Here is a 102,175-nt window from a genome sequence, read left to right on the forward strand (position 1 = left end):
TTCCCTTTCCGGCGGTTCCGACTCTATCAGATCCTTTCGGGCCTGATTCCCAGTCAGCGGGAGGGTGTCTTCCCGGCTGTTGGGCCGTTCCGACGAGTGAGACTTTAGCGGAATCACCGGCCCCGACGCTAATCGGGGCTGCGTTCCTTCGAACGCGGATTCCTCATTTCGCAAAGGCACACGTAAAGCAACGCGACAAGCAGTCGCTTGCTGTAGTGGGTCGTGCGGAATGACTGTCCGGGGACCGACCGGGGCCGGTGCTCACGTCGGACAGCTCGGAGCACATTACGGATCTGTGTATGGCGTGTCAACTTGAGGCGCTGACGGCTACTCTGGCACCCATGACATCGCGTGTGTGCGTCCTTCAGTGGTGGCCCGCCTGACGGCGGCCGCCAGACACACGCGTACTCAACGGCCGCCGCTTCGGCGGCCGTTCTCGTTTTCTCCCTCGGGGAGGCCGGCCGGCAGAGGCGGCGGCTCCGATCAGGAGGGTGAGACGAGATGACGCGGATCTTCAGTGGGATCAAGCCGACCGGGCATCTGACGCTGGGCAATTACCTCGGGGCCGTACGGCGGTGGGTCGAGGTCGATCAGCACCGGGCCGACGCGCTGTTCAGCGTGGTGGATCTGCACGCGCTGACCGTCGAGCACGATCCGGCGCGGGTGCGCAGACTCAGTCGGCAGGCCGCCACGCTGATGCTGGCGGCCGGGCTCGACCCCGCGCTGTGCACCGTATTCGTTCAGAGCCATGTGGATGAGCACACGCGGCTCTCGTATCTGCTGGAGTGCACGGCCACGGACGGGGAGCTGCGGCGCATGATCCAGTACAAGGAGAAGAGCGCGCGGGCGCTGGCGTCCGGGGAGAGTGTGCGGTTCTCCTTGCTGTCGTATCCGGTGCTGATGGCCGCGGACATCCTGGCCTACGGCACCGACGAAGTGCCGGTCGGTGCGGATCAGACCCAGCATGTGGAGCTGACCAGGGATCTCGCGGTGCGGTTCAACCAGCGTTACGGGCACACCTTCGCCGTACCGAAGGCCACCCGGCCGCCGGTGGCCGCGCGGGTCATGGACCTTCAGGACCCGACGGCGAAGATGGGGAAGTCGCACGAGTCGGGCGCCGGGATCGTCTATCTGCTGGACGACGCCGCTGTGGTGCGCAAGAAGATCATGCGGGCCGTCACCGACAGCGGGCAGGACGTCGAGTTCGACCGGGAGACCAAGCCGGGAGTGGCCAACCTGCTGGAGATCCTCGCGGCCTGCGGCGGCGGGGACCCCGAGCAGTTGGCCGGTGGCTACGGGTCGTACGGCGCCTTGAAGAAGGACACCGCGGACGCCGTGGTCGAGCTGCTGCGTCCGCTGCGCGCGCGGCATGCGGAGCTGGCCGCCGATCCCGGGTATGTCGACGGGGTCCTGAGGGAGGGGGCCGCGCGGGCCAGGGGGATGGCGCGGCCCGTGGTCGACGCGGCCTACCGGGCCATCGGGCTGTTGCCGGCCGTCGACTGAGCGGTGATTACCGCCCATCCGGACGCGTCCGGATGGGCGGCGCTCGGGTCAGCCGTTGCCGGAGGCCAGCTCGCGGCTGCGGTCGCGGGCCGCTTCGAGGGCGGCGATGAGGGCCGCACGTACGCCGTGGTTCTCCAGCTCCCGGATGGCGCTGATGGTGGTGCCGGCCGGGGAGGTCACGGCCTCGCGGAGTTTCACCGGGTGCTCGCCGCTGTCTCGGAGCATGACCGCGGCGCCGATGGCGGCCTGGACGATCAGCTCGTGGGCCTCGGCGCGGGGCAGCCCGAGCAGGATGCCGGCGTCGGTCATCGCCTCGACCAGGAAGTAGAAGTACGCCGGGCCCGAGCCGGAGAGGGCGGTGGCCGCGTCCTGCTGGGACTCGGGGACGCGCACGGTCTTGCCGACGCCGCCGAAGATCTCGTCGGCGTGGTTGAGGTGCACGGCGAGGGCGTGGCTGCCGCCCGAGATGACGGACATGCCCTCGTCCACCAGTACGGGGGTGTTGGGCATGACGCGTACGACGGGGGTGCCCGCGGCCAGGCGGCCCTCGATGAAGGCGGTGGTGATACCGGCGGCGGCGCTGATGACCAGGCGGTCGGCGGTGACATGGGGGGTGAGCTCGTCGAGCAGCTTCCCCATGTCCTGGGGCTTCACGGCGAGGATGAGTATGTCGGCGCGCTTGGCGGCGTCGGCGTTGGTGACGGCCTCGACGCCGTAACGGTCGCGGAGCTCGTCCGCCCGTTCGTCGCGGCGGGTGGTGACCAGGAGGTCGGCGGCGCGCCAGCCGGCCCGGATCATGCCGCTGAGCAGAGCCTCGCCGATCTTGCCGGTGCCGAGGACTGCGACTGTCTGGGGCATTTCGGGGTCACCTCGCCGGTGGAAATGTGTGCGGCTGTCGTCCGTAACCCATCCTCGCACCGGGACCGGTCGGCGGGCGTGAGGTGTCCGATGGGCGGTACGGGGGCGCTCAGTAAGGACCCCTGTCTTCCGCGAGGACCCCTCAGGCCGTACGGCGGCGGAGGGTCGCCGCGCCCAGGGCGAGGACAAGTACGGCGCAGCCCGCGACGATCAGCGTGTCGCGTACGAAGTCGCCGGTGATGTCCGGGTGGCGCAGGACCTCGTTCATCGCGTCGACGGCGTACGACATGGGCAGGACGTCGGAGATCGCCTCCAGGGCGGGCTGCATGTTCGCGCGTGGGGTGAACAGTCCGCAGAGGAGGAGCTGGGGGAAGATCACCGCCGGCATGAACTGCACCGCCTGGAACTCGGACGAGGCGAAGGCCGAGACGAAGAGGCCGAGGGCCGTGCCGAGCAGGGCGTCGAGGACCGCGACGAGCAGGAGCAGCCAGGGGGAGCCGACGACGTCCAGGCCGAGGGCCCACACCGCGAGGCCGCTGGCGAGAGCGGACTGGACGAGGGCGATGAGGCCGAAGGCCAGGGCGTAGCCCACGATCAGATCGGCCTTGCCGAGCGGCATGGCGAGCAGGCGTTCCAGGGTGCCCGAGGTGCGTTCGCGCAGGGTGGCGATGGAGGTCACCAGGAACATCGTGATCAGCGGGAAGACGCCGAGCAGCGAGGCGCCGATGGCGTCGAAGGTGCGCGGGCTGCCGTCGAAGACGTACCGGAGCAGGAAGAGCATCACGCACGGGACGAGCAGCATCAGCGCGATGGAGCGCGGGTCGTGGCGCAGCTGGCGGAGCACGCGGGCGGTGGTGGCGAGGGTGCGGGCGGCGGAGAGCGGGGGCGCGGTGGCCTTCGGGGCGGTGGCCGACAGGGTGCTGGTCGTGGTCTCGGTGGTGGTCATCGGGCGCTCTCCTGGTGTGCGTTGGCCTCGTCGACCAGGTGGAGGAAGGCCGCTTCGACGGTCTCCGTGCGGGTACGGGCGCGGAGTGCGTCCGGAGTGTCGTCGGCGAGGATCTCGCCGTCGCGCATGAGGAGGAGCCGGTGGCAGCGTTCGGCTTCGTCCATGACGTGGGAGGAGACGAGGATCGTCGCGGCGCGCTCGGCGGCGATGCGGTGGAAGAGGGTCCACAGGTCGCGGCGGAGTACGGGGTCGAGACCGACGGTCGGCTCGTCGAGGACGAGCAGCTCGGGTGAGCCGAGGAGGGCGACGGCGAGGGAGACCCGGCTGCGCTGGCCGCCGGAGAGCCGGCCCGCCAGTGAGTCGGCGTGCGAGGTGAGGTCGACGTCGGCGATGGCCTGGCCGACGGTCTCCCGGCGGGCGGCGCGGCGGGCCCGTCCCGGGTCGAGCACGGCGGCGAAGTAGTCGAGGTTCTGCCGGACGGACAGGTCGTCGTAGATGGAGGGCGCCTGGGTGACATAGCCGATCCTGGCGCGCAGGGCGGTGTCGCCGGCGGGCCGGCCGAGGACGTCGAGCGTGCCGGTGGCCTTGGCCTGGGTGCCGACGACGGCGCGCATCAGGGTCGATTTCCCGCATCCGGAGGGGCCGAGGAGGCCGGTGATGCGGCCGGGCGGTACGGCGAAGTCGAGGCCTCGCAGGACGGTGCGGTCTCCTCGTCGGACGGTGAGACCTCGGGCGAGGACGGCGGCCCCGTCAGGAGAATTCATCATGTGATGAATAATGGGCGTGCGGGGACCGACTCGTCAAGACGCCGAGGGGTGTTGTTCGCGTGTTGGCGCTACGTGCCGGATTGGCCCTACGTACCGGATGGGCGCTATGTGGATTGGCGCTACGTGGATTGGCGCTACGCGCCGGAGGCGCTCGGCGCACGGAGGGTGACCGCCGGATCGACGGCGTACGCCCCTTCGATCGTTCCGTCGGGGAAGAGCCCGAGTGGTTCGGAGCGCTCGTCCGTGAGGAGCACGGCCGGGAGGCGGCTACTTCCGCTTGGGCTTCCTGCCCTTGTTCCCGCCGGTGCCGCGTGCGGACGGATTGCCCGTGCGGGCGGTGCGGCGGCGCTCGTACTCGCTCACGGACTTCTCGTACTCGCGGCGGCGCAGCCCCTCCCCCGGAGCCTCGGTCAGGGAGCGCAGGAAGTACGCGATCAGCGAGCCGATGAAGCCGATCATCCTGACGCTGCGCAGGGACTCCTCGCGGGCGGGATCGGCCGGGCGGCGGGTGAAGCCGTCCCAGGTCGCGCGGAAGGCGATGGCGCCGCACACCGCGAACACCACGACGACGAGCAGGTCCACGAAGGCGCCCACGTCGGCGATCTCCAGGCCCTGGTAGGCGAAGCGGAGCACGAAACAGCCGGCGACGGCGGCGGCGAGCGAGCCGACGGCGACCCCGACGCGCCGTGCCCCGTAGCCGCCGTCGTGGCCGACCCACGTCGTACCGAAGAAACGGATGCTCTCGGGCTCCGGGCCACCGCGCCCACGGCCGCCGGCCGCCGTGGTGGCGGAGGCGGTCGCGGACGTGGTGACGTCGCGGTGCTCGGCGGGGTCGCGGTGCTCGGGGTACTCGCTCACGGAGCGATTATCCCGCGTATCCCCCGCGCTCCGGTTCGGTCAGGAGCAGCGCACCGCGACATAGCCGCTGCTGCCCGTGTGTACGTACGCGTCCGAGACGTACTCCCCGTTGGCGATGTTGTCCCAGATGTTCGTCGTGCCGTACGGGCCCGAGACCCACTCGCCCGGCTTCTGGCAGTTGATCGGAACGCTCGCGTTGTACGAAAGCACCCTGACGAGCCGGTAGTTCGTGCCCGGACCACTGCGGACATTCAGCCGGTACCCGGGAGCGACCGGATAGCGCTTGGCCCTGGTCGCCTCCAGCGTGGCGGTCGCGGTCGCCTCCAGCGTGGCGGTCGCGGTCGCCTCCAGCGTGGCCGTTGCCGTCGACTCGGCGGGTGCCACCTCCCCGGCGTCCCCCACGACGCCCTCCCCCGTGACGCTTCCTCCCACGACGCTCTCAACCTCTTCGACTGCCATACGGTCCTCCCCCATTGAAGGTGCGCACGCCGTTGTTGAAGGTGCGCACTCGGCGCCGCGCAGGCTAGCAAGCTATGGCTTGATAGCACGCATCATCGACTAGGCTCCGTGCGTCGCGCTTGCGCACGAATACACGGGGGTGGGCCATGCCACCACTGCGCAACACCGGGTCGGCCCCGGAAGCGGAACGTCCGGATTACGCCGGTCGCTATCTGCTGGAATCAGCCCTGGGATCGGGCGGAATGGGTGTGGTCCATCTGGCCACGTCCGCTTCCGGGTTGCGTCTGGCCGTCAAGGTCATCCACACCAACCACGCCTCGGATCCCGAGTTCAGGGCCCGGTTCCGGCAGGAGGTCGCGGCAGCCCGCCAGGTGAGCGGGGCCTTCACCGCGCCCGTGGTCGATGCCGATCCGGAGGCGGAACGGCCCTGGATGGCCACCCTGTTCATCGACGGCCCCACCCTGTCCGAGCGGGTGAAGCGGAACGGTCCGCTGAGCACCGAGGAGCTGGTCAGGCTGGGTGCGGGGCTGGCCGAGGGGCTGCGGGACATCCACCGCGCCGGTGTGGTGCACCGGGATCTCAAGCCCAGCAACGTCCTGTTGGCGGCCGACGGACCCAAGGTCATCGACTTCGGTATCTCGCGCCCCAAGGACAGTGTTCTGCGTACGGAGACGGGCAAGCTGATCGGCACGCCGCCGTTCATGGCGCCCGAGCAGTTCCAGCGGCCGCGTGAAGTCGGCCCCGCCGCCGATGTGTTCGCCATGGGCGCGGTACTGGTCCACGCGGCGACCGGGCGCGGGCCCTTCGACTCCGACAGCCCGTACATCGTGGCGTACCAAGTCGTGCACAACGAGCCGGACTTGGCGGGAGTACCGGAGCAACTCCTTACCCTCATCACGCGTTGTCTGGCGAAGGAGCCGGACGACCGGCCGACGCCGGACGAACTGATGACGGCCCTGCGTACGCCGCACGTGCCGCGGGTTCCGCCGCAGGTTCCGCCGCAGCAAGGGGTGACGGCTCTCGTACCGGCGCAGCGCGGCGGGGGCCCTGGGGCCGTGGTCACGTCTCCCACCACCGCCACCCATCCCAAGTCGCCCCGGAATCACGGGGACCGGACCGGTGGCGACCAGACCGGTGGCGACCGGAATCGCGGTGGCCGGAATCGCGGTGGGGGGCTCGGGACCGTCCGTTCGGCGTCCGGTCCGCGCCGGTACGTCCGCCGGGTGGCCGTCGGCGGGGTGCTGCTGGCGGTGGCCACCGCCGGTTTCGTCGTCGTACGCGCTTCGGAGGACGGGGCCGGGGCCGCGCAGTCGCGCACGGAACGGGCGGCGCAGAAGTTCCGGCCCTGGGACGTCACGTTGAGCGGCGGCGAGGGCAAGAACCGTATGCCCGTCTGTTCCGCCGACGGCGCGAGCGTCTACTGCACGGCGCCGGGCGTCAAGGCGGCCCGGATCAACTCCGCCAATGGCCATGTCGACTGGTCCGTGAAGGACGAGCGCGCCACGGCGGACCCGGACCAGGACGCCGCGCCGTTCCTCTCGGGCGGGCTGCTGCACGTGGTCACACCCGGCGGCACCCACCTGGAAGCGCTCGACCCCGCCTCGGGCGCCAAGCGCTGGGACGTCGGCATATCGTCGTACGCCGCTGTCCGGCACGTCGGCGACACGGTGCTGCTCATGACGGACGACGGGCGGGTACGGTCCCTCGACGGCGCCACCGGGAACGAACGCTGGACCGAGCGGCGCGGCGGGGCGGGCGCTGTCTGGATGTCGGCCGACGGATCGGGCGGCACGAAAGACGCAAGTGGTGCGGACGGCGCGGGTGGCACGGACGGCGCGTCAGGCGCGGGTGGTGCGGGAGGCGCGCTCTTCGCCGCGACGCCGTCGCCCGACGGGGCGACCACCGAGGTCAGTTCGGTCGATCCGGCGAGTGGAGCCCTGCGGTGGCGGAAGCAGCTGAAGGGCACCCTGATCCCGGCGGGGGCCACGGCGAAGGGCAAGGGTACGGGCGACGCGCTGTTCCTGCTCGCCACCGACGCCGACGGTTATACGGACGCGGTGCTACGGGTCGACGAGGCCGGCCGTGTCGTACGGCGCGTCCAGCTGTCCGTGCCGGTCGACCAGGCCCAGGCCACCTTCGCCGGGAACACGGTCTATGTCGTCGGCTACGCGGGATCGCTGCTCGCCGTCGACATGAGCGCCGACGAGACGGGTGCCGACGACACGGGTGCCGCTGACACGAGCGGCGCCGACACGGACGCCGACGACACGAGCGGCGGCGGAACCGAGAAGGCCGGATCCTCTCGGGGCTGGCGGCTGGAGACATCGGTCACCCGGGCCTCGCGCCCGACCGTCGCGGGAAACCACGTCTACCTCAGCGCGGGCGACGGGCGGCTGCTCGCCGTGGACGCCGAGCGCGGGAGGCTGGTGGGACAGACGAAAACCCGGATGAACGACGGGCGTTACACGTTCTCCGGGACACTGCCCGCGCCCGTCACCGCGCCCGGCAAGGTCTTCGCCACCGCGCCCGACGGGTCCGTCTTCGCGGCCACCGCCCGGGACCCCGCGAGCTGGTGACACCGGACGGGACGATCCGGGACGATCCCGGGTGGGTCGCGGGACGATCTCACCGTACGACGGTGCGCCCCGGTTCCCTCGGCCGAAGAGTTCGGCGGAAGGGATCCGGGGCGCACCGTCGTAACAAAACGTACGCGGCCGTCAGCCCAGGCGTGAGACGTCCCGCACCGCGCCCTTGTCCGCGCTCGTCGCCATCGCCGCGTACGCGCGCAGGGCCACCGAGACCTTGCGGTCGCGGTCGGCCGGTGCGAACACACCGTTCAGCGACGCGCGGCGCGTGGCCAGCTCGTCGTCGCCGACGAGGAGCTCGATCGTACGGTTCGGGATGTCGATCCGGATCCGGTCACCGTCGTTGACCAGCGCGATCGTGCCGCCCGAGGCCGCCTCCGGGGAGGCGTGGCCGATCGAGAGGCCGGACGTGCCGCCGGAGAAACGGCCGTCGGTGATCAGCGCGCAGGCCTTGCCGAGGCCGCGGCCCTTCAAGTACGAGGTGGGGTAGAGCATCTCCTGCATACCGGGGCCGCCGCGCGGTCCCTCGTAGCGGATGACGATCACATCGCCCTCGGCGATCTCCTTGAGGAGGATCTTCTCCACGGCCTGTTCCTGCGACTCGCAGACGACGGCCGGGCCCTCGAACGTCCAGATCGATTCGTCGACTCCGGCCGTCTTCACCACGCAGCCGTCGACGGCGAGGTTGCCCTTGAGCACCGCCAGGCCGCCGTCCTTGGAGTAGGCGTGGGCGACATCGCGGATGCAGCCGCCCGCGGCGTCGGTGTCGAGCGTGGCCCAGCGCTCGGACTGGGAGAAGGCCTCGGCCGAGCGCTTGCAGCCGGGCGCCGCGTGCCACAGCTCGACGGCCTCGTCGGACGGCGAGCCGCCGCGCACGTCCCAGGTCTCCAGCCAGTCCTTGATGCTCGGCGAGTGGACGGTGTGCACGTCCTCGTTGAGCAGACCGCCGCGGTACAGCTCACCGAGGATGGCGGGGATGCCACCGGCCCGGTGAATGTCCTCCATGTAGTACGTGCCGCCGGGGGCCACGTTCGGCGCGACCTTGGACAGGCAGGGGACGCGGCGCGAGACGGCGTCGATGTCCGAGAGGTCGTAGCCCAGTTCGGCCTCCTGGGCGGCGGCGAGCAGGTGGAGGATCGTGTTGGTCGAGCCGCCCATGGCGATGTCGAGGGCCATGGCGTTGTCGAAGGCCGCGCGGGTGGCGATATTGCGCGGCAGGACCGACTCGTCGTCCTGCTCGTAGTGGCGCTTGGCGATCTCGACGACCGTCCGGCCGGCGTTCTCGTACAGCGCCTTGCGCGCCGTGTGCGTGGCGAGCACCGAGCCGTTGCCGGGCAGCGAGAGGCCCATGGCCTCGGTCAGGCAGTTCATCGAGTTGGCGGTGAACATGCCGGAACAGGAGCCGCAGGTCGGGCAGGCGTTCTCCTCGATACGGAGGAGGTCCGCGTCCGAGACACTCTCGTCGACCGCGTCCGAGATGGCGTTGATCAGGTCGAGCTTGCGGACCGTACCGTCCACGAGGGTCGCCTTGCCGGCCTCCATCGGGCCGCCGGAGACGAAGACCGTGGGGATGTTGAGGCGCATCGCGGCCATCAGCATGCCCGGGGTGATCTTGTCGCAGTTGGAGATGCAGATCAGCGCGTCCGCGCAGTGCGCCTCGACCATGTACTCGACGGAGTCGGCGATCAGATCGCGGGACGGCAGGGAGTACAGCATTCCGCCGTGGCCCATCGCGATGCCGTCATCGACCGCGATCGTGTTGAACTCGCGCGGCACGGCGCCCGCCGCCTTGATCGCCTCGGAGACGATCCGGCCGACCGGCGCGAGGTGGGTGTGGCCCGGCACGAACTCGGTGAAGGAGTTGGCCACCGCGACAATCGGCTTGCCGATGTCCTCGCTCGCTACGCCCGACGCCCGCATAAGGGCGCGCGCGCCCGCCATGTTGCGGCCGTGGGTGACAGTGCGGGACCTCAGCTCAGGCATCGTCTCTCGCTCCTTCAGCAGATATGACTTCTTCGAGCGTACGCCCCGGATCCAAGATCTGGACACTACGTCCGGGATACGGGACGACTGTTCAGCTTTCGGGCAGCTTCGGTCAGCAGGATCCGGGCGGTTGACGGGATCGCGGCCCGCTCAGGCCTCGGTCAGGTAGCGCTGAAGCGTGGGCGCCACCATCTCGATGATCTCCTCGGTGTCCGCCGACGCCAGCGGCTCCGCCCGGATCACATACCGGAGGAACGCGATCCCGAGCATGTGCGAGGCGGCCAGTTCGGCGCGGAACGTCGGATTCGGTACGTCGAGTTCCTCCGCGATCCGCCCCAGCAACCGGCGCAGTACGAACGTACGCAGTACGTTCGCCGCCGCGTCGTGCGTCAGCGCGGAGCGGATGACCGCGAGCAACGGGGCCCTGGTCACCGGGTTCTCCCAGACCGCGATGAAGTAGCGCGCGAGCCGCTCGCCGATGCTGTCCGGATCTCCGGACAGGACGGCCGGGACGTCCAGGGCCGGTTCGAAGGAGACCTCGATGGCCGCCGCGAAGACCTCGTCCTTCGTACCGAAGTAGTGGTGGACGAGCGCCGGGTCGACACCGGCGGACTTGGCGATGCCCCGGATGGATGTCTTGTCGTAACCGCGCTCGGCGAATTCGGCGCGGGCCGCGTCCAGGATCTTCTGCTGGGCGCTGGGGCCGGTGTCCGTGTCCTTGCGGGCGGGGCGGCCACGGCGGCGGGGGGCCGTGTCACCGGTCATACGGCTGTGCCGTTCATGACGGGCGCGCCCCCGAGGAGCCCGAGGGCCCGGACGAGGACCGGGAACCCGACGAGGACCGGGAACCCGATGGCGACCGGGAACCCGATGAGGAGCCGGACGCGGAAGCCGAGGAACTGGACGCGGAAGCCGTGGTGGCCTGCGGCGCGCCCGACACCGTACGAGAGGCGCGTGCCGCGGCGGACGACGACGCCAGGTGCTGCCTGGCGAAGGCCAGCGCCTCCGCCAGATCCGCCTCGCGCTCGGCGGCGGACATCGCGCGCCGGGTGTTGACCTCGATCACGACATGCCCGTCGAAGGCGCTGCCCGCCAGCCCCTCCAGCAGCTCGGCGCACGGCTGCGTGCCCCGGCCCGGCACCAGGTGCTCGTCCTTCCCGGACCCCCTGCCGTCCGCGAGGTGGACATGCCCCAGCCGGTCGCCCATCCGGTCGATCATGGCCATGGCGTCGGTGCGGGCGGTCGCGGTGTGCGAGAGGTCGACGGTGAAGTGCCGGTAGTCGTCCTTGGTGACGTCCCAGTCGGGTGCGTACGCGAGCATCTCGCGGTCGCGGTAGCGCCACGGATACATGTTCTCGACCGCGAATCGCACGTCGGTCTCCCCCGCCATCCGCCATATGCCGGTGACGAAGTCGCGCGCGTACTGCCGCTGCCAGCGGAAGGGCGGATGGACGACCACGGTCGAGGCGCCGAGCTTCTCGGCCGCCGCCCGCGCCCGCTGGAGCTTCACCCACGGATCCGTCGACCAGACGCGCTGGGTGATCAGCAGACACGGCGCGTGAACGGCGAGTATGGGGACCTGGTGATAGTCGGAGAGCCGGCGCAGCGCCTCGATGTCCTGGCTGACCGGATCGGTCCAGACCATGACCTCGACGCCGTCATAGCCCAGGCGCGCGGCAATCTCGAAGGCCGTCGCCGTCGACTCGGGATAGACCGAGGCCGTCGACAGGGCGACCTTCGCAGCCGGGACGCGCACCACTGGTTCTGCCACGGAGACAGCGTACGGGTCACGCCCAGGTGCTCGGGAGTTGACCGTCCGGGACGGGCCTCGGGCGCCTCGGGCGCCTCGGGTCCGGGACGGGCCTCGGGCGCCTCGGGGCGCCTCAGCCGGGCGGGAGCTGGTCGAGACGGCGGAGGATGACCCCCTCGCGCAGCGCCCAGGGACAGACCTCCAGTATCTCGACGCCGAACAGGTCCATCGCACCCTCCGCGACCAGCGCTCCCGCCAGCAGCTGGGAGGAGCGGCCATCGGACACGCCGGGGAGTTCCGCGCGCTGGAGAGAGGTCATCGCGGCGAGCTTGGGCACCCACTCCTCCAGTGACGTACGACTCAGTTCCCGCTGGACGTAGAGGCCGTCGGCGGAGCGGGCGGCCCCGGCGATCCGGGCCAGCTGCCGGAAGGTCTTGGACGTCGCGACCACATGGTCCGGGCTGCCGAACCGCGCGAACTCCCCGACCGTACGGGCGATTTGCGCGCGTACGTGACGGCGCAGCGCCTTCACATCGATCGGGTCGGGCGGGTCGCCGGGCAGCCAGGCGGCCGTGAGCCGGCCCGCGCCCAGGGGCAGCGAGACGGCGGCGTCCGGCTCCTCGTCGATTCCGTACGCGATCTCCAGCGAACCGCCGCCGATGTCCAGGACCAGCAGTTTCCCGGCGGACCAGCCGAACCAGCGGCGGGCGGCGAGGAAGGTGAGCCGGGCCTCCTGCTCGCCGCTGAGGACTTCAAGATCCACTCCGGTCTCGCTCTTGATCCGCCCGAGGACCTGGTCGGCGTTGCTCGCCTCTCGTACAGCGGAGGTCGCGAACGGCAGTACGGCCTCACAGCCCTTGTCCTCGGCCGCCTGGAGCGCGTCCGCGATGGTGGACACCAGCCGGTCGACGCCCTCTGGGCCGATCGCGCCGTGCTCGTCGAGGAGTTCGGCGAGTCTCAGCTCAGCCTTGTACGAATGCGCCGGCAGCGGACGGGCGCCGCGGTGGGCATCGACCGCGAGCAGATGAACCGTGTTCGAACCGACGTCGAGGACTCCGAGTCTCATGAACGGAACGCTACTGCGGTCGCGCGCATACGCTGGACCTGTGCCAAAGACGAAAAAGGCGAAGCCGGGCAAAGCCAAGGACCCGAAGAAGCAGGATCAGCGGCGGGAGGCGCAGAACGCGGTGCGGAGCAAGGCGTCGAAGATCCCTGACGAGAAGGGCCTGGACTTCGCCCGTGCCTGGGCCGAATTCCCGGACCCCGCCGACGACGAACAGCTCTTCCGCTGCGATCTGACCTGGCTCACCTCACGGTGGACCTGCATCTTCGGCAGCGGCTGCCAGGGCATCCAGGCCGGCCGGGCCGACGACGGCTGCTGCACGCTGGGCGCGCACTTCTCCGACGAGGACGACGAGAAGCGGGTCGCCGGGCATGTGGCGCGGCTCACTCCTGATCTGTGGCAGTTCCACGACGAGGGGAAGGCCACGGGCTGGACGCAGACCGACGACGACGGCGAGCGCCAGACGCGCCGCTGGGAGGGCTCGTGCATCTTCCAGAACCGTCCCGGTTTCGCGGGCGGCGCCGGCTGCTCGCTGCACATCCTGGCGCTGCGCGAGGGGCGCGAGCCGCTGGAGACGAAACCGGACGTCTGCTGGCAGCTGCCGGTACGGCGTACGTACGACTGGATCGAACGGCCCGACGACACGCGCGTACTTCAGGTGTCGATCGGTGAGTACGACCGGCGCGGCTGGGGGTCGGGCGGCCATGACCTGCACTGGTGGTGCACGTCGGCGACCTCGGCGCACGGGGCGGGCGACCCGGTGTACAAGACGTACCGGCCGGAGCTGACGGAGCTGATGGGCAAGGAGGCGTACGACGTGCTGGTCGAGCTGTGCGAGCAGCGCATGGCGAGCGAGCTTCCGCTGGTGGCACCGCACCCGGCGGATCCGGCGCGTAAGGCGGGTTCTGCGGATTCCGCAGGTCCGGGGGCTGATTCGAAGGCCTGATCCGGCGGCTGCTTCAAAGGCTTGAGCGGGCTCGATCGGGGGCGTGGCCCGGCTCGGCCGAAGGCCCGGGCCCGGGTCAGTTCGACGGGGACGGCGGGACCGAGGGACTCGCCGTCGCCGAGCCCGGGGCCGACGGGCCGGGGGCCGACTGCGACGGGGCGCCGGAGTCGGGACCGGGGCCGGGGGCCGAGGACCCGGGCCGGGCCGACTGCGACGGGGCGGAAGGACGCGCCGTACCGGAAGCGGAACCGGGGGCCGAGGGGCCCGGACGCGTCGGCCCGCCGGCCCCGGGGTGCTCGGATTGATGACCGGGATCGTCGGCGTGATGGCCTGGGTGGCCGGGGTGGCCGGGGTGATGACCTGAGTGGCCTGGGTGACCTGGGTGGTGGCCGGGTCGCCCCGGGCGGTCCGACGACGGCGGCCTGGATCCGTAACCGAGGATCTTCACCACCGAACCCGCCGGATACAGCGCGATCCGCGCGCTCCACGGCCCGGACGGCTCGCGCCGGTGGTCCACGACGGCGCGGATCGTGATCGATTCGCCGGGTGCGAGCGTGCCGTAGTGACGGCTCAGCTTGAGCCAGGGAGCCATGGTTCCCGCGGTCCAGGAGACCGGAGCGCCGCCGGACCCGCCGAGTGTGATCAACGTCGTGTCGCCGGCCGGCCGCGCCTCGACCGTGAGGTGGCCGGAGGCCTGCGGGCCGGCCAGTGGGACGGCGGTGCCGTCGCTGATGACCTCGACGGAGACGTCGGGCGCGCGACCGCCCTGGATGAAGCCGGAGCCGACGCTGTTCCGGGCGCTGCCGGCGTTCTCGTAGTACTCGTCGTACCCGTGGCGGTAGCGGTAGCGGTGGCGGTACTCGTCGTACTTGTCGCGCTCGTCCGCGCCGTACGGCTGTCCGTCCAGGCCGGGCGGTCCGTCGGTCTCTCCGGCGCTGACCGAGGAGCCTTCGTGGCCCTCCCCCGTCTGCGGCGCGCCGCGGTACGCCGTCCAGAGGGCGATGACGGGAGCGGCGACGACGGTCGCCACGACGGTGGTCGTCACGGCCCGCGCGCGCAGCCGGTCCCGGCGGGCCGCGCGGTCCTTGGGGTCCAGGGGGAAGCCGTTACGGCCGAAGCGCGGGGCTGTGGTGCGGGCCCGGGGGACCCGCGTCATGGCGGTGTACGCGGCGGTCCTCGGCGCCTCGACGAGCGGCAGGACGGCGACGGCGCCCGGCGCACCACCGGGAGCGGCGGGAGCGGCGGGAGCTCCGGGTGGTGCGCCGGGCGCGCGGGACTCGGCGTTCGAGGCGCCCGGCGTGCCGAGGATGCCCGAGGTCCCCGGGGCGCCCGAGGTCTGCGATGTGCCCGAGGCCTCCGGGGGACTCGAAGTGCTTGGCGCCTTCGGCGTGTGCGGCGCCTCCCGTGTTTCCCGCACCTCCCGTGCCTCCCGTGTTTCCCGCACCTCCCGCACCTCCCGCACCTTCCGGGCGTGCGGCGCGTCGGAGGCATTCGGCGCTCCGAAAGAGGAGGAGAAAGAGTCCGACGAAGCCGGTGACGTACGCGACCCCGGCCATGGCCCCGCCGCCTCGGCGCGCTCGGCGGCGCGGCGGCAGCGCGGGCAGTCGTCCACGTGCCGGACGAGTTCGCGCCGGAGCGCGGCGGAGAGCAGCACCTGACTGTCGCCGGTGAGCCGCGCGACGGAAGGGCAGTCGCCGGTGTCGACCACGGCGAGCGCCGCGCGGGTGCGTTCCACCTCGCAGGCGGCGGAGGCGAGCAGTTCACGGGCCGTCGCGGGTTCCATGGACAGCACGGCGGCGGCATCGCGCGGGCCGAGCTGGTGCCGTACGGCCAGTTCCAGGATCTCCCGCTGCTCGGGGGTCGTACCGGCGGCCTCGGGCCAGGCCAGCAGCGAGAGTTCACGCCGACGGCGCTCGGCGGTCTCGGGTGCGACGGCGGCCGCCGGTGCGGGCTCCGGCTCGCGATGGCCCGAATGCGCCCCCTGCCGATGACGGCGCTGTTCGGTGAGCCGACGCAGACATGCCCAGCGGGCGAGCGCGTACAGCCATGCCTTGCGCTCCCCCGCGCCCGACGGGCAACGGCCGTACTGGCGCTCCGAGATGGACAGCACCTCACCGAGCACCTCGGTGGCCGCGTCGTGATCACAGAGCACCGAGAGGCAGTAGGTGAACAGGCCGTCCAGATACGGCTCGTACCGCGCGGGAGGGCGCTGCGCCGCCGGCCGGGGCGCACGACGGAGTGCGCGGTGTGCGCCGGTGGTGCGGGGGAAGGTGTCGGGGCTGCGGCTCTTCACCCGGCGACGGTAGACAGGCCAACCCGCGCCCTTGCCGCCCCTTGAACACATTTAATCCTTACGGGTGAATGTATCCCTCAAAAGGGGACAGGAATGCGACATTCCGATGAGTTTCGGCACCGCCCGGGGTGATGCGAGGAGCGACGCGAGAAGCGGCAGCGCGGTGTACGGCCGCCGTACGCGCCGTCTCGCTGTCCCGGCTGTCGGTGGCCCCCTATACGGTGACGCCATGGCTGCCCGTACGAAATCCGCCAAGGACAGGCCGTCCTACCGCTGCACCGAGTGCGGCTGGACGACCGCCAAATGGCTCGGCCGATGCCCCGAATGCCAGGCGTGGGGGACGGTCGAGGAGTACGGCGCGCCCGCTGTGCGGACCACGTCGGCCGGCCGCGTCTCCACCGCCGCTCTCCCGATCGGCCAGGTCGACGTCCGTACGGCCACCGCACGCTCCACCGGTGTGGACGAGCTGGACCGGGTGCTCGGCGGCGGGCTCGTGCCCGGTGCCGTCGTGCTGCTCGCGGGCGAGCCGGGCGTCGGGAAGTCCACACTGCTGCTCGACGTCGCGGCGAAAGCGGCGAGCGACGAACACCGCACGCTCTATGTGACGGGCGAGGAGTCCGCCAGTCAGGTGCGGCTGCGCGCCGACCGGATCAAGGCCATCAACGACCATCTCTACCTCGCCGCCGAGACCGACCTGTCCGCGGTCCTCGGCCATCTCGACGCGGTCAAGCCGTCGCTGCTCATCCTGGACTCCGTACAGACCGTGGCCTCGCCCGAGATCGACGGGGCGCCGGGCGGTATGGCCCAGGTCCGGGAGGTCGCCGGCGCGCTCATCCGGGCCTCCAAGGAGCGCGGCATGTCCACCCTGCTGGTGGGACATGTCACCAAGGACGGCGCGATCGCGGGTCCCCGCCTGCTCGAACATCTCGTGGACGTCGTGCTGTCCTTCGAGGGCGACCGGCACGCCCGGCTGCGGCTCGTCCGCGGTATCAAGAACCGCTACGGAGCGACCGACGAGGTCGGCTGCTTCGAGCTGCACGACGAGGGGATCACCGGACTCACCGACCCGTCGGGGCTGTTCCTCACCCGGCGCGACGAGCCCGTCCCCGGCACCTGCCTCACCGTGACGCTCGAAGGCCGCCGCCCGCTCGTCGCCGAGGTGCAGGCGCTCACCGTCGACTCGCAGATCCCTTCACCCCGGCGCACCACCTCGGGGCTGGAGACCTCCCGGGTCTCGATGATGCTCGCCGTACTGGAGCAGCGCGGCCGGATCAGCGCGCTCGGAAAACGTGACATCTACAGCGCGACGGTGGGCGGTGTGAAGCTCTCCGAGCCCGCCGCGGATCTGGCGATCGCGCTCGCGCTGGCGTCCGCCGCCAGCGACACCCCGCTGCCGAAAAACCTGGTCGCGATCGGCGAGGTGGGCCTCGCGGGCGAGGTCAGAAGGGTGACGGGCGTCCAGCGCAGGCTCGCCGAAGCACACCGTCTCGGCTTCACCCAGGCCCTTGTCCCGACCGATCCGGGGAAGGTCCCGGCCGGTATGAAGGTCACGGAAGTCGCCGACATGGGGGACGCTCTGAGGGTGCTGCCGCGCCGGGGTCGCGCGGACGCCCCACGGGAGGACAACGTGCGCCGGTAGACTTTGCCCTGGTCTCGCCCATCCGTACGAGCCGGAGGAGTGCAGTGGCAGCCAACGACCGGGCATCAGCACCCGGAAAGTCCGGCGCGGGCTCCGGCAACGAAGCGTTGATCCGTGCCTCCCTGAGCGCTGTCGCGCCGGGGATGGCCCTGCGCGACGGGCTGGAGCGCATCCTGCGCGGTAATACCGGCGGTCTGATCGTCCTCGGCATGGACAAGACCGTCGAATCGATGTGCACCGGCGGTTTTGTGCTGGACGTGGAGTTCACCGCGACGCGGTTGCGCGAGCTGTGCAAGCTCGACGGCGCGCTGATTCTCGACAAGGACATCACCAAAATTCTGCGCGCCGGCGTGCAGCTGGTGCCGGAGTCCTCCATCCCCACGGAGGAGACCGGCACCCGCCACCGCACGGCGGACCGGGTGTCCAAGCAGTGCGGCTTCCCGGTGGTCTCCGTATCGCAGTCGATGCGGCTGATCGCGCTGTACGTGAACGGGGAGCGCCGGGTCCTGGAGGAGTCGGCGGCGATCCTGTCGCGGGCGAACCAGGCGCTGGCGACCCTGGAGCGCTACAAGCTCCGCCTGGACGAGGTCGCGGGCACGCTCTCCGCCCTGGAGATCGAGGACCTGGTGACGGTCCGGGACGTGACGGCGGTGGCGCAGCGTCTGGAGATGGTGCGCCGGATCGCCACGGAGATCGCCGAGTACGTGGTCGAGTTGGGCACCGACGGCCGGCTGCTCTCGCTCCAGCTGGACGAGCTGATCGCGGGCGTGGCGCCGGAGCGGGATCTGGTCGCGCGCGACTATGTCCCCGAGCCGACCGCGAAGCGGTCCCGTACGGTCGACGAGGCGTTGTCCGAGCTGGACTCGCTGAGCCACCCTGAGCTGCTGGAACTGCCCATCGTGGCGCGGGCGCTGGGATACAGCGGCTCGCCCGAGACGCTCGACTCGGCGGTCTCACCGCGTGGTTACCGGCTGCTGGCCAAGGTGCCGCGGCTGCCGGGCGCCATCATCGAGCGGCTGGTCGAGCACTTCGGCGGGCTCCAGAAGCTGTTGGCGGCGAGCGTCGACGATCTCCAGACGGTGGACGGCGTCGGCGAGGCGCGGGCGCGCAGTGTGCGCGAGGGCCTGTCGCGGCTGGCGGAGTCGTCGATCCTGGAGCGGTACGTGTAACGGGCGGTATGAGCGCAGGCATCGACAATGCCCCGGCCTCATGGGGCGAATCCCAGAGGCCGGGGCATTGTCGTTGCCGGTTGCGTCAGCTTGCTGCTTGCCGCTTCCTGCTTGCTGCTTCCTGCTGAGTTGCCCGGTGCTCAGTCCTTCTCCAGGCGGATCGACTGCTGTCCCTGCTTCACCGTCGCGCCCGATGTCTTGGCCTCGACCAGATACGTTCCGGGCCCGACCGCGCCCGGGGGCGGGGTGGCGCACTCCGGCACGCTCTTCCTGCGGTCCCAGTGGATGGTGCGCTTGATGGTGCCGCCCGCCGGGACCTGGAACACCTGCGGGCCGGCCTTCGGGCAGTCCTTGGAGGACCACACCTCGTCGTCATCGGAGTTGGTGATCGTCAGCACCACGGCCTTCGGCCCGAGGTCCGCCTTGCAGCTGGTGCCGGAGGTGTTCTCGGCGGTCAGCTCGAAGGTGGGCTTCGCACCCGGCCCGTACGCGACCTTGGTGGTGGTGAGACGCAAAGTGAGCGACTTCGGGGGGCAGTTGGGGAGGCTGGACCCGGCCGGTACCTGGTGGCCCGAGGTGGTGCTGCCGCCGGAACCGCCCGTACCTCCGCCGCCGGAACCGCCTCCGGCGCCCGAGCCGTCCGCCCCGCCGGAACCGGCCCCGCCCGCGCCGCCCGAGTCTCCGGTGCCGCCACTGCCGCCGTTCTTGCCGCCGTCGCCACCGGCGTCCGTACCGCCGTCGCCGTTCCCGGCGCCGCCGTTCTCACCGGATGCGCCCGAGTCGTCGCGACCGCCCGGCTGTTCACTGATGGCGGGCCCCGATCCGGAGGGCCCGGGGGTGATGGTCGTCGCGGGGTTCGCGCCGTCGGATGTGTCGCCGTCCTTCTTGTCGCCGCCTCCACCGGAGGTGACGGCCCATACGACCAGCACAGCGAGCAGCGCGATCAGCGTCGCCGCAACTGCCCTCCGTCGCCAGTAGATGGTGGAGGGTAGCGGCCCGACCGGATTGCGCAAAGATCCCACAGCGCAAACTGTACGAGAGATCGGGCCCAACTCCCGCCCCATATGCCGCTCATCTTGGCAAGTTTTACGGATCATCATCCCGGAGTGCGACGATCACCTCTCCCGCGTACGGACACGGCAGCCACGTCCGTACGGCGTCGGCACCCGTATCCGTACGACGGCGGCAGTCACATCGGCCGGAAATGCCCGCGAGGAAGGCCCCAACGGCCGTACACACCCGAGTGCGTGGTGGGAACTCCCGGCGAACTCTGTACGTTCTCCTCATGAACAGCAGCGCAACCAGCGATCTGTATCGCGACATCACCGATTTCGCCCATACCACCCCATCCTGGGTGCAGCACCTGGCCGAGCTCTGGACGGAGGCCGGACTGCTGTTGTTCGGTGTGCTCTTCATAGCTGTCTGGTGGTACGCCCGTGCCGCGTCCTCACGAGCCGTCGCCGTGGCGGTACTTGCCCCGCTCGCGACCGCTGTCGCCTATGTGTGCAGCGAGGCGTTCAAGTCGGTCGTGGACGAGGAGAGGCCGTGCCGGGCGGTGGCGGGAGCCGCGGCCTCGCTCGTACCCTGCCCGCCGGTCGGTGACTGGTCCTTCCCGAGCAACCACTCCACGATCGCCGGCGCCGCCGCGATCGCGCTCGCCCTGGCCCGTCCCCGACTCGCGTTCTTCACCGTCCCGATGGCGCTGCTGATGGCGTTCTCCCGGGTCTTCGTCGGAGTCCACTACCCGCACGACGTGGCGGTGGGGCTGGTGTTCGGCGCGGTGGTGGCCACACTCGTGGTCCTGGTGGCGACCCGGCCCGTGGGGGCACTCGCGGAGACGATGCGCACCAGCCGGTCGGGCCTGGCGCTCCTGCTGGCCGGACCGGGCGACGAGGGCAGCGAGGACCGGCCGCGCGGACGGCACGCGGACCCGGCGGGCGGAGTCGGCCGCCAGGACCGGGCGACACGGGCCGGCCGCCGGTAATCCGGACCGCCCGGGGACCGTCCACGTACCCCTCACGCGGCCGGGGCCGATCCCACTCGCCCGGCCGCCGAGGCGGACAGCAGGACCGGGACCGGAAACGGGAACGGGAACGGGAACGGGGCCTGGACCAGGAACGGGACCGGAAACGGGACCGGAAACGGGAACGACCGCGGAGGCGTACGAGCTCGTTCCCGGGCGCGGCGGGGGCTGGAGCCGGAGAGGCCAAGGCCCCGGGCCGGACCGGAGCCCGAGCCGGCCGGACATATCCCGCCACCTGACCGCTGATCGCATGCACCCCCGCGACAACCTCCGGCGTACGCCCGCCCGCTGCGCCGTCCGCGGCGCCGGACGTGCCAGGATCGGTGGTGCCATGACTGCTACCTCCGCGCATTCCGCGACTCCTCCGACCGCGGGCGATCCCTCCGCCCTCCACACCCCCGTCATCGCATGGTTCGAGACGAACGCGCGCGACCTGCCCTGGCGCCGCCCCGAAGCGGGTGCCTGGGGTGTGATGGTCAGCGAGTTCATGCTTCAGCAGACCCCGGTCAGCCGGGTCCTCCCGGTGTACGAGCAGTGGGTCGCCCGCTGGCCCCGCCCCGCCGATCTGGCCGCCGAGGCCCCCGGCGAAGCCGTCCGCGCCTGGGGCCGGCTCGGCTACCCGCGCCGTGCGCTGCGGTTGCACGGCGCCGCCCAGGCGATAACTGAGCGTTACAGCGGTGACGTCCCCCGCGAACACTCCCAGCTGCTCTCGCTGCCCGGGATCGGCGAGTACACGGCGGCCGCGGTGGCCTCGTTCGCGTACGGACAGCGCCATGCCGTGCTCGACACGAATGTGCGCCGTGTCTTCGCGCGGGCCGTGGCGGGCGTCCAGTACCCGCCGAACGCGACCACGGCCGCCGAGCGCAAGCTGGCGCGCGCCCTACTGCCGGAGGACGCGCCGACCGCGGCGCGCTGGGCCGCGTCCTCCATGGAGCTGGGCGCGCTGATCTGCACGGCGAAGAACGAGGGCTGCGTACGCTGCCCGATCGCCACGCAGTGCGCCTGGCGGCTGGCGGGCAAGCCGGCGCACGTGGGCCCGGCACGGCGCGGCCAGACGTACGCCGGCACGGACCGCCAGGTGCGCGGCAGGCTCCTCGCCGTACTGCGCGACGCGGTCGGCCCGGTCCCGCAGGCGACCCTGGACACGGTGTGGGACGAACCGGTGCAACGGGCCAGGGCGCTGGACGGCCTGGTCGCCGACGGACTGGTCGAGCCGATGGAGCACGGCGTCTACCGGCTGCCGCAAAGCTGAGACCTCCGGAAGCGAGCCGGCCGTGACCGAGCCCGCGGTCCGCAGGACCACGGTCCCCAGGACCACGGTCCGGCGGCGTCCGGCACCGGGAATCCGTCTTCCAACGGCCGTTACCCAGCGTCGTTACACAACCGATGGACAGCCGTGCGTCCCCCGACGGCTGTCCCCCACAGCCTCGTGACAACCACTCCGTAATTTCGGTGCCGTAAGCGAACGGCATGGTTGGTCACGGGGTCGGAGGCGGTTGGCATGGCGCACAGCGAGGTGCTCGGTTTCGAGGAGTACGTACGGACCAGGCAGGAGGCCCTGCTGCGGAGCGCACGACGGCTCGTACCCGACCCCGTCGATGCGCAGGACCTGCTCCAGACCGCCCTGGCGCGTACGTTCGGCCGCTGGGACGGCATCGCCGACAAGTCCCTCGCCGACGCCTATCTGCGACGCGTCATGATCAACACCCGTACGGAGTGGTGGCGTGCGCGCCGGCTCGAAGAGGTCCCCACCGAGCAGCTGCCCGACGCGAGCGTCGAGGACGGCACGGAACAGCGCGCGAACCGCGCCCTGCTGATGGACATCCTCGGAGTTCTGGCTCCGAAGCAACGCAGTGTCGTCGTGCTGCGACACTGGGAGCAGATGAGTACGGAAGAGACGGCCGCGGCCCTCGGTATGTCGGTGGGTACGGTCAAGAGCACACTGCACCGCGCGCTGGCCCGGCTCCGTCAGGAGCTGGAGAGCCGGGACCTCGACAGCCGAGCGCTGGAGAACCGGCAGCCGGGCGGCAACGCGCCGGAGCAGCCGAATCCGCGTCGTGCGGTGCGACGTGACAGGGGTGACGGTCGGGGCGGTCGCGACGTACGCGGCGGCCGCGAGCGTCACGAGGAAGTGGGGCGGGAAAGGTGCGCGGCCTGAGAGGTCCCGGCGGGTGGGGCCGAGGATCGTTCGCGGCGAAGGGTACGGCCATGGCCGGCCTCGCCGCGATATGCCTGCTCACGACCAGTTGTTCAACGGGAGGGACCGGGACCAGGGACGAGGGCGCGGCCGTGAACACACCGGCCGAGCGGAGCGGCCCCACTCCCAGGGTGACCGCGTCGTCGCCCGCCGCCACGACCGTCGAGCCGGTGTCGCTCCTCAGGGGCGACCCCAAGGTCAGCAAGCGGATCAAGGCGGATCTCAAGCCGTGTTCCGGAGACGCCTATCCGGTGGACACCTCGTACGGAGACCTCACCGGCGGCCCGGCGCCCGATGTCGTGATCAATGTGATGACGTGCGACGACTCGGTCGGCATCGCGACGTACGTCTATCGCGCGAAGAGCGACGCGAACAGCGACGCGAACGATTCGAATGACGGGCCCGGCGCGGCCGAGGCGAACAGCGCGGACGGCACGAACAGCCGGGACGACGCGGGCAGTTCGGACGGAGCGAACGACGCGAAGGGCTCGGACAGCGAGAGCCGCGCAGCCGGCGCAGGCAGCGCGAGCGGCAAGAGCCCCGCGCGGGTCGCGAGCGGCGCGGACGGCACGTACCAGAACATCTTCGCCACCGAGGAGCCCGCGGTCTACGCGACGATCGACCGGGGCGAACTGGTCGTCACCCAGCAGGTGTACGGGAAGCGCGACCCGGTCTCGTACCCTTCGGGGGAGGACGTGGTGACCTACAGCTGGGCCGATTCCAAGTTCACCGAGCGCTATCGCGTACACAACGACTACAGCAGAGCGGTGGGCAACGGGGACGTGCACGCCCCCGCCGAGACCGCGCCGAGCGAGAACTGAGAGCCGGGGGATGGCAGACACCCATGTCCTCTTCGTCGAGGACGACGACGTCATCCGGGAGGCCACGCAACTCGCGCTGGAACGCGTCGGCTTCACCGTCACCGCCATGCCGGACGGACTGTCCGGCCTGGAGGCCTTCCGCGCCGACCAGCCGGACATCGCGCTGCTCGATGTGATGGTGCCGGGCCTGGACGGGGTCAGCCTGTGCCGGCGTATCCGTGACGAGTCGACCGTGCCCGTGATCATGCTGTCGGCGCGCGCCGACTCGATCGATGTGGTGCTCGGCCTGGAGGCCGGCGCCGACGACTACGTGACCAAGCCCTTCGACGGGGCGGTGCTGGTCGCGCGCATCCGCGCCGTACTGCGCCGCTTCGGCCACGCGGGACGGTCGGCGGGTGAGCGGGACGGATCCGAGGAACCCGGCGAGCGCGGTGTGCTGACCTTCGGCGACGTGGAGATCGACACGGAGGGCATGGAGGTGCGCAGGAGCGGCGCCCCGGTGGCACTGACGCCGACGGAGATGCGGCTGCTGCTGGAGTTCTCGTCCGCGCCCGGGACCGTGCTCTCCCGCGACAAGCTGCTGGAACGGGTCTGGGACTACGGCTGGGGCGGCGACACCCGGGTGGTGGACGTCCATGTCCAGCGGCTGCGCACGAAGATCGGCCAGGACCGGATCGACACGGTCCGGGGCTTCGGCTACAAGCTCAAGGCATGAAGCGGCACAGCACAGGCATGAAACGGCTCGGCACAGGGATGAAACGGCTCACGGCATGAAGCGGCTCGCCCTGCGCACCGGCGTCAGGTGGAAGATCAGCATCGCCATCGCGGGCGTCAGCGCGCTGGTCGCGGTGGCGCTGAGTCTTGTGGTGCACAACTCGGCCCGGGTCTCGATGCTCGACAACGCCCGTGAGGTGCAGCTGGAGCGGCTGCTGTTCGCGCAGCGGATGTACGACTCCACCAGAGAGCCCAAGTTCGGCATGAAGGTCAACGACCCGACACTGCCGCACGAGTTGCGGGCCAAGACGAACGAGGGCCGGCGCGCGACCTATGTCCAGGAGAACGTGAGCGGGGTGCCCGACGTCTGGGCGGCCGTCCCGCTGGGCAACGGCACGGTGCTCTCGCTGCACAGCAAGTTCGCCGACCGCTCCACCACGATCATGAAGTATCTGGACCGGTCCCTGATCATCGGTTCGGTCTCGGTGGTCTTCGGCGGCTGCGCCCTGGGAGTACTGATCGGCGGCCAGCTCTCGCGCCGGCTGCGCAGGGCCGCCGCCGCGGCGAGCCGGGTCGCGCAGGGCAATACGGAGGAACGGGTCGGGGAGGCCGTCGGCGGAATCGTGCGCGACGAGACGGACGACCTCGCCCGTGCGGTGGACGCGCTGACCGACGCGCTGAACGAACGGATCGAGGCGGAACGCCGGGTCACCGCGGATATCGCGCACGAGCTGCGGACACCGGTGACGGGACTGCTCACGGCGGCCGAGCTGCTGCCGCCGGGACGCCCCACGGAGCTGGTACGGGACCGGGCCCAGGCCATGCGGACGCTGGTCGAGGACGTCCTGGAGGTGGCCAGGCTCGACAGCGCGTCCGAGCGCGCCGAACTCCAGGAGATCGCGCTCGGCGAGTTCGTCGAGCGGCGGCTGACCCTGCTGAACCCCGAGATCAAGGTCCAGGTGGTGCACGAGTCCTGGGTCAGCACCGATCCCCGGCGGCTGGAACGCATCCTGGGCAATCTCCTGGCCAACGCGGCCAAGCACGGCGGCACACCGGTCGAGGTGACGGTCGAGGGCCGGGTCGTACGCGTACGGGATCACGGCCCCGGCTTCCCCGAGGCACTGCTGCGCGAGGGCCCGAGCCGCTTCCGGACGGGCGCGAGCGACCGCGCGGGGCACGGCCACGGCCTGGGCCTGACGATCGCGGCGGGCCAGGCCCGGGTCCTGGGGGCGCGGCTGACCTTCCGCAACGTCGCACCGGCGGGCGAGACGGGCCGGGCGGGCGAGGGAGGCGCGATCGCGGTGCTCTGGCTCCCGGAACACGCCCCGACGGCGACAGGCAGCTTCCCGATGCTCTCGTTCCCGGACCTTCCGGACCTCTAAGACCGACCGGTCTAAAGCCTGTCGGAGACGTCGAGGCTGTCGGTCTGTCGGCCCAGGACGGCCGGAGGCGAACCGGTGGTGCGTCCCGTGTCAGCGGGCCCATTCCTTCTCCAGGTCCAGATCGCCCTCGCGTGGCTGCGTGAAGGAGAACCAGTTGCCCGAGTCGTCGCGCAGGATCGCCTCCGTGCCGTACGGACGCTCCTGCGGCGGCTGAAGGAACTCGACGCCGCGCGCCCTGAGCCGCTCGTAGTCCCCGTGGACGTCGTCCGTGGCCAGCACCCCCGCGCCGAGCACGCCCTTGGCCACGAGCTTCCTGACCGCCTCGGCGGACTCCTCGTCCATCCCGGGACCGCCGGGCACCATGAGGGTCAGCACCACGTCCGGCTGGTCCTTCGCCCCGACCGTCAGCCAGCGCATCCCGCCTTCACCCAGGGTCATGTCCGTACGCACCTCCAGGCCCAGCTTCTCGGTGTAGAACTCCTTCGCCCGGTCCTGGTCGAGGACCCAGACGGTGGAGATGACAAGCCCCTTGATCATGATGTGCTCCCTCAGCCGTGCCGTGCGCCGTATGTCCCACACCTACGATGCTGGCACGAGCCACTGACAACGGCCCCGGCGCTCCGCTCGTGCGCCGGGGCCGTTGTCAGTGGCTCCCGTGAGGATCAGTGGCTCTCGTGGGGGTCAGGTACCCCTCGCGGGGATCAGGCGGACTGCGGAACCTTGCCGTCGGCCTCCGGGGCCCCGTCACGTACCTCCGGCGCCTCCGGTCCGGCGCCCCGCAGCGGGACCTCCTTGACGAAGAAGGCCGCGACGAAGCCGATCACCGCGACCGCCGCCCCCAGCGTGAAGGCCGCGTGCGTACCGGACGACACCGCGTGCTGGTACACCTCCCGTACCGCGTCCGGCAGCTTCGCCAGGCTCGCGGCGTCGAGCTGCGCGGACTTCTCGGTCACTCCCGATCCGCCGGCGGACGCCATCTCGTCCTGCACCCGGCCGTTGAACAGGGCGCCCATGATCGCGACGCCGAAGGAGCTGCCGAGCGTACGGAACAGGGTGGTCGAGGAGGAGGCGACGCCCATGTCCTTCATCTCGACGCTGTTCTGCGCGACGAGCATGGTGATCTGCATCAGGAAGCCCATACCGGCGCCGAGAACGGCCATGTAAAGGCCCGAAGTCAGCCGGGAGGTCTCGGTGTCCATCTGCGCGAGCAGGAAGAGGCCGGTGACCATCAACGCGCCACCCATGATCGGGAAGATCTTGTACTTGCCGCTGCTGGTGGTGATCCGGCCCGCTATCAGCGACACGGCCATCATCGACAGGAGCATGGGCAGGAGCAGCAGACCGGAGTTGGTGGCCGAGGCGCCCTGTACGGACTGCTGGTACAGCGGCAGGAAGAGCACCGCTCCGAACATCACGAAGCCGGTCAGGAACCCGATCACCGACATCAGCGTGAAGTTGCGGTTGCGGAAGATGTGCAACGGCATGATCGGCTCGGGGGCCTTGGTCTGCACGATGACGAAGCCGACGAGGGCGGCGACACCGATCGCGATCAGCTCCATGATCATCGCGGAGCTCCAGGCGTACTCCGTACCGCCCCACGTGGTCACCAGCACGATCGCGGTGATGCCGACGGTCAGCAGCGCGGCACCGAGGTAGTCGACCTTGACGCCCGAGCGCTTCTTGGCGGGCAGGTGCAGGACGATCGTGATCATCGCGAGTGCCACCGCGCCCAGCGGCAGGTTGATGTAGAAGCTCCAGCGCCAGCCGAGATTGTCGGTGATGGTGCCGCCGACCAGCGGTCCGCCGATCATGGCGAGCGCCATGACACCGGCCATCATGCCCTGGTACTTGCCACGCTCCCGGGGCGGGATGAGGTCTCCGATGATCGCCATGACGCCGACCATCAGACCGCCCGCGCCAAGGCCCTGAACAGCGCGGAAGCCGATCAGCTGGCTCATGTCCTGAGCCATGCCGCTGAGCACCGAACCGATCAGGAAGATCACGATCGAGGTGAGGAAGACGCCCTTGCGCCCGTAGATGTCGCCGAGCTTGCCCCAGATCGGCGTCGAGGCGGCGGTCGCCAGGGTGTAGGCGGTGACCACCCAGGACAGATGTTCGAGACCGCCCAGCTCGCCGACGATGGTCGGCATAGCGGTACCGACGATCATGTTGTCCAGCATGGCCAGCAGCATCGAGATCATCAGCGCGAGCAGCACCACGCGCACGCTGCGCGGCTGCCGCCCATCCTCCGCGACCGCCTCGGGCTTCTCGGCCACCGCGGCTATTCGGGCCTTACCGGTCCCGTCGCCCCCGTCGGTCCTGCTGACCTCGCCGACCCCATCGGCCACTCCGGCCTTCCCCGCCCGTTGCTCAGTTGGACTCATCTTCCCCATCCCCTGCACTCCCTGCACCCCTGTGCACTTACTTGCCGCCCGGCAAGTTCACTACACTGGGGAAAGTAGACCCTTCACTTGCCGGTCGTCAAGTAAGTAACTTCTCGGGAGAGCACCCATGGGCAGCACGCAGCACGCGCGGCGGGGCAACACGCACCAGCGCATCCAGGACGTGGCCCTGGAGCTCTTCGCCGAGCAGGGGTACGAGAAGACCTCGCTACGGGAGATCGCGGAGCGGCTGGACGTCACCAAGGCGGCGCTGTACTACCACTTCAAGACCAAGGAAGACATCCTGATCAGCATCTTCCAGGACCTGTCCCGGCCGATCGACGACCTGATCGCGTGGGGCCGGACGCAGCCGCACACCCTGGAGACCAAACAGGAGATCCTGCACCGCTACAGCGCGGCACTCGCGGGCGCGGCCCCGCTCTTCCGCTTCATGCAGGAGAACCAGGCGACCGTACGCGAGCTGAGCATCGGCGGCTCCTTCAAGGACCGGATGCATGACCTGCTCGAACTGATCCAGGAGCCGGAAGCGGCCATGAAGGACCAGGTGCGCTGTGTCAGCGCGCTGTTCACCATGCACGCCGGGACGTTCGCGCTCAGCGACATGGCAGGAGACCCCGAGGAGAAGCGTCAAGCCATCCTCGAGGTCTCCATCGATCTGATGAGCCAGGCCCACCAGGTCACACCTTGACGCCCACCGACTTCAGGAACGGCACCGGGTTCACGGCGGATCCGTAGTTCGCGGTCTTACGGATCTCGAAGTGCAGGTGCGGGCCGCTGGAGTTGCCGGTGTTGCCGGACAGGGCGATCTTCTTGCCCGTCTTGACCTGCTGACCGACGTACACCTTGACCTTAGACAGGTGCGCGTACTGCGAGTACGTACCGTTCTTGTGCTTGATCACGATCGCGTTGCCGTACGCGGGACCGTCACCGGCGCCGTTCGGGCCGGCCTTGACCACCGTGCCGGTGTGGGCGGCGTGGACCGTCGTACCGACCGGCACCGCGAAGTCCTGGCCGGAGTGCTTGTGCGCCCACATGTTGCCGCCGTTACCGAAGCTCGCGCTCAGCGTGTAGCGCTTGACGGGGTCGGTCCAGGAGGCGACCCGCTTGGCGTTCGCCTTGGCCTTGGCCTGCGCGGCCTTCACCTGTTTCACCTTGGCGTCATGCGCCTTGTCGGCGGCCTTGGCCTGTATCGCGGCCTGCTGGTGGACGGCACCGGCGGCCGTGGTGACCGTGGTGGCGGGCGCGCCGGCGGCAGCGTCACCGCCGGTCGCGGCGAACGCGGCCCCGGCTCCGGCCACCACCGACACGCCGAGTCCGGCGGCCAGGACTCCGGCACGGGCACGCATGGCGGTCGGGCGGGAGAGGCGGGACTGGTTGCGCTGCGACATACGGGAAACCTCCGGGCATGAATGGACCCGGCACTCACGCCGGGCTGGCCACACCTTGGTAACCCGAACCCCATCTCACCCCAAAACGCCCTATCTACGACATCGTGTCGTAGAAAAGCTGCCGACGATCCCCCTCTTGACGGCTCCCGGAGGATCGGTTCAAGCCTTGGTAAATAGGATGATCCTTTCTGGAATAAGACCATGTAGGGCAGTACGGGGGCACGGCCCCACCTGGGCGACGCGGCACCCGGACCGACCTGGAGCCGAAGGACCCGACGACGACAAGGCCCAAGGTCCCGGCGGATGCCCAGCAGGATGACTATTGCGGCTAGTAGCGCCGAAAACGCCTGTGCGCCTTGTCACGACCACCGATCCCCCACCGACCCGGAAGACCTTCCGTTTCGGGACCAAGGTCCCGCCGGAGTGTTCGGCCGTTGTCACCCGGACAACGGCGAACCGCAGAGGCCGTCTCGCGGCGTGCTGCCCGTGGAGTCAGCTCCTCTGCCCGGTCACGCGTTCCGCCAGAAACAGGGCAAGCGGGCCACCGGGCAGGAGGAAGCGGCCGTCGGTGTCGGCCATGACGGCGCTCGGGTCCTCGGCGGCGACCGCGTTCACGCTGAAACCGCAGCGGCGTCTACGCCATCACCCGACAAAAAAGGGGCTGCCCCGGAACCGTGGAAACGGTCCGGGGCAGCCCCTTCAGTCACTCAGCCCGAAGGCGTGAGCCTTACGCGTCCTTCGTCAGGTTCGGGCCGCCACCGGCCGCCTGCTCGATCGGAGGGACGTCCGGCAGAGGCGACTTCTCCTCGCCGCGGAAGCTGAACTTCTTCGCCTCGCCCTCACCCTCGGTGTCGACGACCACGATGTGACCGGGGCGCAGCTCACCGAAGAGGATCTTCTCGGAGAGGATGTCCTCGATCTCGCGCTGGATCGTCCGGCGCAGCGGCCGGGCGCCCAGGACCGGGTCGTAACCCTTCTTGGCGAGAAGCGACTTGGCGTTCGGGCTGAGCTCGAGGCCCATGTCCCGGTCCTTCAGCCGCTCGTCCACCTTGTCGATCATGAGGTCGACAATCTGGATGATGTCTTCCTCGGTGAGCTGGTGGAAGACCACCGTGTCATCGACACGGTTGAGGAACTCGGGCCGGAAGTGCTGCTTCAGCTCTTCGTTGACCTTGTTCTTCATTCGCTCGTAGTTGGTCTTGGTGTCGCCCTGGGCGGCGAAGCCCAGGTTGAACCCCTTGGAGATGTCCCGGGTCCCGAGGTTGGTCGTCATGATGATGACCGTGTTCTTGAAGTCCACGACCCGGCCCTGGGAGTCGGTCAGCCGACCGTCCTCCAGGATCTGGAGAAGGGAATTGAAGATATCGGGGTGGGCCTTCTCGACCTCGTCGAAGAGGACGACGGAGAACGGCTTCCGGCGCACCTTCTCGGTGAGCTGGCCGCCCTCTTCGTAACCCACGTATCCGGGGGGAGAACCGAAGAGACGGGAAACCGTGTGCTTCTCGCTGAACTCCGACATGTCGAGAGCGATCAGCGCGTCCTCGTCACCGAAGAGGAATTCGGCGAGCGTCTTGGAGAGCTCCGTCTTACCGACACCGGACGGACCGGCGAAGATGAACGAGCCACCGGGACGCTTGGGGTCCTTCAGACCCGCTCGCGTACGACGGATCGCCTGCGAAAGCGCCTTGATGGCGTCCTTCTGGCCGATGACGCGCTTGTGGAGCTCGTCCTCCATGCGGAGCAGCCGCGAGGACTCCTCCTCGGTGAGCTTGAAGACCGGGATACCCGTGGCGGTCGCGAGGACCTCGGCGATCAGCTCGCCGTCGACCTCGGCGACGACGTCCATGTCGCCGGCCTTCCACTCCTTCTCCCGCTTGGTCTTCGCGGCCAGCAGCTGCTTCTCCTTGTCGCGGAGCGAAGCTGCCTTCTCGAAGTCCTGGGAGTCGATGGCCGACTCCTTGTCGCGGCGGACGCCCGCGATCTTCTCGTCGAACTCGCGGAGGTCCGGCGGCGCGGTCATCCGGCGGATGCGCATCCGGGAGCCGGCCTCGTCGATCAGGTCGATCGCCTTGTCCGGCAGGAAGCGGTCCGAGATGTACCGGTCGGCCAGCGTCGCGGCCTGGACCAGCGCCTCGTCCGTGATGGACACGCGGTGGTGCGCCTCGTAGCGGTCGCGCAGACCCTTGAGGATCTCGATCGTGTGCGGCAGCGACGGCTCCGCGACCTGGATGGGCTGGAAACGGCGCTCGAGGGCCGCGTCCTTCTCCAGGTGCTTGCGGTACTCGTCGAGCGTCGTCGCACCGATGGTCTGCAGCTCGCCGCGGGCCAGCATCGGCTTGAGGATGCTGGCGGCGTCGATCGCGCCCTCGGCGGCGCCCGCACCCACCAGGGTGTGGAGCTCGTCGATGAACAGGATGATGTCGCCGCGGGTGCGGATCTCCTTGAGGACCTTCTTCAGGCGCTCCTCGAAGTCACCGCGGTAACGGGAGCCGGCGACCAGCGCGCCGAGGTCGAGGGTGTAGAGGTGCTTGTCCTTGAGGGTCTCGGGCACCTCGCCCTTGACGATGGCCTGCGCCAGTCCTTCGACGACCGCCGTCTTGCCGACGCCGGGCTCGCCGATGAGAACCGGGTTGTTCTTCGTACGGCGGGACAGCACCTGCATGACCCGCTCGATCTCCTTCTCGCGCCCGATGACCGGGTCGAGCTTGGATTCGCGAGCGGCCTGGGTGAGGTTCCGGCCGAACTGGTCGAGGACCAGGGACGTGGAGGGCGTGCCCTCGGCAGGACCGCCCGCTGTGGCGGCCTCCTTGCCCTGGTATCCGGAGAGCAGCTGGATGACCTGCTGCCGCACCCGGTTGAGATCGGCGCCCAGCTTCACGAGGACCTGGGCGGCGACGCCCTCGCCCTCGCGGATCAGGCCGAGCAGGATGTGCTCCGTGCCGATGTAGTTGTGGCCCAGCTGAAGGGCCTCGCGGAGCGAGAGCTCCAGGACCTTCTTGGCACGAGGAGTGAAGGGGATGTGGCCGGACGGAGCCTGCTGGCCCTGCCCGATGATCTCCTCCACCTGCTGGCGGACCGCCTCGAGCGAAATCCCGAGGCTCTCCAGGGCCTTAGCGGCGACACCCTCACCCTCGTGGATAAGGCCCAGGAGGATGTGCTCGGTGCCGATGTAGTTGTGGTTGAGCATCCGGGCTTCTTCCTGAGCCAGGACGACAACCCGCCGCGCGCGGTCGGTGAACCTCTCGAACATCGTTAATCGCTCCTCAGAGCGGTCAGGCAGTAAAGGGGTCGGTCCCCTCCCTGTCCTTCCGCAGCTTAGTCCCGCAAGCGGGGACCGCTCATTCCAACTGCCGACTACCTGTCCCAGGCTCCCAGCCCCGAACGCCGGACACCAGCTTCAACCTGATGGTGCGAGACGATGTTCCCGCAGGCCAGGCATATACCCTCACCATCAGTACGCCGATGGCGAACGTGAGACGCCCGAAACCGCGTGTCGCCCCTTCCCACTAGGAATGTCTTACCCGCGAGCACTGACACTCCATGCGGCGCACCCCTGTTCCCTCCGCTACGGGCGAACACCCTTGCGCTCCCGATCCCGCCCGCACGGCACACCTTTGGCGACGCTGTGCTATCGAGCGCGAACGCAGCGTAACTCCGCGCACGGATCGGGAGTTGCTCCAGGCATGGCTTTCACTGTCCCGCTTCCCCGCGTCCCGCTCGAAGGCGGCCGGGACCCCGCCGAAGACGGCCGTACGTCCCTCGAAGACGGCCGCGCGCCCCTCGAAGACTGTCACGCGCCCCTCGAAGACGACTGCGCGCAGTGGTACGAGGACGGGCTCGGCTGGGCGACGGCCTCCGGCCCTCCGGTCCAGCTGCTGACCGGACTCCGTTTCGAGGTGCTGGAGCTGCCGGCCGACGCGGGGGCCGCCGTACTCCGGCGGATCGGCCCGACGGGGCCTGTGGCGCTCCACGAGGAGCGCATGCTGCTTCTGGTCGCGGCGGGAAGCGCCGACGAGCTGCCGGGGCTGCTCGACTGGCTGGAGTGGGGCACGATCGCCCTCGACCTGACCGCTGTCGGCGCCGGGGGGCGCGTGGCAGCTCCCGCACCACCGCAGTGGCCCCGCGCCACCGCGCGGGGGGCCGCCGTATGGCTGCGGCCCCCCGACCCCGGACGCGAGGTGGAGCCGACACTGCCCGCGCTCGCCCCGTTCGGGCGGAGCAGCGGCCACGGGGGCGGCGGTACGGACGCCCCCGATCTCGTACGACTCGTGGACACGGCGGCGACTGAGTGCCACCGTGCCCGCTTGCTGCGCGGAAATACGCTTCGTACGAATACTCAGCCGTTGGCCTTCTCGTAGGCTTCGCGGATCTCGGCGGGAACACGGCCGCGGTCGTTGACGCTGTAGCCGTTCTCCTTCGCCCACTTGCGGATTTCCGCGGTGTCCTTGTTCCCGCCCGCAGCGACACGGCCCTTGCCGCGGCCACCCGCGGCACGACCACCGGTGCGCCGGCCACCCTTGGTGTATGCGTCGAGCAGACCCCGGAGCTTGTCCGCATTGGCGCTAGTGAGGTCGATCTCGTAGGTCTTGCCGTCCAGAGCGAACGTCACGGTCTCGTCCGCCTCGCCGCCGTCGAGGTCATCGACAAGAAGGACCTGAACCTTCTGTGCCACCGGATTTCCTTTCATCGAAAATGCAGTACGCGGAAAGGAAACCGCTTTTCTCAGGAAAACACAAACCCCCGGCAGAGGTTCAGTCCCGCAAGAAGACGGGAAACGTGCGCGATTCGGACATAGGGTTCCGGCAGGTTCCGGCGATCACAGGTGCAGAAGCATCCGGCTGTTGCCCAAGGTGTTCGGCTTCACTCGTTCGAGACCAAGGAACTCCGCAACGCCCTCGTCATAGGAACGCAGCAGCTCTCTGTACACATCTCGGGCGACCGGAGTCTCACCGATCTCCGCGAAGCCGTGCTTCGTGAAGAACTCGACTTCGAAGGTGAGGCAGAATACGCGCCGCACTCCGAGCCAGCGGGCCGTCTCCAGCAACTTGTCCAGGAGTTGATGCCCGGCACCGGCACCCCTGGCCGAAGCATCGACGGCGAGTGTGCGCACTTCGGCGAGATCTTCCCACATCACGTGCAAGGCACCGCAGCCGATGACACGTGCATCCTCGTCGCGTTCCGCGACCCAGAACTCCTGGATGTCCTCGTAAAGCTTCACCGGGGCTTTGTCTAGCAGGATGCCTTCGCTCACGTAAGCGTCGAGGAGACGGCGTACCGCGGGAACATCCCTGGTCCTGGCCCGCCGGATGGTGAGGGCATTTGCTTGGGCATTGACGAGTGGAGGAGCTGGGTCCATGACTGGACGCTATCGCCCCGTCCGCTGTTGACCGTCGGCGCCCTCACCGTCTTCCGGTCGATGCCCTTCCGTACGGATCTCTTCACGGATCTCTTCCGTGCGGTCACTTTCTGTACGGATGCCTTCCGGTTCTGCACGGATCTCTTCCGAACGGATACCTTCCGTACCGATGTCTTCCGGCCGTTCGCCTTCCGTACGGATACCTTCCGGCCGGTCTCCACCGACCATACGGACAGCGTCTTCGAGGGACTGGCGCTGCTCGGGCGACATCATGCCGAAGAAGGCGACAAGTGCGGCGGCCGGGTTGTCGCTCTTCGACCAGGCTTCGTTCATCAGGGCGGCGGCGTAGGCGGCGCGCGTGGACACCGCCGTATATCGATAGGCGCGGCCGTCCACTTCCCGGCGCACCCAGCCCTTCTGATGGAGATTGTCCATTACCGTCATGACGGTGGTGTAGGCGATGGACCGTTCCCGCTGAAGGTCTTCGAGGACTTCCCGGACGGTGACCGGACGGTTCCATTGCCAGACGCGTGTCATGACGGCGTCTTCCAGGTCTCCCAATTGACGGGGCACAAGGCCACCATAGTAGGAGAAGCTAGAACAATTAGCTATTGACGTAACAAAAAGGACGTACGACTGAGATTCAGTCGTACGTCCAGGTCATGCGCTCATACGTTTAGACGTCCGGACAGCGTGAGCCGAACGTCAGGCATCCATGGCGTCAGCCGTCAGGCGCTGTGGGCGTCCGGAGCGGTGGCCGGCTTGGCGGATTCCGCGCGGGCGAACGCCGCGTCCACGGCGGCGTCCTCCTTCGCCTTGTTGGGACCGCCCTGGCTCTTGACGATCGTCACGACCAGGCCGATGAAGAAGGCGGCCATCACCACGGGGGGAACAAGCGCGGATACGTAGTCCATGGTCCCCAGAGTAGCTATCCGACGGCGAGATGTTCCGGCGGGGGCGGCGGCGTGGGCCTGCGGCGCGGCGGGAAGACCTCGGAGGGCTTGGGCATCGGCCGGTCCGTCGCCGGACGCCGGGGCGGCGCGGGCTCCTGGGGCTTCCGGGGCTCGTGGGGCTTCTCAGGATTCTGAGGCTTCTCCGGCCGCTTCGGGTCGTCGGCCGCACGCCCGCCGGGAATCGCGAGGAGCCGGGTACGGGGAGCCGGAGTCAGGGCCACGGCGGGCAGGGCGGCGGAAGGAGGAGCGGCGGAACGCCGGGCCCGTACGGACCGGACGGGGCCGAGCGCACCGCAGCGGTCGAGCAGGGCCGCGGCCACCGGGTTGCCGCGCAGTGCGCGCAGCGCCGCGAGGTCGTCGGGGCGCGGGACGTAACCGGTCGCCATGGCGTCCTGGAGCAGCTCCAGATAGCCGGTGACGGAGCCGGGCAGCGCCTGCCGGTAGCGGGCCAGATCGGCCAGCAGGAACGCCCGCAGCCGTCCGGCCTCCCGTACCGCCTCGTCCACGGTCTCGGCGAGCCGCATACAGGCCCGGATGTCCTCGTCCGGGAGCGGGGCGGGATGAAGGGCGACGGCGAGGGCACGTCGGAGCACACGCAGCTCGTCAGCGCCGAACGCCATACCGCCGCGGGATCCGTAGGGCGTGGGCATGCGGCGACAGTACGCGCCAAAGGGACAAAATCGACTTAACGCCTCTCTCTGGGCGCGGCCCACCCGTCGAAAGGGGGGACGGCGTCCACGCCCGGCTGACGGAGCACCGCGCGAGCGGCCGGCGGGCGTCCCGGGCCGTCCCGTCGCGGAGTGCCGGGCCGTCTCGTCGCGGGGTGCTGAAGGCGTCCCGTCGCGGAGTGCCGGGCCCGTCCCGCGTTGCCAGGGACGGGCCGTCTTCTCCCCGTCGGACGGGCTGGGCATCAGCCCGCCCGCGTCCCCGCGTTACATGCGGGCAACGTTGCGCTCGTACACCAGGCGCAGGCCGATCAGTGTCAGCCAGGGCTCGTGTTCATCGATCACCGCGGCCTCGCCGAGGACCATCGGGGCGAGGCCGCCCGTCGCGATCACCGTGACCTCTTCGGGGTCGTCGGCCAGTTCGCGTGCCATGCGCGCCACCACGCCGTCGACCTGGCCCGCGAAGCCGTACAGGATGCCCGACTGCATCGCCTCGACCGTGTTCTTGCCGATCACGCTGCGCGGCCGGGCCAGTTCGATCTTGCGGAGCTGGGCGCCCTTGACGCCGAGCGCCTCGACCGAGATCTCGATACCGGGGGCGATCACACCGCCCGTGTACTCGCCCCGCGCGCTGACCGCGTCGAAGGTCGTCGCCGTACCGAAGTCCACGACGATCGCCGGGCCGCCGTACAGCTCGACCGCCGCGACCGCGTTGATGATGCGGTCCGCGCCGACTTCCTTGGGGTTGTCCATCAGGATCGGCACGCCGGTCTTGATGCCGGGCTCCACGAGGACGGCGGGGACGTCTCCGTAGTAACGGCGGGTCACTTCGCGCAGTTCGTGCAGGACGGAGGGGACCGTCGAGCAGATCGCGATGCCGCTGATCCCGTCGCCCAGTTCCTCGCCGAGCAGCGGGTGCATGCCCATCAACCCCTGGAGGAGTACGGCGAGTTCGTCGGCGGTGCGCCGGGCGTCGGTGGAGATGCGCCAGTGTTCGACGATCTCCTCGCCGTCGAACAGGCCGAGGACGGTGTGGGTGTTGCCGACATCGATGGTGAGGAGCATCAGGCGCCGACCTCGCGCAGGTCCAGGCCGATGTCCAGGATCGGGGAGGAGTGCGTCAGCGCGCCGACGGCGAGGTAGTCGACGCCCGTCTCCGCGTACGCGCGCGCGTTGTCGACGGTGAGGCGGCCCGAGGACTCCAGCACCGCCCGGCCCGCGACGATGGCCACGGCCTCCGCCGTCTCGGACGGGGTGAAGTTGTCCAGCAGGATCAGGTCGGCGCCCGCGTCCAGGACTTCGCGGACCTGGTGGAGGGTGTCGACCTCCACCTCGATCGCCATGTCCGGCTCGCCCAGCTTTTCGAGCGTGTCCCGTACGGCCTTGAACGCCTCGGCGACGCCTCCCGCCGCGACCACGTGGTTGTCCTTGACCAGGGCCGCGTCGGAGAGCGACATCCGGTGGTTGACGCCGCCGCCGCAGCGCACCGCGTACTTCTCCAGGGCGCGCAGCCCCGGCGTGGTCTTCCGGGTGTCGCGGACCCTGGCCCCGGTGCCCTTGAGAACGTCGGTCCACGCGCGCGTGGCGGTCGCGATGCCGGACAGCCGGCACAGGAGGTTGAGCGCGCTGCGCTCGGCGGTGAGCAGGTCGCGGGTGCGGGTGGTGACGCTCAGCAGCTTCTGGCCGGCCTCGACGCGGTCACCGTCCAGGACGTGCCGCTCGACCTCGAACTCCTCCGTACAGACGAGGGAGATGACGGCCTCGGCGATGTGCAGACCCGCGACCGTACCGCTCTCGCGGGCGGTGAAGTCACCGGTGGCGACGGCGTCCTCGGGGACGGTCGCGAGGGTGGTCACGTCCTCGCCGTTGGCGAGGTCCTCCTCGATGGCGACGTGCGCGATGTCCTCGACCTGGACGGGGTCCAGGCCGCCGTCGGCGAGGAGTTGGGCGAGAGCGGGGTCGAGGCCGCACTCCAGCTCGTCGGGGCCGTACTCCTCCTCGTCGCCGGAGCAGCCGCAGCCGTCGCCGCAGCCACCCGTGGCCGGGGCGCCGATCTGGATCAGCGGTACGTCCACGGGCTCGGGGCGGGGACTGTCTTCGGGCGTGCTCACGGTTACGGCTCCCTGGGGGCTTCGGCGGGGTGTGGGGATGAGGGGACGAGCGGCGGGCTCACGGGCGGGAAGGCGGCCGTGTCGGTGCGCCGGAGCGCGGTGCGGCGGTCGGGCAGCAGGCGGACGACGAGATGGCGGCGCCAGTCGGTGTCGTCGCGCTCGGGCCGGTCCTCGCGCCAGTGGCAGCCCCGGGTCTCCTCGCGCGCCAGGGCGGCGGCGACCAGAGCCTGGGCAACGCAGAGGAGGTTGGAGGTCTCCCAGGAGTCGACGCCGGGGACGGCGGGCTTGGTTCCGTCGCTGTCACTGTTCGGTCCGGGGGCGGTGGTCGGTCCGGGGACGGTGGTCGGCTCGGGGGCGGTGGCCGGCTCCGGCTCCGTACCGCTGTCCGGCTCGGTGGCCTGGACGGCCGCCAGCTCCCGCGCGGCCGCCTCCAGGCTCCGGGCCGACCTGAGGACGCCCGCGCCCCCGGACATGATCCGCTGGATGCCGATGCGCGCCTCGGGGGCGATGAGCGGCAGGTGGACGGAGCCGATGCCCTCTTCCTCAGGAGGGCGGTGTTCCCGGGGGGTCCGCGGCTCCGGCGGCCGCGCCGCGATGTCGGCCGCGATCCGTTCCGCGAAGACCAGGCCCTCCAGGAGGGAGTTGGAGGCCAGCCGGTTCGCGCCGTGGACGCCCGTACAGGCCACCTCACCGCAGGCGTACAGCCCCGGCACGGTCGTCCGGCCGCTCAGGTCCGTACGGACTCCCCCGGACGCGTAATGGGCGGCGGGGGCCACCGGGATCGGCTCCGTGACCGGATCGATCCCATGGGCGCGGCAGGCCGCCAGTATCGTCGGGAAGCGGTTCTCCCACATCGGGGCGCCGAAGTGCCGGGCGTCCAGATACATGTGCTCGGCGCCCTGCTCGCGCATCCGGCGCATGATCGCCTTGGCGACGATGTCGCGGGGGGCCAGCTCGGCCAGTTCGTGCTGGTCGCGCATGAAGCGGACGCCGTCGGCGTCCACGAGATGGGCGCCCTCGCCCCGTACCGCCTCGGACACCAGGGGCTGCTGCCCCTCCGCGCCCGCGCCGAGGAACAGCACCGTCGGGTGGAACTGCACGAACTCCAGGTCCGAGACCTCCGCGCCCGCCCGCAGCGCCAGCGCCACCCCGTCCCCCGTGGAGACCGCGGGATTGGTGGTCGCGGAGAAGACCTGCCCCATGCCGCCGGTGGCCAGGACCACCGCGGGGGCGTGGACCGCGCCGACGCCGTCGTGCTGCCCCTCGCCCATCACATGGAGGGTGACACCGGACGTACGGCCGTGCGCGTCGGTCAGGAGGTCCAGCACCAGGGCGTTCTCGACCGTACGGAGCGCCGCGTCGCGTACCGCCTCGACCAGGGCGCGGGAGATCTCGGCGCCGGTCGCGTCGCCTCCCGCGTGGGCGATACGGCGGCGGTGGTGGCCGCCCTCGCGGGTCAGCTGGAGTTCGCCGGTGGCGGAGGTGTCGAAATGCGCGCCGGTGTCGATCAGCCGGCGTACGGCGGCCGGGCCCTCGGTGACCAGGGTGCGGACGGCCTCCTCGTCGCACAGGCCCGCGCCCGCGACGAGCGTGTCGTCCAGATGCTGCTCGGGGGTGTCGCCCTCGCCGAGGGCCGCGGCGATCCCGCCCTGCGCCCAGCGGGTGGAACCGTCGTCCAGGCGGGCCTTGGTGACGACGACCGTACGGAGCCCGGCGGCGGTGCAGCGCAGGGCCGCCGTGAGGCCGGCGACACCGGAGCCGACCACGACGACATCGGCGTCGACGGACCAGCCGGGCGCGGGGGCGGTCAGCCGTATTCCGGTTCCGGTCGCTGTTCCGGCCGCAGCCCCAGCCGCTCCGGTCGCTGTTCCGGCCGCCGCCCCAGCCGCTTTTCCGGTCGCTGTTCCGGTCATGGGGAGGCTCCGAAGGTCAGGGTGATGTTGTCGATGAGTCGCGTGGCACCGACACGCGCGGCGACGGCGAGGATCGCCTCGCCGGTGTGATCGTCGGGGACCTCGGTGAAGTCGGCGGGGTCGACGAGTGCCAGGTAGTCCAGCGTGAGGGGTGGCACGGTGCGGGCCGCCTCGCCGAGGACGACGCGGGCGGCTGCCCGTACGGCGTCCGCTCCGCACGGGCGCGACCGGGGGACCGCCGCCGCCACCGCGTGGGCGTCGGCCGCCAGCCTGGCCTCTCCGAGGGCGGAGAGCCCGGCGGCCCGGCCGTTGGCTGTGGGAGAGGACTCGGCGCGGGCGCGCAGGGCGTGCTGGGCACCGAGGCGGTCGCGGGCGGCGAAGAGGGCCCTGGAGAGGGCAAGGGCGGTACGGCGCTCCGCCACGGACAGATAGCGGTTACGGCTGGAGAGCGCGAGGCCGTCGCCCTCGCGGACCGTCGGGACGCCGACGATCTCGACCGGGAAGTTCAGATCGCGGGCCATCCGGCGGACCAGGGCGAGCTGCTGGGCGTCCTTGCGGCCGAAGAAGGTGACGTCGGCCCGGGAGAGGTGCAGCAGCTTGGCGACGACGGTGAGCATGCCGTCGAAATGGCCGGGACGCGACGCGCCTTCGAGGCGCTCGCCCATGGGGCCCGCGCTGATGGTGACCTGGGGGGAGCCGCCGGGGTAGACCTCGTCGGCGGACGGGGCGAAGACGGCGTCGGCGCCCGCCTCCTCGGCGGTCTTCAGGTCCGCGTCGAGGGTGCGGGGATAGCGTTCGAGGTCTTCTCCCGCGCCGAACTGGAGCGGGTTGACGAAAACGGTGACCACGACGAAGCCGGCCGGTCCGACGTGGGCGCGGGCGGCCCGTACGAGGGTCGCGTGCCCGTCGTGGAGCGCGCCCATGGTCATCACGACGGCGGTACGGGCACGGGCGGGGTCTTCGGCGGTCACGCTGGCGGCGTGGCCCGAGGCTGCGTGCCGCTCCAGGAGGCGGTCGAGGTCCGCGCTCGTGGGGGCGAGTTCGAAACTCATCGGGTGCCTTCCGCTCCGCCGCCCGCACCGCCTCCGGGGGCGTCCCCGGGCCGGTCCCCGTCGGCGAGGACGTCGAGGAGGTCTTCCGCGAGCTCCGCCTTGAGCAGGCCGTGTGCCAGCGCCCGGTCGGCGGTCGTGCGGGCCATGGCGAGGTATCCGGCGACGGCGCCGGGCGCGTGCTCGCGCAGCTCGGCGACATGCGCGGCGACCGTACCGGCGTCACCACGCGCGACCGGTCCGGTGAGGGCCGCGTCGCCGGAGCGCAGGGCGTTGTCCAGGGCTGCGCCGAGCAGCGGGCCCAGCATCCGGTCGGGGGCGGTCACCCCGGCCGTACGGAGCAGTTCCATCGACTGCGCCACCAGCGTGACCAGGTGATTCGCGCCCAGCGCGAGGGCCGCGTGGTAGAGCGGACGGGACTCTTCCGCGATCCACTCGGGCTCGCCGCCCATCTCGATGACCAGCGCCTCGGCGGCCAGCCGCAGCTCCTCGGGCGCGGTGACCCCGAAGGAGCAGCCGGCCAGCCGCTGGACGTCCACCGACGTGCCGGTGAACGTCATGGCGGGGTGCAGGGCGAGCGGCAGGGCGCCGGCGCGCAGGGCGGGGTCCAGGACTCCGCTGCCGTACCGCCCCGACGTGTGGACGAGCAGCTGTCCCGGCCGTACGGCACCGGTCTCGGCGAGCCCCTCGACCAGCCCGGGGAGGGCGTCGTCGGGCACGGTCAGCAGCACCAGTTCGGCGCGGGCGAGGACTTCGGCGGGGGTGACGAGCGGGACGTCGGGGAGCAGAACGCCCGCCCTCCGTACGGAGGCGTCCGAAACGCCCGAGACAGCGACCGGACGGTGCCCGGCGAGCTGAAGAGAGGCGGCGAGAGCCGGGCCCACCCGGCCCGCGCCGACGACACCGACGGTGAGCCGGGCGGGCCGGTCCCGGGGGTCGAAGGGGTCCTGTGCTGTTGGATTCACGCGGCTACAGCCTTCCGTTCCAGTCCGCGAGGGGTACCGGACGTACGTACACCAACATGCTACGGGAGCGGATTCCCGCCCCGGCCCTCCGTCACAGCCCGGGAATATGACATGACCTCGCGCCTCTGCCACGAGAACATCACCGGATGGATGAGAAGAGCGAGCGGGAACGGGAGCACGGCCTGGAGCCCGGCCAGGCACAGGAGCCGCAGGACGGGCACGAACAGGAGCCCGTGCGGCAGCGCCTGCGCCGGCTGGCCGCCTGGCGCGCGTGCGAGCGCGCGCTGACGCGTCGCCCCATGGACCAGCGGCTGGGCGAGCGGCTGACGGCCCTGGCCGCCGACGCGGGAGCCGTCTACGACCTGGACGAACGGACCGACCTGTACGGGGACGGGGTCGTCGCCGCACTGGAGCGCCGGGTGGCCTCCCTGCTCGGCTTCCCGGCCGCGGCCTTCTTCCCGACCGGCACGATGGCCCAGCAGGTGGCGCTGCGCAGCTGGGCCGGGCGTACGGGCAACCGGACCGTCGCCCTGCACCCGCTCGCGCACCCCGAGGTCCATGAAGGCGGTGCGCTGTCGTCGGTCAGCGGGCTGCGTACGATCCGTCCGACCACGGAGCCGCGCCTTCCGACCGCCGAGGAGATCCACGACCTGGCCGAGCCCTTCGGCACGCTGATGCTGGAACTGCCGTTGCGGGAAGCGGGTTTCGTCCTGCCGTCCTGGGACGAGCTGGTCGCGGCGTGTGACGCGGCGCGCGAGCGGGACGCGGTGGTGCACTTCGACGGCGCGCGCCTCTGGGAGTGCGCCTCTCACTTCGGGCGCACTCCGGCGGAGATCGCGGGGCTCGCGGACAGCGTGTACGTGTCCTTCTACAAGTCGCTGGGCGGCCTGTCGGGCGCGATGCTCGTCGGCCCCGCGCAGCTGGTGGAGGAGGCGCGGGTCTGGCGCCACCGGTACGGGGGCCAGCTCTTCCAGCAGTACCCGGCGGCCCTGTCGGCGCTGCTGGGCCTGGAGCGCGAACTGCCCCGGCTGCCCTCGTACGTGGCGCACGCGCGCGTGGTGGCCACGGCGCTGGCCGAGGGCTTCGCGGCGTCCGGGGTGCCGTGGTTCCGCGTACAGCCGGAACCGCCGCACACGCACCAGTTCCAGGTGTGGCTGCCGTACACGCCGGAGGTGCTGAACGAGGCGGCGGTGCGGCAGGCGGAGGAGACGAAGGTGGCGCTGTTCCGCGTGTGGTCCGCCCCCGCCTCGGGCCCTCCGGGGGTCGCGTTCACCGAGGTCACGGTGGCGGAGGCGGGTCTGGAGTGGACAGCCGAGGACGTCCGGGGAGCGGTGGAGGGGTTCGTGGAGCGGGTGTTGGAGGAGCAGGTGAGGGAGGGGCAGGTGTTGGAGGAGCAGGTGTTGGAGGAGGGAGGCCCGCGCTGATCCCCACGCCCCGTCGCGCTCACCGACGTGCGCCGCCGACCGGGATCCGCGTCCTGCCGCCCCCGAAGGGGCCGTTGAGCCACAGGGGCACCGAAGGTACGGGGGTCAGCCCGCGTTTCCGCCGGCCCGCACCATCCCTGTCTCGTAGGCGAGGACGACGACCTGCACCCGGTCACGCAGACCGAGCTTCGTGAGGATCCGGCCGACATGGGTCTTCACGGTCGCCTCGGAGAGCACCAGCCGCCCGGCGATCTCACCGTTCGACAACCCCTGTGCGACCAGCATCATCACCTCGCGCTCGCGGCCGGTCAGCCGTTCCAGCTCCTTGTGCTGCGGCTTGGTGCTGCTCGGCAGCATCGACGAGAAGCGGTCGAGGAGCCGCCGCGTCGTGGACGGCGCGACCACGGCGTCACCGCTGTGCACGGAGCGGATCGCGCTCAGCAGCTCACTCGGCGGGACGTCCTTCAGCATGAAGCCGCTGGCCCCGGCCTTGAGCCCGGAGAAGGCGTACTCGTCCAGGTCGAAGGTGGTCAGGATGAGCACCTTGGGGGCTCCGGGCTCGGCGCAGATCCGGCGGGTCGCCTCGACGCCGTCCAGCCGGGGCATACGTACGTCCATCAGCACGACGTCCACGGGGACGGAGCGGAGGACGCCTATCGCCTCGGCGCCGTCCCCGGCCTCCGCGACGACCTCCATGTCCGGCTGCGCGGCCAGCACCATACGGAAACCGGTGCGCAGCAGCACCTGGTCATCGACGAGCATGACGCGGATCGACATCTGCGGGTTCCTTGTCCAGTAGACCGGCGGGGAGAGGGAGAAGACAGGATCGAGGATCCGCCCGGGGTGGCGCCAGTCGCACGGACTCCGGCTGGTCGCGGGCTACAGCTCATTCGCGGGCCACAGCTGGTTCGCGGGCCACGGCTAGTTCGCGAGCCACGGCTGGTTCGCGGGCCACGGCTAGTTCGCGGGCTTCAGCGGCAGCAGCGCGCTGATCCGGAAGCCGCCGCCGGGGCGCGGTCCGGCGTCCAGCGTGCCGCCGACCATACCGACCCGCTCCCGCATACCGATCATCCCGTGCCCCCGGCCGTCGGCGCCGCCGTCCTCGTACAACTCGTGGGCCGCTCCCCGGCCGTCGTCCTCGACGAGCAGTCCGAGCCCGTCGTCGAAGTAGACCAGCCGCACGCTGGCGCCGACATCCGGGCCGCCGTGCTTACGGCTGTTGGTGAGGGCCTCCTGCACGATGCGGTACGCGGTGAGCTCCACCCCGCTGGGCAGCTGCCGAGGCGTCCCCTCGATCTTGAAGTCCACGGCGAGGCCCGCGGTCCGTACCTTCTCAACCAGATCCTCGATCTGCCCGACATCGGGCTGCGGTACGTACTCCCCGCTCTCCTCGGAGTCGCCGGTCCGCAGCACACCCAGCAGCCGGCGCATCTCGGCGAGGGCCTGACGGCCGGTGGTCGAAATGGTCTCCAGCGCCTCCTTGGCCTGGCCGGGCGCGGCGTCCAGCACATAGGCGGCGCCGTCCGCCTGGACGATCATCACCGAGACGTTGTGGGCGACGACGTCGTGCAGCTCACGCGCGATCCGGGCCCGTTCCGCGGCGACCGCGACCTTGGCCTGTGCCTCGCGTTCCTTCTCCAGCCTGGTGGCACGCTCCTCCAGCTGGTCGAAGTAGGCGCGGCGGGTGCGTATGGAGTCGCCCAGCACCCAGGCGAGGACGAACGGCACGCTCATGACGACGGTGAAGAACACCAGGCCCGCGGTGCCGCCGCTCGTGGGCCAGCGCACCTGCGAGATCGGGGTGGCGCACACACCGCCGATCAGGGCGAGCTGAGACGCCCAGCGTGGTCCGCCCTCCGCGGTGACGGTGTAGATGACGACCAGCATCGCGAAATCGGCCGGGTTGATCCGTACGTCCAGCACGACCTGGAGGATCCCCAGGGCCACCACGAGCAGCAGCATCTTCTCCGGTGCGCGGCGGCGCAGTGCCACGGTCAGGCTCAGCAGCAGGACCGTCGCGATCGCGACGAGCCGTGGTGCGACGCCGGAGAAGTTCTGGACCGTCCACAACATGGAGAACCCGAAGAGCATGACAGCCCAGAAGCTGTCGACGCCCGTCGGGTGTCGGCGGAGAAAGTCGTAGAAGCGCTGCACGAAACCCAGCGTAGGGAGGCGGGAAAGGCGATCAGGTCAACCGGAGGGGCGATCCGGTCGGCGGAAGCCTACTCCCCAAGGTGGAGACTTGGCTCCGTGACGGATGAGACGTGTAAACCACAGGGGAACCGGAACGGTGGGGCCGCACGGTCCGTCCAGGGGCTCCCGGACGGAGCCGGGCCCGTCCGGTGGCGTACGGCGGCGGAGGCGGCGCTGTACGGTCCCGGCGGCTTCTACCTGCGCCCCGAGGGACCTGCCGGGCACTTCCGCACCTCCGTGCACGCCTCCCCGCTCTTCGCCACCGCCGTCGCCCGGCTCCTGGCCGAGACCGCCCGGCTGCTGGGGACGGACGAGGTGGCGGTCGTCGACATCGGCGCGGGCCGCGGCGAGCTGCTGACCGGAATCCTGGCCGCGGTCGACGAGGGGCGCGTGAGCGGGCGCGCGAGCGGCTCGCCGACCGAACGCGCGAGCGGTCGGACAAGGGGCCTCACGGTACGTCCGTACGCCGTCGAGCGCGCCCCCCGTCCGCCGGGGCTCGACCCGCGCATCGAGTGGCGCGCGGAGCCACCGGCCGGTGTCCACGGGCTGCTCTTCGCCAACGAGTGGCTGGACAACGTCCCCGTCGACATCGCCGAGACCGGTCCCGACGGGGTCGTCCGGTACGTCCTCGTACGGCCCGACGGCTCCGAGGAGCCGGGCGAACCGGTCGAGGGCCCCGACGCGGAGTGGCTCGCCCGCTGGTGGCCGCAGGCGGGCCCCGGCACCAGGGCGGAGATCGGCCGGCCCCGCGACGAGGCGTGGGCGGCGGCCGTCGCCACGCTGGAGCGGGGGCTCGCGGTCGCCGTGGACTACGCGCACGTACGGGACGCCAGGCCGCCCTTCGGCACCCTGACCGGCTTCCGGGAGGGCCGGGAGGTACACCCCGTACCGGACGGCGGCTGCGACCTCACCGCGCATGTGGCGCTCGACGCCTGCGCGCTGCCCGGCGCGGAACTGCTCGGCCAGCGCGAGGCGCTGCACGACCTGGGGGTGAGCGGGGGGCGTCCGCCGCTGTCGCTCGCCTCCACCGATCCGGCGGCGTACGTACGGGCCCTCTCGGCCGCCGGGGAGGCGGCCGAGCTGACCGCGCGGGGCGGCCTCGGTGACTTCGGCTGGCTGATGCAGCCGGTCGGCATCGCGCTGCCGGACCTCCGTACGTCGGAAAGCCTGAGTACGTCGGAGGCCTGAGTACGTCAGGAAGCCTGAGTGCGTCGGAGGCCTGAGCCGCCTGAGCCCCTCGCAGGCACAGGCCCAAGCGCGGGAGCGGCACGTCAGAGGCCCTCCGCACCGGCCGGGGGGCTCCGTACCACCGCCCCCCGAAGCCAGGCCGCGCTCTGAGAGACTGTCGCCCATGACGGAGACCACCCGGACGACGGTCGGCATCGGCGGCGCGGCGGAGAGCACCGACATGGTGCTCAACATCGGGCCACAGCACCCCTCCACCCACGGCGTGCTCCGCCTCCGTCTCGTACTCGACGGGGAAGTGATCCGGCACGCGGAACCGGTCATCGGCTATATGCACCGCGGCGCCGAGAAGCTCTTCGAGGCCCGCGACTACCGGCAGATCGTGATGCTCGCCAACCGCCATGACTGGCTGTCGGCGTTCTCCAACGAGCTGGGTGTGGTGATGGCCGTCGAGCGGATGCTCGGCATGGAGGTGCCCGAGCGCGCCGTCTGGACCAGGACCCTGCTCGCCGAGCTGAACCGCGTGCTCAACCACCTGATGTTCCTCGGCTCGTACCCCCTCGAACTGGGCGGTATCACCCCGGTGTTCTACGCGTTCCGGGAGCGTGAGGAGCTCCAGACCGTGATGGAGGAGGTCTCCGGCGGCCGGATGCACTACATGTTCAACCGGGTCGGCGGCCTCAAGGAGGACCTTCCGGCCGGCTGGCTGGGCCGGGCCAGGCACGCGGTCGCCGAGGTCCGCTCGCGGATGGACGTGTACGACCGGCTGGTCCTCGGCAACGAGATCTTCCGGGGCCGTACGCGCGGTGTCGGTGTGCTGTCGCCGGAGACGGTCCACGCCTACGGAGTGTCCGGGCCGATCGCCCGCGCCTCCGGGGTCGACTTCGATCTGCGCCGCGACGAGCCGTATCTCGCGTACGGCGAACTCCAGGACACCCTCAAGGTCGTGACCCGCGAGGAGGGCGACTGCCTGGCCCGCTTCGAATGCCTGCTGGAGCAGACGACCAACGCGCTGGACCTGGCGGACGCCTGCCTGGACCGGATCACGGAGCTGCCGGCCGGGCCGATCAACCAGCGGCTGCCCAAGGTGCTGAAGGCCCCGGAGGGGCACACGTACGCCTGGACCGAGAATCCTCTCGGCATCAACGGCTACTACCTGGTGTCGAAGGGCGAGAAGACGCCGTACCGGCTGAAGCTCCGCTCGGCCTCGTTCAACAACATCCAGGCGCTGACCGAGCTGCTGCCCGGGACGCAGGTCGCCGACATGGTGGCGATCCTGGGATCGCTGTTCTTCGTCGTGGGCGACATCGACAAGTAACCGCGCACGTCATACGTCGCACGCCGCACGTCACCCGGACACATGAGTCGGACTCCGGTCAGGAGGTCCGGAGTTCCGAAGGTCCGGACCTCCCGGGGTCAGGAGCCGATCGCGTTGCGCAGCGCACCGAGGTCGAACTGCTCGGTCTCGTCGTGCGCCGTGAGGTCGATGACCTGGCCCACGGCGCGCCCCTCGGTCCTGCGGCGTTCGGCGAGGACTTCCTCGCCCACCACGTCGGCGAGATCCTCATGCTCGACACTCGCCAACTCGGCGCCCTGCGACGGCTGGTCCGCGTCCGGCCGAGCGGTGGTCCCTGCCGTCCCGAACGCCTCGGCGGCCGTCTTCGCGGGCTCGCCCCTCGTGCCCGGTTCGTCGGCCCGCTCGTCACGCCCGCCCCGATCAGCCTGATCGGCGTCGTGGGCAGCCTGATCCGCGTGGGTCTGGGCTCCCAGCGTGCCGAAGAAGTCGAAGCCTCCCTCGGTCCGCCGTACCGGACGGCGCAGGGAGTACGGAGCGATCGCGGACGCGACGGGCACGCGAGTGGCGGGGAGGGCGGACGCCGGGCGGCTGTGCTGCTCTTCCCCGGCGGCCGCCGCGTGCTTCCCCTGCGGCTCATCCGCCTCCGTGGCGCGCCGCTCGGCCAGGTCACGCTCGCGGGCCGCCTCGACGGTCCGCTTCGCCTGCTGGGTCGCGCCGTTGCGCGACAGCTCGGACAGCGCCCGCGCGGCACCGACGTACGCCGCGCGCGAGGGCGTACTGCCCGCGGCGGTCAGGGCCTTGGGCTCGGCCGCCGCCTCCAGGGCGAGCTGACGCCGCCCCTCCAGCGCGGTGGCACGCTCGGTCTCCGCCGTGGCGTACCGGCGCAGCAACGCGGCGTGCTCGCCCCGCAGCCCGGCCAGCTCGATCCGCTTGGAGCGCAGCTTGGCGTCGAGCTTGAGTCGCAGCTCGCGCGACTCCTCGACGTCGGCTTCGAGTTCCGCTATGCGCTCCTCGGTCTTCCACTGGTCGCTGTCCCGCCCGCGCGTCAGCTCGGCGACGCGGCGCCCGGCGCTGCGGTCCCAGCCGCGCATCATGACCGCGCCGCCGATCGCCGCGACGGCCGTCGCGGCGACCAGCCCGCGCAGCACCACGGGCTCCGAGAAGAGCCAGGCGCCCGCGGCGCAGAGAACCGCGGCTCCGGCGACCGCCGACGGCGGCAGAAGCTTGTGGAGAGGTGGGGAATGGCGGTGGCGTCCACGTGGCATGGCCTGAAATTTACCGTGCGCCGGGACCTTATGGGGCGCCGGTCGGACAATCTTTCTCAGCCCGTTGCCCGCGCCCGTACCGTCCCTCCCTTGATTCCTCCGCTGATTCCTCCGCGGAACTCCTTTTTGCCTGCCGCCACTTCAGCCGTCACTTAGGCGTCCTTGCCGCGCGGCCGCCGTCCCGCGACTACTTCTTGACCAGACCTTTGGACTCCAGGTACTCCTTGGCCACATCCTCCGGCTTCGCCCGCTCGGCATCGACCTTGAGGTTCAACTGCGCGAGATCGTCCGTGGTCAGCGCCTCGGTCAGCTTGCCGAGGACATCGGCTATCTCCTTCGATCCGGCGTCCTTGGCATTGACCACCGGCAGTACGTTGTCGGCGTTCTGGAGCTTCTTGTCGTCCTCCAGCACCACAAGGCCGAAGCTGTCGAGTGTGCCGTCGGTCGTACTGCTCAGGACGACTTGATCCACACCGTCCTTGACGGCCTGCTTGGACTGCGGGGTGCCGACACCCTTGGGGTCGATGCCCGTCACATCGATGCCGTACGTCTTCTTCAGACCCGGCGCGCAGAACAACCGTACCTCGCACTCGTCGCCCGCCGCGATCTTGACCTTGAGCTTCGACTTACCAAGATCGGAAAGGGACTTGAGCTTGTTCTTCTCCGCGAATTCCTTGGTGACGGCGAAGGCATTCTGGTCGACGGCCTGCCCCGGCGGGAGCACCTTCAGCCCGCGCGGCTCGGCCAGCTTCGTCAACTCGGCGACGGTCGCGGTGGCGTCACTGGACGCCAGCGGCTTCGCCTCGGCGGCCTTGGCGCCGTTGGCCTTGGCATTGAGGAATTCCGTGATCGTCGCGGCGTATTCGGGCACCACGTCGATCTCCCCCTTCTCCAGGGAGGGTTCGTACAGCTCACGGTTCTTCACCGTGGTGACGGACGTGGAGTAGCCGGCGTCGCCGAGTATCCGGGCGTACAGCTCCGCGAGCACCTTGGACTCCGTGAAGGCCGCCGCGCCGATGACGAGCGCGCCCTTCTTCCCGGAACCGGAACCGGAGTCGGACCCGGCGCCGGAACCGCCCTTGCCCTCCTCCAGGCTGTCGCCGCCGCACGCGGCGAGCGACGCGGTCAGTGCCATCACTGAGAGTGCCGCACCCGCGAGGCGCGAGGTCTTGCTCATGAGGTTCACCATTTCCAAGAGGCCGGAAGAGCTGTCATCACGGGGTCGTCACACGGTCGTACGGGAAGACGTCCCGCCGCCGGAGGATCCAGAAGCGACGGAGGTATCAGGGGCGTCGAAGGTGTCGGAGTCATCGAAGGTGTCGGAGTCACCGCGGGTGCCGGACACGATGGAAGCGGCGGGCGCGACAGAGGCGTCGGACGCGGCGGATGCCACGGACGCGCGGGACGGCGCCGGGTCGATCACCCGGTCCAGCGCCACCAGCACGCCCTCGACGAGCAACGCGAGCAGCGCGACGAGGAGCGCGCCCGCGACCACCTGCGCGGTGTTGTACGTGTTGAAGCCGGCGGTGATGATCCGGCCGAGGCCGCCCTGACCGACCATCGCCGCGATCGTGGCGGTGGCCACCACCTGTACGGAGGCGGACCGGAGGCCGGTCATGATCAGCGGGTACGCCAGGGGCAGTTCGACCCGTACGAACAGCTGGCGCCCGGACATGCCCATCCCCCGCGCGGCCTCCACCACGGCGCTGTCCACCCCGCGCATCCCGACATAAGCGTTGGTCAGCAGGGGCGGTACGGCGAACAGCACCAGCGCGATGACCGTGGGCACCGAGCCCGCATTGCGCAGCGGCGAGACCATGAACAGGGCGAGCACGGCGAAGACGGGGATCGCCCGGCCCACGTTGGAGATATTGATCGCGAGCGCGCCGCCCTTGCCGATGTGCCCCAGGAAGAGTGCCACGGGCAGGGCGATGGCGCAGGCCAGCGCGAGCGCGACCCCGCTGACGTACACATGCTCCCCGAGCCGGTTCCACACACCGCTGTCGCCCGACCAGTTGGCACCGGTCGTCAGCCAGGTCCAGGCCTCTCCCAGGACACCCATGATCAGCTCCCCACCTTCGCCGGGCCGGACCGGCCGGCCGCGTCCGCCGCCGGACCGGGCCCCGCGGCCTTACCGGAGTCCGCGGCTCCATGGGAGTCCAGGACCTCACCGGGGGCGGTACGGGACAGGTGCGACGTACGCGACGGGCCCGACGTACGTATTCGGGTCCAGGGCGTCAGCAGCCTCTGCACCCCGAGCAGCAGCAGATCGGCGACGACGGCCAGCAGCACACACAGCACGGACGCCGCCAGCACCTGTGCCTTGAAGAAACTCGGCAACGCGTCCTCGATGAGATTGCCGAGCCCGCCCCGCCCGACGATCGAACCGACCGTGGTCAGCGCGATCGTCGACACCGTCGCTATCCGCAGACCGGCCATCAACGCGGGCAGCGCCAGCGGCAACTCGACCTCCCAGAGCAGCCGCCCCGGTCCGTACCCCATCCCGCGCGCCGCTTCCCGGGCCTCTTCCGGTACCGATTCCAGACCCGCCATGATGTTCCGCACGAGAATGGTCAGCGAATACAGCACCAGGCCGGTGATCACCAGCCCCACGGACAGCCCGAACAACGGCAGCAGCAACGAGAACAGCGCCAGCGAGGGAATCGTGTAGAGCAAGGTCGTCAGCCCGAGCACCGGTCCGGCGAATGAGGGCCTGCTCCGCGCCAGCAGCGCCAACGGAAATGCCACCACCAGCCCGATGACGACGGATACCACGGTGATCCACACATGCTGGACCGTGGCCTCGGTCAACTCATGGCTACGGGAGCGGAGATATTCCCCGCAGATCCAGTCGTTCGCCGCCAGGCATCCCTGCGCGTTCATCCACTCCGCCTCCCCCGTCTTCCGGCTTCCCTCGTCTTGCATCACCTATGTCCGGCGACCTTATCCCCGACCACTGACATTCGCGGAAGCCCGCCACATTCCAGCAACATGGCCTTCACACAACACGCCGCACAATGGGGAACCATGATCCGATTCGAGCACGTCACCAAGCGGTACCCGGACGGCACAACCGCCGTCGACGATCTCTCCTTCGAGGTCTCCCAGGGCGAACTGATCACGCTCGTCGGACCTTCCGGTTGCGGCAAGACGACCACCATGAAAATGGTCAACCGTCTCATCGAGCCGACCGAGGGGCGCATATTCGTCGACGGGGACGACATATCCGCCATCGACCCGGTCCAGTTGAGGCGCCGTATCGGCTATGTCATCCAGCAGGTGGGCCTGTTCCCGCACAAGACGGTCCTGGAGAACACCGCTACCGTCCCGCATCTTCTCGGCTGGCAGCGCGGCAAGGGCCGCGAGCGCGCCGCCGAACTCCTCGACCTGGTCGGGCTCGACCCGTCCGTCTACGGCGACCGCTACCCGGAGCAGCTCTCCGGCGGCCAGCGCCAGCGCGTCGGCGTGGCCCGCGCGCTGGCCGCCGACCCGCCCGTCCTGCTGATGGACGAGCCGTTCGGCGCGGTCGACCCGGTCGTACGCGACCATCTCCAGAGCGAGTTCCTGAAGCTTCAGGCCGCCGTGCGCAAGACGGTGCTGTTCGTCACGCACGACATCGAGGAGGCCGTCCGCCTCGGCGACCGTATCGCCGTGTACGGGCAGGGCAGGATCGAGCAGTTCGACGCCCCGGCCGCCGTGCTCGGCGTCCCCGCCACCCCGTACGTCGCCGATTTCGTCGGCGCCGACCGCGGTCTCAAGCGGCTCTCGGTCACCCCCATCGAGGAGGGCGACCTCGAACAGCCGCCCGTACTCCACCTCGAAGACCCGCTCGGACGCGCCGCGGCGAAGCTCGCCGAGGACGGCGCGCGCTGGGCCGTCGTCCTGGACTCCCAGGACAATCTGCACGGCTGGATCTCCACCGACCAGACGGAGGCGTCGGGGACCGTACGTGAACACGCCCGCCGGATGGAGGCCTGGCTGCCCGTCGGCGCCTCGCTCAAGCAGGCGTTCGCCACGATGCTCCAGCACGACGCGGGCTGGATCGCGGTCATCGACAAGGAGGAGACCGGACGGTTCCTGGGGGTCCTCACCCCGGCCCGGCTGCACGAGGCACTGCGCCGGTCGATCGACGCGGACGCCCACGCCATCCCCCGTACCGATGTGCGACTGGAGACCGTCGACAAAGTCTCCGCCTCCTGAAGTCTCCGCCTCCTAAGGAGAGGTACCGGAAGAGAGGTACGGAGGAGACGGGCCGAGGACCAGGCCTACTCCGCGCTGAGCCGTCCGCTCAGCCACTCCAGCGCCGACGGGATCTCCCGCCGCCAGGTGTTGAAGTTGTGCCCGCCGCTGTCGAGGATGATCGACGAGACGTGCGCGGGCGCCTTGACCTTGCTGATGAACCGCTCCGTGGACCTGAGGTTCCCCTCCCCCGACCTGGAGCTGGTGACGAGAAGGGACGACCTGCCCTGCGGCAGATGGTCCAGGCTCCACATCAGGTCGGCCCGGTTCCGCAGCGCTTTCCTCCCCTGGAAGAGATCACCCGTCGTCGGGTCCTCGGCCGCCTTGTAGTACGCGGAGAGCCCGACGCCCGCCGCGTACCGGTCCGGGTGGTGCAGCGCGATCTTCAGCGCGCAGTAGCCGCCGGTGGAGTTGCCGATGACGCCCCAGTGCCGCGGCCCGGTCCCGACGCGGTACGACTTCGAGATCACCCCGGGCAGATCCCTGGCGAAGAACGTCTCGGTCTGCGGGCCGCCGGGGATGTCCACGCACTCGGTGTCGCGCGGCGGCGCCACGGTGGGCCGCAGCATCACCAGGATCATCGGCTGCGTCTTGCCGACCTTGGCCAGCTGCCAGGCCGTCGTCGGATAGTTCAGCCCCTTGATCAGGTTGTCCGCGATGCCCGGATAGCCGGTGAGCACCACGGCGGCGGGGAAGTGCCTGCGCGCGAACTGCGGCCGGAAGTACTCGGGCGGCAGATAGACGTACGCGCTGCTGTCGATCCCCGATGCGGGGCCGCCGAGGACGATCTTCTGGATCTGCCCGGCCACCGAGGGCTGCGAGCCGCCCGGCACGGGTGCCGGCCGCGTCTCCATGACGGTGAGGTGCTTGCCACCGGCCGAGTGGTCCACGACCGCCCCCAGAGACTGCTGCCGGCCGAAGAGGTCCGCCCACGAACCGTAGAAGAGGAACGAGTTGTTCGCGGCGAGGCCGACCGCGGCGAAGACCGCCACCTGGGTGGCGAACAACAGGCCGACCCGGCCGAACACCGCGCGTGACGTAGGGCGTGACAGCCGCGGCCAGAACCAGACCGTGGCGACGAACAGCAGCACGGCCAGCAGAACGGCCAGGGCCAGGACTTTACGGCTGGTAAGACCCATGGGGACCGAGCTTTCTCCTGTGAGATTTTCCCGAATGCGGAGGAACCCGCTCCCCGAAAGCTTCGTCCTAGAGGTCGCGAAATGTCCGGCACCGCGAAGAAGAAGCGGGCCTGGACGCCACAATCTCTCGCGGAGCCACGGGAAGCGATGTCTGTGACGCTAGATGGGGATAAATCGGGATCGGTTCCGGTGAGGGCTCGGCGGTCTACAGGGATACCCCCAGGCCGGGTGACACACCGTCTGTCCGGTCGAATGCGGCGGCTGTTCCGCGGCCCCCGGCCCGAAGCCGTCCCCGCACTGGTCGGTACCGCCTGCTCCGTCATCGGGCTGATCGACATCGCCGCCGGGGTCTTCCCCCGCTTCCGCCACAGCCGGATGCACACCCTGGCCGAGGTCCTGCCCGGGGCGCTCGGCCCCTTCGCCGCCGCGCTCTCGCTGAGCGCCGGCGTACTCCTGCTGCTGCTCGCCCACGGCCTCAAGCGCCACAAGCGCCGCGCCTGGCGCGCCGCCGTCGTTCTGCTGCCCGTGGGCGCGGTGGGGCAGTTCACCTACCGGCACTCGCTCGCCGGTGTCGTGCTCTCGCTGGTCCTGCTCACCCTTGTCGTACGGCACCGGCGCGAGTTCGCCGCCCTGCCCGACCCGCGCAGTCGCTGGAAGGCCCTGGCGAACTTCGTCCTGATGGGCGCCGGCTCCATCGGCCTCGGGCTGATCATCGTCAGCGCCCACCCGCACCGGACCCTCGGCGACCCCAGCCTGACCGACCGGCTCGAACATGTGCTGTACGGCCTGTTCGGCCTCGAAGGCCCCGTCGACTACAGCGGCAGCGTGGACTGGACGGTCGGCGCCTCCCTCGGCGCGCTCGGCCTGCTCACCGCCCTCACCACCGTCTACCTGGCCTTCCGCCCCGAACACCCGGCCGCGCGCCTCACCGAGGACGACGAACAGCGGCTGCGCGCCCTGCTCGCCCTGCACGGCCGCCGTGACTCCCTCGGCCACTTCGCGCTCCGCCGCGACAAGGGGGTGGTCTTCTCCCCCAGCGGCAAGGCGGCCGTCTGCTACCGCGTCGTCTCCGGCGTGATGCTCGCCAGCGGCGACCCCATCGGCGATGTCGAGGCCTGGCCCGGCGCCATCGAACGTTTCATGGACGAGGCCAAGGCCCACTCCTGGACCCCCGCCGTCATGGGGTGCGGCGAGACCGGCGGCGAGGTCTGGACCCGCGAAACCGGACTCGACGCCCTGGAGCTGGGCGACGAAGCGGTGGTGGACGTGCCGGATTTCTCCTTGCACGGACGCGCCATGCGGAACGTACGCCAGATGGTGAAGCGCATCGAGCGCGCCGGCTACGAAACGCGGGTACGGCGCGTCCGTGACCTCTCCGACGGCGAACTGCGGCGTATCCGCCTCGCCGCCGACGACTGGCGCGGTACGGACACGGAGCGCGGCTTCTCCATGGCCCTGGGCCGGATCGGCGACCCCGCCGACGGCGACTCGGTGATCGCCACCGCCCACAAGCCGGGCGAGGACGCGACAGGACCGTACGGCGACCTGAAGGCCGTCCTCCACTTCGTCCCGTGGGGCCCGGACGGCATGTCGCTCGACCTGATGCGCCGCGACCGTTCCGCCGACCCCGGCATGAACGAACTCCTGATCGTCGCCGCGCTGCACGAGGCCCCCGCGCTGGGTGTGGTGCGCGTCTCCCTCAACTTCGCGATGTTCCGCTCGGCACTCGCCCGGGGCGAGCGGCTGGGCGCGGGCCCCGTCCTGCGCGGCTGGCGCGGCCTGCTGGTCTTCCTCTCCCGCTGGTTCCAGATCGAGTCGCTGTACCGCTTCAACGCGAAGTTCCAGCCCCGCTGGGAGCCCCGTTACGTCGTCTTCCGCCACAGCGGTGACCTGCCCCGTATCGGCTTCGCCGCGATGCAGGCCGAAGGCTTTGTGACGATGTCGCTGCCCCGCCCCCTGCGCCGCCTCGGCCGCGGCGGGCTCCCGCGCCCCTGCGCACACGCCACCGGGGCCACACCCGACCACGAGGTCCGTACGGCGTAAGCCCCCTCCGTAAGGAGGCGACGCGGACATGGGCGACCGACCGGTGACGCGCGCGTGCGCGCATGCCGGGCGTTCCGGGGCAGACGGAACTTCGGACTCAACCCTCTAGGGTGGGCGTATGAGTACGTTGCGTGGACGGGGCACGGTCGAGGGGCTGCCGGAGTGGGACCGCTGTGCGGTCATGGGAGTCGTCAATGTGACGCCCGATTCCTTCTCCGACGGTGGCCGCTGGTTCGACACGACCGCCGCCGTCAAGCACGGTCTCGACCTCGCCGCCGAGGGCGCCGACCTGGTGGACGTCGGCGGCGAGTCGACCCGGCCGGGCGCCCCCCGCGTCGACGAGGACGAGGAGCTCAGGCGCGTCGTCCCGGTCGTACGCGGCCTGGCGGCCGAAGGCGTCGCCGTGTCCGTCGACACCGTGCGCGCCTCCGTCGCCGAGCGGTCGGTGGAGGCCGGCGCCGTACTGGTCAACGACGTCAGCGGCGGCCTCGCCGACCCGGCCATGGTGCCGGCCGTCGCCGCGGCCGGAGTGCCCTTCGTGGTGATGCACTGGCGCGGTTTCAGCGAGCGGATGAACAGCCGCGCCGTCTACACGGACGTCGTCGCGGAGGTCGTCACCGAACTGCGCGAACGGATGGACGCGGTGATCGCCGGCGGTATCCCGCCGGAGCGCCTTGTCATCGACCCCGGCCTCGGCTTCGCCAAGCACGCCGAGCACGACCTGAAGCTCCTCGCGCACCTCGCCGACCTGCGCTCCCTGGGCCGGCCTCTGCTGGTCGCCGCCTCCCGTAAACGGTTCCTCGGCCATGTCCTCGCCGACGACGAGGGGTCCCCGCCACCCGCCCGGGAACGCGACGCGGCCACGGCCGCCGTCTCCGCGATCGCCGCCCACCAGGGCGTCTGGGCGGTCCGGGTCCATGAGGTACGGGCGACGAGGGACGCGATCCGCGTCGCGCGCGCGGTCGAGGGAGCCCAGTGACCGCGGGCACGGAGGTCGAGCAGGTCGAACTGGCCAACACCACGTTCTACGACGCCATGGAGCACGGCGACTTCGAGGCACTGTCCGGGCTCTGGCTGGGCAGCGACGAGGACGGCGTCTCCTGCGTCCACCCGGGCTGGCCCGTGCTCACCGGCCGTGCCGAGGTGCTGCGCTCGTACGCCCTGATCATGGCGAACACCGAGTACATCCAGTTCTTCCTCACGGATGTCGTGGTGTCCGTCTGGGCCGACACCGCCGTGGTGACCTGTACCGAGAACATCCTCAGCGGCGGCCCGGCGGAGGAGAACGGCGACCTGGGACCGCTCGTCGGCCAGCTGGTCGTCGCCACGAATGTGTTCCGTCGCACGTCCGAGGGCTGGAAGATCTGGTCACATCACGGGTCGCCCGTTCTGGCCGAAACCGACGAGGAACCGGACGACGAGACCCCCGCGTGAGTGGGTAACCCGCCCTGGTGGGTTGGCTGGTGGGACCTGGGGGTAGACGCGGATTCGACCACGGCGCGCTCCGCCCGTCACCCCCGCGGGAGAGCGCTGCCGGAGCCCGCAGGTAGATTCGAAACAGGGCACCATGCCGTCCGCACGCGGCCGGGTGCCCCGACGACCAACGACAGCAGGAGTGATTCGCGTGGATCGAGTCGCGCTGCGCGGCCTCAAGGCCCGCGGGCACCACGGCGTCTTCCCCCAGGAGCGCGAAGAAGGACAGACCTTCGTCGTGGATCTGGTGCTCGGCCTGGACACCCGTCCCGCGGCTGCCGAGGACGACCTCACCAAGACCGTCCATTACGGAGTCGTGGCAGAAGAGGTCGTCGAGATCGTGCAGGGCGAGCCGGTCAACCTGATCGAGACCTTGGCGGAGCGCATCGCCCACCGGTGCCTCGGACACGACGGCGTCCAGGAGGTCGAGGTGATCGTCCACAAGCCCGACGCCCCGATCACCGTGCCCTTCGACGATGTGACCATCACCATCACCCGGAGCCGAGTATGACTGTGTTTTCGACTAACGGGCCGCAGAGCGACCCGACCGTACAGCCGGTGCCCGCCTCCGTGGTCGCACAGGTGGACGCGGCGGACAGCACGCTGTCGAACCCGAAACAGGCCGTGGTCTCCCTCGGCTCCAACCTCGGCAACCGGCTGGAGACGATCCAGGGCGCCATCGACGCCCTGGAGGACACCCCGGGCCTGCGGGTCAAGGCGGTCTCCCCGGTGTACGAGACCGAGCCCTGGGGTGTCGAACCGGGCACCCAGCCGTCGTACTTCAACGCGGTTGTCCTGATCAGGACGACACTGCCGCCGTCCTCGCTGCTGGAGCGCGGCCAGGCCATCGAGGAAGCCTTCGACCGGGTCCGGGACGAGCACTGGGGTCCGCGCACGATCGACGTGGACATCCTGACGTACGCGGACGTCGTCTCGGACGACCCTCTGCTGACCCTCCCCCACCCCAGGGCCCACCAGCGCGCCTTCGTGCTCGCCCCGTGGCACGACGTGGACCCGGAGGCCCAGGTGCCGGGCCGGGGTCCGGTGGCCGAGCTGCTGACGGACATCGGCCGGAGTGGCGTACAGCCCCGCGCCGACCTGGAACTCCGCCTGCCCGAGTAGTCGTTAGGCTCTGCGGAGCGGAGCAAGCAGGTCGGGTCGGGTCGGGTCGGGTCGGGCCAGTACAGCTCGGGTCAGTACAGCAAGGCGAAGGGCGGCTTTCTCGGTGAAGCAGTTGCGGATCGGCGTCCTCGCCGGCCTGTTCGTGGTGGCGGGCGTGCTCTCGTGGGCCGCCGCCCGGCTCTGGGACTCCTTCGGCACCCTGCCGAGCGTGCCGCTCGCCGCGCCGATCGTCCTCGCGGCGATCGCCACCGTCCTCACCGCGACCGCCCTCTCCCTGCGCGCCCGGCTGAAGGCCCAGCGGGAACGGCGCCCGGACGCGAAGGGCGTGGACCCCATGATGGCCGCCCGCGCGGTGGTCTTCGGCCAGGCCAGCGCGCTGGTGGCGGCCCTGGTCTCCGGCATGTACGGCGGCGTGGGCGTGTTCCTGCTCGGCTCCCTCGACATACCGGCCCGCCGCGACCAGGCCATCTACGCGGGCTTCTCCGTACTGGCGGGGATCGCGGTGATCGCCGCGGCCTTCTTCCTGGAGCGCGTCTGCAAGCTCCCGGACGATCCGGACAACGAGAAGAACGGCGCGGCCCCGGCCGGACCGGCGTAGGCCAGGGCCAGGACCCCGTAGTCGCTTCGGCGGTCAGCCACCCGGCTCAACGGGCCATGATCAGACTCATCGCTTCCGCCCGGGTCGCGGGATCGCGCAGCTGGCCCCGCACCGCCGAGGTGATCGTCTTGGCGCCCGGCTTGCGTACCCCACGCATGGTCATGCACATGTGCTCGCACTCGACGACCACGATCACCCCCCGCGGCTCCAGGATCTTCATCAGGGAGTCGGCGATCTGCGTGGTCAGCCGCTCCTGGACCTGTGGCCGGCGGGCGAAGACGTCCACCAGCCGGGCCAGCTTCGACAGTCCGGTGATCTTTCCGTCCGCCGACGGGATGTAGCCGACATGGGCGACCCCGACGAACGGGACCAGATGATGCTCACAGGACGACATCACTTCGATGTCCTTCACGAGGACCATCTCGTCGTGACCGAGGTCGAAGGTCGTCGTCAGAACACCTTCGGGTGTCTGCCGCAGTCCGGCGAATATTTCCCGGTACGCGCGCGCCACCCGGCCGGGAGTCTCCAGCAGGCCCTCGCGGTCCGGGTCTTCCCCGACCGCGATCAGCAGCTCACGCACGGCGTTCTCGGCCCGCTTCTCGTCGAACTCGCGGACCGGGATGTCCCCGTTCAGCGTCACCGGGTCGGTCATGTGTGCCTCGTTCCTGTGCCGTCCATGGGGCGGGGCAAACGAAAGCCGCGCCCCCACAGGCTAAAACCTGGGGAACGCGGCATCCATTCCGGGCCTGGTGAGGCGCCCGGGATCAGCTCTCCGGACGGTCCTCGGGGACCGCTTCGGTGGGCGTGTCACCGTTCGTCACCGCGGGGATCCCGCCGTTCGAACCGGACGCGCCATTGGTCAACGCCAGCTCCTTGGGCGAGAGAACCGGCGGCCGCGTCGAGGGTGTACGACGCGAGGAGCCGGTCCACGCCGGGCGGGACGGGCGCCTCACGATCGTCGAGAAGACCTCGGCGATCTGGTCCTTGTTGAGCGTCTCCTTCTCCAGGAGCTGAAGGACCAGATTGTCGAGAACGTCGCGGTTCTCGACGAGGATCTCCCACGCCTCGTTGTGCGCGGTCTCGATGAGCTTCTTGACCTCTTCGTCGACCAGCGCCGCGACCTCTTCCGAGTAATCGCGCTGATGCGCCATCTCCCGGCCGAGGAACGGCTCCGTGTTGTCGCCGCCGAACTTGATCGCGCCGAGCCGCTCGGTCATGCCGTACTGCGTGACCATCGCGCGGGCCGTGGCCGTGGCCTTCTCGATGTCGTTGGCCGCGCCCGTCGTCGGGTCGTGGAAGACCAGTTCCTCGGCCGCGCGCCCGCCCAGCATGTACGCCAGCTGGTCGAGCATCTCGTTGCGCGTGGTCGAGTACTTGTCCTCGTCGGGCAGGACCATGGTGTAACCCAGGGCCCGGCCTCTCGACAGGATCGTGATCTTGTGCACCGGGTCGGAGTTCGGAGATGCCGCGGCGACCAGGGCGTGACCGCCCTCGTGATACGCGGTGATCTTCTTTTCCTTCTCGGACATGATCCGGGTCCGCTTCTGCGGGCCCGCCACGACACGGTCGATCGCCTCGTCCAGGAAGTGGTTGTCGATCAGCTTCCCGTCACTGCGCGCCGTCAGGAGCGCGGCTTCGTTCAGCACGTTCGCCAGGTCCGCGCCGGTGAAACCGGGCGTACGACGGGCAACCGCGCCCAGATCGACGTCCGGAGCGACCGGCTTGCCCTTCTGGTGGACCTTGAGGATCTCCAGTCGGCCCTGCATGTCAGGGCGGTCGACGGCGATCTGCCGGTCGAAGCGGCCCGGACGCAGCAACGCCGGGTCGAGGATGTCGGGCCGGTTCGTGGCGGCGATCAGAATGACGCCGCCCTTCACGTCGAAGCCGTCCATCTCGACGAGCAGCTGGTTCAGCGTCTGCTCGCGCTCGTCGTGGCCACCGCCGAGACCCGCACCACGGTGCCGGCCGACGGCGTCGATCTCGTCGACGAAGACGATCGCCGGAGCGTTCGCCTTGGCCTGCTCGAAGAGGTCACGCACACGGGAGGCACCGACACCGACGAACATCTCGACGAAGTCGGATCCGGAGATCGAATAGAACGGCACCCCGGCCTCACCCGCGACGGCGCGGGCGAGCAGCGTCTTGCCCGTACCGGGCGGGCCGTAGAGCAGCACACCCTTCGGGATCTTGGCGCCGACGGCCTGGAACTTCGCCGGCTCCTGGAGGAACTCCTTGATCTCGTGGAGTTCCTCGACCGCCTCGTCGGACCCCGCCACATCGGAGAAGGTCGTCTTGGGAGTGTCCTTGGTGATGAGCTTGGCCTTGGACTTCCCGAACTGCATGACCCGGGAGCCGCCGCCCTGCATCTGATTCATCAGGAACAGGAAGACCACGACGATCAGGACAAAGGGCAGCAGCGAGAACAGCACCGAGACGAACGGGCTCTGCTTCGACGGCGAGACCGTGTAGCCCTTGCTGATATCACCGTTCTGGAACTTTTTCTGCAGCGTCGAGGCCAGCGACGAACCCTGGTTGCCGATGTAGCTGGCCTGGATCTTGTCGCTGCCCTTGATCTTCTGGCCGCCCTTGAGGTCGACCTTGATGATCTGATCGTCGCCGGTGGTCAGTTTGACCTGCTCGGCCTGGTTCTTGTCGATCGCCTGGACAACCTCGCCGGTGTCCACCGTCTTGTAGCCGCCCGACGAGCCGACGACCTGCATCAACACGACCACGGCGAGGACGGCCAGCACGATCCACATGACCGGCCCACGGAAGTATCGCTTCACGTCCATCCATACGAGGCGAAGTCGCCCCGTCCCTCCTGCCCGTAGGTAAATGCTGCTGTGTGAAAAAGAGTGTTCTTGGGACGGTACCTCAGCATCGTCACCCGCGACCGCACGGGACGGCTGACAAACCCGCCTTCCCATGCTTCAACGGCGCGACGCGGTCCGGGGTTCCCGGCAACGGCGAAGCCTTTCCGTAATGCTTCGCACTCGACCGAGCTCCGCGAAGCTCCACGAAGCTCTGCGGAGCTTCCGTAGCCGTTGGATCCGACCGATCCTGTCGAGCCGTCTAGCCGCCGTACACGTGCGGTGCGAGCGTGCCGACGAAAGGAATATTGCGGTACTTCTCCGAGTAATCCAGGCCGTATCCGACAACAAACTCATTGGGAATGTCGAAGCCGATCCATTTCACGTCGATCGCGACCTTTGCGGCATCCGGCTTACGGAGCAGGGTGCAGACCTCCAGCGAGGCGGGCTCCCGTGAACCGAGGTTGGAGATCAGCCACGACAGGGTCAGACCCGAGTCGATGATGTCCTCGACGATCAGGACGTGCTTGCCCTTGATGTCGGTGTCCAGGTCCTTCAGGATCCGGACCACACCGGAGGACTGGGTGCCCGCTCCGTAGGAGGAGACGGCCATCCAGTCCATCGTCACGGGGGTGGACAGGGCGCGTGCCAGGTCCGCCATGACCATCACGGCGCCCTTGAGGACCCCGACGAGAAGCAGATCCTTGCCTGCGTACTCCGCGTCGATCTTCGCGGCCAGATCGGCCAGCTTCGCGTCGATCTCTTCCTTGGTGATGAGCACCGACTGAAGGTCGTCGCCCATGTCCTTGTCGTCCACCCGCATCACTTTCGTTGTCAGCCTGGGTCCTGGGTCCGTGGACCCGGGAGACACAGCCGTAGTGCATCAGCCGTCACGCGTCAGCGCTTCAGCCCTGCCGGATGACCAGTCTGCCACCCTGCCGCCTGGCCTCCACGCGGCCGGGCAGGTTGATGGCTCCCTGGCCGCGCCAGCCCGTGATCAGGCGGTCGACCTCTTCGATGTGACGGGCGAACAGCGAACCGGCGGGGGCGCCCCCGGCGATGACCGCCCGGCGCAGCACCCGGCGGCGGACGGCGGCCGGCAGCGCGTACAGCCTGGCGCACACCAGTTGTCCCGCCTCGTCCCGTACGACACCCTCCGCGTCGGCCGCCCAGGCGTCCAGGGCGTCGGCGTCGTCGCGGGAGAGCTGTGCCGTACGGGCGAGGGCCTCGACGACGCCCTTGCCGAGCGCCTTCTCCAGGGCGGGCAGGCCTTCGTGGCGCAGTCGCGAGCGGGTGTACGAGGGGTCGGCGTTGTGCGGGTCGTCCCAGACGGGGATCGACTGGACCAGGCAGGCCTTGCGGGCGGTCTGCCGGTCGAGTTGGAGGAAGGGGCGGCGGTAACGGCCGGCCGCCCCCGAGACGGCGGCCATCCCGGACAGGGAGCGGGTGCCGGAGCCTCGGGCGAGGCCGAGCAGGACCGTCTCGGCCTGGTCGTCGCGGGTGTGGCCGAGCAGGACGGCGGCGGCCCGATGGCGCTCGGCGGCGTCGTCGAGGGCTCCGTAGCGGGCGTCCCGGGCGGCGGCTTCGGGGCCTCCGTCGCGGCCTACGGTCACGGCGACGGATTCGGCGGGGTCGAGCCGCATGGCGCGGAGCCGGGCGACGAGTTCGGCGGCGCGGAGTCCGGAGCCCGCCTGGAGGCCGTGGTCGACCGTGATGGCACCGGCCCTGACGGAGAGTTTGGGGGCCTCGAAGGCGAGGGCGGACGCGAGCGCCATGGAGTCGGCGCCGCCGGAGCAGGCGACGAGCACGAGAGGCGGCTCGCCGGAGGGGATGAGCGAGGTGGTGGCGGAGGTTTCCGTCCGCCCGGTGAGGATGTCGTGGAGTACGCGGCGAACCGCCAGGCGTATCGCCGCGACCGCAGGATGGGGACCCATATCCGGTGCCCTTCGTGATGTTTTTCGGGGGGTGCCTCGGTCGGAGTCAGGACGGAGACCGTCACTCAGAGTGCGTCGATGGTGACAGAGCCGAGCCATTACCCGAGCATCGCACGCCTATCCCTCACCCACGGTCCCTCGGATGGGTGATACCTGAGGCGTTCTTATGCTCCGAGCCCGATCCGGCTCACGAATCTGCCTTACGGTGCACCCGCGCGACCCAGTCCGCCGGTTTGGCGATCTCCGCCTTCGTCGGAAGGGTGTTCGGCGAGGTCCAGACCCGGTTGAAACCGTCCATGCCGACCTCCTCGACGACGGCCCGTACGAACCTCTCCCCGTCCCGGTACTGGCGCAGCTTGGCGTCGAGGCCGAGCAGTTTGCGCAGGGCCTGGTCGAGCCGGCTGGCGCCGCGCGCCCTGCGCTGCTGGAACTTCTCCCGGATCTCGGCGACCGAGGGCACGACCTGCGGTCCGACCCCGTCCATCACATAGTCGGCGTGGCCTTCGAGCAGGGACATCACGGCGGTGAGCCGGCCCAGGATCTCGCGCTGCCCGGGGGTCTGCACCAGTTCGACGATGCTCCGGCCGGTCTCGTTCTCCTCGCCCTCGGGGCGGCCGCCCGCGAGCGACTGGGCGGCCTCGCGGAGCCGTTCGACCACGGTCATGGGGTCGACCTCGGTCTCTTCGAGGAAGGACTGGATCTCCCCCTGGAGATGGTCCCGCAGCCAGGGCACGCCGGTGAACTGGGTGCGGTGGGTCTCCTCGTGCAGGGCGACCCAGAGCCTGAAGTCGTGGGGATCGACGTCCAGTTCACGCTCGACGTGGACGATGTTGGGGGCGACGAGCAGGAGCCGGCCGCCGCCGTCCGCGACCGCCGGGAGATCGCGGGTGGCGGGGGCGAACGTCTCGTACTGGCCGAGGACCCGCGACGCCATGAACGACAGCAGCATGCCCAGCTCCACACCGGTCACCTTGCCGCCGACCGCGCCGAGCACGGCTCCGCCGGGGCCGCCGGAGCGACGTTCCTGCATCTTCTCGAACAGGGGCTTGAGCAGTTCGCGGAATCCGGCGACGTTGGCCTTCACCCAGCCGGCCCGGTCCACGACCAGGACGGGGGTGTCGACCGGCTCATGGCCGTCGGGGATCATCCGCGTGTACGCGCGGACGTGCTCCTCCGAGGCCTTGGCATGCCGTCGCAGCTCGGCGACGATCTCGCGCGCCTCGTCCCTGGTCACTTCCGGTCCCGGCCGCACCAGGCGGGTCGCGGTCGCCACCGCGAGATTCCAGTCGACCATCTCGGCACCACCGATGCTCGTCATGCGTCAACCGTACGTGGTCGGCCCGGGGAGCGGTGAGGTGTCGGGGGCCCGGCTTTTCCCCTGTGCCGACCCTGTGGCACCCCTGTGCCGTGCCGCGCCGTCCCCTTACGGGATCGCGGTCGTGCCCGTACGGCTCAGGCCGGTCGCCCTGGGCCGTACGGGGATCGGGCCCCGGTCCCGCCCGGGGCGCGATCCCCCTACCGGTTGGGCCGTCGGAGCGAGCGCCGGTGAGGCTCGCCGGGGAGCCGGCCGTGATTGAGCGCGCCCGTCAGTGCTTGCGCGGGGCCGCCTTCGGGTCCTGCGGGGCCGTCTCCGGGACCAGGGCCGCGGACAGCCGGTCCAGGGCCGCCTGCGCGGCGCCGGGCTCCGACGTGGAGCCCCCCATGAAGGCGAAGGCCAGCAGTCGGCCCCGCCGGTCGACGACCGTACCGGCCAGGGTGTTCACCCCGGTGAGCGTGCCGGTCTTGGCCCGGACGAGTCCGGCGGCGGGCGCTTCGTCCGCGTACCGGCTCCGGAGGGTGCCGCTGAAGCCGGCGATGGGCAGACCGGTCAGGACCGGGCGCAGCTCCGGGTGGGCAGGGGCTGCGGCGCGCGCCAGCAGGGCGGTGAGCAGCCCGGCGCTGGCCCTGTCCTTGCGGTTCAGGCCGCTGCCGTCGGCGAAACGGGTGCCGGCCAGCGGCAGTCGGAGCTTGTCGAGCTGGGCCGTGACGGCCCGTCCGGCGCCCTCGAAGCTCGCGGGCTCGTGCGCCGCGATGGCGGTCTGGCGGGCCAGGGACTCCGCGATGTCGTTGTCGCTCTCGGTCAGGGCCTGTTCGACCAGGGACGAGAGCGGGCGCGAGTAGGTCCTGGCGAGCGGTTTCGCGCCCTTGGGGGCCTTGCCTGCGGCGGGGGCGGCGGAGACGCGGATGCCACGGTCGCGCAGCAGCCCGGTGAAGGCGTCGGCGGCCCCGCGGGCCGGGTCCTTCTCCCGCGGAGCGGGCCCGTTCCTGGTTTTGTCGAGGCGCCCCTGTTCGACCATCAGGGGGACGACGGGGGCGATGTTGTCGTTGGGGCCGATGGGGTGTTCGCGGGGGCCCGTGTAGCGGGAGATGTCGTAGCCGACCTTGACCGTGGTGAGTCCCCGGTCGCGGAGGGCACGGGCGGTGTCGTCCGCCAGGGCACGCAGGCCTTTGCGGCCCAGGGTGGCGTCGCCACCGCCGACGAGGGTGAGTGTCCGGCCCTTGGGGGTGGCCACGACCGTCGTGGCGATGCGGTGGTCGGGGCCGAGCGCGGAGAGCGCGGCGACCATTGTCGCGATCTTGACCGTGGAGGCCGGGGTCATCGGCTTGTCGGCGGCCTTCCCGTACAGCCGCTTGCCGGTGACGGCATCGACGACGGACGCCGTACGCGTCCGGCCGAGTTGGTCGTCGTCCATCAGTGGACCGAGCTTCTTCTCCAGGTCCGCCGACAGGTCCACGGGTGCGGCGGCGCGAGTGGTGAGCGCGGGGAGTACGCCGGCGGCACTGGGGGCGGGCACGGGCGCGCCGGGGGCGCTCGCGTCGTGATGTGCGCCACCCGTTCGGCTCTGGGCGACCGCCCAGTCCCGCTCGGCCTTACGCTGGCCCGAGTCCCAGGGGCCGGCCGCGGCCACCGCACCGGCCGCGAGGCTGAGACCGACGACGACGGAACCCGCCGTGAGCTGCCACACTTTCGGCTCAAGCACGGTTGACCAGCCCCTTTCGCGATCACACTGCTGCGTGGGGGACACTTAATCACTGCGCCTTGCCACGAGCACGGCACCCCGGCCCCGTGGCCGGGGGGTCTCCTCCGCGAAGACGCACCATTACCTGACAAATGTGTTGATCATGGAGGAGCCACTCGTGGAGTTCGACGTCTTCATCGAGATCCCTAAGGGTTCGCGGAACAAGTACGAGGTGGACCACGAGACCGGTCGGATCCGTCTGGACCGTCGCCTCTTCACCTCGACCAGCTACCCGGCCGACTACGGCTTCGTCGAGAACACCCTCGGCGAGGACGGCGACCCGCTGGACGCGCTGGTCATCCTTGACGAGCCGACCTTCCCTGGCTGCCTCATCAAGTGCCGCGCCATCGGCATGTTCCGGATGACGGACGAGGCCGGCGGCGACGACAAGCTGCTGTGTGTCCCGGCGTCCGACCCCCGGGTCGAGCATCTCCGTGACATCCACCATGTGTCGGAGTTCGACCGCCTGGAGATCCAGCACTTCTTCGAGGTCTACAAGGACCTGGAGCCCGGCAAGTCCGTCGAGGGCGCCGACTGGGTCGGCCGCACCGAGGCCGAGGCCGAGATCGAGGCCTCGTACAAGCGACTTGAGGCCCAGGGCGGCGCTCACTGACCGCGGACTCCACCGTGTGACCGGCGGAGAGCCGGACGGACGACGGGCGGCGCACCTCTCACGGGGTGCGCCGCCCGTCCGCGCGTGTGCCCGTCCCATGTACGTGCCCATACTGGGCAGACGCGGGGCGGGAAACACGACCGACGACCGAACGCCCAGAGCCGCGGTACCGGGAGTCGGGGCACAGGAGTGACGGGACTGGCACGACAGGGAATGAGGAAGCAGACAGTGGTGGCCGAGCTGGACGGTTCCGAGGACCGTAAGCCTCAGACGGACGAGGCGCGCAGTGCCTTCACCCCGCCGCCCGGGGTGGGTCAGCCACACCTTCTCGAGGACGACCAGCCGACATCGGAGTTCGCACTCCCCGAGGGGCTGAGCACGGAGCCGCCGGCCGAGCCCGAGGGTTCGGCCTTCGAGTTGCCGGGCGGCGGGCCGGCGGGCGGGCCGGGCAGCGGACAGGGCGGCGGGCCGGGAGGCTCGTACAGCAGCCGGCAGCTGCCGTCGACGTTCACTCCGGCGCACGGCATCCCCATGATCAGGCTGAGCAAAGAGGCTCCCTGGCAGGACCGGATGCGCACCCTGCTGCGGATGCCCGCCGCCGAACGCCCCGTGGTCGAGACGGTGCAACGGCACGACGGCCAGGGGCCCGCCGTGCCCCGCGTGCTGGACCTGACGCTGCGTATCGGTGAGCTTCTGCTGGCCGGCGGCGAGGGCGCCGAGGATGTCGAGGCCGCGATGTTCGCGGTCAGCCGCGCGTACGGCCTGGACCGCTGCGAGCCGACCGTCACCTTCACGCTGCTGTCGATCTCCCATCAGCCGTCGCTGGTGGACGACCCGGTGACGGCCAGTCGGACCGTACGACGGCGGGGCACCGACTACACCCGACTGGCCGCCGTCTACACGCTCATCGACGACATCACCACCGAGGACACGGACGTCACGCTGGAGGAGGCGTACCGGCGGCTCGCGGAGATCCGCCGTAACCGCCACCCGTACCCCGGATGGGCGCTGACCGTGGCGAGCGGGCTGCTGGCCGGCTCCGCCTCCGTGCTCGTCGGTGGTGGTGTGCTGGTCTTCGTGGCCGCGGCGCTCGGCGCGATGCTCGGTGACCGGCTGGCCTGGCTGTGCGCGGGGCGCGGACTGCCGGAGTTCTACCAGTTCGTGGTGGCCGCGATGCCGCCCGCCGCGATGGGGGTGGCGCTGACACTGCTGAGCCCGGTCATACCGGTGGAGGGCGGGACCTCCGCGGTCATTACCGGTGGTCTCTTCGCGCTGCTGCCGGGGCGGGCCCTGGTGGCGGGGGTGCAGGACGGCCTGACGGGCTACTACATCACCGCCTCCGCGCGCCTGCTGGAAGTCATGTACTTCTTCATCGCGATCGTCACGGGTGTGCTGATCGTGCTCTATCTGGGGGTTCAGCTGCACGCGGAGCTGAACCCGGACTCGGCGCTGAGCCCCTATCAACAGCCTTGGGTGCAGATGTGCGCGGCGGTCGGAATGAGCTTCGCCTTCGCGATCCTGCTTCAGCAGGAACGTTCCACCGTGCTGATGGTGTCTCTCAACGGCGGGGTGGCGTGGGTCGTCTACGCGTCGATGCATCTCACCGGCGAAATCTCACCGGTGGCCTCGACGGCGGTCGCCGCCGGTCTGGTGGGCCTGTTCGGACAGCTCTTCTCGCGGTACCAGTTCGCCTCGGCGCTGCCGTACATCACGGCGGCGATCGGTCCGCTGCTGCCCGGTTCCGCGACGTACTTCGGTCTGCTGGGCTTCGCGCAGAACGACCTGGACCGCGGGCTCGCGTCACTGTCCAAGGCGGTGGCGCTGGCGCTCGCGATCGCCGTCGGGGTGAATCTCGGTGGGGAGATCTCCCGGCTGTTCCTCAAGGTGCCCGGGGCGGGCCGGGCCTCGAGCCGCCGCGCGGCCAAGCGGACGCGCGGATTCTAGATCCTGTCCGGTCGGTCTTGTCGGGCCCGGCAAGACCGGCGGGACAGGGCCTGGGCCCTGTCCCGCCGCGTTCCGCCCCGGGCCGTCTTTGTGGATCAGGCCCGGGGTGTCAGGTGTGCCGGGTCAGCGCTTGGCGTGACGGCCGCCGCGCTGGCCACCCGCCGGGTCGTCCGGACCCTCGTCCCCGGCTGCCGCGCCAGAACCGGCGCCGTCGTCCGTCAGGGCCGCCTTCTTGGACTGCGAGCGCGCCCGCAGGATCTCGATCACGATCGGCAGCACCGAGATCACCACGATGGCGATCAGGATCATCTCGATGTGCTCGTGAACGAAGTCGATCTTGCCGAGCGCGGCGCCCAGCAGGGTGACACCCGCGCCCCAGAGGGTGCCGCCGATGATGTTGAAGATGATGAACGAGCGGTAGTTCATCCGGCTCACACCGGCGATGATCGGCGTGAACGTCCGGACGATGGGCACGAAGCGGGCCAGAACCAGCGACTTGGGGCCGTACTTCTCGAAGAAGTCGTGCGCCTTCTCCACGTTCTCCTGCTTGAAGAACTTGGAGTCCGGTCGCTTGAACAGCGCGGGGCCGACCTTCCGGCCGAAGAGATAGCCCACCTGGTCACCGATGATCGCGGAGAGCACGATCAGCAGGCAGACGAGCCAGAGCGGGGTGTCGAGCGCGCCGGTCGTCACCAGCAGGCCGGTGGTGAAGAGCAGTGAGTCGCCCGGCAGGAAGAAGCCGATGAGCAGGCCGGATTCGGCGAAAACGATGACCAGGACACCGATCAGCCCGAAGGTCCCGATCAGATAGTCCGGGTCCAGCCAGCTGGGTCCGAGCGCAAGGGTGGTCACGGTTTCCGGACTCCTGAGTCATTGGGTCGGTCGATCGTCGTTCGGCGTGGTCGGCCGCGCACAAGTTATCAACGCCCGCCGACGCCCTCAGGTTCCACCCGCCCCCTTGCGGCCCCGCCGGCCGGCGCACTCCGGATGCACTCCGGGCAGAGCGGTACAAAGCTGTCCGTCACAAGGGCTTCGAGCAGGGATTCGGGCGGGACTCCGAGGAGCTTCCGGGAAGGTCGAGGAAGGTGGACACGGATGGGCATCGAGGATTACGGCGGCGGGCAGGGCCCTGGGGTCGACGTCCTGGTCGTCACCACGAACGACGTGCCCGGCTATCAGGTGCGGAGAGTGATCGGCGAGGTCTTCGGCCTCACGGTCCGCTCACGGCACCTGGGGAGCCAGATCGGCGCCGGGCTGAAGTCGATGATCGGCGGCGAGCTCAAGGGACTCACGAAGACGCTCGTGGAAACCCGCAACCAGGCGATGGACCGCCTGATTGACCAGGCACGCGCGCGTGGTGCCAACGCCGTACTGATGATGCGCTTCGACGTGGCGGAGGCGGCCGACGTGGGGACGGAAGTGTGCGCCTACGGGACGGCCGTCGTGATCAGCGAGGCTCCCTAGCCTGATCAGCAGCGCGATCAGCGAAGCCCTGTAGGGGGACGCGCGGAGAGCGCGGGCCGCACGGCGGGCGGGGAGGACGGGGAGAACAGGCAGGACAGCAGGACAGCAGGACAGCAGGACAGAGCAGGCCCGGGCGCCCGGCGGATCCCGTCAGCCGGGACTTCGCCTGCCACGGGCGCCGCTTTTGTCCGGTTACGGTGAGCGCGTGGCCAACGACGCTCCGTCCGCTGCTCCCGCGCCCTCCGCCCGTACGCTGCTGCCTCTCGTCGTGCCGTCCCTGGTGGTCGGAGTGGCCGCGGCCCTCCTGCTGCTGGGGGTCGACACGGTCGCGGGCGAGTTCGAGGACGTGCTCTGGGGGACGCTGCCGGACGCCCTCGGGATCGGCCGCTACTCCTCGCTCTGGATGATCGTGATGCTCACGGCGACCGGGCTCGCGGTGGGACTCGCCGTCCACCTGGTGCACGGGCACGCGGGCCCCGACCCGGCCACCACCGGGCTGGTCGACGAGCCGATGCCCGCCGGGGTGGTGCCGGGGCTGCTGCTGGTCACCGGGCTGGCCCTGGCCGGAGGCGTGAGCCTCGGCCCGGAGAACCCGATCACCGCGTCCAACATCGCGCTCGCCTACTGGCTCGGCCGTAAGGCGGCGCCCGCCGCGCCCGCCGCGCTCTGGGTCGCGCTCGCCGCCGCGGGCACGATCGGGGCGCTCTTCGGTACGCCCGTGGCCGCCGCGCTGGTCCTCTCCGAGACGCTCGCCACGAGGCCGGGGCCCGGCTCGCTCTGGGACAAGCTGTTCGGCCCGCTGATCGCGGCCGGCGCGGGCGGGCTCACCACGGTGCTGATCGACCATCCGACGTTCGACCTCGGTCTGCCGAGGTACGCGGGCACCCACTGGAGCGACCTTCTGGCGGCGCTGGTGGTCACCCCGCTGGCGGCGGTGCTGGGCATGGCGGCGGTGTACGTGTTCCCCTACGCCCACGCCGCCTTCCGGCGCCTGGGACACCCCGTACTGGCCCTGACGGCGGGCGGCCTGGTCCTCGGCCTGCTGGGGGCGCTCGGCGGGCAGCTGACGCTGTTCAAGGGGCTGGACCAGGTGAAGATCCTGGCCGAGGATCCGGACGGCCGGTCGGCCGGGTCGTTCGCGCTGATGACGGTGGTGAAGCTGGCCGCGATGATGACCGCGGCGGCCTGCGGGTTCCGGGGCGGGCGGATCTTCCCGTCCGTCTTCGTGGGGGTCGCGTTCGGGATGTGCGCCCATGTCCTCGTCCCCGCCGTACAGATCAGCCTGGGCGTGGCCTGCGGGGTGCTGGGCGTCCTGCTCGCCGTCACCCGGCTGGGCTGGCTCAGCCTGTTCACGGCGGCGGTCCTGGTCGCCGATCAGAATGTGCTCCCCCTGCTGTGCGTGGCCACCCTCCCGGCCTGGCTGCTGGTCACCGGCCGCCCCCAGATGCAGCTCCACGGGGACGGCACACCGATGCGCTGACCCGCCCCGGCCGGCACACACCGGCGCACGCGGGGGTTTCCGCTCGGCGCGCGGACGGCGGCCCGTGAGCCGGCCCTGCCGGGTCTGGTCCGGCGGGCGCTCCCCGGTGTTCGTTCGTATCCTCGCCAGGGGGACCCGCCACGTCCCAGGGGGCCGTACCACCCCGAGGAGACCCGCTGATGCCACTCCACCGAGGCGCGGACCGATCAGCCAGTACGACGACGGAGGAAGAGCGCACCGAGCTGCGCAGGCTGTCGCTCAACCCGTTCTACGGGGAGGCCGATCCGGTCAGCGGTATGACGTCGGCCCCGCCCCAGCACCGGCTTCCCGACGGGCCGATCCCGCCTGCCACCGCCTATCAGCTGGTCCATGACGAGCTGATGCTCGACGGCAACTCGCGGCTCAACCTCGCCACCTTCGTCACCACCTGGATGGAGCCGCAGGCCTCCGTACTGCTGGCGGAGTGCCGGGACAAGAACATGATCGACAAGGACGAGTACCCGCGCACGGCCGAACTGGAGCGCCGCTGTGTGGCGATGCTCGCCGACCTCTGGAACGCGCCCGACCCGGCGACGGCCGTCGGCTGCTCGACCACCGGGTCCAGCGAGGCCTGCATGCTCGCCGGGATGGCGCTCAAGCGCCGCTGGGCCACGCGTAACGCGTCGCGCTACCCGGCGACCGCCCGGCCGAATCTCGTCATGGGGATCAACGTCCAGGTCTGCTGGGACAAGTTCTGCAACTTCTGGGAGGTCGAGGCGCGGCTGGTGCCCATGGAGGGTGACCGGTTCCATCTCGACCCGCAGGCCGCCGCCGATCTCTGCGACGAGAACACCATCGGCGTGGTGGCCGTGCTGGGGTCCACCTTCGACGGCTCGTACGAACCGGTCGGCGAGCTGTGCGCGGCGCTGGACGCGCTTCAGGAGCGTACGGGCCTCGACATCCCCGTCCATGTCGACGGGGCGTCGGGCGCGATGATCGCGCCGTTCCTGGACGAGGACCTGGTCTGGGACTTCCGGCTGCCGCGCGTCTCGTCCATCAACACCTCCGGCCACAAGTACGGGCTGGTCTACCCGGGCGTCGGCTGGGCGCTCTGGCGCTCGCCCGCCGAACTCCCCGAGGAACTGGTCTTCCGCGTGAACTATCTGGGCGGTGACATGCCCACCTTCGCGCTGAACTTCTCCCGGCCGGGCGCGCAGGTCGTCGCGCAGTACTACACGTTCCTGCGGCTGGGCCGGGACGGCTACCGCGCCGTCCAGCAGACGGCGCGGGACATCGCCGGGAACCTGGCCACGCGGATCGGGGCGATGGCCGAGTTCCAGCTCCTCACCCGGGGCGACGAGCTGCCCGTGTTCGCCTTCACCACCGCTCCCGGCGTGCGGAACTTCGATGTCTTCGACGTCTCGCGCCGCCTGCGCGAGCACGGCTGGCTCGTGCCCGCGTACACCTTTCCGGCCAACCGCGAGGATCTGTCCGTCCTGCGGGTGGTCTGCCGCAACGGCTTCTCGGCCGACCTGGCCGCGCTGCTGGTGGCCGACCTGGAACAGGTGCTGCCCGAACTACGGGGCCAGGAACACCCGTTGAACCGGGACAAGTCGGCCGCCACGTCCTTCCACCACTGAGGGCCTGCCGGGTGGTCCGCGCCGACCGCTCGGCCCGCGCTGACCACCCGCCCCACTCAGTGGCTGAGCCTCGCGAACCTCCGTACGGCGAGCGGGAAGAACACCGCGAGCAGCGCCACCGGCCACAGGACGGCGAGCAGCCCGGCGTGCTCAGCCGCCCAGGAGCCGCCCGCCGCGCCCGGGTTGCCGAACAGGTCACGTACCGCCGTGGCCGTCGCCGACATCGGGTTCCACTCCACGACGGCGCCCAGCCAGTCCGGCATGGACTCCGGCGTCGCGAAGGCGTTGGAGAGGAAGCCGATCGGCCAGACCAGGATCTGCACCGCCTGCACCATCTCGGGACGGCCCGCCACCATCGCCAGCTGGATCCCGAGCCAGAGCATCGCGAACCGGAACAGGAGCAGCAGCCCCACTGCGCCCAGGAAGGATGCGGGTCCGCCGTGCCAGCGCCAGCCGATCGCGTACCCGGCCCCGATCATCACCACCAGTCCGGCCGCCGACTGGAGCATGTCGGCGACGCTCCGGCCCACCAGGACCGCGGACGACACCATGGGCATCGAACGGAACCGGTCGACCACGCCCTTGTCGAGGTCCTGGGTGACGGCGAGCATGGTCGACTCCAGGCCGAAGGCCATCGTCAGGGCGAGCATGCCGGGGACGAGGAATTCGACGTACTCCCCGTCGACCCCCCGGCCACCGCCGATCAGATAGCCGAACATCAGCAGCAGCATCACCGGGAAGACCAGCCCGACGACGACCTGGACCGGCTGCCGGGCCCAGCGGGCGAGTTCGCGCCGGGTCATGGTCCAGGAATCGGCGAGTGCCCAGCCGAGCCCGCTGCTCTCGGCGGCCGTGCGGACCGGGGTTGTGGCGTGCGTCGTCGTCATGCCGGCATCTCCTGCCGCTCGGTGGCGCCCGGCCGCCCGGCCCCGCGGGCGGCGGTGAGCTGGAGGAAGACCTCGTCCAGCGTCGGCCGGCGCAGGGCGATGTCCCGCGCCTCGATTCCCCGCGCGTGCAGGGCCCGTACGGTCTCCGTGAGCGCCGTCATCCGGTCCGCGACCGGCGCACTGAGCAGCCGCCGGTCCACGTCCGTACTGACGGCGTGCGTGCCTGCCGCGTGCGCCAGCGCGTGCGCGCCGTCCGCGAGCCGGTCCGCGTCGTGCAGGACGACATCGATCCGGTCGCCGCCGATCCTGGCCTTCAGTTCGTCCGGCGTGCCCTCGGCGACGCCCCTCCCGCTGTCCACCACGGAGATACGGTCGGCCAGTTGGTCGGCCTCCTCCAGATACTGGGTCGTCAGCAGTACGGTCGTCCCGCCGCCCACCAGCGAGCGCACCGCCCCCCACACCTCCGCCCGGCCTCGCGGATCGAGCCCGGTCGTCGGCTCGTCCAGGAAGAGCACCTCCGGTTCGGTGATCAGGGACGCCGCCAGATCGAGCCGCCGCCGCATCCCGCCGCTGTAGAGCTTCACAGCCTTGCGGCCGGTGTCCATGAGGCCGAACCGCTCCAGCAGTTCGTCCGCCCGGACCCCCGCGCGCCGGGCGCCCAGATGGTGGAGCCGTCCGAACATCTCCAGGTTCTGCCGGCCGCCGAGATCCTCGTCCAGTGCCGCGTGCTGCCCCAGCAGCCCGATCCGCCGCCGCACTTCACGCCCCCGGTCCCGTACGTCGTGGCCGGCCACGCGCACCAGCCCCTCGTCGTGCCGCAGCAGCGTGGTCATGACCCGTACCGCCGTGGTCTTGCCCGCGCCGTTCGGCCCGAGCACCCCGTGCACCGTGCCGCGTTCCACCGTCAGATCGAACCCGTCCAGGGCCCGCTTCCCGCCGTACCGCTTGCGTACGCCCGCCATGACGATCACATCGTCCGACGTACTCAATGCGCCCAATGTGCTCTCCCCCTTCGGCCCCTCGACCCCGCACCCCTCGTAGTCAAGTTTGACTACGGGCTCGAAGGTAACCCCGCCCGGGATGTTTGGTCAAACTTGATTAGTGACGATCTCCGTCATCGGGAATCCCCGTCGCGTACGGGTTCTCCTCGCCCTCGGCGAGCACCCCGACGAACGGCTCACCCTCCCCCGCGAAGGTGTACGCCCCACCCTCGATGCGTTTGATCAGCCCCTGCGTCCACTCCGCACCCGAATCCGCGGAGTGCACCCAGTAGTTCATGATCTCCCCGATGTGCCCGAGCTGTTCCGGACCGTCCTCCGGTACGTAGTGCTCGGTCACCGCGGCCCGCCAGGCCTCTATCGCCCGCACCCGCTCCTTGAGCAGTTCGATCACCTCGGCGCGCGGCAGGTCGACGATGCAGCCGATGCCCGCCGACAGCACGTCCATCTTCTGGTCGTACGAGGTCAACGCCTCGCGCAGCAGCCTGAAGTACTCCTCGTGGCCGGCGTCCGTGATCTCGTACTCGGTCCGCGGCGGCCCGCCGGCCGTGCTCGGCGCGACCTCGTGCGCCAGGAGTACGCCCTGCTTCGCCATCTGCTTCAGCGCGTGATAGATCGAGCCGGGCTTGGCGTTGGACCACTCGTGGGCGCCCCAGTACTCCAGGTCGTTGCGGACCTGGTAGCCATGGGCCCGCCCGTGCTGGCGGACCGCGCCGAGCACGAGCAAACGGATCGCTGACATTGCTCCAGGTTATGACCCCGGGCCGCGGCCCTCTCGGGGCCCCGGCGATCCAGCGCAGGTCCAGCGCAGGTCCGGAGCAGGCCCAGCACAGGTCCAGGGAAGGCCCGGAGCCGCCCGCCGGACAGGCCCCGGACCTCAGACCTCAGACCTCGAACCTCAGACCTCAGACCTCAGAGAGGGAACTCCGTACGGTCGTGCTGCACCGAGATCCACTTCTGCGTCGTGAACGCCTCGACCGCCGAATCACCGGCCAGCCGGCCGAACCCCGAGGACTTCTCCCCGCCGAAGGCCACCATCGGCTCGTCCTGCACGGTCGAGCCGTTGACATGCATCATGCCGGTGTCGATCCGCCGCGCGAACGAGACCCCCCGCTCCACACTGGACGTGTGCACGGCGCCGCTCAGCCCGTACGGACTGCTGTTGGCGAGCCGTACCGCCTCTTCCTCCCCGTCGAACGGAACCAGCAGCACCACCGGCCCGAAGATCTCCTGCCGCATCAGCGGGGAGTCCTCCGCGAGCCCGGTCAGTACCGTCGGCTCCACGAGATTGCCGAGCGTACGGCCCCGTACGAGCGCCGTCGCGCCCTCGGCCAGCGCCTGGTCCACCAACGCCGTCAGGACGTCCGCCTGGGAGGTGTTGATGACCGGGCCGATCTGGGTCTCGGGGTCGCGCGGGTCGCCGGCCTTCAGCGACGCCACCCTCGCCACGAACTTCTCGGTGAACTCCCGCTCGACACTGCGGTCCACCATGATCTGGTTGGCGGACGTACAGACCTGCCCCTGGTAGATGAACCGGCTCGCCACCGCCGCTTCCACCGCGTAGTCGAGCCCCTCGGCGTCGAGATCGTCCAGCACGACCAGGGCGCTGTTGCCGCTCAGTTCGAGGACGGCCCGCTTGAAATGGCTGCCCGCGACCGCCCCGACATGGCGGCCGACCCGGTCGGACCCCGCGAACGAGATCACCTTCGGGACCGGGTGCTCGATCAGCGCGTCGCCGATCTCCGCGATGTCCGTCACCACCACGTTCAGCAGGCCGGCCGGCAGGCCGGCGTCCTCGAAGAGCTTGGCTATGAGCCCGCCCCCGACGACCGGCGCGTTCTGATTCGGCTTGACCACGACCGCGTTGCCGAGCGCCAGCGCGGGCGCCACCGACTTGAGCCCCACCAGGAAGGGGAAGTTGAACGGGCTTATCACCGCGACGACGCCGACCGGCAGCCGGTAGACGCGGTTCTCCTTGCCGTCGACCGGGGACGGCAGGATCCGGCCCTCGGACCGCAGCGCCAGCTGAATCGCCTCGCGCAGGAAGTCCTGCGCGGTGCGGACCTCGTACACCGCTTTGACCCGCGTACCGCCGAGTTCGTCGATGATCGCCTCGACGATCTCGTCCTGGCGCTCCTCGACCAGCCGGAGCACCCGCTCGAAGACCAGCCTGCGGGTGTACGGATTGGTCACGGCCCAGGCACGCTGCGCGCGCTCGGCGGCGCGGTAGGCCTCATCGACCTCCAGGGCCGTGGCGACCGTGATGGCGGCCAGCTTCTCCCCGTTGTACGGATTGAAGTCGATGATGTCCCACGAGCCGCTGCCGGTCCGCCACTCGCCATCGATGTACTGGTGAGCCAGGTCGGTGAAGTAGGACATGCGATCCCTTACTGCAGGTACTGCAGGTGCAGACTCCTGATATGACGTCATCGTACTGATGCCTCAGATGAGTTGAAGCAGGCCACGGAGGAGATCCCGGCTTTCCTCCGGTCCAGGACTGTCCTCCTGGAGCCGCGCCATCACCCGTTCGTACTGCGCCACTTCCTCGCGCTTGTCCAGATACAGCGCGCTGGTCAGCTGTTCCAGGAAGACGACGTCGGACAAATCCGACTCGGGGAAGCTCAGCATGGTGAACGCGCCGCTCTCGCCCGCGTGCCCGCCGAAGCTGAACGGCATCACCTGAAGGGTGATGTTCGGCTGCTCCGAGATCTCGATCAGGTGCTTCAACTGGCCCTGCATCACGGATCGGTCGCCGTAGGGGCGGCGCAGCGCCGCCTCGTCCAGTACGGCGTGGAAGCGGGGGGCCCGCTCGGAGACGAGGACCTTCTGCCGCTCCAGACGGAGGGCCACCCGGCGCTCGACCTCGGCACAGGGCGCGTCCGGCTGACCTCGGGTGACGACCGCGTGCGCGTACGCCTCGGTCTGCAACAGGCCGTGCACGAACTGCACTTCGTAGATACGGATCAGCGAGGCGGCGCCTTCGAGACCGATGTACGTCTGGAACCAGCCGGGCAGCACATCACCGAAGCTGTGCCACCAACCCGCGACATTGGCCTCCTTGGCGAGGCCGAGCAGGGCCGCGCGCTCGCCCTCGTCGGCGACGCCGTAGAGGGTCAGCAGGTCCTCGATGTCTCTGGCCTTGAAGCTCACCCGTCCCAACTCCATACGGCTGATCTTGGACTCGGATGCGCGGATCGAGTAGCCGGCCGCTTCACGTGTGATGCCGCGCGTCTCACGCAGCCGCCTCAGCTGTGAGCCAAGCAGGATGCGCCGCACCACGGAACCGCCCGATTCGGCTGCGGTCACGTCTCCAACCCTCCCCATCGCATGTGGTTCTCCTCGGAGCACCCCCGAACTCCAAGTGCCGGATTCTGCCATCAAAACGCTTCAGCCCGTACTCGATCGATTACGGAAATAAGAAGGCTTTACGGAGGGAGCGAAACTGGTCACGAGGAGAAATCGACAACAACCGGTACGGGAGGGGCCAATCCCGGCGCGTGCACGTGCATCTGCCCTTGCATCTGCCCTGCGCATTCGGAACCATGGGCCCCGCGCACCTGTGTGCTCGTACGTGATTGACGTGTTGTGACGCTGGACCCATCGCAGTATCGCTACGGCCGCGAATCCCGGGAGTGCCTCGCATGGGGATGAATGGATCGACCGTGCTCGAGCCGTTGAGGCAGGGCCTTCCCCCGATCGATCCCGCAGGAGCCGCGGGGTCTGCGTCGTGCGCGCTGCCTCCCCACTACGAAGCGGTACGCGGGGCACGGCAGTTCACCCGGACGACGCTCAAGCAGTGGGAGCTGAGCGAGCGTTTCGACGATGTCGCGCTGGTCGTCTCCGAACTCGTCACCAACGCACTGCGGCACGCCCTGTCCGATGACGGCACCGTACGGCGGGAGCCGTACGACGCCCCCGTACGACTGCACCTGATGCGGTGGACGTCACGACTGGTCTGCGCGGTACGGGACCCCAGCCACACGGGCCCGGCGGCGCGGCAGACGGAGGAGGACGGGGCGGCGGAGTCCGGACGGGGACTGTTCCTGGTGGAGTCGTTCAGCGACACCTGGGGCTGGCACCCGCTGGCGGGGACGCTGCACGGCAAGGTGGTCTGGGCGCTGTTCCAGCTGCCCTGCATCACAGAACCGGACTGTTGAGACCGGACCGCTGAACCCGACCGCTGAACCGGACCGCCCGGCCGCGCTGCCGAACCGGACCGCCGAGACGGACCGCGGGGCGGGACCGCCGGGCCGCGTGCGGAATCGGGCCGCCGAACCGCGTGGGGATCCGCGGCGCCGAACCGGCACCCGCCGGCCCGTCGGGCGACTGGCTGATTCGCACTCTTTCGCGGTGGCGGTGGGCACGTATGACACCTACTGGTCCGTACCTATCCAGCCATGACCTTTGCGAGATTGACTGAAACTCACCGCTCCCGAGGCGCACTTGCGCGCCCTCCTGCCACCGGGCGCACGCTGCGCGCACGCTCCGTGATGGGCGCGCCGTCGGAACTGTGCGCCGCCGGGCGGCGCACACAGCCGTCGGCCATGCGCCGTCAGGTGGTCAGGTGGTCAGCTGGCGGTCAGGTGGTCGAACTCACCGGCCTTGACTCCGATCAGCATGGATTCGATCTCGGCAGGGGTGTAAACCAGCGCGGGACCGTCGGGGTGGCGTGAATTTCGTACCGCCACCTCGCCGCCCGGCAGCTTGGCGAACTCCACACACGAGCCCTGGGAGTTGCTGTGCCTGCTCTTCTGCCAGACGACTCCGTGAAGCTCTGTGGCCGCTATGCCGTTGTACACGTCGTACACAGGTCGCTCCCCGAGTTGCAAGGTGCAGGTTTCAACTGTCTCGGATCATAGCTGTGTTCATGTGCTGCTGCATGAGCAGATGCACGTGCACGCGGGGTGTTCCCGCGATTACAGACCTGCCGGTCAGACGGACTGTCCAGACCTGCTCCGACCTGCACCGACCCGGTCGCGGACCGGTTCCGGGCCGGTTTCCTCGCGTTCTCATGCGCTTCTTGAGAAGGAGACGTATTTCGAGGGCATTCGGCTCCCTTGCCGACCCTCTCCAGTGCCGAATCTCCCTCTCCTGTGTCGGTTATCACTCACGCCCTCCCCGCCCCCTCCGCACGGAAAAGAGCAGGAGGGGGCGGGAGAAAAGCGGAAGGGAGCGGGCGGGAGCGGGGCGGGAGTCAGCGCGGGGCCGCGCGGTACGGCAGCAGGCCCATCTCGCGCGCGTTCTTGACCGCGCGCTCCAACTGCCGCTGCTGCTGGGCATTCACCCGTGTCACCCGGCGGCTGCGGATTTTGCCGCGGTCCGAGATGAACTTCCGCAGCAGGTCGGTGTCCTTGTAGTCGATATAGGTGATGCCTGCGCGATCCAGCGGATTGGGGCGGGGTGCGGGCGGCTTGCGGTCGCCACGGCGGGTGGACATCAGACCTCCAGGAAGGAGTCGAAGGCGGGCGGCAGCCGCTTCCAGGCCTCGCGGCCCGCGGTGTACTCGGCGTCGGTCAGCAGGCAGGAGTCGAGGAGCCGCTCGACCCCTTCGCGGTCCAGGCCGGGCGAGGTGAAGACCAGGTGCTGGCAGCGGTCGCCGTGTCGCGGATGCCAGTCCAGGGCCACGGCGGCGCGGCGCACTGGCGGGACCGCGTCCCAGGCGGCGTCCGGCAGCGAGGCCAGCCAGGGCCCCGCGCTCTCCACGCAGAGCGCGCCGCCCGCCGCGTCCCAGGCCAGCAGCGTGTCCGGCCGGTCCGCGAGCCAGAAGCGGCCACGGCTGCGGGCCGCGGCACAGGTCAGATCCTCCAGCGCCTGGTAGAGCCGCTCCGGGTGGAAGGGGCGGGTGCGGTGCCAGACGTACGTACCGACACCGCGGTCGTCCGCCTCCTGCGGCAGGAGCGCGCAGGCCGGGTGCTGACGGGCGGCCGCGGCCTCGACGTCGAAGCCGGCGAACGCGGCGGCGGCCAGTTCCCCGGCGCACTCCCCAGCACGTGCTCCGGCGTGCTCGCCGACACGCGCTCCGGCGCGTTCACCGGCGGACGCGCCGTCGCCGACGGACGCGCCTTCGCCGGGGATCCGTATCCGACGTGCGGTCGGGTGGAGCTGGGCCAGCAGCGCGCGGTCCTCGTCGTCCGCGAGCGGGTTGTCGATCACGGCGAGTACGGGCGCGTACTCCAGCTGCCTGGCCCAGGTGTCGGCGATCGTCCGCTGGTCGGAGGCCGCGGCCGCCAGCCCGGCGTCGGCGAGGTCGTCGCCGTTGCCGAGATACGGCAGCAGCAGCGCCGGGTCCACGGCGGTCAACACCTGACTGACGACGAGCCCCTCGCCGTGCGCCGCGACGACCTCGGCCATCGCCCGGGGCTCGACCGAGTCCCAGAGCTCGACGACGGCCAGCCGGGTCAGGCCGCTCTCCGCGAGCCGTTCCAGCTCGGGTACGAGATCCTCGCGCAGCGCGCAGCAGGCACAGTCGTTGACCAGCGGCGCCTCACCCGTGGAGATCAGTTCGGTGGCGTCGCGGACCGTACGTACGACCGTGCCCCGGTCCGCCGTGGACAGGTCGTGGTGGAGCGCGACGCTGCCCGGCACGGTGGCGAGCAGGTGGCGCACGGCCGCCTCGCGGGCTTCGGAGTGCAGTCCGGCGACGATCACGACGGGGAGCCTGCTGTCGTGATCGTCGCCGGTGGCGCCGGTGGCGCCGGTGGCGCCGGTGGCGCCGGTGGCGCCGGTGGCGCCGGTGGCGCCGGTGGCGCCGGTGGCGCCGATGCCCCAGGAATTGCTGATGCCACCCATCAGCGAGCCTCGGGGCGGCGGCCGTACCGGCGCTCGAAGCGCTCCACGCGGCCGGCGGTGTCCATGACGCGGGCGGTACCCGTGTAGAAGGGGTGGCTCACCGAGGAGATCTCCACATCGATGACGGGGTAGATGGTGCCGTCCTCCCACACGACCGTCTTCTCGGAGGTCGCGGTCGAGCGGGTCAGGAAGGCGAAGTCGGCGGCCTTGTCGCGGAAGACGACGGGCCGGTACGCGGGATGGATTCCGGGCTTCATCTCAGGCCTCTTCTGCTGCTTCTGCTGCTTCTGCTGCTTCTGTTGGTGCTGTTGGTGCTGTTGGTGCTGCCGGGGTCAGCGCTCTTCGCGGAAGTCGACGTGCCGCCGCGCGACCGGGTCGTACTTGCGCAGCGTCATGCGGTTGGGGTCGTTGCGGCGGTTCTTGCGGGTCACGTAGGTGAAGCCGGTCCCCGCCGTGGACCGGAGCTTGATGATCGGGCGTAGTTCGTTGCGGGCCATGAGGCTAGTATATGGAAATGGTTTCCATTTCCAAAGAGAGGAGCGTGTGACATTGTCCGCCCACTGCCGGCTGACCGGCGCCAAGCCCGGCTTCGGCAACCAGATCTCCCACTCGCACCGGCGCACCACCCGCCGCTTCGACCCCAACGTCCAGCGCAAGCGCTACTGGCTCCCGAGCGAGGGCAGGTTTGTCCGGCTCACCCTCAGCGCGAAAGCGATCAAGACCATCGACACGATCGGCATCGAAGCGGCGGTCGCCCGGATCCGTACTCGCGGGGTGAGGGTCTGATGGCGAAGAAGAGCAAGATCGTCCGCAATGAGCGGCGCAAGGAGATCGTCGAGCGGTACGCCGCGCGACGTGCCGAGCTGAAGGAGATCCTCCGCCGCCCCGGCACACCTGACGAGCAGAGGATCGCGGCGCGGCGGGAGTTGCGGAACCAGCCGCGCGACGCGAGCGCCACGCGGGTACGGAACCGGGACAGCGTGGACGGCCGACCGCGCGGCCATCTGCGGAAGTTCGGGCTGTCCAGAGTCCGGCTGCGCGAACAGGCCCACGCCGGATTCCTTCCCGGAGTGCGCAAATCCTCCTGGTAGCTAGGTCTGTCGACCGACCAGGGGGATTTGTGCGGCGCTAGCTCGTACGGACCCGTGTCGGCGCGCGGGCCGCGGATCCTTCTCGGGTCCGCGGCCCGCGGTCGTTTCCGCAGCTGCCACGGCTGCTACGGCTCTGAACTCCTAGATCGTGTCCCGCCGTTCGACCCATTCCTCGTCCCATTCCTCGTCCCACCCCTCGGCCCGTTCTTCGTTCCGTTCCCCCTCCCGCTCTTCGTCCAGGCCCTCGTCCAGCCCTTCCGACAGTTCCTCCAGCGCGTCGAGAAGCAGGCCCGCTCCACTCCGTACGACTTGGTCGGGGACGCCCTCGCCGTCCCAGCGCGCCAGTGCCTCACGGACCGGGTCCCAGCGCGGGACACGGCCTTCCCGCATGTCCTTCGCGCCCTGTTCCGTGGCCTCGCGCAGTGCCTCGGCCAGGTCGGCCGCCGCCGGTACGGGGGTGGTGCCGCGTTCCGGAAGGTGCGCCTCCATCAGCATCGCGACCCGTGACAGCTGGGCGAGCGCCTGCTCGGCGTCGTCGGCTGCGACGAGGGAAAGACCGCGGTGCCGCACCGGTTCGTGAATGGCCCTCGCCTCGGCCTCGTGCCAGGCGGCACGGGCCTCACGGGTCTCCAGCAGCGCCTCGCGTACGTCCGGGCTGTCGCGGTCCGCGGGCTCGGCGTAGTGGGCGACGACGGCGGCCGCGTAACGGCCGTCCGCGACCAGCCAGTCGGCGAGCCGGGCGCGCAGGCGCGGGGTCTCCCAGGCCGGATAGACGGCGTACGCGATCATCGCGAGCAGGCCGCCGAGGAGGGTGAGCAGGGCCCGCTCCCGTACGGTCTGCGTCACGCCCGTGCCCGCCACGCCGAGCAGGAAGACCACGTAGGCGGCGACGAAGATCTGGCTGATCGCGTAACCGGTGCGCAGCAGCAGATACATCAGGGCCGCGCTGAGCACGGCGAGGAGCACGAGGACTTCGCGGCCGGGGTGGGCGAGTTGCACGATGCCGGTGGCCAGGGCGACGCCGACGAGGGTGGCGCCGATGCGGGCCACGGCGCGTCCGTACGTCTGGGAGAAGTCGGGGCGCATCGTCATGACGGCGGTCATCGGCACCCAGTAGCCGTGGCCGAACGGAAGGGCTGTGCCGAGGACGTAGCCGGCGGAGGTGACGGCCGTGACGCGGATGGCATGACGCAGGATCGGGGAGTCGTGGTTCAGCTCGTTGCGGACGGAGCGCAGGACGACCGGGACGAGCCGCAGCAGGCTGGGGCGGTCGCGGTGGGAGGCGGCCTGCTGCCTTTGGCTCCGGTCCGGGGCGGGGGCCCGGTCCGGGTCTGAGGCCTGGTCCTGGTCCTGGTCCTGGTCCTGGTCGGGAGCCTTGTCGAAGGTCGGGGCGAAAGTCGGGGCGAAAGTCGGAGCGAGGGCCTGGGCGAGGGCCTCCTGGTCGAAGGCTTCGTCGGAAGCCGCGTCGGAAGCCGCGTCGGAGGCCGCCTCGGAGACCTCTCCCTTGCGAGGCGGCCAGGCCTTGACCTTGTCCTCTTGTCGCCGTCGCCGTCGTCGGGGCCAGGGCGAGATCCCCGCCCGGGTCTCGCTTCCCGAGCCCTTCGCCGTCTCGACGACGTCATCGAGCAGGGCGACCAGCCGGGCGGCGGCGCGGCGGGCGGGGCCGGTCAGGACCGAGCTGGTGTCAGGGGTGCTGACCAGCCCGAGCGTGGCCGGTTCCAGGCGGACGGGCTCACCGTGGCGGATGGCGCGGGCGGCCGAGTCCAGGGCGGAGCCGGCGGCGGCGAGCAGTTCCCGTACGCGGTCCCGTTCCGGCCCTTCGGACGGGGCACCCACCGCCGGATCGGCGAGGGAGGCGAGCACGGGCCTGATCCGCTCGGTGACCCCGCGAGCGCCGTGCAGTTCGGCGGGGCGGCGGCGGGCCTCCCACTCGGTGACGGCCGCGGCGCTGCGCGCCGTCATCAGCGGCTCGGGGTCGAACGGGGCGACCGGGTCGTACCGCAGCCGGCGGGCGTAGTCGGCCACGGCGGCGAGGGCGTCGGCCAGCGCGTCCCGCTGTCTGCCCCAGCGCCGGATCGGGAAGAGCAGGATCATCGCGGCCTGGACGAGCCCCCCGGTCGCGATCACGGCGGCGTGCTCGGCGGCGGTCGCCACGGACGTGGGAAGGGTGACCGTCACCAGCATGATCGCGACATTGGACGACGCGATGATGCCGACGGTCGGCCCGGCCGCCCAGGCGAGACCGGCGAGGAAGGTCCAGACGGCCAGCAGGACGAGGAACAGCACGATACGGGCGCCGGTGAGGTAACCCAGGAAGGTACTGACGGCCAGGCTCGCCCCGGAGGCCAGCGCGAGAACCGGCCGGGGCCGCCAACTGCGCTGAAGGGTGGCGATGCCCGCCTGAAACGCGCCGAAGGCCGCGCTGACGGCAACCGTCGCCCCGAACAGCGCGAGGGAGACTCCGACGACGACGGCGAGCCCGGCGGCCCCGCGCAGTGCGACAAACGGTTCGAGCCGCTGCCGCTCGATCGTGAACCCCGAGCGGGCGGTCTCCTTCAGCGCCCGGAGCCAACTCATGGACCGAGCCTAGCCATAACCGGGCAGACCGGGTGATTCAGGAGCGCGATCAGCCCGCCGGGCGGATTCGGCCGCGCCGGTCCTCCGTACTCGAGCCGCCCGGCACATGCGCCGCGTCCGCGGCCGAGGTGCCATGGGTCCAGCCCTCGGCGTCCGTCACCCCGCGCACCCGTGTCGCCACCGTCTCGGGGAACATCCGGTCCGTACGGTCGGCCACCGCCACATCCCGCGCCGCGAGCACCGGCAGCAACGCGTCACCGCCGCCCCCGGCGCCGTCCTCGGCGGCTTGCTCCGTGGCCTGTTCGGTGACCTGTTCCGTCGCCCTGGCCAGTCGTTCGCCGATGCGGTGGGCGTACGCCATCAGGAACGACTGCCGGAAGGTCTTGGTCCGCTTGCGCCCTGACGCGCGCTGGGCCGCCTCCGCGCGGGTCATCGCCGAGGTTCCCTGCACCAGCAGGGACGTGTGGAGCAGCTCGACCGCCTCCAGGTCGGGCTCGAAGCCGACGACCGTCGAGAAACCGAAGGCGCTGTTCCAGACGGCGCGACAGCGGTTCGCCGAGGCGACGGCATCGAGCAGGATCGCCTTCGCCGTCTCGTACGGAGCGTCCACCCCGATCCGGCACGCGCCGGGCACATCGCCCCGGTGCGTCCGGCCGGCCAGCAGCGCCTCGTCGATGCTGTGCCGGGCCATCAGCTCCTGCGCCTTGGCGGTGAGCGCCTCCGCCTCCTGCGGGTAACCCGTGGCCTCCGCCTTGGCCAGCAGCGCGCGGATCCGGGTGAGCATGCGCGGCTCGCCGTCGGCGGCGGGCAGATGTACGGGCGTACCGGGCACCGGCCCCACGGACTCGATCGCGGGCAGCCGTATGAGCAGCAGGTACAGCTCCAGTACGGCGGTGGCGTACGAGAAGCGGTCGGCCCGGTAGGGCGCGGGGCCCGCCCCTTGCCGCGCGCCCGGTTCCGGCCCGGGGTCGGCGCCGAGCTCGGCGAGCTGGGCGGCCCAGCGCGGCGGCAGCCGCTCGTACCGCCGCACCTCCGCCGCGATCAGCTCGACGGTCAGCCGCACGTGATGGTCCTCCAGGTCGCGTCGTACGAGTCGTACGACGTCGGCCGGCTGCCAGCCGCGCTCCCAGGCCAGGCGTACGAACTGCTCGCCGCGCCGCCGCAGTTCCTCGTCGGCCGCCGGGTCGGCGGCGAGCAGAGAGGCGCCGGCATCGACTCCTTCGAGCCCCGCGGCGCCTCGCGGTGACTGCGGGGGACGTGCGGAGAGCACGGCGGCAAGGGCGCGCTCGACGGTACGGACAGCCTCACCGGCGGCGTCCCGGTCGCCGCCATCGCCATCGGCGCTGCCACCGCGACCGTCTCTCATGCCGCGCCCTCGGTGTGCTCCACGAACATGCGGGTGCCTCCTCTGATGTACTTCTTGCCGCGCTTGATGTACTTCTTGCCGCGCTCTCGATGGTCCCAGGTCCGCGCCCCGAAACTTGTCCACAGGCTGTGGATATCGAACTGCCGCGCGGGACGCCGGGTTTACGGTGGACGTCCGACCGAGGAGAGGACGTCCGTGGGCGAGAACAAGCGACGCATGCTGGCCGGCGAGTGGTACCTCCCCGACGACGAGGAGCTGGGGACCGACACCGAGCGCCGCTTCGCGCTCTGCGCGGCGTACAACGCGAACGGCGGCGCCGCACCGGCCGACCGCGCCAAAATCCTTGCGGAGCTGCTCGGTTCGGTGGGCGAGGACGTCCGCGTCAGGCCGCCGTTCCAGTGCGACTACGGAAGCCACATCAGCATCGGCGACCGTACGTTCGTCAACTTCAACGCGGTCTTCCTCGACGCCGCGCCGATCACCGTCGGCTCCGACGTACAGATCGGCCCGAACGTCCAACTGCTCACCCCCACCCACGAACTCGATGCGGAACGCCGCCGCGCGGGCTGGGAGAAGGCGTCCCCGGTGACGATCGGCGACAACGTCTGGCTGGGTGGCGGGGTGATCGTCTGCCCGGGGGTGACGATCGGCGAGAACACGGTGGTCGGCGCGGGTTCGGTCGTGACGAAGGACCTCCCGGCGGGCGTGCTGGCGGTGGGAAACCCGGCGCGGGTGATACGCGAACTGGACGGCAGAGGGGAAGCGGGCGGTGGGATGTAGAACGGGGACGTGGACCGGGGACGTGGACGGAGTACGCGGTGGTGGCCGATCGACTCCGCCACCGCGCGTCACGGCATCAGCTCAGCACGTCAGGCGTCAGGCGTCAGGCGTCAGGCGTCAGCGCATCCGGTGTCAGCGCATCAGGCATCAGCTCGACCCGTCACGTCGTCACGGCGTCACGGCGTGATCACGAGCTTCCCGCCCGCATGACCGCCCTCGCTGGTCGCCTGCGCCTCCGCCGCTTCCGCCAGGGGGAAGACCCGCGCGATGTTCAGGCGCAGCGCGCCCTCGGCAGCCAGGCGGACGTTCTCCGCCAGGCCTGAGCGCTTCTGCTCCAGCGTGCCGCCCGACGAGTAGGGCACCCCGTACTTCCCGGCGTCCGGGTCGGCGATGGTGATGATCCGGTCCGTCGTGCCGCCGCGCAATTCGATCGAGTCGGGCAGCGCCCCCTTGCCCGCCACGTCGAAGACCGCGTCCACCCTCTGGGGCGCGGCCGCGCGGACGCGTCCGACCAGACCGTCCCCGTACGCCACCGGGATCGCGCCCAGCGAGCGCACGTACTCGTGGTTGGCCGGGGCCGCCGTACCGATCACGATGGCTCCACGGGCGACCGCCAGTTGTACGGCCATCGAACCGACCGAGCCCGCGGCGCCGTGCACCAGCAGGGTCTCGCCGTCCCGGACCGCGAGCTCGTCGAGCACCCGCCGGGCGGTCTCCCCCGCGACCGGGATCGCCGCGGCCTCGTCCCACCCCAGGGAGGCCGGTTTGGGTACGAGGGTCTCCGCCAGGGCGTACGGGGCGTAGGCGCCGGTGGCGGTCCACCCCAGCACCTCGTCGCCGACGGCGGCGTCCGTCACTCCCTCGCCGGTCTCGTCCACGACCCCGGCGAATTCCAGACCAGGGATGGCGGGCAGGGGCGTGGCGAAGGCCTGTTGCATCCATCCGCGGCGGATCTTGTAGTCCAACGGGTTGACGCCCGCCGCCCGTACCGCCACCCGGATCTGACCGGGGCCGGGGTGCGGCTCCTCGACCTCCTTGACGTGCAGTACGTCGGGGCCGCCGAACTCCTCGAAAACGATCGCTTGCATTCCAGCCTCCATACGGCGCGCGGCCTCATACGGCGCGCGACTTCGCGAAACAGCGTGAAACCGCGTGGACCGGCCCGGATTCCGGGCGTAGCTCCTGAGTCGATCTTCCCGGTGCCCGGTCCGGCCCGCCTTCCGAACGGTTCCGTCCACCCGAAAGGTGTGCCTCCGCGCACCCGTCCAAGATCGGCCGGACAGGACGTGAGTGTCATGCCGCAGCGGCGCGGCGTCCGAGCCTCTCCCCGAGGCACGAGAGAACGGCCACGGCGCTGAAGACGGCGCCCAGGGCGCAGGCCCCGGTCCACCCGGCGTAGGCCCAGACGAGGGAGATGAGCGCCGAGCCGGCGACGCCCCCGAGGAAGTACGCGGTCATGTAGAGCGAGTTCAGCCGGCTGCGCGCGGGTGGGTCGAGGGCGTACACCACGTTCTGATTGCTGATGTGCACCGCCTGCACCGCCAGGTCCAGTACCAGGACCCCGACGAGCAGCCAGGCGAGCCCGTGTCGTCCTCCGGCCAGAAGGATCGCCCAGGAGGCCAGCAGGAGGATCGTGCCGCCGGCTGTCACGGTGTGCACCAGTCCCCGGTCGGCCAGCCGTCCCGCGACCGACGCCGCGGCGGCTCCAGCGGCGCCGGCCAGCCCCATCAGGCCGATGGCCGCGGTGGACCAGCCGTACGGCGGTCCGGACAGCAGGAAGGTCAGCGAGACCCACATCACCGTGAAGGCGCCGAAGCTCGACGCGCCGGTCAGGGTCCGCCAGCGCAGCACCGGATGGTCGCGCAACAGCCGTCCCATCGAGCGGAACGCGGAGAGGTAGGAGGCGCGTCCGGCGGCGGGGAATGCCGGCAGTACGCGCCGCAGCAGCAGGGCCATCGTCAGCATCAGCACGGCGTTGACCCAGTAGACCGTGCTCCATCCGCCGAGCTCGGCGAGGCCGCCCGCGGCTGTTCTGGCCAGCAGTATGCCCAGCAGCAGCCCGGCCATGACGGTGCCCACCGCCCTGCCACGCATGTCAGGCGATGCCATGGTCGCGGCGAACGGCACCATGACCTGCGCGCCGACCGAGCACAGCCCCGTCACGGCGAGACCGGCGAACAGCAGGGGGACGTTCGGCGCGGCGGCGGTACAGGCGAGCCCGACGGCCGTGGTGGCACACAGCGTCACGGTGAGCCGGCGCCGTTCCAGCAGGTCGCCCAGCGGTACGAGCAGCACCAGGCCGCACACGTAACCGATCTGGCTCACGGTCACCACGAGAGCGGCCGTACCGGAACTCATCTCGAACCGCCGGGCCATCATGTCGAGGAGCGGCTGGGCGAAATAGTTGCCCGCCACGGACAGGCCGGTCGCGGTGGCCATGAGCAGCAGCGTGGAACGCGTGAGGCCGTCGGTGACGTCGCGGCCGGTGACGTTGACGTGTGCGGCAGCGTCCTGTGCGGCGCGCTTCATACAAGAGCCCCTTCAAGAGCCCCTTCACCGGCTCTTGCTCCTGCTCCTTCACCGGCTCCTGCTCCTGCTCCTGCTCCTGCTCCTGCTCCTGCTCCTCGGATCATGAGCTGTGGAACTCCTTTCGCACTCCTGTGCCCAGGAATGCTCTTCGACACTGATGCCCATCGCTTCGCAGGCGAACCGCGCCACGGGCGGTTCGTCGAGGCCTTCACCAGGTCCGCGTCAGGCCGCGTCCTGGCGCGCGTCCCGGTCATGTCCCCGGGGCGTTGTCAGACCCTCCTGCGAGACTCGGCATCATGACCGAACGATGGGTTCTGGCCACGGCTGACGGCGGTGGCGCGCTGCTCGCTCCGCTGGGCGTGGACGGCCGACCGGCCGGGCCCGTACTGCGCGAGCCGGATCTCGTCGCGGCGGTCAGGACGCGACTGCCGGAGGTCGGGCGGTGGGTGTGGCGCTCCACCGCCGAGGTGTATCCGCGCCTGCTCGCGGCGGGCGTACGGGTCGAGCGGTGTTACGACATCGAGGCGGCGGAGCTGCTGCTGCTCGGCCACGAAGGGCGGCTCGGCGAGCCCCGGTCGGCGGCGGCCGCCTGGGCCCGGCTGCGGAACGGACCGGTGCCGCCCGATCCGCCGCCGCGCTCGGCGGCACCGGGCTCGCAGTCCTCGCTGTTCGAGCCGCACGCGGGGGCGGACGTGCCGTTCGAGGGCCTGTTGGAGGTGTACGAGGAGCAGCAGAGACGGCATGCCGCCGCCGAACACCCCGGCCGGATGCGGCTGCTCACCGCGTCCGAGTCGGCCGGGATGCTGGTGGCCGCCGAGATGCACCGCGCGGGGCTGCCCTGGCGGGCGGATGTGCACCGGGAGGTGCTGGGTGAGCTGCTGGGCGAGCGGTATGCGGGCGGGGGCGAGCCGCGACGACTGGCCGAGCTGGCGGACGAGGTGTCGGAGGCGTTCGGGCGGCGGGTCAGACCCGACCTGCCCGCGGACGTGGTGAAGGCCTTCGCGCAGGCCGGTATCAAGGTGAGATCGACCCGGCGCTGGGAGCTGGCGGAGATCAGCCACCCGGCGGTGGAGCCGTTGATCCAGTACAAGAAGCTGTACCGCATCTGGACGGCGCACGGCTGGAGTTGGCTCCAGGACTGGGTACGGGAAGGGCGGTTCCGGCCGGAGTATCTGCCGGGCGGCACGGTCTCCGGCCGCTGGACGACCAATGGCGGCGGGGCGCTCCAGATCCCCCGGGTGATCCGCCGCGCGGTCGTCGCCGACGAGGGCTGGCGGCTGGTGGTGGCGGACGCCGACCAGATGGAGCCCCGAGTACTGGCCGCGATCTCCCGTGACCCGGGGCTGATGGAGGTGGCCGGGCATGACGGCGATCTGTATACGGCGCTGTCCGACCGGGCGTTCTCCGGCGACCGCGCCCACGCGAAGCTCGCGCTGCTGGGGGCCATCTACGGGCAGACCTCCGGCGACGGACTGAAGAATCTGGCGGCGCTGCGCCGGAGGTTCCCGCTGGCCGTGGCGTATGTGGACGACGCGGCACGCGCGGGCGAGGAGGGCAGGCTCGTACGGACCTGGCTCGGCCGGACGAGCCCGCGGGCGGCCGGGGCGGGGGACGACGACGAGGCCGGCATCCCGCAGGAAATACCGTCCGGGACAGGCGAATCCCAGGACGGGAGTACGGGCGGGGGCGCGTACGGAGGCACCGGTGGAGGCGGAGGTACGGGCGAACGGGCTTCGGGCGGTGGTGAGTTCACGCCGGGCTACGCCTCGTCGAACAGCCGGGCACGCGGCCGCTTCACCCGCAACTTCGTCGTACAGGGCAGCGCGGCCGACTGGGCCCTGCTGATGCTGGCCGCGCTGCGGCAGGCGACCGCCGGGATGCGGGCGGAGCTGGTCTTCTTCCAGCACGACGAAGTGATCGTGCACTGCCCGGAGAAGGAGGCCGAGGCCGTGGTGGAGGCGATCCGCGCGGCCGGAGAGATGGCCGGGCGGATCGCCTTCGGGCAGACACCGGTGCGGTTTCCGTTCACGACGGCGACGGTGGAGCGGTACTCCGACGCGAAGTGACGACGCCGACCCGGTCATCAACCCAGCAACGAAGGGAGGAAGGCGGATCGGGCCACGAAGGCTGGGAGCGGTGGATCACTCAGCGACGACGGTCGTGGCAGCGCTGGTCGCCGTCCTGCCGGACTGATGGACGGCGCGTACAGCGACCTTGTGGGAGCCGGGAGAGAGCATCGCCTTCGCGGACGTCGCGGAGCCGCCGACAATCGCGGCCACCTCGCCGTCGACCAGCAGTTCGTTCTCGGCGATCAGCGCCGCCGGGGTGGTCGCCGACCACTTCACGACGATGCCGTCCTCGGCGGAGTACGTCGATCCGGCGCGGCCCGTACCCGTACGCGTGCCCTCGCCCGTCCCCGCGCCCTTGCCGGATCCGATGGACTTGATGGCCAGACCGGACACAGGGCCTGCCGCCCAGGACCGGACGGTGGCCAGTTTGCGGTAGAGGGCTTTACCCGGGCACTGGGTGTTGTAGCCGTCACGGTGTCCGTGGATGGCCCGGAAGGATTTCCGGGCACCCTTGGCCCAGGACGTGCCGAAGTAGTCGCGGCCTCGGTCCCCGGCGGTGAGTGTGATGGTGCCGGCCGGGTCGACACCGTACTGACCGAGCTTCCAGGCGGCGACACGGGCGGCCGAGGCCAGGGCCGCCTTCGACGGCGCGGCGGCGGCGTACGTACCGAGCACGGAGACGCCCGTGGTCTCGGTGTTGAAGCCGTAGGCGTGAGCGCCCGTCACCGGCCGGTCGACGCCGCCCTTGCGGCCCTCGTAGACCGTGCCGCACTTGTCGACGAGGAAGTTGTAGCCGATGTCTTTCCAGCCCAGCTTCTTCACGTGGTACACGTACACCCCTCGCACCACGGCGGGGGCCTGCTCGCAGGTGTAGTCGTTGCTCTCGGCCGTGTGGTGGACGATCACCGCCTTCACCTTGCCACCCGGCAGGTAGCCGGGCTTCTCGGGACTGATCGACTCGTCGGCGCCCCACTCGGACCGTGCGGTGATCGGCGGGCGAGGCGCGGACGTGCTGCCCGCCGCGCGGTGACCGGCGGATCCGGTATCGGCCCCGCCCCGTACGGAGGGTGAGGCGGGCGGCACCGCGCGCGCGGATGCGGACGGCCTGCCGCCCTCGGGGCTCGCCGGTACCGGGGCCTTCGACGCCGGAGTCCCCGGTACCGGAACTTCCGGTGCTGTGGCTCCCAACGCCGGGATTTCCAGCACCGGGGCCCCCTTGTCGTCAGCGGGACCGAGGCCGAGGCCGAGATCAAGACCAGGCCCGGTTCCCCCGGACGAACCGGATTCCTGGAGGGCGGACGCAGCGGAACCGGAGGCGGCGAAAGCGGCGGGCTCCATCCTCAAGGCACTCCCCCGCCCCGGGTCGGCACTCCCCCGCCCCGGATCGATCATGGCCAGGCTGAGCCCCGCGGGCAGCCGCGCCGACGTCTTCCCGCCGCTGGTGACCCGTACCTCGACAGCGTCGGAAGGCCCCACCCACGCGGGCTCGGTCCCTCCCCGCTCGGCCCCGCGCTCACTCTGCCCGGTGTCACCGTCCAGCGTCAGCCAGCGGGACCACGCCCCGGCGCCACAGCACGAGTACGGGCCTCGACCCGGCCGTCCACTCGCGCACCCGGGTCCCTCCACGTCACGCCCAGCATGCTGAAGCGCCCGGTGTCCCGCTGCGCGAGCACGGCGCTGCGCCCGTCCCCCCGACTCTCCAGCCCGGCCGACCGCACGTGCGCACGCACCGGCGCCGAACGCTTCCCGTCCACGGCGGCACCGGACACTCCCCGCCCGCCACCGGACGCCCCTGGAAGGACGAGAGCACCCGAGACACCGACCACGGCAAAACCGGCGGCAATCCACAACCGACGCGACGTCACGCCGTTCCTCTCCAGTTGATACAGCGCGGAAGCATGTACGCCCGACTCCTCTGCCAACCCGTTCGCCAACTGTTCGTCAACTCCTCCGCCAACTGACCGACCGGCGGCTCCGTGCTGCCGACTGCCGGAGATGGGCGCAATTCGCCGCGCACAGGAGGGAACAGGGGGACACCCGTACGAACAGAGCAAGGCGACGACTCCACACGACGACTTCCGCACGACGTTTTCCCACGTACGGTTCGCGGCTCGACAGGCCAGCAGCCTCGTCCTGTGCATCACCAGCGAAGCCATAACAGGGCAAAGCTCACGCGTAGGGTCGCCCCGTGACGCGGTGGGCGAACGGCATGACACGGCCGGCGAACGCCCCTCGTTCTTTCGGCCGAGGCGGGGCCTCTCAACCAGCCGTTGTGCCAAGACGGCGTGGTCAGGCGCGGGAGGAAGCTTTGAGAAGAGCAGCCGCTAGGGACCGGCCGCAACGCGAACCGAGGCGCACCTCATGAAGCGCATCGTCATTGCCCTGGCCGTGGCCGCGGTACTGGCAGGCGCGAGCGCCGTGAGCCGCCCACTGCTGCGCGAGGTGGTGAGAGACGCGGGCCCGCGCCCGGACTGACGTGTGCTCTTTGACCGACCGGGCAGTCGGCGACGCCGACGCATCAGGCAAAGGAAAAACCCCAGGTCACAGCGAGTGAGTCCTGGGTTTCTCCGGAGCCGCCTTCGGGATTCGAACCCGAGACCTACGCATTACGAGGGGCCGCAAGATCGGGACAGGTCGTGATCAGTGTGCACACTCAATCCAGTCCACGTGTCCGCGTGAGGGCGGTGGCCACGGGGTGGTGTCCCAGGCCGGGGCCGTACTGCTGATCGAGACCGCCCGCAAGGCTGGGCTGGACCAGGCGATATCGAGGGCACTGATGCCGTGGCGACGTCCGCGGGCGGTGCACGATCCAGGGAAGTTCCTGCTGGACCTGGCCCTCGCGGTCGCCGTGGGCGGGGACTGCCTCGCGGATGTCGGGATGCTGCGGGCCGAGCCGGCCGTGTTCGGACCGGTGGTCTCCGACCCGACGGTCTCCCGCCTCATCGACACCCTCGCCGGCGCCGAGTCGAAGGCCCTGTCCGTGATACGGGCTGCGCGGGCCGAAGCCCGCGAGCGTGTCTGGAACGTGGCCAAGACCGCGGCTCCGGATGCTGCGGGGCAGGTGATCGTGGACCTGGACGGGGTGCTCGCGCCGGCCCACTCCGAGAAGCAGGATGCCACCGCGACCTGGAAGAAGACCTTCGGACACCATCCTCTGACGGGGTTCGTCGACTACGGAAGTGGCGGCAGCGGTGAGCCGGTGGCCGGCCTGCTCAGGCCGGGCAACGCAGGCAGCAATACCGCCGCCGACCACATCACCACGGCTCAACTCGCCCTGGCCCAGCTGCCGAAGAAGTACCGTCGCGGGCGCCAGACGCTGATCCGTACCGACTCCGGCGGCGGCACCCGCGAGTTCGTCGCCTGGCTCGCCCGGCGCGGGCGGTGGCTCTCGTATTCGGTCGGCATGCCCATCACCGACGCCAATCCACCAGGCCGTACTCAAGGTCCCGACCGCCGCATGGACGGTGGCCGTCGAGCCGGGCGGCGAGATCCGCGACGGAGCCTGGGGCGCCGAATTGTCCGGCGGCTGCCTGAAGGGCTGGCCGAAGGGAATGCGGCTGATCGTCCGCAAGGAACGACCCCACCCCGGCACCCAGTTGCGCTTCACCGACACAGACGGCCTGCGGCTCACCGCGCTCGCCACCAACACCACCGGGATTCTGATTGCCGCACTCGAACTGCGGCACCGCCAGCGCGCGAGAGCCAAGGACCGCATCCGCGCCGCCCGCGCCACCGGCCTGCGCAACCTGCCCCTGCACGACACCGCACAGAACCAGATCTGGCTGGAGATCGTCCAGATCGCCCTCGATCTCCTGGCCTGGATGCCCAATGCTCACCCTGACCGGCGAAATCCGCAGGTGGGAGCCTCGCCGCCTCCGGCTCCGCCTCTTCTCGGTCGCCACCCAGATCGTCACCACTGCCCGCCGCCGGCACCTGAGGTTCGCACGCCACTGGCCCTGGGACCGGCGTGACCACAGACGCCCTGGCACGACTCGAAGCCCTCCCGAACCCCGGCTGACCAGCACGTTCCCGTCCCCGCGAGCAGCACCACCCCCGCCGGGCCCGTGGAACCCCGCGCCCACCCGACGCGACAGCCGGGCCATCAACGAGCCCACCACCGACCCGAACAACCGAAACGGCCCACCGAAAGAACCGACGGACCGTCACGAAAGATCAAGGCTAGTGTCCTGAGTCGGTAATTCGTCGGCAGTACGAGGCGAGTGAGTCGAGGATCTGGTCGGCGGTCTTGGTCCAGATAAACGGTTTGGGGTCCTCGTTCCATGAGTCGATCCAGGTGCGGATGTCCTTCTCCAGTGCCTGGACCGACTTGTGGACGCCTCGTCGTATCCGCTTGTTCGTCAGCTCGGCGAACCACCGCTCCACCAGGTTCAGCCACGACGAGCTGGTGGGTGTGAAGTGCATGTGGAACCGGGGATGGGCCAGCAGCCACTTCTTCACTTCCGCGGTCTTGTGGGTCTCGTAGTTGTCACAGACCAGATGGACATCCAGCTGCGCGGGGACCTCCTTGTCGAGTTTGCCCAGGAACTTTCTGAACTCCTCGGCCCGGTGCCTGCGGTCGAGCGAGCCGATCACCTTTCCGGACGCCGCGTCGAAGGCGGCGAACAGGGTGGTGGTGCCGGCGCGGACGTAGTCGGGGGTGGACCGCTCAGGCACCCCGGGCATCATCGGCACCACCGGCTGGGAGCGGTCCAGGGCCTGGATCTGCGACTTCTCGTCCACACACAGCACCAGCGCCCGCTCCGGCGGATCGAGATACAGCCCCACCACGTCGTGGACCTTGTCGACGAAGAACGGGTCCGTGGACAGCTTGAACGTCTCCAAGCGGTGCGGCTGCAGCCCGAACGCCCGCCAGACCCGCGAAACGGTCGACTGAGACAGTCCCGTCCTCCTCGCCATCGACCGCGTCGACCAGTGAGTGACGTTCTCCGGATTCGACTCCAGCGTCCGCGCGATCAGATCGGCGACCTGCTCATCCTTCACGGTGCGAGGACGGCCCGGACGCGGCTCGTCCGACAGGCCGTCCAAGCGGTCCGCCAGGAACCGCCTACGCCACTTCGACACAGTGTCGCGGGACACCCCGACCCGCTCCTTCACCACACGCGTCGACACCGGAAAGCCGTCCTCCCCGACACCATCACAGGCCAGGACCACACGAGCCCGCATCGCCAAGTCCTGAGCCGACTTACGCCGCCGAACCCAACCCTCGACCACCGACCGCTCCACATCGGTCAGATCCAACGGCACAAGCTTCAGTCCCGGACGCGCCATAACCCCAACGCCAAGGAAACTTAAAACTCAGGACACTAGCCCTCCCAGGCCGACGCCCGATCGCCTCAAGCGTCATCCACGGGCTGGCGCTCTCGGAGGACTCACTTGGGAGGCTTACCGGACTTTCATGGAGGTGTCGCTCCCCGAGCGGGTCTCGCCGGCAAAGCGGAATTCAGTCGACTGCGTCATGGCTCACCGTACGCCGCCGCCCGCATGGAGGGCACCGTTCTCAACGTCGTCGACATGAACGATGGCATTCGGAATATCCTTAAAATGCATGAGAGCCTTGACGGAGACCTTGTAGCTCCGCCCTGCCCTCGCCGCAGGGAAAGGGAACTGCCCTGCCCTAATGAGTCGGTGGGCGGCAGATTCGGCGATCCCCATCACGCTTGCGGCTTCCCGGAGCCCGATGAACGAGGGGTAAAGGTCTGAGGCATAGTAGTAGTGATTCGGGTTGGAAATCCAGGATCGGGGCAGCCTCAAAGCCGTCGCCTGGCCGACCGACCCCGAGCGGCGGCCGGCGCGAATTTCGTCGTGAAAAACCCGCACGGCGTCAAAATAACCCAGCCTCTGAAACAGTGACCCGAAACGCTCACCCCTGACCTGTTCCGCAAAAGCCGGGTCACGAATGGTGTTGAAATCTATGACCGATGACGCCCTCACCGTGGAGTCCTGAGCGGACACATCTGGTCCGGAGTATATTTCGACGTCGTCACTCGGGTACTCCGATAAGTTGGCATTTCCGTGCCTCCAGGCCACCTCGAAAGCCGCCTTCACCATTCGATCCCTGACATGGCGCGGCGGAACGCCCATTGCAGTGTCTGCCCAGACTTCCAATGCGGTTGCCACCATGGCCGACCGAATTTCTTCGCAATCGACCCGGAAATCACGGGAGATCTTCATGGACGTCGACCGGAAACAGGGAACTATGCAGTCGAGAATGACCAACCGCCACGTGTCGTTACCGTCCAGATCACACAATCTCCCCATGGCAATAATAGATTCCCACAGACGGGAACTCGCAGCCGACCGGACTCCCGCCGAAATCGCCTCGGCACGAAACTTCGCGTAAGTGGGATGCCGCTTTATCTCACACTCCTTCACATCTCCCACATGCACACAGACCGACTCTTCCCCGAAAATGTCCCGAACCTTCCATTCGATTCGGTCGAAGACATCCGGCATTATTCGTACCCCAATCTTTGATCTTTGCCGACCACTCCCGACCGAGTATGGCAAACCAGAAAGAACCCCACCGACCGCAGCTCGAACTGGCTCACCCGATCGTGTGAGAAATTTCTGTATTCGTACTTTGCGCTTCACGGGTCGGCTATGGCACGGACGGCGCCGGGTTCCACAGATCCGGTGGACTGCCGGCAGCAGAAGTGCGTGCCGAGGGCCCAGTCAGGCGGGGCGGGGTGAGGATCCGAGGAAACGGACGATCTCCTTTGCCCAGGGCCAGGTGCGGGCGATCTTCGGGCGGCGCCTGGGCTAGCCGCAATGCCACTGACTTACCAGCGTGCGCGAGCCTTTGACCTGCGGCGAAGTCCTCACTGGCGGGCTCCGGAAGGTTGCAAAGTCACCGGCATTGGGGCTAGGTTCTGTTTCTCGGATCTGGTGACAGGGCTTGGTGTGCGGGTCCAGGCTCGGTCATGTGACTGGACGAGGGGCGTTGACGAACGCGGAGTGGGAGCGTCTTGAGCCGCTCTTGCCTCGCGGCGGGAGTCGTGGTGGTCGCTGGAGTGACCACCGCAAGGTGATCGACGGTGTTCTGTTCCGGGTCCGGACGGGCATTCAGTGGCGTGATCTGCCGGAACGGTTCGGGCCGTGGGAGACGGTGTACAAGCGGCATCGTCGCTGGTCGGCCGACGGTACGTGGGAGCGGCTGCTGGTGCGGGTCCAGGCGGAGCAGGACGCTTGCGACGGGATCGACTGGGACGTGTCGGTGGACTCCACCACTGCGCGGGCTCACCAGCACGCGGCTGGGGCCGGTGTGGCGGAGTCTGTCCGTCCGGCTGGCGGAGGTGGTCAGGCAGGCGAGTGCTCAGGCCGTTCCCGTGGCGGCTTCAGCACCAAGATTCACCTGTCGGCCGAGGGCCGGTGCCGGCCGATGTCGGCACTGCTGACACCCGGGCAATACG

General features: G+C 70.2%; 91 protein-coding genes and 1 pseudogene. 35 read left to right on the plus strand and 57 right to left on the minus strand.

Translation table 11 applies throughout. The annotated features are described in order from the left end of the window. The first annotated feature begins 501 nt into the window (after positions 1–501). Complete coding sequence (gene trpS / locus ACIQD6_RS32970) at positions 502–1,503, plus strand: tryptophan--tRNA ligase (RefSeq protein ID WP_401889832.1); 1,002 nt, start codon at positions 502–504, stop codon at positions 1,501–1,503. A 48-nt stretch (positions 1,504–1,551) separates the two neighbouring features. On the opposite strand, the gene proC is transcribed toward trpS, so the two are convergent. From proC to ACIQD6_RS32995, 5 genes are all read right to left on the minus strand, one after another. Beyond that, positions 1,552–2,361, minus strand: a complete 810-nt coding sequence (gene proC, locus ACIQD6_RS32975; protein ID WP_401889835.1) for a pyrroline-5-carboxylate reductase — start codon at positions 2,359–2,361, stop codon at positions 1,552–1,554. A gap of 142 nt (positions 2,362–2,503) precedes the next feature. Further along, positions 2,504–3,307, minus strand: coding sequence for an ABC transporter permease (locus ACIQD6_RS32980; RefSeq protein ID WP_401889838.1), 804 nt, complete (start codon positions 3,305–3,307; stop codon positions 2,504–2,506). Further along, positions 3,304–4,074, minus strand: a complete 771-nt coding sequence (locus ACIQD6_RS32985; RefSeq protein WP_401889841.1) for an ABC transporter ATP-binding protein — start codon at positions 4,072–4,074, stop codon at positions 3,304–3,306. The genes ACIQD6_RS32980 and ACIQD6_RS32985 overlap by 4 nt, the downstream gene beginning before the upstream one ends. A 267-nt stretch (positions 4,075–4,341) precedes the next feature. Then, complete coding sequence (locus ACIQD6_RS32990) at positions 4,342–4,812, minus strand: hypothetical protein (protein WP_401890047.1); 471 nt, start codon at positions 4,810–4,812, stop codon at positions 4,342–4,344. A gap of 159 nt (positions 4,813–4,971) precedes the next feature. After that, positions 4,972–5,391, minus strand: a complete 420-nt coding sequence (locus ACIQD6_RS32995; RefSeq protein WP_401889844.1) for a hypothetical protein — start codon at positions 5,389–5,391, stop codon at positions 4,972–4,974. Between the two features lie 146 nt (positions 5,392–5,537). Between ACIQD6_RS32995 and ACIQD6_RS33000 the strand changes: the two genes are divergently transcribed. After that, positions 5,538–7,967: a protein kinase gene (locus ACIQD6_RS33000; protein WP_401889846.1), complete on the plus strand. Its 2,430-nt coding sequence runs from the start codon at positions 5,538–5,540 to the stop codon at positions 7,965–7,967. A gap of 141 nt (positions 7,968–8,108) precedes the next feature. Here ACIQD6_RS33000 and ilvD read toward each other — a convergent pair whose 3' ends face one another. The 4 genes from ilvD to ACIQD6_RS33020 form a co-directional block, all read right to left on the minus strand. Beyond that, complete coding sequence (gene ilvD / locus ACIQD6_RS33005) at positions 8,109–9,959, minus strand: dihydroxy-acid dehydratase (RefSeq protein ID WP_401889849.1); 1,851 nt, start codon at positions 9,957–9,959, stop codon at positions 8,109–8,111. A 150-nt stretch (positions 9,960–10,109) separates the two neighbouring features. Then, a complete protein-coding gene (locus tag ACIQD6_RS33010) occupies positions 10,110–10,724 on the minus strand; it encodes a TetR family transcriptional regulator (protein ID WP_401889851.1) in 615 nt (204 codons plus the stop codon). Between the two features lie 13 nt (positions 10,725–10,737). Then, positions 10,738–11,730 carry a sugar phosphate isomerase/epimerase family protein gene (locus ACIQD6_RS33015; RefSeq protein WP_401889853.1) on the minus strand — a complete coding sequence of 331 codons (993 nt, stop codon included), beginning with the start codon at positions 11,728–11,730 and terminating at the stop codon, positions 10,738–10,740. Between the two features lie 112 nt (positions 11,731–11,842). Further along, positions 11,843–12,775: a Ppx/GppA family phosphatase gene (locus ACIQD6_RS33020; RefSeq protein ID WP_401889855.1), complete on the minus strand. Its 933-nt coding sequence runs from the start codon at positions 12,773–12,775 to the stop codon at positions 11,843–11,845. Between the two features lie 40 nt (positions 12,776–12,815). Here ACIQD6_RS33020 and ACIQD6_RS33025 point away from each other — a divergent pair, with 40 nt between their 5' ends. After that, positions 12,816–13,718 (plus strand): hypothetical protein, encoded by a 903-nt coding sequence (locus tag ACIQD6_RS33025; RefSeq protein WP_401889857.1) that lies wholly within the window; start codon positions 12,816–12,818, stop codon positions 13,716–13,718. Between the two features lie 76 nt (positions 13,719–13,794). Here ACIQD6_RS33025 and ACIQD6_RS33030 read toward each other — a convergent pair whose 3' ends face one another. Further along, positions 13,795–16,062, minus strand: coding sequence for an RNA polymerase sigma factor (locus ACIQD6_RS33030; RefSeq protein ID WP_401889860.1), 2,268 nt, complete (start codon positions 16,060–16,062; stop codon positions 13,795–13,797). A gap of 178 nt (positions 16,063–16,240) precedes the next feature. On the opposite strand from ACIQD6_RS33030, the gene radA reads away from it, so the two are divergent. Together radA and disA are read left to right on the plus strand one after the other, a co-directional pair. Further along, complete coding sequence (gene radA, locus ACIQD6_RS33035; RefSeq protein ID WP_401889863.1) at positions 16,241–17,650, plus strand: DNA repair protein RadA; 1,410 nt, start codon at positions 16,241–16,243, stop codon at positions 17,648–17,650. 44 nt (positions 17,651–17,694) lie between these two features. After that, positions 17,695–18,819: a DNA integrity scanning diadenylate cyclase DisA gene (gene disA / locus ACIQD6_RS33040; RefSeq protein ID WP_401889866.1), complete on the plus strand. Its 1,125-nt coding sequence runs from the start codon at positions 17,695–17,697 to the stop codon at positions 18,817–18,819. 140 nt (positions 18,820–18,959) lie between these two features. Here disA and ACIQD6_RS33045 read toward each other — a convergent pair whose 3' ends face one another. Beyond that, a complete protein-coding gene (locus ACIQD6_RS33045) occupies positions 18,960–19,841 on the minus strand; it encodes a hypothetical protein (RefSeq protein WP_401889869.1) in 882 nt (293 codons plus the stop codon). 263 nt (positions 19,842–20,104) lie between these two features. On the opposite strand from ACIQD6_RS33045, the gene ACIQD6_RS33050 reads away from it, so the two are divergent. From ACIQD6_RS33050 to cseC, 6 genes are all read left to right on the plus strand, one after another. Further along, entirely contained in the window at positions 20,105–20,803 is a 699-nt protein-coding gene (locus ACIQD6_RS33050; RefSeq protein ID WP_401889872.1) for a phosphatase PAP2 family protein, read from the plus strand. A 370-nt stretch (positions 20,804–21,173) separates the two neighbouring features. Beyond that, a complete protein-coding gene (locus tag ACIQD6_RS33055) occupies positions 21,174–22,094 on the plus strand; it encodes an A/G-specific adenine glycosylase (RefSeq protein WP_401889875.1) in 921 nt (306 codons plus the stop codon). Positions 22,095–22,343: 249 nt separating this feature from the next. Continuing rightward, a complete protein-coding gene (locus ACIQD6_RS33060) occupies positions 22,344–23,000 on the plus strand; it encodes a SigE family RNA polymerase sigma factor (protein ID WP_401889878.1) in 657 nt (218 codons plus the stop codon). A 50-nt stretch (positions 23,001–23,050) separates the two neighbouring features. Continuing rightward, the gene (locus ACIQD6_RS33065; RefSeq protein WP_401889880.1) at positions 23,051–23,860 is read left to right on the plus strand and encodes a hypothetical protein; all 810 of its coding nucleotides are present in this window, start codon (positions 23,051–23,053) and stop codon (positions 23,858–23,860) included. Positions 23,861–23,870: 10 nt separating this feature from the next. Then, positions 23,871–24,575 (plus strand): two-component system response regulator CseB, encoded by a 705-nt coding sequence (gene cseB / locus ACIQD6_RS33070; RefSeq protein ID WP_401889883.1) that lies wholly within the window; start codon positions 23,871–23,873, stop codon positions 24,573–24,575. Between the two features lie 55 nt (positions 24,576–24,630). Further along, the gene (cseC, locus tag ACIQD6_RS33075; protein ID WP_401889885.1) at positions 24,631–25,956 is read left to right on the plus strand and encodes a two-component system sensor histidine kinase CseC; all 1,326 of its coding nucleotides are present in this window, start codon (positions 24,631–24,633) and stop codon (positions 25,954–25,956) included. 90 nt (positions 25,957–26,046) lie between these two features. Here the strand turns inward: cseC and ACIQD6_RS33080 are convergent, their stop codons facing one another. Both ACIQD6_RS33080 and ACIQD6_RS33085 read right to left on the minus strand, forming a co-directional pair. Beyond that, the gene (locus ACIQD6_RS33080; RefSeq protein ID WP_401889888.1) at positions 26,047–26,493 is read right to left on the minus strand and encodes a VOC family protein; all 447 of its coding nucleotides are present in this window, start codon (positions 26,491–26,493) and stop codon (positions 26,047–26,049) included. Between the two features lie 164 nt (positions 26,494–26,657). Next, positions 26,658–28,340: an MDR family MFS transporter gene (locus ACIQD6_RS33085; protein WP_401889890.1), complete on the minus strand. Its 1,683-nt coding sequence runs from the start codon at positions 28,338–28,340 to the stop codon at positions 26,658–26,660. A gap of 127 nt (positions 28,341–28,467) precedes the next feature. On the opposite strand from ACIQD6_RS33085, the gene ACIQD6_RS33090 reads away from it, so the two are divergent. After that, positions 28,468–29,046: a TetR/AcrR family transcriptional regulator gene (locus tag ACIQD6_RS33090; protein WP_401889891.1), complete on the plus strand. Its 579-nt coding sequence runs from the start codon at positions 28,468–28,470 to the stop codon at positions 29,044–29,046. Here the strand turns inward: ACIQD6_RS33090 and ACIQD6_RS33095 are convergent. The 3 genes from ACIQD6_RS33095 to ACIQD6_RS33105 all read right to left on the minus strand — a co-directional run bounded on the left by ACIQD6_RS33095 (position 29,036) and on the right by ACIQD6_RS33105 (position 32,996). Continuing rightward, a complete protein-coding gene (locus ACIQD6_RS33095) occupies positions 29,036–29,746 on the minus strand; it encodes a M23 family metallopeptidase (RefSeq protein WP_401889893.1) in 711 nt (236 codons plus the stop codon). The two genes, ACIQD6_RS33090 and ACIQD6_RS33095, sit on opposite strands and share 11 nt — an antisense overlap. Positions 29,747–30,238: 492 nt before the next feature. Then, positions 30,239–30,361: a hypothetical protein gene (locus ACIQD6_RS33100; protein WP_401889896.1), complete on the minus strand. Its 123-nt coding sequence runs from the start codon at positions 30,359–30,361 to the stop codon at positions 30,239–30,241. A 112-nt stretch (positions 30,362–30,473) separates the two neighbouring features. Next, complete coding sequence (locus ACIQD6_RS33105; protein ID WP_401889898.1) at positions 30,474–32,996, minus strand: ATP-dependent Clp protease ATP-binding subunit; 2,523 nt, start codon at positions 32,994–32,996, stop codon at positions 30,474–30,476. 433 nt (positions 32,997–33,429) lie between these two features. On the opposite strand from ACIQD6_RS33105, the gene ACIQD6_RS33110 reads away from it, so the two are divergent. Beyond that, positions 33,430–34,104, plus strand: coding sequence for an SCO3374 family protein (locus ACIQD6_RS33110; protein WP_401889901.1), 675 nt, complete (start codon positions 33,430–33,432; stop codon positions 34,102–34,104). Here ACIQD6_RS33110 and ACIQD6_RS33115 read toward each other — a convergent pair. The 10 genes from ACIQD6_RS33115 to ACIQD6_RS33160 form a co-directional block, all read right to left on the minus strand. Beyond that, positions 34,083–34,418: an Lsr2 family protein gene (locus ACIQD6_RS33115; protein ID WP_401889904.1), complete on the minus strand. Its 336-nt coding sequence runs from the start codon at positions 34,416–34,418 to the stop codon at positions 34,083–34,085. The genes ACIQD6_RS33110 and ACIQD6_RS33115 overlap by 22 nt on opposite strands. A gap of 144 nt (positions 34,419–34,562) precedes the next feature. Then, positions 34,563–35,102 (minus strand): amino-acid N-acetyltransferase, encoded by a 540-nt coding sequence (locus ACIQD6_RS33120; RefSeq protein ID WP_401889906.1) that lies wholly within the window; start codon positions 35,100–35,102, stop codon positions 34,563–34,565. A gap of 9 nt (positions 35,103–35,111) precedes the next feature. Then, the gene (locus tag ACIQD6_RS33125) at positions 35,112–35,639 is read right to left on the minus strand and encodes a BlaI/MecI/CopY family transcriptional regulator (protein ID WP_401889909.1); all 528 of its coding nucleotides are present in this window, start codon (positions 35,637–35,639) and stop codon (positions 35,112–35,114) included. A 191-nt stretch (positions 35,640–35,830) separates the two neighbouring features. Then, positions 35,831–36,016, minus strand: a complete 186-nt coding sequence (locus tag ACIQD6_RS33130; RefSeq protein WP_401889911.1) for a hypothetical protein — start codon at positions 36,014–36,016, stop codon at positions 35,831–35,833. Positions 36,017–36,030: 14 nt separating this feature from the next. Further along, positions 36,031–36,675: a hypothetical protein gene (locus tag ACIQD6_RS33135; protein WP_401890049.1), complete on the minus strand. Its 645-nt coding sequence runs from the start codon at positions 36,673–36,675 to the stop codon at positions 36,031–36,033. Between the two features lie 312 nt (positions 36,676–36,987). Continuing rightward, entirely contained in the window at positions 36,988–37,785 is a 798-nt protein-coding gene (locus ACIQD6_RS33140) for a type III pantothenate kinase (RefSeq protein WP_401889913.1), read from the minus strand. Beyond that, on the minus strand, positions 37,785–38,831 hold the full coding sequence (gene nadC, locus ACIQD6_RS33145) for a carboxylating nicotinate-nucleotide diphosphorylase (RefSeq protein ID WP_401889916.1): 1,047 nt from the start codon (positions 38,829–38,831) through the stop codon (positions 37,785–37,787). The genes ACIQD6_RS33140 and nadC overlap by 1 nt, the downstream gene beginning before the upstream one ends. 2 nt (positions 38,832–38,833) lie before the next feature. Further along, positions 38,834–40,744 carry an L-aspartate oxidase gene (locus ACIQD6_RS33150; RefSeq protein WP_401889918.1) on the minus strand — a complete coding sequence of 637 codons (1,911 nt, stop codon included), beginning with the start codon at positions 40,742–40,744 and terminating at the stop codon, positions 38,834–38,836. Next, entirely contained in the window at positions 40,741–41,796 is a 1,056-nt protein-coding gene (panC, locus tag ACIQD6_RS33155) for a pantoate--beta-alanine ligase (RefSeq protein WP_401889921.1), read from the minus strand. Before panC ends, ACIQD6_RS33150 begins: the two co-directional genes overlap by 4 nt. Then, the gene (locus ACIQD6_RS33160; protein WP_401889923.1) at positions 41,793–42,758 is read right to left on the minus strand and encodes a Rossmann-like and DUF2520 domain-containing protein; all 966 of its coding nucleotides are present in this window, start codon (positions 42,756–42,758) and stop codon (positions 41,793–41,795) included. Before ACIQD6_RS33160 ends, panC begins: the two co-directional genes overlap by 4 nt. Positions 42,759–42,904: 146 nt before the next feature. Between ACIQD6_RS33160 and ACIQD6_RS33165 the strand changes: the two genes are divergently transcribed. Then, positions 42,905–44,182 (plus strand): threonine aldolase family protein, encoded by a 1,278-nt coding sequence (locus ACIQD6_RS33165; protein ID WP_401889926.1) that lies wholly within the window; start codon positions 42,905–42,907, stop codon positions 44,180–44,182. A 105-nt stretch (positions 44,183–44,287) separates the two neighbouring features. Here the strand turns inward: ACIQD6_RS33165 and ACIQD6_RS33170 are convergent, their stop codons facing one another. Beyond that, positions 44,288–44,959: a response regulator gene (locus ACIQD6_RS33170; RefSeq protein ID WP_401889929.1), complete on the minus strand. Its 672-nt coding sequence runs from the start codon at positions 44,957–44,959 to the stop codon at positions 44,288–44,290. A 180-nt stretch (positions 44,960–45,139) separates the two neighbouring features. Beyond that, positions 45,140–46,336 (minus strand): sensor histidine kinase, encoded by a 1,197-nt coding sequence (locus tag ACIQD6_RS33175; protein WP_401889931.1) that lies wholly within the window; start codon positions 46,334–46,336, stop codon positions 45,140–45,142. A gap of 213 nt (positions 46,337–46,549) precedes the next feature. On the opposite strand from ACIQD6_RS33175, the gene ACIQD6_RS33180 reads away from it, so the two are divergent. Together ACIQD6_RS33180 and ACIQD6_RS33185 are read left to right on the plus strand one after the other, a co-directional pair. Beyond that, entirely contained in the window at positions 46,550–47,563 is a 1,014-nt protein-coding gene (locus ACIQD6_RS33180; RefSeq protein ID WP_401890052.1) for an SAM-dependent methyltransferase, read from the plus strand. 163 nt (positions 47,564–47,726) lie between these two features. Further along, the gene (locus ACIQD6_RS33185; protein ID WP_401889934.1) at positions 47,727–48,878 is read left to right on the plus strand and encodes an NADH-quinone oxidoreductase subunit D; all 1,152 of its coding nucleotides are present in this window, start codon (positions 47,727–47,729) and stop codon (positions 48,876–48,878) included. Between the two features lie 98 nt (positions 48,879–48,976). Here ACIQD6_RS33185 and ACIQD6_RS33190 read toward each other — a convergent pair whose 3' ends face one another. The 4 genes from ACIQD6_RS33190 to ACIQD6_RS33205 form a co-directional block, all read right to left on the minus strand. Then, the gene (locus ACIQD6_RS33190; protein ID WP_401889936.1) at positions 48,977–50,122 is read right to left on the minus strand and encodes a hypothetical protein; all 1,146 of its coding nucleotides are present in this window, start codon (positions 50,120–50,122) and stop codon (positions 48,977–48,979) included. A gap of 187 nt (positions 50,123–50,309) precedes the next feature. Continuing rightward, entirely contained in the window at positions 50,310–51,299 is a 990-nt protein-coding gene (locus ACIQD6_RS33195; RefSeq protein ID WP_401889938.1) for an ABC transporter substrate-binding protein, read from the minus strand. Positions 51,300–51,347: 48 nt separating this feature from the next. Continuing rightward, complete coding sequence (locus ACIQD6_RS33200) at positions 51,348–52,184, minus strand: ABC transporter permease (RefSeq protein WP_401889941.1); 837 nt, start codon at positions 52,182–52,184, stop codon at positions 51,348–51,350. 2 nt (positions 52,185–52,186) lie between these two features. Beyond that, positions 52,187–53,005: an ABC transporter permease gene (locus ACIQD6_RS33205; RefSeq protein ID WP_401889944.1), complete on the minus strand. Its 819-nt coding sequence runs from the start codon at positions 53,003–53,005 to the stop codon at positions 52,187–52,189. A 144-nt stretch (positions 53,006–53,149) separates the two neighbouring features. On the opposite strand from ACIQD6_RS33205, the gene ACIQD6_RS33210 reads away from it, so the two are divergent. After that, positions 53,150–54,322, plus strand: a complete 1,173-nt coding sequence (locus ACIQD6_RS33210) for an ABC transporter ATP-binding protein (protein WP_401889946.1) — start codon at positions 53,150–53,152, stop codon at positions 54,320–54,322. A gap of 65 nt (positions 54,323–54,387) precedes the next feature. On the opposite strand, the gene ACIQD6_RS33215 is transcribed toward ACIQD6_RS33210, so the two are convergent. After that, entirely contained in the window at positions 54,388–55,500 is a 1,113-nt protein-coding gene (locus ACIQD6_RS33215) for an alpha/beta hydrolase (RefSeq protein ID WP_401889948.1), read from the minus strand. 147 nt (positions 55,501–55,647) lie between these two features. Between ACIQD6_RS33215 and ACIQD6_RS33220 the strand changes: the two genes are divergently transcribed. The 6 genes from ACIQD6_RS33220 (at position 55,648) to ACIQD6_RS33245 (ending at position 60,736) form a co-directional block, all read left to right on the plus strand. Then, positions 55,648–57,543, plus strand: coding sequence for a phosphatidylglycerol lysyltransferase domain-containing protein (locus tag ACIQD6_RS33220; RefSeq protein ID WP_401889951.1), 1,896 nt, complete (start codon positions 55,648–55,650; stop codon positions 57,541–57,543). A 118-nt stretch (positions 57,544–57,661) separates the two neighbouring features. After that, complete coding sequence (gene folP / locus ACIQD6_RS33225; protein WP_401889954.1) at positions 57,662–58,522, plus strand: dihydropteroate synthase; 861 nt, start codon at positions 57,662–57,664, stop codon at positions 58,520–58,522. Beyond that, the gene (locus ACIQD6_RS33230; protein ID WP_401889956.1) at positions 58,519–58,977 is read left to right on the plus strand and encodes a nuclear transport factor 2 family protein; all 459 of its coding nucleotides are present in this window, start codon (positions 58,519–58,521) and stop codon (positions 58,975–58,977) included. Before folP ends, ACIQD6_RS33230 begins: the two co-directional genes overlap by 4 nt. 190 nt (positions 58,978–59,167) lie before the next feature. Beyond that, entirely contained in the window at positions 59,168–59,527 is a 360-nt protein-coding gene (gene folB / locus ACIQD6_RS33235; protein WP_401889959.1) for a dihydroneopterin aldolase, read from the plus strand. Further along, entirely contained in the window at positions 59,524–60,138 is a 615-nt protein-coding gene (folK, locus tag ACIQD6_RS33240; RefSeq protein WP_401889962.1) for a 2-amino-4-hydroxy-6-hydroxymethyldihydropteridine diphosphokinase, read from the plus strand. The genes folB and folK overlap by 4 nt, the downstream gene beginning before the upstream one ends. A 103-nt stretch (positions 60,139–60,241) precedes the next feature. Then, a complete protein-coding gene (locus ACIQD6_RS33245) occupies positions 60,242–60,736 on the plus strand; it encodes a DUF3180 domain-containing protein (RefSeq protein ID WP_401889965.1) in 495 nt (164 codons plus the stop codon). A 46-nt stretch (positions 60,737–60,782) separates the two neighbouring features. Here ACIQD6_RS33245 and folE read toward each other — a convergent pair whose 3' ends face one another. From folE to dacB, 6 genes are all read right to left on the minus strand, one after another. Continuing rightward, entirely contained in the window at positions 60,783–61,388 is a 606-nt protein-coding gene (folE, locus tag ACIQD6_RS33250) for a GTP cyclohydrolase I FolE (protein WP_401889968.1), read from the minus strand. A gap of 112 nt (positions 61,389–61,500) precedes the next feature. Beyond that, positions 61,501–63,528 (minus strand): ATP-dependent zinc metalloprotease FtsH, encoded by a 2,028-nt coding sequence (gene ftsH, locus ACIQD6_RS33255; RefSeq protein ID WP_401889970.1) that lies wholly within the window; start codon positions 63,526–63,528, stop codon positions 61,501–61,503. 280 nt (positions 63,529–63,808) lie between these two features. After that, positions 63,809–64,369 carry a hypoxanthine phosphoribosyltransferase gene (gene hpt, locus ACIQD6_RS33260; RefSeq protein ID WP_401889973.1) on the minus strand — a complete coding sequence of 187 codons (561 nt, stop codon included), beginning with the start codon at positions 64,367–64,369 and terminating at the stop codon, positions 63,809–63,811. 82 nt (positions 64,370–64,451) lie between these two features. Then, on the minus strand, positions 64,452–65,480 hold the full coding sequence (gene tilS / locus ACIQD6_RS33265; RefSeq protein WP_401889975.1) for a tRNA lysidine(34) synthetase TilS: 1,029 nt from the start codon (positions 65,478–65,480) through the stop codon (positions 64,452–64,454). A 187-nt stretch (positions 65,481–65,667) separates the two neighbouring features. Next, positions 65,668–66,798 (minus strand): zinc-dependent metalloprotease, encoded by a 1,131-nt coding sequence (locus ACIQD6_RS33270; protein WP_401889977.1) that lies wholly within the window; start codon positions 66,796–66,798, stop codon positions 65,668–65,670. A gap of 268 nt (positions 66,799–67,066) precedes the next feature. Beyond that, positions 67,067–68,500, minus strand: a complete 1,434-nt coding sequence (gene dacB / locus ACIQD6_RS33275; protein ID WP_401889980.1) for a D-alanyl-D-alanine carboxypeptidase/D-alanyl-D-alanine-endopeptidase — start codon at positions 68,498–68,500, stop codon at positions 67,067–67,069. Positions 68,501–68,657: 157 nt separating this feature from the next. Here dacB and ACIQD6_RS33280 point away from each other — a divergent pair, with 157 nt between their 5' ends. After that, positions 68,658–69,152 carry an inorganic diphosphatase gene (locus tag ACIQD6_RS33280; RefSeq protein ID WP_401890054.1) on the plus strand — a complete coding sequence of 165 codons (495 nt, stop codon included), beginning with the start codon at positions 68,658–68,660 and terminating at the stop codon, positions 69,150–69,152. Positions 69,153–69,365: 213 nt separating this feature from the next. Then, positions 69,366–71,096: a threonine/serine exporter ThrE family protein gene (locus tag ACIQD6_RS33285; RefSeq protein ID WP_401889983.1), complete on the plus strand. Its 1,731-nt coding sequence runs from the start codon at positions 69,366–69,368 to the stop codon at positions 71,094–71,096. A 123-nt stretch (positions 71,097–71,219) separates the two neighbouring features. Here ACIQD6_RS33285 and ACIQD6_RS33290 read toward each other — a convergent pair whose 3' ends face one another. Further along, the gene (locus ACIQD6_RS33290; protein ID WP_401889986.1) at positions 71,220–71,948 is read right to left on the minus strand and encodes a DedA family protein; all 729 of its coding nucleotides are present in this window, start codon (positions 71,946–71,948) and stop codon (positions 71,220–71,222) included. A 243-nt stretch (positions 71,949–72,191) separates the two neighbouring features. On the opposite strand from ACIQD6_RS33290, the gene ACIQD6_RS33295 reads away from it, so the two are divergent. The 3 genes from ACIQD6_RS33295 (at position 72,192) to ACIQD6_RS33305 (ending at position 75,659) form a co-directional block, all read left to right on the plus strand. Next, on the plus strand, positions 72,192–72,560 hold the full coding sequence (locus ACIQD6_RS33295; RefSeq protein ID WP_401889989.1) for a YbjQ family protein: 369 nt from the start codon (positions 72,192–72,194) through the stop codon (positions 72,558–72,560). A gap of 205 nt (positions 72,561–72,765) precedes the next feature. Then, the gene (locus ACIQD6_RS33300) at positions 72,766–74,040 is read left to right on the plus strand and encodes an ion channel protein (protein ID WP_401889992.1); all 1,275 of its coding nucleotides are present in this window, start codon (positions 72,766–72,768) and stop codon (positions 74,038–74,040) included. Between the two features lie 179 nt (positions 74,041–74,219). Next, a complete protein-coding gene (locus tag ACIQD6_RS33305) occupies positions 74,220–75,659 on the plus strand; it encodes a glutamate decarboxylase (protein WP_401889994.1) in 1,440 nt (479 codons plus the stop codon). Between the two features lie 56 nt (positions 75,660–75,715). Here ACIQD6_RS33305 and ACIQD6_RS33310 read toward each other — a convergent pair whose 3' ends face one another. From ACIQD6_RS33310 to ACIQD6_RS33330, 5 genes are all read right to left on the minus strand, one after another. Next, the gene (locus tag ACIQD6_RS33310) at positions 75,716–76,546 is read right to left on the minus strand and encodes an ABC transporter permease (RefSeq protein ID WP_401889997.1); all 831 of its coding nucleotides are present in this window, start codon (positions 76,544–76,546) and stop codon (positions 75,716–75,718) included. Then, the gene (locus tag ACIQD6_RS33315; protein WP_401890057.1) at positions 76,543–77,508 is read right to left on the minus strand and encodes an ATP-binding cassette domain-containing protein; all 966 of its coding nucleotides are present in this window, start codon (positions 77,506–77,508) and stop codon (positions 76,543–76,545) included. Before ACIQD6_RS33315 ends, ACIQD6_RS33310 begins: the two co-directional genes overlap by 4 nt. Positions 77,509–77,644: 136 nt before the next feature. Then, entirely contained in the window at positions 77,645–78,286 is a 642-nt protein-coding gene (locus ACIQD6_RS33320) for a PadR family transcriptional regulator (RefSeq protein WP_401889999.1), read from the minus strand. A 170-nt stretch (positions 78,287–78,456) separates the two neighbouring features. Next, on the minus strand, positions 78,457–79,923 hold the full coding sequence (locus ACIQD6_RS33325; protein WP_401890001.1) for an aldehyde dehydrogenase family protein: 1,467 nt from the start codon (positions 79,921–79,923) through the stop codon (positions 78,457–78,459). A gap of 63 nt (positions 79,924–79,986) precedes the next feature. Then, positions 79,987–80,868: a helix-turn-helix domain-containing protein gene (locus ACIQD6_RS33330; protein ID WP_401890004.1), complete on the minus strand. Its 882-nt coding sequence runs from the start codon at positions 80,866–80,868 to the stop codon at positions 79,987–79,989. Between the two features lie 317 nt (positions 80,869–81,185). Here ACIQD6_RS33330 and ACIQD6_RS33335 point away from each other — a divergent pair, with 317 nt between their 5' ends. Beyond that, positions 81,186–81,701, plus strand: a complete 516-nt coding sequence (locus ACIQD6_RS33335) for an ATP-binding protein (RefSeq protein ID WP_401890007.1) — start codon at positions 81,186–81,188, stop codon at positions 81,699–81,701. 411 nt (positions 81,702–82,112) lie between these two features. Here ACIQD6_RS33335 and ACIQD6_RS33340 read toward each other — a convergent pair whose 3' ends face one another. The 5 genes from ACIQD6_RS33340 to rpmG all read right to left on the minus strand — a co-directional run bounded on the left by ACIQD6_RS33340 (position 82,113) and on the right by rpmG (position 84,830). After that, the gene (locus ACIQD6_RS33340) at positions 82,113–82,352 is read right to left on the minus strand and encodes a DUF397 domain-containing protein (RefSeq protein ID WP_401890009.1); all 240 of its coding nucleotides are present in this window, start codon (positions 82,350–82,352) and stop codon (positions 82,113–82,115) included. 386 nt (positions 82,353–82,738) lie between these two features. After that, entirely contained in the window at positions 82,739–82,981 is a 243-nt protein-coding gene (gene rpsR / locus ACIQD6_RS33345; RefSeq protein WP_401890012.1) for a 30S ribosomal protein S18, read from the minus strand. Next, the gene (locus ACIQD6_RS33350) at positions 82,981–84,333 is read right to left on the minus strand and encodes a CobW family GTP-binding protein (protein ID WP_401890014.1); all 1,353 of its coding nucleotides are present in this window, start codon (positions 84,331–84,333) and stop codon (positions 82,981–82,983) included. Before ACIQD6_RS33350 ends, rpsR begins: the two co-directional genes overlap by 1 nt. Next, entirely contained in the window at positions 84,333–84,590 is a 258-nt protein-coding gene (locus ACIQD6_RS33355) for a type B 50S ribosomal protein L31 (RefSeq protein WP_401890016.1), read from the minus strand. Before ACIQD6_RS33355 ends, ACIQD6_RS33350 begins: the two co-directional genes overlap by 1 nt. A 75-nt stretch (positions 84,591–84,665) precedes the next feature. After that, on the minus strand, positions 84,666–84,830 hold the full coding sequence (rpmG, locus tag ACIQD6_RS33360; protein WP_401890019.1) for a 50S ribosomal protein L33: 165 nt from the start codon (positions 84,828–84,830) through the stop codon (positions 84,666–84,668). 52 nt (positions 84,831–84,882) lie between these two features. On the opposite strand from rpmG, the gene rpmB reads away from it, so the two are divergent. Both rpmB and rpsN read left to right on the plus strand, forming a co-directional pair. Further along, entirely contained in the window at positions 84,883–85,119 is a 237-nt protein-coding gene (rpmB, locus tag ACIQD6_RS33365) for a 50S ribosomal protein L28 (protein ID WP_401890059.1), read from the plus strand. Continuing rightward, positions 85,119–85,424, plus strand: coding sequence for a 30S ribosomal protein S14 (gene rpsN, locus ACIQD6_RS33370; RefSeq protein ID WP_401890021.1), 306 nt, complete (start codon positions 85,119–85,121; stop codon positions 85,422–85,424). The genes rpmB and rpsN overlap by 1 nt, the downstream gene beginning before the upstream one ends. A gap of 141 nt (positions 85,425–85,565) precedes the next feature. Here the strand turns inward: rpsN and ACIQD6_RS33375 are convergent, their stop codons facing one another. Both ACIQD6_RS33375 and ACIQD6_RS33380 read right to left on the minus strand, forming a co-directional pair. Beyond that, positions 85,566–88,001 carry an FUSC family protein gene (locus ACIQD6_RS33375; RefSeq protein ID WP_401890024.1) on the minus strand — a complete coding sequence of 812 codons (2,436 nt, stop codon included), beginning with the start codon at positions 87,999–88,001 and terminating at the stop codon, positions 85,566–85,568. A 49-nt stretch (positions 88,002–88,050) separates the two neighbouring features. Next, entirely contained in the window at positions 88,051–89,367 is a 1,317-nt protein-coding gene (locus ACIQD6_RS33380) for a DUF2786 domain-containing protein (RefSeq protein ID WP_401890027.1), read from the minus strand. 195 nt (positions 89,368–89,562) lie between these two features. Here ACIQD6_RS33380 and ACIQD6_RS33385 point away from each other — a divergent pair, with 195 nt between their 5' ends. After that, on the plus strand, positions 89,563–90,147 hold the full coding sequence (locus tag ACIQD6_RS33385) for a sugar O-acetyltransferase (RefSeq protein ID WP_401890028.1): 585 nt from the start codon (positions 89,563–89,565) through the stop codon (positions 90,145–90,147). Between the two features lie 176 nt (positions 90,148–90,323). Here the strand turns inward: ACIQD6_RS33385 and ACIQD6_RS33390 are convergent, their stop codons facing one another. Together ACIQD6_RS33390 and ACIQD6_RS33395 are read right to left on the minus strand one after the other, a co-directional pair. Further along, positions 90,324–91,235, minus strand: a complete 912-nt coding sequence (locus ACIQD6_RS33390; protein ID WP_401890031.1) for an NADP-dependent oxidoreductase — start codon at positions 91,233–91,235, stop codon at positions 90,324–90,326. Between the two features lie 205 nt (positions 91,236–91,440). Continuing rightward, positions 91,441–92,676, minus strand: a complete 1,236-nt coding sequence (locus tag ACIQD6_RS33395) for an MFS transporter (RefSeq protein ID WP_401890033.1) — start codon at positions 92,674–92,676, stop codon at positions 91,441–91,443. A gap of 296 nt (positions 92,677–92,972) precedes the next feature. Between ACIQD6_RS33395 and ACIQD6_RS33400 the strand changes: the two genes are divergently transcribed. Next, positions 92,973–94,742: a bifunctional 3'-5' exonuclease/DNA polymerase gene (locus tag ACIQD6_RS33400; protein ID WP_401890036.1), complete on the plus strand. Its 1,770-nt coding sequence runs from the start codon at positions 92,973–92,975 to the stop codon at positions 94,740–94,742. Positions 94,743–94,817: 75 nt separating this feature from the next. Here the strand turns inward: ACIQD6_RS33400 and ACIQD6_RS33405 are convergent, their stop codons facing one another. After that, positions 94,818–96,221, minus strand: a complete 1,404-nt coding sequence (locus tag ACIQD6_RS33405) for an N-acetylmuramoyl-L-alanine amidase (RefSeq protein ID WP_401890038.1) — start codon at positions 96,219–96,221, stop codon at positions 94,818–94,820. 1,163 nt (positions 96,222–97,384) lie between these two features. Here ACIQD6_RS33405 and ACIQD6_RS33410 point away from each other — a divergent pair. After that, positions 97,385–98,763 (plus strand): annotated as a pseudogene (locus ACIQD6_RS33410) (IS1380 family transposase). 161 nt (positions 98,764–98,924) lie between these two features. Here the strand turns inward: ACIQD6_RS33410 and ACIQD6_RS33415 are convergent. Next, positions 98,925–100,034 carry an IS630 family transposase gene (locus ACIQD6_RS33415; protein ID WP_401890041.1) on the minus strand — a complete coding sequence of 370 codons (1,110 nt, stop codon included), beginning with the start codon at positions 100,032–100,034 and terminating at the stop codon, positions 98,925–98,927. Between the two features lie 192 nt (positions 100,035–100,226). Further along, on the minus strand, positions 100,227–101,219 hold the full coding sequence (locus ACIQD6_RS33420; protein WP_401890043.1) for a helix-turn-helix domain-containing protein: 993 nt from the start codon (positions 101,217–101,219) through the stop codon (positions 100,227–100,229). A 469-nt stretch (positions 101,220–101,688) separates the two neighbouring features. Here ACIQD6_RS33420 and ACIQD6_RS33425 point away from each other — a divergent pair. Then, positions 101,689–102,175: IS5 family transposase (locus ACIQD6_RS33425; protein ID WP_401890045.1), on the plus strand; the 487-nt coding region annotated here is incomplete at its 3' end.

Source organism: Streptomyces sp. NPDC088400 (genome assembly GCF_044753355.1).
Classification (GTDB): Bacteria; Actinomycetota; Actinomycetes; order Streptomycetales; family Streptomycetaceae; genus Streptomyces.

Coding starts and splice junctions, on each gene's coding strand:
- ACIQD6_RS33190 (WP_401889936.1), bottom strand. CDS start 50,122: ATGCCACGTGGACGCCACCGCCATTCCCCACCTCTCCACAAGCTTCTG.
- ACIQD6_RS32985 (WP_401889841.1), bottom strand. CDS start 4,074: ATGATGAATTCTCCTGACGGGGCCGCCGTCCTCGCCCGAGGTCTCACC.
- ACIQD6_RS33380 (WP_401890027.1), bottom strand. CDS start 89,367: ATGAGAGACGGTCGCGGTGGCAGCGCCGATGGCGATGGCGGCGACCGG.
- ACIQD6_RS33195 (WP_401889938.1), bottom strand. CDS start 51,299: ATGAGCAAGACCTCGCGCCTCGCGGGTGCGGCACTCTCAGTGATGGCA.
- ACIQD6_RS33185 (WP_401889934.1), top strand. CDS start 47,727: ATGACGGAGACCACCCGGACGACGGTCGGCATCGGCGGCGCGGCGGAG.
- ACIQD6_RS33215 (WP_401889948.1), bottom strand. CDS start 55,500: ATGGGTCTTACCAGCCGTAAAGTCCTGGCCCTGGCCGTTCTGCTGGCC.
- ACIQD6_RS33065 (WP_401889880.1), top strand. CDS start 23,051: ATGGCCGGCCTCGCCGCGATATGCCTGCTCACGACCAGTTGTTCAACG.
- ACIQD6_RS33080 (WP_401889888.1), bottom strand. CDS start 26,493: ATGATCAAGGGGCTTGTCATCTCCACCGTCTGGGTCCTCGACCAGGAC.
- cseC (WP_401889885.1), top strand. CDS start 24,631: ATGAAGCGGCTCGCCCTGCGCACCGGCGTCAGGTGGAAGATCAGCATC.
- ftsH (WP_401889970.1), bottom strand. CDS start 63,528: ATGGACGTGAAGCGATACTTCCGTGGGCCGGTCATGTGGATCGTGCTG.
- ACIQD6_RS33415 (WP_401890041.1), bottom strand. CDS start 100,034: ATGGCGCGTCCGGGACTGAAGCTTGTGCCGTTGGATCTGACCGATGTG.
- rpmG (WP_401890019.1), bottom strand. CDS start 84,830: ATGGCCCGCAACGAACTACGCCCGATCATCAAGCTCCGGTCCACGGCG.
- ACIQD6_RS33140 (WP_401889913.1), bottom strand. CDS start 37,785: ATGCTCCTCACCATCGATGTCGGCAACACCCACACCGTCCTCGGCCTG.
- ACIQD6_RS33120 (WP_401889906.1), bottom strand. CDS start 35,102: ATGGACCCAGCTCCTCCACTCGTCAATGCCCAAGCAAATGCCCTCACC.
- ACIQD6_RS33165 (WP_401889926.1), top strand. CDS start 42,905: ATGGATGAGAAGAGCGAGCGGGAACGGGAGCACGGCCTGGAGCCCGGC.
- cseB (WP_401889883.1), top strand. CDS start 23,871: ATGGCAGACACCCATGTCCTCTTCGTCGAGGACGACGACGTCATCCGG.
- ACIQD6_RS33105 (WP_401889898.1), bottom strand. CDS start 32,996: ATGTTCGAGAGGTTCACCGACCGCGCGCGGCGGGTTGTCGTCCTGGCT.
- ACIQD6_RS33285 (WP_401889983.1), top strand. CDS start 69,366: ATGAGGAAGCAGACAGTGGTGGCCGAGCTGGACGGTTCCGAGGACCGT.
- hpt (WP_401889973.1), bottom strand. CDS start 64,369: ATGCGGGTGGACGACAAGGACATGGGCGACGACCTTCAGTCGGTGCTC.
- ACIQD6_RS33000 (WP_401889846.1), top strand. CDS start 5,538: ATGCCACCACTGCGCAACACCGGGTCGGCCCCGGAAGCGGAACGTCCG.
- rpsN (WP_401890021.1), top strand. CDS start 85,119: ATGGCGAAGAAGAGCAAGATCGTCCGCAATGAGCGGCGCAAGGAGATC.
- ACIQD6_RS33150 (WP_401889918.1), bottom strand. CDS start 40,744: ATGACCGGAACAGCGACCGGAAAAGCGGCTGGGGCGGCGGCCGGAACA.
- ACIQD6_RS33400 (WP_401890036.1), top strand. CDS start 92,973: ATGACCGAACGATGGGTTCTGGCCACGGCTGACGGCGGTGGCGCGCTG.
- ACIQD6_RS33085 (WP_401889890.1), bottom strand. CDS start 28,340: ATGAGTCCAACTGAGCAACGGGCGGGGAAGGCCGGAGTGGCCGATGGG.
- ACIQD6_RS33390 (WP_401890031.1), bottom strand. CDS start 91,235: ATGCAAGCGATCGTTTTCGAGGAGTTCGGCGGCCCCGACGTACTGCAC.
- ACIQD6_RS33325 (WP_401890001.1), bottom strand. CDS start 79,923: ATGTCCTACTTCACCGACCTGGCTCACCAGTACATCGATGGCGAGTGG.
- rpsR (WP_401890012.1), bottom strand. CDS start 82,981: ATGTCCACCCGCCGTGGCGACCGCAAGCCGCCCGCACCCCGCCCCAAT.
- ACIQD6_RS33055 (WP_401889875.1), top strand. CDS start 21,174: ATGACTGCTACCTCCGCGCATTCCGCGACTCCTCCGACCGCGGGCGAT.
- ACIQD6_RS33315 (WP_401890057.1), bottom strand. CDS start 77,508: ATGGCGGGCGTACGCAAGCGGTACGGCGGGAAGCGGGCCCTGGACGGG.
- tilS (WP_401889975.1), bottom strand. CDS start 65,480: ATGGGTCCCCATCCTGCGGTCGCGGCGATACGCCTGGCGGTTCGCCGC.
- ACIQD6_RS33020 (WP_401889855.1), bottom strand. CDS start 12,775: ATGAGACTCGGAGTCCTCGACGTCGGTTCGAACACGGTTCATCTGCTC.
- ACIQD6_RS33030 (WP_401889860.1), bottom strand. CDS start 16,062: ATGTGTTCAAGGGGCGGCAAGGGCGCGGGTTGGCCTGTCTACCGTCGC.
- ACIQD6_RS33270 (WP_401889977.1), bottom strand. CDS start 66,798: ATGACGAGCATCGGTGGTGCCGAGATGGTCGACTGGAATCTCGCGGTG.
- ACIQD6_RS33090 (WP_401889891.1), top strand. CDS start 28,468: ATGGGCAGCACGCAGCACGCGCGGCGGGGCAACACGCACCAGCGCATC.
- ilvD (WP_401889849.1), bottom strand. CDS start 9,959: ATGCCTGAGCTGAGGTCCCGCACTGTCACCCACGGCCGCAACATGGCG.
- ACIQD6_RS33305 (WP_401889994.1), top strand. CDS start 74,220: ATGCCACTCCACCGAGGCGCGGACCGATCAGCCAGTACGACGACGGAG.
- ACIQD6_RS33095 (WP_401889893.1), bottom strand. CDS start 29,746: ATGTCGCAGCGCAACCAGTCCCGCCTCTCCCGCCCGACCGCCATGCGT.
- ACIQD6_RS33050 (WP_401889872.1), top strand. CDS start 20,105: ATGAACAGCAGCGCAACCAGCGATCTGTATCGCGACATCACCGATTTC.
- ACIQD6_RS33335 (WP_401890007.1), top strand. CDS start 81,186: ATGGGGATGAATGGATCGACCGTGCTCGAGCCGTTGAGGCAGGGCCTT.
- ACIQD6_RS32995 (WP_401889844.1), bottom strand. CDS start 5,391: ATGGCAGTCGAAGAGGTTGAGAGCGTCGTGGGAGGAAGCGTCACGGGG.
- ACIQD6_RS33330 (WP_401890004.1), bottom strand. CDS start 80,868: ATGGGGAGGGTTGGAGACGTGACCGCAGCCGAATCGGGCGGTTCCGTG.
- trpS (WP_401889832.1), top strand. CDS start 502: ATGACGCGGATCTTCAGTGGGATCAAGCCGACCGGGCATCTGACGCTG.
- ACIQD6_RS33060 (WP_401889878.1), top strand. CDS start 22,344: ATGGCGCACAGCGAGGTGCTCGGTTTCGAGGAGTACGTACGGACCAGG.
- ACIQD6_RS33350 (WP_401890014.1), bottom strand. CDS start 84,333: ATGGGTGGCATCAGCAATTCCTGGGGCATCGGCGCCACCGGCGCCACC.
- ACIQD6_RS33310 (WP_401889997.1), bottom strand. CDS start 76,546: ATGACGACGACGCACGCCACAACCCCGGTCCGCACGGCCGCCGAGAGC.
- ACIQD6_RS33170 (WP_401889929.1), bottom strand. CDS start 44,959: ATGTCGATCCGCGTCATGCTCGTCGATGACCAGGTGCTGCTGCGCACC.
- radA (WP_401889863.1), top strand. CDS start 16,241: ATGGCTGCCCGTACGAAATCCGCCAAGGACAGGCCGTCCTACCGCTGC.
- ACIQD6_RS33220 (WP_401889951.1), top strand. CDS start 55,648: ATGTCTGTGACGCTAGATGGGGATAAATCGGGATCGGTTCCGGTGAGG.
- ACIQD6_RS33395 (WP_401890033.1), bottom strand. CDS start 92,676: ATGAAGCGCGCCGCACAGGACGCTGCCGCACACGTCAACGTCACCGGC.
- panC (WP_401889921.1), bottom strand. CDS start 41,796: ATGAGTTTCGAACTCGCCCCCACGAGCGCGGACCTCGACCGCCTCCTG.
- ACIQD6_RS33205 (WP_401889944.1), bottom strand. CDS start 53,005: ATGAACGCGCAGGGATGCCTGGCGGCGAACGACTGGATCTGCGGGGAA.
- ACIQD6_RS33355 (WP_401890016.1), bottom strand. CDS start 84,590: ATGAAGCCCGGAATCCATCCCGCGTACCGGCCCGTCGTCTTCCGCGAC.
- ACIQD6_RS33210 (WP_401889946.1), top strand. CDS start 53,150: ATGATCCGATTCGAGCACGTCACCAAGCGGTACCCGGACGGCACAACC.
- folP (WP_401889954.1), top strand. CDS start 57,662: ATGAGTACGTTGCGTGGACGGGGCACGGTCGAGGGGCTGCCGGAGTGG.
- ACIQD6_RS33420 (WP_401890043.1), bottom strand. CDS start 101,219: ATGCCGGATGTCTTCGACCGAATCGAATGGAAGGTTCGGGACATTTTC.
- ACIQD6_RS33010 (WP_401889851.1), bottom strand. CDS start 10,724: ATGACCGGTGACACGGCCCCCCGCCGCCGTGGCCGCCCCGCCCGCAAG.
- folK (WP_401889962.1), top strand. CDS start 59,524: ATGACTGTGTTTTCGACTAACGGGCCGCAGAGCGACCCGACCGTACAG.
- folE (WP_401889968.1), bottom strand. CDS start 61,388: ATGACCGACCCGGTGACGCTGAACGGGGACATCCCGGTCCGCGAGTTC.
- ACIQD6_RS33125 (WP_401889909.1), bottom strand. CDS start 35,639: ATGACACGCGTCTGGCAATGGAACCGTCCGGTCACCGTCCGGGAAGTC.
- ACIQD6_RS33130 (WP_401889911.1), bottom strand. CDS start 36,016: ATGGACTACGTATCCGCGCTTGTTCCCCCCGTGGTGATGGCCGCCTTC.
- ACIQD6_RS33110 (WP_401889901.1), top strand. CDS start 33,430: ATGGCTTTCACTGTCCCGCTTCCCCGCGTCCCGCTCGAAGGCGGCCGG.
- ACIQD6_RS33200 (WP_401889941.1), bottom strand. CDS start 52,184: ATGGGTGTCCTGGGAGAGGCCTGGACCTGGCTGACGACCGGTGCCAAC.
- ACIQD6_RS32980 (WP_401889838.1), bottom strand. CDS start 3,307: ATGACCACCACCGAGACCACGACCAGCACCCTGTCGGCCACCGCCCCG.
- ACIQD6_RS33375 (WP_401890024.1), bottom strand. CDS start 88,001: ATGAGTTGGCTCCGGGCGCTGAAGGAGACCGCCCGCTCGGGGTTCACG.
- proC (WP_401889835.1), bottom strand. CDS start 2,361: ATGCCCCAGACAGTCGCAGTCCTCGGCACCGGCAAGATCGGCGAGGCT.
- ACIQD6_RS33135 (WP_401890049.1), bottom strand. CDS start 36,675: ATGGCGTTCGGCGCTGACGAGCTGCGTGTGCTCCGACGTGCCCTCGCC.
- ACIQD6_RS33295 (WP_401889989.1), top strand. CDS start 72,192: ATGGGCATCGAGGATTACGGCGGCGGGCAGGGCCCTGGGGTCGACGTC.
- ACIQD6_RS33320 (WP_401889999.1), bottom strand. CDS start 78,286: ATGTCAGCGATCCGTTTGCTCGTGCTCGGCGCGGTCCGCCAGCACGGG.